The 115,343-nt window shown below is 39.0% G+C and carries 108 protein-coding genes and 1 riboswitch (1 of these 109 running past the window's edge); of the genes, 56 read left to right on the forward strand and 52 right to left on the reverse strand.

All coding sequences use genetic code 11. The features are described 5' to 3' along the window. Window positions 1-260 precede the first annotated feature (260 nt). Both elsL and RMB03_RS14235 read right to left on the reverse strand, forming a co-directional pair. On the reverse strand, window positions 261-764 hold the full coding sequence (gene elsL, locus RMB03_RS14230) for a cell wall-recycling L,D-carboxypeptidase ElsL (RefSeq protein ID WP_311076683.1): 504 nt from the start codon (window positions 762-764) through the stop codon (window positions 261-263). Between the two features lie 158 nt (window positions 765-922). After that, window positions 923-1,282, reverse strand: coding sequence for a YbaN family protein (locus tag RMB03_RS14235; RefSeq protein WP_004639014.1), 360 nt, complete (start codon window positions 1,280-1,282; stop codon window positions 923-925). A gap of 103 nt (window positions 1,283-1,385) precedes the next feature. Between RMB03_RS14235 and RMB03_RS14240 the strand changes: the two genes are divergently transcribed. The 3 genes from RMB03_RS14240 (at window position 1,386) to dapE (ending at window position 3,795) form a co-directional block, all read left to right on the forward strand. Then, window positions 1,386-2,267, forward strand: a complete 882-nt coding sequence (locus RMB03_RS14240; protein ID WP_311076684.1) for a DUF1853 family protein — start codon at window positions 1,386-1,388, stop codon at window positions 2,265-2,267. A 122-nt stretch (window positions 2,268-2,389) separates the two neighbouring features. After that, a complete protein-coding gene (locus RMB03_RS14245; protein ID WP_003655297.1) occupies window positions 2,390-2,533 on the forward strand; it encodes an entericidin A/B family lipoprotein in 144 nt (47 codons plus the stop codon). 125 nt (window positions 2,534-2,658) lie between these two features. Beyond that, window positions 2,659-3,795: a succinyl-diaminopimelate desuccinylase gene (gene dapE, locus RMB03_RS14250; RefSeq protein ID WP_056483376.1), complete on the forward strand. Its 1,137-nt coding sequence runs from the start codon at window positions 2,659-2,661 to the stop codon at window positions 3,793-3,795. 35 nt (window positions 3,796-3,830) lie between these two features. Here the strand turns inward: dapE and RMB03_RS14255 are convergent, their stop codons facing one another. The 6 genes from RMB03_RS14255 to pilG form a co-directional block, all read right to left on the reverse strand. Continuing rightward, the gene (locus tag RMB03_RS14255) at window positions 3,831-4,298 is read right to left on the reverse strand and encodes a hypothetical protein (RefSeq protein ID WP_004639007.1); all 468 of its coding nucleotides are present in this window, start codon (window positions 4,296-4,298) and stop codon (window positions 3,831-3,833) included. Then, window positions 4,298-8,803, reverse strand: coding sequence for an Hpt domain-containing protein (locus tag RMB03_RS14260; protein ID WP_311076685.1), 4,506 nt, complete (start codon window positions 8,801-8,803; stop codon window positions 4,298-4,300). The genes RMB03_RS14255 and RMB03_RS14260 overlap by 1 nt, the downstream gene beginning before the upstream one ends. A 148-nt stretch (window positions 8,804-8,951) precedes the next feature. Further along, window positions 8,952-11,033, reverse strand: coding sequence for a methyl-accepting chemotaxis protein (locus tag RMB03_RS14265; protein WP_017392491.1), 2,082 nt, complete (start codon window positions 11,031-11,033; stop codon window positions 8,952-8,954). Window positions 11,034-11,075: 42 nt separating this feature from the next. After that, window positions 11,076-11,612 (reverse strand): chemotaxis protein CheW, encoded by a 537-nt coding sequence (locus tag RMB03_RS14270; RefSeq protein ID WP_005309806.1) that lies wholly within the window; start codon window positions 11,610-11,612, stop codon window positions 11,076-11,078. Window positions 11,613-11,671: 59 nt separating this feature from the next. Next, a complete protein-coding gene (locus RMB03_RS14275) occupies window positions 11,672-12,034 on the reverse strand; it encodes a PleD family two-component system response regulator (protein WP_005036319.1) in 363 nt (120 codons plus the stop codon). A 23-nt stretch (window positions 12,035-12,057) separates the two neighbouring features. Beyond that, window positions 12,058-12,441, reverse strand: a complete 384-nt coding sequence (pilG, locus tag RMB03_RS14280; RefSeq protein WP_000389061.1) for a twitching motility response regulator PilG — start codon at window positions 12,439-12,441, stop codon at window positions 12,058-12,060. 285 nt (window positions 12,442-12,726) lie between these two features. Here pilG and RMB03_RS14285 point away from each other — a divergent pair, with 285 nt between their 5' ends. The 4 genes from RMB03_RS14285 to RMB03_RS14300 all read left to right on the forward strand — a co-directional run bounded on the left by RMB03_RS14285 (window position 12,727) and on the right by RMB03_RS14300 (window position 19,431). After that, window positions 12,727-13,365, forward strand: coding sequence for a hypothetical protein (locus RMB03_RS14285; protein WP_311076686.1), 639 nt, complete (start codon window positions 12,727-12,729; stop codon window positions 13,363-13,365). Between the two features lie 68 nt (window positions 13,366-13,433). Next, window positions 13,434-14,543 (forward strand): efflux RND transporter periplasmic adaptor subunit, encoded by a 1,110-nt coding sequence (locus RMB03_RS14290; RefSeq protein ID WP_311076753.1) that lies wholly within the window; start codon window positions 13,434-13,436, stop codon window positions 14,541-14,543. A gap of 15 nt (window positions 14,544-14,558) precedes the next feature. Beyond that, the gene (locus RMB03_RS14295) at window positions 14,559-17,657 is read left to right on the forward strand and encodes an efflux RND transporter permease subunit (RefSeq protein ID WP_311076687.1); all 3,099 of its coding nucleotides are present in this window, start codon (window positions 14,559-14,561) and stop codon (window positions 17,655-17,657) included. Window positions 17,658-17,715: 58 nt separating this feature from the next. Next, complete coding sequence (locus RMB03_RS14300) at window positions 17,716-19,431, forward strand: proline--tRNA ligase (RefSeq protein ID WP_311076688.1); 1,716 nt, start codon at window positions 17,716-17,718, stop codon at window positions 19,429-19,431. A gap of 55 nt (window positions 19,432-19,486) precedes the next feature. Here the strand turns inward: RMB03_RS14300 and RMB03_RS14305 are convergent, their stop codons facing one another. The 3 genes from RMB03_RS14305 to RMB03_RS14315 all read right to left on the reverse strand — a co-directional run bounded on the left by RMB03_RS14305 (window position 19,487) and on the right by RMB03_RS14315 (window position 20,832). Continuing rightward, a complete protein-coding gene (locus RMB03_RS14305; protein WP_080027723.1) occupies window positions 19,487-19,828 on the reverse strand; it encodes a YegP family protein in 342 nt (113 codons plus the stop codon). A gap of 211 nt (window positions 19,829-20,039) precedes the next feature. Next, entirely contained in the window at window positions 20,040-20,384 is a 345-nt protein-coding gene (locus RMB03_RS14310; protein ID WP_311076689.1) for a zinc ribbon domain-containing protein YjdM, read from the reverse strand. Between the two features lie 91 nt (window positions 20,385-20,475). After that, the gene (locus tag RMB03_RS14315) at window positions 20,476-20,832 is read right to left on the reverse strand and encodes a DUF488 family protein (RefSeq protein WP_311076690.1); all 357 of its coding nucleotides are present in this window, start codon (window positions 20,830-20,832) and stop codon (window positions 20,476-20,478) included. Between the two features lie 174 nt (window positions 20,833-21,006). Here RMB03_RS14315 and rutD point away from each other — a divergent pair, with 174 nt between their 5' ends. From rutD to RMB03_RS14355, 8 genes are all read left to right on the forward strand, one after another. Next, the gene (gene rutD / locus RMB03_RS14320) at window positions 21,007-21,813 is read left to right on the forward strand and encodes a pyrimidine utilization protein D (protein ID WP_311076691.1); all 807 of its coding nucleotides are present in this window, start codon (window positions 21,007-21,009) and stop codon (window positions 21,811-21,813) included. After that, window positions 21,810-22,397, forward strand: coding sequence for a malonic semialdehyde reductase (locus tag RMB03_RS14325; RefSeq protein WP_311076692.1), 588 nt, complete (start codon window positions 21,810-21,812; stop codon window positions 22,395-22,397). Before rutD ends, RMB03_RS14325 begins: the two co-directional genes overlap by 4 nt. 359 nt (window positions 22,398-22,756) lie before the next feature. Next, window positions 22,757-23,875, forward strand: coding sequence for a pyrimidine utilization protein A (gene rutA / locus RMB03_RS14330; protein WP_130173355.1), 1,119 nt, complete (start codon window positions 22,757-22,759; stop codon window positions 23,873-23,875). Beyond that, a complete protein-coding gene (gene rutB / locus RMB03_RS14335) occupies window positions 23,872-24,624 on the forward strand; it encodes a pyrimidine utilization protein B (RefSeq protein WP_311076693.1) in 753 nt (250 codons plus the stop codon). Before rutA ends, rutB begins: the two co-directional genes overlap by 4 nt. A gap of 46 nt (window positions 24,625-24,670) precedes the next feature. Then, window positions 24,671-25,054 carry a pyrimidine utilization protein C gene (rutC, locus tag RMB03_RS14340; RefSeq protein ID WP_002116077.1) on the forward strand — a complete coding sequence of 128 codons (384 nt, stop codon included), beginning with the start codon at window positions 24,671-24,673 and terminating at the stop codon, window positions 25,052-25,054. A gap of 66 nt (window positions 25,055-25,120) precedes the next feature. Next, on the forward strand, window positions 25,121-25,711 hold the full coding sequence (rutF, locus tag RMB03_RS14345; RefSeq protein ID WP_311076694.1) for an NADH-dependent FMN reductase RutF: 591 nt from the start codon (window positions 25,121-25,123) through the stop codon (window positions 25,709-25,711). 30 nt (window positions 25,712-25,741) lie between these two features. Further along, a complete protein-coding gene (gene rutG / locus RMB03_RS14350) occupies window positions 25,742-27,094 on the forward strand; it encodes a pyrimidine utilization transport protein G (RefSeq protein ID WP_311076695.1) in 1,353 nt (450 codons plus the stop codon). Window positions 27,095-27,109: 15 nt separating this feature from the next. Further along, window positions 27,110-27,982 (forward strand): NAD(P)-dependent oxidoreductase, encoded by an 873-nt coding sequence (locus RMB03_RS14355; RefSeq protein ID WP_311076696.1) that lies wholly within the window; start codon window positions 27,110-27,112, stop codon window positions 27,980-27,982. Window positions 27,983-28,027: 45 nt separating this feature from the next. Here RMB03_RS14355 and RMB03_RS14360 read toward each other — a convergent pair whose 3' ends face one another. Further along, complete coding sequence (locus RMB03_RS14360) at window positions 28,028-28,480, reverse strand: SRPBCC family protein (RefSeq protein WP_005050025.1); 453 nt, start codon at window positions 28,478-28,480, stop codon at window positions 28,028-28,030. Window positions 28,481-28,519: 39 nt separating this feature from the next. Between RMB03_RS14360 and RMB03_RS14365 the strand changes: the two genes are divergently transcribed. From RMB03_RS14365 to RMB03_RS14380, 4 genes are all read left to right on the forward strand, one after another. After that, window positions 28,520-28,636, forward strand: coding sequence for a hypothetical protein (locus tag RMB03_RS14365; protein WP_311076697.1), 117 nt, complete (start codon window positions 28,520-28,522; stop codon window positions 28,634-28,636). 59 nt (window positions 28,637-28,695) lie between these two features. After that, window positions 28,696-29,418 (forward strand): folate-binding Fe/S cluster repair protein, encoded by a 723-nt coding sequence (locus RMB03_RS14370; RefSeq protein WP_311076698.1) that lies wholly within the window; start codon window positions 28,696-28,698, stop codon window positions 29,416-29,418. 149 nt (window positions 29,419-29,567) lie between these two features. Further along, window positions 29,568-30,278, forward strand: a complete 711-nt coding sequence (locus RMB03_RS14375) for a DsbC family protein (protein ID WP_005036284.1) — start codon at window positions 29,568-29,570, stop codon at window positions 30,276-30,278. A gap of 184 nt (window positions 30,279-30,462) precedes the next feature. Continuing rightward, window positions 30,463-31,287, forward strand: a complete 825-nt coding sequence (locus RMB03_RS14380; protein ID WP_005036282.1) for a tetratricopeptide repeat protein — start codon at window positions 30,463-30,465, stop codon at window positions 31,285-31,287. Window positions 31,288-31,321: 34 nt separating this feature from the next. Here the strand turns inward: RMB03_RS14380 and RMB03_RS14385 are convergent, their stop codons facing one another. The 4 genes from RMB03_RS14385 to RMB03_RS14400 form a co-directional block, all read right to left on the reverse strand. Beyond that, complete coding sequence (locus tag RMB03_RS14385) at window positions 31,322-32,245, reverse strand: AEC family transporter (protein ID WP_311076699.1); 924 nt, start codon at window positions 32,243-32,245, stop codon at window positions 31,322-31,324. Window positions 32,246-32,301: 56 nt separating this feature from the next. Beyond that, the gene (locus tag RMB03_RS14390; RefSeq protein ID WP_311076700.1) at window positions 32,302-33,411 is read right to left on the reverse strand and encodes an NADH:flavin oxidoreductase/NADH oxidase; all 1,110 of its coding nucleotides are present in this window, start codon (window positions 33,409-33,411) and stop codon (window positions 32,302-32,304) included. Between the two features lie 9 nt (window positions 33,412-33,420). After that, window positions 33,421-35,550 carry a TonB-dependent receptor gene (locus RMB03_RS14395; protein ID WP_311076701.1) on the reverse strand — a complete coding sequence of 710 codons (2,130 nt, stop codon included), beginning with the start codon at window positions 35,548-35,550 and terminating at the stop codon, window positions 33,421-33,423. A 133-nt stretch (window positions 35,551-35,683) separates the two neighbouring features. Then, window positions 35,684-36,250 (reverse strand): DNA-3-methyladenine glycosylase, encoded by a 567-nt coding sequence (locus tag RMB03_RS14400; protein ID WP_311076702.1) that lies wholly within the window; start codon window positions 36,248-36,250, stop codon window positions 35,684-35,686. Window positions 36,251-36,326: 76 nt separating this feature from the next. Here RMB03_RS14400 and mutM point away from each other — a divergent pair, with 76 nt between their 5' ends. Together mutM and RMB03_RS14410 are read left to right on the forward strand one after the other, a co-directional pair. Then, entirely contained in the window at window positions 36,327-37,151 is an 825-nt protein-coding gene (gene mutM / locus RMB03_RS14405; protein ID WP_311076703.1) for a bifunctional DNA-formamidopyrimidine glycosylase/DNA-(apurinic or apyrimidinic site) lyase, read from the forward strand. 18 nt (window positions 37,152-37,169) lie between these two features. Continuing rightward, window positions 37,170-37,454 (forward strand): peptidylprolyl isomerase, encoded by a 285-nt coding sequence (locus tag RMB03_RS14410; RefSeq protein WP_311076704.1) that lies wholly within the window; start codon window positions 37,170-37,172, stop codon window positions 37,452-37,454. Window positions 37,455-37,470: 16 nt separating this feature from the next. Here RMB03_RS14410 and RMB03_RS14415 read toward each other — a convergent pair whose 3' ends face one another. From RMB03_RS14415 to typA, 3 genes are all read right to left on the reverse strand, one after another. Next, a complete protein-coding gene (locus RMB03_RS14415; RefSeq protein ID WP_311076705.1) occupies window positions 37,471-37,824 on the reverse strand; it encodes a gamma-glutamylcyclotransferase family protein in 354 nt (117 codons plus the stop codon). A 141-nt stretch (window positions 37,825-37,965) separates the two neighbouring features. Further along, entirely contained in the window at window positions 37,966-38,397 is a 432-nt protein-coding gene (gene mscL / locus RMB03_RS14420) for a large conductance mechanosensitive channel protein MscL (protein ID WP_005036267.1), read from the reverse strand. A 255-nt stretch (window positions 38,398-38,652) separates the two neighbouring features. Then, the gene (typA, locus tag RMB03_RS14425) at window positions 38,653-40,488 is read right to left on the reverse strand and encodes a translational GTPase TypA (RefSeq protein ID WP_005036264.1); all 1,836 of its coding nucleotides are present in this window, start codon (window positions 40,486-40,488) and stop codon (window positions 38,653-38,655) included. A gap of 177 nt (window positions 40,489-40,665) precedes the next feature. Between typA and RMB03_RS14430 the strand changes: the two genes are divergently transcribed. The 5 genes from RMB03_RS14430 (at window position 40,666) to RMB03_RS14450 (ending at window position 46,228) form a co-directional block, all read left to right on the forward strand. Beyond that, the gene (locus tag RMB03_RS14430; protein WP_209831976.1) at window positions 40,666-42,024 is read left to right on the forward strand and encodes a uracil-xanthine permease family protein; all 1,359 of its coding nucleotides are present in this window, start codon (window positions 40,666-40,668) and stop codon (window positions 42,022-42,024) included. 63 nt (window positions 42,025-42,087) lie between these two features. Then, a complete protein-coding gene (locus tag RMB03_RS14435) occupies window positions 42,088-43,101 on the forward strand; it encodes a class I SAM-dependent methyltransferase (RefSeq protein WP_311076706.1) in 1,014 nt (337 codons plus the stop codon). Window positions 43,102-43,122: 21 nt separating this feature from the next. Then, window positions 43,123-44,583 (forward strand): amino acid permease, encoded by a 1,461-nt coding sequence (locus tag RMB03_RS14440; RefSeq protein WP_209735060.1) that lies wholly within the window; start codon window positions 43,123-43,125, stop codon window positions 44,581-44,583. 277 nt (window positions 44,584-44,860) lie between these two features. Next, window positions 44,861-46,066, forward strand: a complete 1,206-nt coding sequence (locus RMB03_RS14445; RefSeq protein ID WP_311076707.1) for an RtcB family protein — start codon at window positions 44,861-44,863, stop codon at window positions 46,064-46,066. A gap of 3 nt (window positions 46,067-46,069) precedes the next feature. Further along, entirely contained in the window at window positions 46,070-46,228 is a 159-nt protein-coding gene (locus RMB03_RS14450; RefSeq protein ID WP_005036254.1) for a hypothetical protein, read from the forward strand. Window positions 46,229-46,352: 124 nt separating this feature from the next. Here the strand turns inward: RMB03_RS14450 and omp38 are convergent, their stop codons facing one another. Beyond that, on the reverse strand, window positions 46,353-47,396 hold the full coding sequence (gene omp38, locus RMB03_RS14455) for an outer membrane protein Omp38 (protein ID WP_205468557.1): 1,044 nt from the start codon (window positions 47,394-47,396) through the stop codon (window positions 46,353-46,355). Between the two features lie 379 nt (window positions 47,397-47,775). On the opposite strand from omp38, the gene RMB03_RS14460 reads away from it, so the two are divergent. The 3 genes from RMB03_RS14460 (at window position 47,776) to RMB03_RS14470 (ending at window position 50,149) form a co-directional block, all read left to right on the forward strand. After that, the gene (locus RMB03_RS14460; protein ID WP_281832804.1) at window positions 47,776-48,291 is read left to right on the forward strand and encodes a GspH/FimT family pseudopilin; all 516 of its coding nucleotides are present in this window, start codon (window positions 47,776-47,778) and stop codon (window positions 48,289-48,291) included. A 108-nt stretch (window positions 48,292-48,399) separates the two neighbouring features. Beyond that, on the forward strand, window positions 48,400-49,575 hold the full coding sequence (locus RMB03_RS14465) for an acetyl-CoA C-acyltransferase (protein WP_311076708.1): 1,176 nt from the start codon (window positions 48,400-48,402) through the stop codon (window positions 49,573-49,575). A gap of 130 nt (window positions 49,576-49,705) precedes the next feature. Further along, a complete protein-coding gene (locus RMB03_RS14470; RefSeq protein ID WP_017392465.1) occupies window positions 49,706-50,149 on the forward strand; it encodes a VOC family protein in 444 nt (147 codons plus the stop codon). Window positions 50,150-50,199: 50 nt separating this feature from the next. Here the strand turns inward: RMB03_RS14470 and RMB03_RS14475 are convergent, their stop codons facing one another. From RMB03_RS14475 to RMB03_RS14500, 6 genes are all read right to left on the reverse strand, one after another. Next, on the reverse strand, window positions 50,200-50,553 hold the full coding sequence (locus RMB03_RS14475; protein ID WP_132071591.1) for a multidrug efflux SMR transporter: 354 nt from the start codon (window positions 50,551-50,553) through the stop codon (window positions 50,200-50,202). Window positions 50,554-50,634: 81 nt separating this feature from the next. Next, window positions 50,635-51,120, reverse strand: a complete 486-nt coding sequence (locus RMB03_RS14480; protein WP_004638960.1) for a DUF934 domain-containing protein — start codon at window positions 51,118-51,120, stop codon at window positions 50,635-50,637. After that, window positions 51,113-52,756 (reverse strand): nitrite/sulfite reductase, encoded by a 1,644-nt coding sequence (locus RMB03_RS14485; RefSeq protein WP_003655249.1) that lies wholly within the window; start codon window positions 52,754-52,756, stop codon window positions 51,113-51,115. Before RMB03_RS14485 ends, RMB03_RS14480 begins: the two co-directional genes overlap by 8 nt. A gap of 166 nt (window positions 52,757-52,922) precedes the next feature. Next, on the reverse strand, window positions 52,923-55,328 hold the full coding sequence (locus RMB03_RS14490; protein ID WP_311076709.1) for a glucose/quinate/shikimate family membrane-bound PQQ-dependent dehydrogenase: 2,406 nt from the start codon (window positions 55,326-55,328) through the stop codon (window positions 52,923-52,925). Window positions 55,329-55,502: 174 nt separating this feature from the next. Beyond that, window positions 55,503-56,735, reverse strand: coding sequence for a carbohydrate porin (locus tag RMB03_RS14495; RefSeq protein ID WP_080593131.1), 1,233 nt, complete (start codon window positions 56,733-56,735; stop codon window positions 55,503-55,505). A 155-nt stretch (window positions 56,736-56,890) separates the two neighbouring features. After that, on the reverse strand, window positions 56,891-58,009 hold the full coding sequence (locus RMB03_RS14500; RefSeq protein ID WP_311076710.1) for a CaiB/BaiF CoA-transferase family protein: 1,119 nt from the start codon (window positions 58,007-58,009) through the stop codon (window positions 56,891-56,893). A gap of 209 nt (window positions 58,010-58,218) precedes the next feature. Here RMB03_RS14500 and RMB03_RS14505 point away from each other — a divergent pair, with 209 nt between their 5' ends. The 5 genes from RMB03_RS14505 to RMB03_RS14525 all read left to right on the forward strand — a co-directional run bounded on the left by RMB03_RS14505 (window position 58,219) and on the right by RMB03_RS14525 (window position 64,054). Further along, window positions 58,219-59,229, forward strand: coding sequence for an AraC family transcriptional regulator (locus tag RMB03_RS14505; protein WP_004638954.1), 1,011 nt, complete (start codon window positions 58,219-58,221; stop codon window positions 59,227-59,229). A gap of 171 nt (window positions 59,230-59,400) precedes the next feature. After that, the gene (locus RMB03_RS14510; RefSeq protein ID WP_205468554.1) at window positions 59,401-60,606 is read left to right on the forward strand and encodes an acetyl-CoA C-acetyltransferase; all 1,206 of its coding nucleotides are present in this window, start codon (window positions 59,401-59,403) and stop codon (window positions 60,604-60,606) included. An 18-nt stretch (window positions 60,607-60,624) separates the two neighbouring features. After that, a complete protein-coding gene (locus tag RMB03_RS14515) occupies window positions 60,625-62,760 on the forward strand; it encodes a 3-hydroxyacyl-CoA dehydrogenase NAD-binding domain-containing protein (RefSeq protein WP_311076711.1) in 2,136 nt (711 codons plus the stop codon). 164 nt (window positions 62,761-62,924) lie between these two features. Next, entirely contained in the window at window positions 62,925-63,182 is a 258-nt protein-coding gene (locus RMB03_RS14520) for a hypothetical protein (protein ID WP_004638947.1), read from the forward strand. 11 nt (window positions 63,183-63,193) lie between these two features. Next, a complete protein-coding gene (locus tag RMB03_RS14525) occupies window positions 63,194-64,054 on the forward strand; it encodes a patatin family protein (protein ID WP_133747741.1) in 861 nt (286 codons plus the stop codon). A gap of 29 nt (window positions 64,055-64,083) precedes the next feature. Here RMB03_RS14525 and RMB03_RS14530 read toward each other — a convergent pair whose 3' ends face one another. Both RMB03_RS14530 and RMB03_RS14535 read right to left on the reverse strand, forming a co-directional pair. Then, window positions 64,084-64,503: a GNAT family N-acetyltransferase gene (locus RMB03_RS14530; RefSeq protein WP_311076712.1), complete on the reverse strand. Its 420-nt coding sequence runs from the start codon at window positions 64,501-64,503 to the stop codon at window positions 64,084-64,086. A 14-nt stretch (window positions 64,504-64,517) separates the two neighbouring features. Then, the gene (locus tag RMB03_RS14535) at window positions 64,518-65,729 is read right to left on the reverse strand and encodes an SAM-dependent methyltransferase (RefSeq protein ID WP_311076713.1); all 1,212 of its coding nucleotides are present in this window, start codon (window positions 65,727-65,729) and stop codon (window positions 64,518-64,520) included. Between the two features lie 128 nt (window positions 65,730-65,857). Between RMB03_RS14535 and trhA the strand changes: the two genes are divergently transcribed. Next, window positions 65,858-66,499 carry a PAQR family membrane homeostasis protein TrhA gene (gene trhA, locus RMB03_RS14540; RefSeq protein WP_311076714.1) on the forward strand — a complete coding sequence of 214 codons (642 nt, stop codon included), beginning with the start codon at window positions 65,858-65,860 and terminating at the stop codon, window positions 66,497-66,499. A gap of 133 nt (window positions 66,500-66,632) precedes the next feature. Further along, complete coding sequence (locus RMB03_RS14545) at window positions 66,633-67,943, forward strand: MFS transporter (RefSeq protein ID WP_005036225.1); 1,311 nt, start codon at window positions 66,633-66,635, stop codon at window positions 67,941-67,943. A gap of 64 nt (window positions 67,944-68,007) precedes the next feature. Here RMB03_RS14545 and RMB03_RS14550 read toward each other — a convergent pair whose 3' ends face one another. Together RMB03_RS14550 and secA are read right to left on the reverse strand one after the other, a co-directional pair. Then, window positions 68,008-68,427, reverse strand: a complete 420-nt coding sequence (locus RMB03_RS14550) for a hypothetical protein (RefSeq protein WP_056483463.1) — start codon at window positions 68,425-68,427, stop codon at window positions 68,008-68,010. 130 nt (window positions 68,428-68,557) lie between these two features. Then, window positions 68,558-71,278, reverse strand: a complete 2,721-nt coding sequence (secA, locus tag RMB03_RS14555; protein WP_017392451.1) for a preprotein translocase subunit SecA — start codon at window positions 71,276-71,278, stop codon at window positions 68,558-68,560. A gap of 407 nt (window positions 71,279-71,685) precedes the next feature. On the opposite strand from secA, the gene RMB03_RS14560 reads away from it, so the two are divergent. The 3 genes from RMB03_RS14560 (at window position 71,686) to RMB03_RS14570 (ending at window position 74,000) form a co-directional block, all read left to right on the forward strand. Next, window positions 71,686-72,336, forward strand: coding sequence for a peroxiredoxin (locus RMB03_RS14560; protein WP_311076715.1), 651 nt, complete (start codon window positions 71,686-71,688; stop codon window positions 72,334-72,336). A 273-nt stretch (window positions 72,337-72,609) separates the two neighbouring features. Then, the gene (locus RMB03_RS14565; RefSeq protein ID WP_201774415.1) at window positions 72,610-73,422 is read left to right on the forward strand and encodes an MBL fold metallo-hydrolase; all 813 of its coding nucleotides are present in this window, start codon (window positions 72,610-72,612) and stop codon (window positions 73,420-73,422) included. Beyond that, the gene (locus tag RMB03_RS14570) at window positions 73,419-74,000 is read left to right on the forward strand and encodes a dual specificity protein phosphatase family protein (RefSeq protein ID WP_017392449.1); all 582 of its coding nucleotides are present in this window, start codon (window positions 73,419-73,421) and stop codon (window positions 73,998-74,000) included. The genes RMB03_RS14565 and RMB03_RS14570 overlap by 4 nt, the downstream gene beginning before the upstream one ends. 145 nt (window positions 74,001-74,145) lie before the next feature. Here the strand turns inward: RMB03_RS14570 and RMB03_RS14575 are convergent, their stop codons facing one another. The 6 genes from RMB03_RS14575 to RMB03_RS14600 all read right to left on the reverse strand — a co-directional run bounded on the left by RMB03_RS14575 (window position 74,146) and on the right by RMB03_RS14600 (window position 80,489). Beyond that, window positions 74,146-75,075, reverse strand: coding sequence for a DUF6929 family protein (locus RMB03_RS14575; protein ID WP_311076716.1), 930 nt, complete (start codon window positions 75,073-75,075; stop codon window positions 74,146-74,148). An 86-nt stretch (window positions 75,076-75,161) separates the two neighbouring features. Next, entirely contained in the window at window positions 75,162-76,223 is a 1,062-nt protein-coding gene (locus RMB03_RS14580) for an SPOR domain-containing protein (RefSeq protein ID WP_056483476.1), read from the reverse strand. After that, a complete protein-coding gene (gene folC, locus RMB03_RS14585; RefSeq protein ID WP_311076717.1) occupies window positions 76,214-77,500 on the reverse strand; it encodes a bifunctional tetrahydrofolate synthase/dihydrofolate synthase in 1,287 nt (428 codons plus the stop codon). Before folC ends, RMB03_RS14580 begins: the two co-directional genes overlap by 10 nt. Further along, window positions 77,497-78,393 (reverse strand): acetyl-CoA carboxylase, carboxyltransferase subunit beta, encoded by an 897-nt coding sequence (gene accD / locus RMB03_RS14590; protein ID WP_017392445.1) that lies wholly within the window; start codon window positions 78,391-78,393, stop codon window positions 77,497-77,499. The genes folC and accD overlap by 4 nt, the downstream gene beginning before the upstream one ends. Continuing rightward, entirely contained in the window at window positions 78,390-79,193 is an 804-nt protein-coding gene (gene trpA, locus RMB03_RS14595) for a tryptophan synthase subunit alpha (protein ID WP_005036203.1), read from the reverse strand. The genes accD and trpA overlap by 4 nt, the downstream gene beginning before the upstream one ends. Before the next feature lie 246 nt (window positions 79,194-79,439). Then, the gene (locus RMB03_RS14600; RefSeq protein ID WP_311076718.1) at window positions 79,440-80,489 is read right to left on the reverse strand and encodes an AraC family transcriptional regulator ligand-binding domain-containing protein; all 1,050 of its coding nucleotides are present in this window, start codon (window positions 80,487-80,489) and stop codon (window positions 79,440-79,442) included. Between the two features lie 121 nt (window positions 80,490-80,610). Between RMB03_RS14600 and RMB03_RS14605 the strand changes: the two genes are divergently transcribed. Beyond that, window positions 80,611-81,486: a metal-dependent hydrolase gene (locus tag RMB03_RS14605; protein WP_080027756.1), complete on the forward strand. Its 876-nt coding sequence runs from the start codon at window positions 80,611-80,613 to the stop codon at window positions 81,484-81,486. Between the two features lie 8 nt (window positions 81,487-81,494). Here RMB03_RS14605 and RMB03_RS14610 read toward each other — a convergent pair whose 3' ends face one another. The 4 genes from RMB03_RS14610 to RMB03_RS14625 are packed head-to-tail and all read right to left on the reverse strand — an operon-like array spanning window position 81,495 to window position 84,925. Continuing rightward, a complete protein-coding gene (locus tag RMB03_RS14610) occupies window positions 81,495-82,490 on the reverse strand; it encodes a DUF2804 domain-containing protein (protein WP_311076719.1) in 996 nt (331 codons plus the stop codon). 37 nt (window positions 82,491-82,527) lie between these two features. Further along, window positions 82,528-83,040 (reverse strand): DUF1543 domain-containing protein, encoded by a 513-nt coding sequence (locus RMB03_RS14615; RefSeq protein ID WP_017392442.1) that lies wholly within the window; start codon window positions 83,038-83,040, stop codon window positions 82,528-82,530. Between the two features lie 12 nt (window positions 83,041-83,052). Continuing rightward, entirely contained in the window at window positions 83,053-84,282 is a 1,230-nt protein-coding gene (gene trpB, locus RMB03_RS14620; protein WP_003655197.1) for a tryptophan synthase subunit beta, read from the reverse strand. Next, entirely contained in the window at window positions 84,257-84,925 is a 669-nt protein-coding gene (locus RMB03_RS14625) for a phosphoribosylanthranilate isomerase (RefSeq protein WP_205468545.1), read from the reverse strand. Before RMB03_RS14625 ends, trpB begins: the two co-directional genes overlap by 26 nt. Window positions 84,926-85,051: 126 nt before the next feature. Next, window positions 85,052-85,259, forward strand: a riboswitch (cobalamin riboswitch). A 23-nt stretch (window positions 85,260-85,282) separates the two neighbouring features. Between RMB03_RS14625 and RMB03_RS14630 the strand changes: the two genes are divergently transcribed. From RMB03_RS14630 to RMB03_RS14640, 3 genes are all read left to right on the forward strand, one after another. Further along, window positions 85,283-87,133, forward strand: coding sequence for a TonB-dependent receptor domain-containing protein (locus RMB03_RS14630; protein ID WP_311076720.1), 1,851 nt, complete (start codon window positions 85,283-85,285; stop codon window positions 87,131-87,133). Between the two features lie 94 nt (window positions 87,134-87,227). Further along, window positions 87,228-87,806, forward strand: a complete 579-nt coding sequence (locus tag RMB03_RS14635; protein ID WP_005036189.1) for a cob(I)yrinic acid a,c-diamide adenosyltransferase — start codon at window positions 87,228-87,230, stop codon at window positions 87,804-87,806. A 74-nt stretch (window positions 87,807-87,880) separates the two neighbouring features. Then, complete coding sequence (locus RMB03_RS14640; RefSeq protein ID WP_311076721.1) at window positions 87,881-88,594, forward strand: glycerophosphodiester phosphodiesterase; 714 nt, start codon at window positions 87,881-87,883, stop codon at window positions 88,592-88,594. A gap of 30 nt (window positions 88,595-88,624) precedes the next feature. On the opposite strand, the gene RMB03_RS14645 is transcribed toward RMB03_RS14640, so the two are convergent. After that, entirely contained in the window at window positions 88,625-89,164 is a 540-nt protein-coding gene (locus RMB03_RS14645) for an META domain-containing protein (protein ID WP_311076722.1), read from the reverse strand. A 208-nt stretch (window positions 89,165-89,372) separates the two neighbouring features. Here RMB03_RS14645 and RMB03_RS14650 point away from each other — a divergent pair, with 208 nt between their 5' ends. The 3 genes from RMB03_RS14650 to RMB03_RS14660 all read left to right on the forward strand — a co-directional run bounded on the left by RMB03_RS14650 (window position 89,373) and on the right by RMB03_RS14660 (window position 92,746). Continuing rightward, window positions 89,373-90,545, forward strand: a complete 1,173-nt coding sequence (locus RMB03_RS14650; RefSeq protein ID WP_017392438.1) for an acyl-CoA desaturase — start codon at window positions 89,373-89,375, stop codon at window positions 90,543-90,545. Between the two features lie 99 nt (window positions 90,546-90,644). Beyond that, entirely contained in the window at window positions 90,645-92,087 is a 1,443-nt protein-coding gene (locus RMB03_RS14655; RefSeq protein ID WP_311076723.1) for a protein adenylyltransferase SelO family protein, read from the forward strand. Between the two features lie 77 nt (window positions 92,088-92,164). Next, window positions 92,165-92,746 (forward strand): L,D-transpeptidase family protein, encoded by a 582-nt coding sequence (locus RMB03_RS14660; protein ID WP_311076724.1) that lies wholly within the window; start codon window positions 92,165-92,167, stop codon window positions 92,744-92,746. Window positions 92,747-92,817: 71 nt separating this feature from the next. Here the strand turns inward: RMB03_RS14660 and RMB03_RS14665 are convergent, their stop codons facing one another. Continuing rightward, complete coding sequence (locus RMB03_RS14665) at window positions 92,818-93,504, reverse strand: response regulator (protein WP_003655179.1); 687 nt, start codon at window positions 93,502-93,504, stop codon at window positions 92,818-92,820. A 21-nt stretch (window positions 93,505-93,525) separates the two neighbouring features. Beyond that, the gene (gene baeS, locus RMB03_RS14670; protein ID WP_198079406.1) at window positions 93,526-95,184 is read right to left on the reverse strand and encodes a sensor histidine kinase efflux regulator BaeS; all 1,659 of its coding nucleotides are present in this window, start codon (window positions 95,182-95,184) and stop codon (window positions 93,526-93,528) included. A 133-nt stretch (window positions 95,185-95,317) separates the two neighbouring features. On the opposite strand from baeS, the gene RMB03_RS14675 reads away from it, so the two are divergent. From RMB03_RS14675 to RMB03_RS14690, 4 genes are all read left to right on the forward strand, one after another. Continuing rightward, complete coding sequence (locus RMB03_RS14675; RefSeq protein WP_005309618.1) at window positions 95,318-95,695, forward strand: hypothetical protein; 378 nt, start codon at window positions 95,318-95,320, stop codon at window positions 95,693-95,695. A gap of 289 nt (window positions 95,696-95,984) precedes the next feature. Then, a complete protein-coding gene (locus tag RMB03_RS14680) occupies window positions 95,985-97,787 on the forward strand; it encodes an acyl-CoA dehydrogenase C-terminal domain-containing protein (protein ID WP_004638893.1) in 1,803 nt (600 codons plus the stop codon). A gap of 167 nt (window positions 97,788-97,954) precedes the next feature. Beyond that, entirely contained in the window at window positions 97,955-99,736 is a 1,782-nt protein-coding gene (locus tag RMB03_RS14685; protein WP_311076725.1) for an acyl-CoA dehydrogenase C-terminal domain-containing protein, read from the forward strand. Between the two features lie 119 nt (window positions 99,737-99,855). Then, the gene (locus tag RMB03_RS14690; protein ID WP_311076726.1) at window positions 99,856-100,338 is read left to right on the forward strand and encodes a phosphate-starvation-inducible PsiE family protein; all 483 of its coding nucleotides are present in this window, start codon (window positions 99,856-99,858) and stop codon (window positions 100,336-100,338) included. 48 nt (window positions 100,339-100,386) lie between these two features. Here RMB03_RS14690 and RMB03_RS14695 read toward each other — a convergent pair whose 3' ends face one another. Continuing rightward, window positions 100,387-100,776, reverse strand: a complete 390-nt coding sequence (locus RMB03_RS14695; protein WP_005036171.1) for an RcnB family protein — start codon at window positions 100,774-100,776, stop codon at window positions 100,387-100,389. Between the two features lie 165 nt (window positions 100,777-100,941). On the opposite strand from RMB03_RS14695, the gene RMB03_RS14700 reads away from it, so the two are divergent. After that, window positions 100,942-101,388: a hypothetical protein gene (locus RMB03_RS14700; protein ID WP_004638883.1), complete on the forward strand. Its 447-nt coding sequence runs from the start codon at window positions 100,942-100,944 to the stop codon at window positions 101,386-101,388. 195 nt (window positions 101,389-101,583) lie between these two features. On the opposite strand, the gene RMB03_RS14705 is transcribed toward RMB03_RS14700, so the two are convergent. Both RMB03_RS14705 and znuD read right to left on the reverse strand, forming a co-directional pair. Then, complete coding sequence (locus tag RMB03_RS14705; protein WP_311076727.1) at window positions 101,584-103,047, reverse strand: phospholipase D family protein; 1,464 nt, start codon at window positions 103,045-103,047, stop codon at window positions 101,584-101,586. Between the two features lie 75 nt (window positions 103,048-103,122). Continuing rightward, the gene (gene znuD, locus RMB03_RS14710) at window positions 103,123-105,198 is read right to left on the reverse strand and encodes a zinc piracy TonB-dependent receptor ZnuD (protein WP_311076728.1); all 2,076 of its coding nucleotides are present in this window, start codon (window positions 105,196-105,198) and stop codon (window positions 103,123-103,125) included. 136 nt (window positions 105,199-105,334) lie between these two features. Between znuD and RMB03_RS14715 the strand changes: the two genes are divergently transcribed. Then, the gene (locus RMB03_RS14715; protein ID WP_311076729.1) at window positions 105,335-106,099 is read left to right on the forward strand and encodes a DUF4184 family protein; all 765 of its coding nucleotides are present in this window, start codon (window positions 105,335-105,337) and stop codon (window positions 106,097-106,099) included. Between the two features lie 170 nt (window positions 106,100-106,269). Beyond that, window positions 106,270-108,054, forward strand: coding sequence for an aspartate--tRNA ligase (aspS, locus tag RMB03_RS14720; RefSeq protein ID WP_005036159.1), 1,785 nt, complete (start codon window positions 106,270-106,272; stop codon window positions 108,052-108,054). Between the two features lie 65 nt (window positions 108,055-108,119). On the opposite strand, the gene RMB03_RS14725 is transcribed toward aspS, so the two are convergent. Further along, window positions 108,120-109,148, reverse strand: a complete 1,029-nt coding sequence (locus tag RMB03_RS14725; protein WP_311076730.1) for a stealth conserved region 3 domain-containing protein — start codon at window positions 109,146-109,148, stop codon at window positions 108,120-108,122. A 204-nt stretch (window positions 109,149-109,352) separates the two neighbouring features. On the opposite strand from RMB03_RS14725, the gene RMB03_RS14730 reads away from it, so the two are divergent. Both RMB03_RS14730 and RMB03_RS14735 read left to right on the forward strand, forming a co-directional pair. Next, the gene (locus tag RMB03_RS14730) at window positions 109,353-109,568 is read left to right on the forward strand and encodes a hypothetical protein (RefSeq protein WP_005036150.1); all 216 of its coding nucleotides are present in this window, start codon (window positions 109,353-109,355) and stop codon (window positions 109,566-109,568) included. A 32-nt stretch (window positions 109,569-109,600) separates the two neighbouring features. Then, complete coding sequence (locus tag RMB03_RS14735; RefSeq protein ID WP_311076731.1) at window positions 109,601-110,524, forward strand: capsular polysaccharide synthesis protein; 924 nt, start codon at window positions 109,601-109,603, stop codon at window positions 110,522-110,524. Between the two features lie 6 nt (window positions 110,525-110,530). Here the strand turns inward: RMB03_RS14735 and RMB03_RS14740 are convergent, their stop codons facing one another. Next, on the reverse strand, window positions 110,531-111,475 hold the full coding sequence (locus tag RMB03_RS14740) for a glycosyltransferase family A protein (protein ID WP_311076732.1): 945 nt from the start codon (window positions 111,473-111,475) through the stop codon (window positions 110,531-110,533). A gap of 38 nt (window positions 111,476-111,513) precedes the next feature. Continuing rightward, window positions 111,514-112,272 carry a glycosyltransferase family 25 protein gene (locus RMB03_RS14745; RefSeq protein WP_045435562.1) on the reverse strand — a complete coding sequence of 253 codons (759 nt, stop codon included), beginning with the start codon at window positions 112,270-112,272 and terminating at the stop codon, window positions 111,514-111,516. Window positions 112,273-112,355: 83 nt separating this feature from the next. On the opposite strand from RMB03_RS14745, the gene ghy reads away from it, so the two are divergent. Next, a complete protein-coding gene (gene ghy / locus RMB03_RS14750) occupies window positions 112,356-113,243 on the forward strand; it encodes a glycosyl hydrolase Ghy (protein ID WP_311076733.1) in 888 nt (295 codons plus the stop codon). On the opposite strand, the gene RMB03_RS14755 is transcribed toward ghy, so the two are convergent. The 3 genes in view from RMB03_RS14755 to RMB03_RS14765 are tightly spaced (at most 7 nt apart) and all read right to left on the reverse strand, a layout consistent with a single transcriptional unit that may run on beyond the window. Next, window positions 113,240-114,274, reverse strand: coding sequence for a glycosyltransferase (locus RMB03_RS14755; protein ID WP_311076734.1), 1,035 nt, complete (start codon window positions 114,272-114,274; stop codon window positions 113,240-113,242). The two genes, ghy and RMB03_RS14755, sit on opposite strands and share 4 nt — an antisense overlap. A 7-nt stretch (window positions 114,275-114,281) precedes the next feature. Beyond that, window positions 114,282-115,049 (reverse strand): glycosyltransferase family 2 protein, encoded by a 768-nt coding sequence (locus tag RMB03_RS14760; protein ID WP_311076735.1) that lies wholly within the window; start codon window positions 115,047-115,049, stop codon window positions 114,282-114,284. After that, window positions 115,046-115,343, reverse strand: partial view of a polysaccharide deacetylase family protein gene (locus RMB03_RS14765; RefSeq protein WP_311076736.1) — the end only. 458 nt of this gene lie beyond the right edge of the window; 298 of the gene's 756 nt are visible here — the last part of the coding sequence; the start codon falls outside the window, past its right edge; it ends in the stop codon at window positions 115,046-115,048. Before RMB03_RS14765 ends, RMB03_RS14760 begins: the two co-directional genes overlap by 4 nt.

Below are 115,343 nucleotides of genomic sequence, written 5' to 3' on the forward strand. Positions count from 1 at the left end.
CCGCCGACATTCTGCTTGTAAGGCAGACGCTCTACCAACTGAGCTAAGCGCCCTTTAACGTCTTCATCGTTTGTGAGGTGCATTATAGAGAATCTTTAACAGGTGTCAAACGCTTTTCGACTTCTTTTTAAAAAAATGCGAATGAATGATTAAAAATAAGTCATTATTAAGTAAAAAACAATTTTTTGTATTTTATTTAAACACTTATTTCAATATTTTCTGCATTTACACCGCTAATCAAGAATAGATAAAACTCGTACTCAGGTTAAAGATTGTTCAGACAAATAAACTAATGCATCTTCGGCAACTAAATCAAATAGCTCAATGATTTCTTCATTACGCATTCGAACACACCCATGTGACATTGGCACCCCCATTGGTTGCGTGTCTGGAGTTCCATGAATGTAGATATAACGTTGCATAGTGTCGTGGCCTTCCCCTTTATTAAAACCTTCTTCTAACCCATCTAACCAGAGAATACGAGAAAGTATCCAGTCTCGCTCAGGATATTGGGCAGCTAACTCAGTGCTATAAACCTCCCCTGTTGGCTTACGCGCGATAAAAACTGCATTTTGGGGAGCCTCTGCACCAATTTTCTTCGCCACTCTATGCCATCCACGTGGTGTTCTACCCGTGTTTTCCTGCTCACCAATTCCATTCTTTCCTGTAGAAATGACATAAAACTTATTATGTTTAGGCAAAGTTAATGTTTGGTTTGCTAAATCGATGAGAACATCAGCATCTTCGAACTTAAATTGAGACATTGAACTTATTCTCTTATATCAACTCAAATATTTTGAGTTTAACTAAAAAATTATTGTAAGGGCTTCTCTTGCACTGAAAATAAAAGATTATCAATCTTCTTCTATCTACGCGCAGTTTTACTGCTTGTCTTACATCAAAATAAAAGATTATTAATCTTTTATTTTGGCTCAGGGCGTAGCCATAACCAAACTGCAACGATGAACATAGTAATATCAGTAAAAGCCTTGACCAAAAGTGGCGCTGAAGTAAATAGCATTATAATTCCGCTAATTGCCATCATTATGCTTGCAATCCACTTCGCTTTACGAGGTACTGTGCCATTGGCTCGCCAATCACGTAATGTTGGTCCATATTTAGGGTGGTTTAACAACCAATCATCCATTTGTGGCCAGCCTTTTGAAGCAGCCCAAGCAGCCAGAATCAAAAACACTGTTGTCGGCATACCTGGTAAAATTGCTCCAATAATGCCTAGCGTGATAAAAATCACGACTAAAGAGCGCCAGAACAATGTTCGCATATATAAACCTTAACCTGCTGTTGGCGTTAGTATAAAGTGTTTTTCTAATGTTTTTTGTTGATCCGTTATGAAATTAGGATGAATTACTTCGAGTATTAAATGTATGAATATTGCCTCAGTTAAAACGTCCTATTTCGAGCCATGGCTTCAATTTCAACATCCAATAGTCCGACAGCTGGCATTTTGTATTGCTAGTCCAAATTTACTTACCCAACTACCAAAAAGTCTATACATACAACATCATTTTAAGCTACATCCACCCGAAGTATGGGAAAGTCATTTTCAAAATTATTTGCCACGTTTAAAAGAGCTCGATCAGTCCCCAGAGCCTTTAATTCAGTTTTTATCTCAGCTTAAAAGTACACGTTTAGGTTTACGCTTTGAGCATCTACTCTGGTTTTGGTTACAAGAGGATCAGTACCATCCCTATCAATTATTGGGACATAGTATTCAAAAAATTGAGGGGGCAAAAACATTAGGCGAGCTGGATTTTTTAATTTTAAATAAAGACACTCAAAAAATTGAACATTGGGAGGTCGCCTTAAAATATTATCTCGGTGAGGCAGATTTACATTTAGAACAATGGATTGGCCTGAACCGTCAGGATACTTTAAGCAAAAAGCTTTACCACTTTACCAACAAACAATTTCAATTTCTTGAAGCATTAAACTTTGAAATTCATCAACGCTTTGCAGTTTTAAAGGGACAACTTTATCTACCTTTAGAGTTAAATTTACAGCAGCCTCTACCTGACTGGATCAATTTAAAGCGTCGTTTGGGCTATTGGGGCACCACAATTCCTCATTCTTCTTTTTATCGATTAGAAAGGCACGAATGGCTGTGTCCAAATAAACAGCCTAGTTCCGCCCCAGCACATTGGTGGACAGACGGCTTATATTGTAAAAATGGTCAGGAAGTTCTGTTTTATATGTTTAGACATTCTTCACACTTAAAATTGAAGTCCAACATGCAGAAATTTAGATAATTAACAATAAATTTAAGATTCTAGACACATTTTATAACGTTTTTACTATTAAACAGTCATGTTTCTTTTTCCGTTTGTTTTTTAATCTAAATTTACTTCATTATTAAATTTAAACGGAGAAAATGATGAAAAAAGTTTTAGCTGCTTCTGTAATGATTGCTGTTGTTTTAACAGGCTGTAATACGTTTAAGGGTTTTGGTAAAGATGTTTCTAAAGCAGGTGATGCTGTAACGAATACTGCTGAAAAAACACAAGATAAAATGTAAGTTAGAGTTATCACTAAAAAACCTTATCATTCCGATAAGGTTTTTTTATTTTTACGTACCCATCACGTAGAGATTCGCCTATTATATCGGACTATATTTCACCTGATCAGCACGCAATTTCCGGTATGAACCATTCAGATACTCTCTCGCTTAGCCTAGAACTTTTACAACAACCTTCTGTTACTCCAATTGATCATACTTGCCAGACCATCATGGCAGACCGTTTAAGCCAAGTTGGTTTTCATATTGAACCAATGCGTTTTGGTGAGGTAGATAATCTCTGGGCACGTCGTGGAACTGAAGAACCTGTATTTTGTTTTGCAGGTCATACTGACGTAGTCCCGACAGGTAAATTAGAAGCATGGAATTCAGACCCATTTGCACCTGAAATCCGCGATGGAAAATTATATGGTCGCGGTTCGGCAGATATGAAGACAGCTTTGGCTGCTATGGTTGTCGCATCTGAGCGTTTTGTAGCAAAACATCCAGACCATAAAGGCTCTATCGCATTTCTAATTACTTCTGATGAAGAAGGTCCTGCGGTTAACGGTACGGTTAAGGTTATTGAGACTCTTGAAGAACGTAATGAAAAAATTAAATGGTGTTTGGTCGGCGAACCCTCAAGTACTCATAAATTAGGTGATATTGTTAAAAATGGGCGTCGTGGTTCCCTCAATGCAGTATTAAAAGTCCAAGGTAAACAAGGCCATGTGGCTTATCCACATTTAGCACTAAACCCAATTCACGAAGCATCACCTGCTTTAACAGAACTATGCCAAAGCGTTTGGGATAATGGAAATGAATATTTCCCAGCAACATCATTTCAGATTTCAAATATTCATGCTGGAACTGGCGCAACCAACGTAATTCCAGGTACTTTAGAAGTTACTTTTAACTTCCGTTATTCAACAGAAGTGACTGCTGAACAGCTTAAACAACGTGTTCATGAAATTTTAGATAAACACGGTTTACAGTATGAAATCGTTTGGAATCTCTCTGGTTTACCTTTCCTGACGCCAGTTGGTGAACTCGTTAATGCAGCTCAAACTGCGATTTTAAATGTAACTGGCACTGAAACTGAGCTTTCAACAAGTGGTGGTACTTCTGACGGACGTTTTATTGCTCCAACAGGCGCACAAGTATTGGAGTTAGGGGTTCTTAACGCAACAATTCATCAAATTAATGAACATGTTGACGTACATGACCTCGATCCATTGACTGATATTTATGAGCAAATTTTAGAAAATTTATTAGCTAAATAAAAATTAAAAAGGAACTCAAATTGAGTTCCTTTTTTTTATAAATGAAGTGAATTTTGAATATATTGCAAATTAGGAACATGGTAGCGTTGATTCTCCATACGCACATATTTAAATACAGTTGGGTGCTGTAAAGAGTCCTGTATATCTTCGTTTTCATCTACGACTTCAGAAATACGCAGACGAACTGAAACTGGCATCGATTTACATATGAGTGCAAAACGTTGGCTGATATCTTCACTTTCAATAACTAATGCCACCGCTCGCGAATCAATTTCATTATGCACTGTATAGACTGGAAGTTTTACGTCATGCCATTCAATATGCTTGATACCATTTTTAACATCCATAGCTGATAACACTATGTTTTGTGGCAATAGCATCGGCACTTGCTGATCGCATTCAATAATATATGCATCAATAAAACCAGTTGAAACAGTAATTAAATGTTGAAGTTCTTGCTGATCCATTTCATTAATTAAAGATGTACTGATATGACTCTTCATTAGGCAAGTTCCTCTTCACGTGTCGTGAAAAAAGCATCAATATTGTGAAGTAAGTCTTCTTCTTGGAAAGGTTTACCCATGTATTGGTTAACCCCTAAAGTAAATGCTCGTTCACGGTGTTTTTCGCCAGTTCTGGATGTGATCATAATGACTGGCATATCTTGATGTAGATCATGATGTCGTACGAGGTTAAGTACCTCAAAGCCATCCATTCGCGGCATTTCGATATCAAGCAGCATCAGATCTGGTTTAATATTTTCCAACTGCTCAATTGCATCAATACCATCTTTAGCAGTGACTACGTCATAGCCCTGACGTTCGAGTAAACGAGTCGTTACCTTACGGACTGTGACAGAGTCATCTACAATCATAATGAGACGGCGTTCATCAGACTCACGTTGTCTATAGATAGCTTCATTAAGCTGCTTATGTCGGCGAGTAGACTGAATTTGGCGAGCAATATTTTGTCCATCTAAAATTAGACAAACTTGACCATCACCTAAAATAGTTGCGCCTGCAATCGCGCCAATACTAGAGAACTGCTGCCCGATTGGCTTGACCACAATCTGCGCACGTGAACCAATAAGCTGATCAACCAATAATGCAATTGTTTGTCCATTATTGGTCTTAATCATTAATACTGGTAGTGAATACATCATCCCGCTTAAACGTGGAATTGGTTGATTACCAACAAACTCAGATAAATAGCGTAATGGATAGCGTTTATTTTCAAATTCAAAGAATTCTTGTGCGCTTCCAAAATACTGTTCTAATGATGTTGGTGAAACTCGAACAATTCGATCAATTTGAGCCAATGGAATTGCAAATTGTTGATCAGCAACTTTAACCATTAAGGCATCACTAACAGCTACTGTGGTTGGAACACGTATGGTAAAGATTGTTCCTTGCCCATACACAGAGTCCACACTCACATGTCCGCCCAAAGCTTTAATATCACTTTGTACAACATCTAGTCCTACACCACGACCTGAAATCTGAGTGACTTGATCGGCCGTACTTAACCCTGGATGGAAAATCAACTGTAAAATATCTTGATGTTCTAATACTTGTTCAGGATTAATCAAACCAGACAATAGGGCCTTTTGACGGACCTTCTCGATATCAATACCTCGGCCATCATCCTTAAATGTAACAACAACATCCGTACCTTGACGATGAATATTCAGTTCAATACGTCCAGTTTCTGGTTTTCGCGCTTGTTCACGCTGCACACGATCTTCTAAACCATGGTCAATTGCATTTCGAAGCATGTGCTCAAGTGGCGTAACCAAACGCTCTAGCATTGTCCGGTCTAATTCACCTTCGGTATTATTAACAAAAAGCTCTGCTGGTCGATCCAATGCAGTAGAAGTCTGCCTCACAATTCTTTGTAAACGAGGTAGCAATCGAGAAAATGGTACTAATCGTGTTCGCATTAGGCCTTCTTGAATTTCGGCCTGAATACGTGACTGCTGTACCAGCAAACTTTCAGTGTCTCTGATTTTTTCAGATAATGTATTTTTAAAATCCACTAAATCCGATGCAGATTCGGCAAGTGATTTCGATAATTGATTCAATGAAGAATATTGGTCCATCTCCAGAGGATCAAATTCGGTATAACGAGAGTGCTCAATACCGTGTTTTGCAATAATCTGACTTTCTAATTCGCCTTCCATTCGACGTAACTGGTCTGCTAGTCGTTGAATGGCTAATTCCATTTCCACTAACGTATGACCAAATTGACTGAGATCCATTTCAATTCGTGAACGGTTAATCGAATTTTCACCAGACAAATCAATCATTTTCTCAATTAAATCTGCCGAAACCCGGATCATCTCATTATTTTGTTCAAGATGCCGCGTTTGTTCCCATGCCCCCATCATTGGCGGTGGTTCTGCCCCATCACCTTGCACAAAGCTCATTACAGGTTCAGTGCTAAATAGATCAGTTCTGGTCAACTTACTTGGAATTTGTATTGCAGTTTCAATAAACTGAATATTTTCTAAACTTTGTTGTAAACCATCGAAATGTTGATAATTTTGCTTGAAAATTGCCTCTTTTAACCAAACAATCGCACTCTCTAGCAAGTTGTCATAAATATTTGAGCTAAAATGATAAAGCGCAAATTTTTCAAAAGCATTTTCAAGTTGATAGGCAATCGCTTGTACGGTTTCAAGTCCCACCATACGGGAACCACCTTTCAAGCTGTGCACTGCCCTTTGTAGCTGAAGCAAGATACTACGATTGGTACGCTGCTCAAACCACTGCTTTAATAGGTGATCGGCCATCTCTAACAGCTCGGCCGCTTCCTCCATAAATGTCTGCTCGACAACAGAGTCAATATCCTGATCTTGGATACTGTCTGTATAGCCTTCTGCATCAAAAGCTTGTAATTCTGTGTGTTCAACAAGTCTATTATTAGACTCAACAATCTGCTCAAAATTAGAAGTTAACTCATCGAGATTTAACGCAGTATTGTGTATAGCTTCTTGTTGTAATACTTCAAAACTTAATTCTGGTACAACATCTGTTTCAGACTCTGCTTGCATCTCTTTAGCAGCAGACCCGAGGGAATTATATACCTTACCTGCATTCTTAAGTGCTTGAATAGTATGAGAAGCAGAATAATCTAGGTGCTGTTCACGTACTATTTGTAGGCGATCAGCTAAATCATCTTGAACCAAACGGATAAAATCAATGAGAGCAGATGAAGTAATTAACTGTCTTTGAATTAAGCGCTCATAAATACTTTCTAATTCATGTGCAATTAAACCAATATAATTTGCCTGAATCATATTTGCCCCACCTTTTAAGGTATGCAAATAGCGCATCAGATTATTAAGAGCAGCAAAGTTCTCTTGATCATTAACCCAAATATTAAGATCTGTATCCATTCCTTCAAGCAACTCATCGGCTTCTTCAAGAAAAATATCTAACAGTTCTGGATCAAAATAACGGTTTACATGCTCAGTAGACATGAACTGGCGATCTAAATGCACACTCTGACTCATCACTACATGATCAGTTAATACACTTTCGATAGATGCTGAAGATTCATTTGCTGTTTGTTCTACATCAGCACTAAATAGCAACTCAACAACTTCCTGATGACTTTCTAATGGTTCAGAATTAAGACTTGGAATATATTGGGTATATAGTTTTAGCTCTTCCAAAATATTTTGGTGTTGCTCAATAATACTAACTCTTTGACCCGCAGCTAATGCATCAAATAACTGAATTAATTGTTGATGTGCTTTCTGATAAATTTCAAAAACATAATCTGAGTGTAATAAATCAGGTCGATCAAGCAATACGTCATAGCTATCTTTCAGCTGGTTCGTATATTCATATAAACCAACCATGGCCTGCGACTGAGTATGTTGCAATAACAAATCAGCTTGTTCACTTAAACGTTCAAGATAATGAGGAAACTCAGAACGAATTCCCTTTTCAAAATCTAACTCTGCATCAAGTAATTCTGAAACATCTAGCTGTAAAAGCTGAGATACTAGACCATGCGGAGGCGTGAGCGGGCTCGCATGCTCCCCATGCTGCTCCATATAAGCATCCCAAACCTGATTGAACTGTTTCAGGTTAGAGTCTAATTGCTCATTAGAGCAATGCTCAGCCAATAGATCTAAACAATTTCGAATAAACTGATGGTAATCACGGAGTAGTAAAATTTCTTCTGAATGAGAAGATAGCTCTTCTTGTAATAGGATTTTAAATAAATGCTCAACCTTGGTACTGGCATCAAAAATTGCTTCTACCCGAGCCATTGCCGAGCTGCCGCGCAACGTATGTAATGCACGGATTAGCGCATTGTAACTCTCGTGCTGATGTATTTCTTGTTCTAAGAATTGATCGATGGTCGCTAAGTGTTCCTCCGCCTCTTCCATAAATAAAACTAAGGTTTCAGCAAGGTTATGTTCACTTTCTATGGCGGTTTCTAGAGTTAAATCATCTGATTCCTGTTCTAAATCATCCACCTCTAAACCAGTCTTAGTTTCCGCAGTGAGAGTATCCGATAATAATAAAAGTTCTTCTAAAGCAGGCTCTAGACTTTGCTGTTGTTGTAATTGTTGTCCCAATAAAATAAGAGGTCTAAAATCTACTGCATGTTCCTTTTTAGATTTAAAGTCATCTACTAATTTAAAGAAATAGAACTTAAATACCAACTGAACATATTGTTGGATGTTAGGAGTTAATGTGAGACTCTCATTGATTACACGATTAAGCGTATCTTCTACAGTCCAAGCAAGCTCAGCAGAGGATTTCGCTGCAATCATTCGCCCTGAACCTTTCAAGGTATGAAAATGGCGACGGATCTCAGTCAGCGTAGCAACATTTTTAGATTGCATCCATTCATGAATCAAAGATTGCAATTCAACAAAAATTTCTTCAATTTCTTCAACGAAGATATCAAGAAATTCAGCATCTTGTTGAGAATAGCTATCTTCCGGTAGCATCATTGCTTCAGTTAAAGTTTTTAATATTTCTTTCATAGCAAAGGCTTCTTTTGCTTGTCCCCTAAATGGAGAAAAACGACAGAGTCAACACCAGATAAATAGCTGTGTCCCCAATACTTATCTGGTGTTGTTAATACTTTTTAGAAGAATAGCTAGTATAGAAACAGCTATCCTCGTCCCCAATTTAATCAGGTAATTTAAAGTCCGTTACCGATTCACGTAATGACTCTGCCATATTTGCTAATTCAGAAACAGAACGCGCTGTATCGAATGTCGCAGTTGTCGTTTGCGAAGTAATTTCTTGTACGACGGTCATGGTTGTCGCAATGTGACTCGCAGATGCAGACTGAAGTTTTGCTGCATCAGAAATGTTGGCCATCAAGTTTGCCAAGTCACCAGATACTTTTTGAATCTCGTCCAAGGCAATACCTGCATCTTTTGCCAAGTTCGCTCCGCGCACAACCTCAGTGGTTGTTTGTTCCATTGAAATAACAGCTTCATTCGTATCGGTCTGAATTGTTTTAACCAGAGTTTCGATCTGTTTAGTTGCCGATGCAGAACGTTCTGCAAGACGCTGTACTTCGTCTGCAACCACGGCAAAACCACGCCCTGCTTCACCTGCCATAGATGCTTGAATTGCTGCATTTAATGCAAGAATGTTTGTTTGGTCTGCAATGTCATTAATTAACGATACGATGTTACCAATTTCTTGTGAAGACTCACCCAAACGTTTAATACGTTTAGAGGTTTCCTGAATCTGTTCACGAATCGTGTCCATACCTTCAATTGAACGGTTTACTACTTGTGCTCCATTAGAAGCAATTTGTACCGAACGTTCTGCTACTTCGGTAGATTCAGATGCATTTGAAGATACTTGGTCAATTGATTGCGCCATTTCATTCATTGCGGTTGATGCGCCGGCAATTTCTTGTGCCTGATGCTCTGATGCTTCTGCCAACTGGTTAGTAATATTTTGTGTATCCTGCGTATAGCGGGCAACTTCCTGAGAAGTTTCATGAATTCGGGATACAAGATCACGTAATTGGTCAATCGCAAAGTTAATCGAGTCGGCAATCGCTCCAGTAAAGTCCTCAGATACCGTTGCATATGAACGCAAGTCACCATCTGCCAAGTCGGCGATTTCATCTAGTAAACGTAAAATCGCGTTTTGGTTACGGTCATATTCTTCTTGCAAGGTAGCTACACGTTGTTTATCTGCTTTACTACGAAGTGATAAAAGCTTTAAGACCGAGCTAATTAAGCCAAGAAGTGACAATGTAAGAAGTGCAACTAAAGTAAAGGCTTTCCAACCATAGTGTGTTTGCTCAGAAAGATTACCCAATGCAGATAACATCTCATCAGATTCTGAGAAGATCTCACCTGATGACTGACGTACGTTTACAATCTGATCTGTATGTTTAAGAACTGATGCCGCTGCAGATTTTAAAACTTGATCATACTCAGATTTAATACCTTCCAAAGACTCACGCACTTCTGGGGACTCAACTCTAGCAACACCCAATTCAGCATTTCCATTTAGCTGTGCATTTAAATACACACCAAAGGTCTCAATATCCACACCAAAATCATGTGCTGAGGTCTGAGAGTTTTCTGTACCAACCAAAACGGAGTTAATAGAGCGTAAAATACGTTCTGCAATAAATACCTGGTTTTTAGCAATAATCACCTGATTGCTCGCTACTTTTTCGCGAACCATCTTATCGACCATCAAGTTATATTCAGCCTGAATCTCAGGAATAGAGTCACTAATCGAGATATTCATGTTGTATAACTGATTAATTACGTCCTGATGTGACGAGATCAAGTTAATGTCATAAGACAAAGCTTTCCACAGGACCGCAACCTTTTTGTATTCTTTTGAAGATGTACCATAAATATTTTCAACATCTTTCATATTTTCTGCAAAAAGTTTATTTGATTCAGCCAAGTCTTTCATGGCTTTAGGTGATCCAGAAGCCGTTGCTTCTGTAGCCTGTCTAGAAATAGTTTGTGACAATAAACGCAACTCACCCAAACTACGTGTTAATTGGTTATGTCGAGGTACGCTATAAAATAAATAAACGAGCGAAGTTAAAGCAAATACTAAACATAACAACGCTACATAAAGGATAGGCTTGGACTTTTTACTTTCCCCAAATAAACTGGCGTATTGATCAATTTCCGACTGGATTTTTGCAATAAAATTGAGACCCGATTTTTCGGACGCAACACGATTGCCGCCTTTCTTTTTAAGCTTAAAGCCCATAGCTTCTCCCCAGAAAATACTCTGTTTTTCACAGCGTAAAAATTAGTTTATAAATTTTGTCGATGCATTCATGTAATGTGGGTTTTGCAATAAACGACTAAATAAAAAGACATGCCAATGCTGGTTATGTTGGTGAAAATAACCTTGGCAATAATCTTTTAGATTTTCCTCTAAGTCTAAGCTTTGAGAAAAAAAACTTTTTTTATTAAAGTGCTGAATCCCCAAGACCTGATCCACAACCAACCCCACATACTGGTCGTGATGGCTAATACATAACACTTTTTGGGCAGACGAAAATGTACTTCGTTGCCCTGAAATAAAATGAGCCAAATCAGAAACCGAAAGCAACCGCCCCCGAATGTTCGCCAAACCCTTCACCCAACTTTGAGCATTTGGAACTGGCGTATATTTCGGTGGATAGATAACTTCTGACACTTCCCCAAGTGGTGCGACGAAGTATTGCCCTCTCATTTCAAAAGCAATCCCTGACCATCGCTGTGCTTCATTTTGAACTGAAGCGTAATTCTTATTACCCCGTTTAGACAAACGAAGTAACTCGATAAATCCATTCGCTGCCATACTCGATCCTATAAAACGGGCATATAACCCCGTTATTTATGTTTTTATGGATGGATGAGTTACTTTAGAAATTGTTTAATTACATCAATCAATTGCTTTTCTTCGATAGGTTTAATCAGATAGTCGATTGCACCTTGACGCTTGCCCCATACTCGGTCAGTTGCCTGATCTTTAGTACTCACGATTACCACAGGAATATGCTTAGTGTCTTCATCACGGGTAATCTGGCGTGTTGCCTGAAAACCATTTACACCTGGCATTACAACATCCATTAACACTAAGTCAGGCTGTTCTGCTTTTGCCAAAGTTACACCATCTGCACCATTAGATGCTTCAAGTACGTCATAACCATGCTTGGTTAGAATTTCTTTAAAACGAAAAGTTTCTGTTGGTGAATCATCAACAATGAGAATACGTGTCATTTCTTTGCCCTTAAATTACTTAATTATGAACTTACGTGATTACGAATCGCGTTTAACAATTCATCTTTGCTAAAAGGTTTCGTCAAGTATTCATCTGAACCTACCACACGCCCTTTTGCCTGATCAAATAAACCATCTTTACTAGAGAGCATGATAACGGGAATGTTCTGATAATTTTGAGAGTTTTTAATCAAAGCGCAAGTTTGATAACCATCTAAACGAGGCATCATGATATCGACAAAAACAATATCTGGATTTGCTTCTGCAATTTTGGACAAAGCTTCAAATCCATCCACCGCAGTAATCACTTCACAGCCTTCTCGCTGTAATAAAGTTTCGGCTGTACGGCGAATGGTTTTTGAGTCATCAATTACCATTACTTTCAGATTTTGGAATGCATCTTCCATTTAATCTTCCATCCCCAATAAATATAAAATATAAATGCAATTTAACTTAAATTTGTTTTTACGCATTTATAAGCATTTTTAACATATCTCACGGTCTATTTTCAATGAGGCATTTTTGTCTACTTTCTCATTTACAAACAATAACTTTTAACCTCATCACACTTTAATTGAAATTATCATTTTTTTTATAATGACTATATTTTTATTCAGCTAAATAATAACTAATATAATAAAGATTAATTATTTAAAAATAAGCGATTTAGCTTTCTTTTCTGGGGATTTTCAATGAATGATTGGATGAAATATGCCTTTTATAGGAACTGCTTGTCTGTATCTATAGGCATTATTTCCTTCGGTTCACTCTTTTTCTGGGCCTCTACCCTTGCTATAGCCGATACTTCTAAAGTGGTCTGGTATCGTTATTATGATCAACACGGTACGGCCAATATCAGTACATCAGTCACACCTGCTCATATTCGTTATGGTTATGAAGTTCTAGATCAAAATATGCAAGTGATTAAAAGAAACCATTCTTATAATGCGCAGGCTGATTTAAATCAATCAAGTCAACGGGCATTATCAGCACGGCATAGAGAACTAGATATCAAATTAAAAAAAGCCTATAGCAATAGTAAAACAGCCACGATTAAAAGAGATCAAGCATTACTTGCTATAAAGAAGCAAATTAACTATCAACAGGAACAACTCGACCAGTTACAACAAGACAAAATTTTATTTAAACGTCAAGAAATGGAATATTTCAGAAAGAGAGAAGTTATTCCTGAGCATCATAAGACGTTGATTGAAAACAATCTAAATAATATTTACAGGGTCAAACAAACACTTGAAACACTTTCCAAGACCTACAACCGTACCAATAGCGAGTATGAAAATATTATCGAACGTTTAAAAAAGCTTGAATAACTGTAAAGGTTTATCAAGAATAGGGGCAAAATAAAATTTGAATTATAGGATGATGCTGTATGCACAAAATGCATCTCACCCCTTCCACTATTTTTAAACTGAGTATTATTAGTTTATGTTTGATTTTAGCTGCATGTAATCAGCAAGAAACAACTAAAACAACGGCATCAGCTCCAGCAAAAATTGAACTCATTCCTCAAGACCTGATTGCAGTTAAAGAGGGAGCACTTGACTCTCAAACTGCTTTTACAGGAACGATTCGTGCGGTTCAGCAAAGTTCAATTCAGGCTCAAGTGAGCGCCACGGCGACCACTGTAACTACAAATGTTGGCCAACAGGTACAAAAAGGCCAAGTTTTAGTGAGATTGAATAATCAGGACAATGTTGCACGATTAGCACAAGCGCGCGCCAACCTTGCATCAGCTCAATCACAAGCTGAACTTGCACGCAATTTAATGAACCGAAAGCAAAGACTGTTTAATCAAGGGTTTATTGCTCGTGTTGAGTTTGAACAGAGTCAGGTTGACTACAAAGGCCAACTTGAAAGTGTAAAAGCTCAACAAGCGAATGTTGATATTGCTCGAAAGGCTGATCAAGACGGAATTATTACCAGTCCAATTTCAGGTGTGATTACTAAACGACAAGTAGAACCTGGTCAGACTGTATCAGTTGGTCAAACGCTATTTGAAATCGTAAATCCAGACCAACTTGAAATACAGGCCAAGTTACCAATTGAGCAACAGTCTGCTCTTAAAGTAGGTAACAGTATTCAATATCAGATTCAGGGAAATTCTAAACAATTAAACGCAACGCTTACTCGTATTTCACCTGTTGCAGATCAAGACAGCCGACAAATCGAATTTTTTGCAGTTCCTAAAGAAAAAATTGATTCGTTAAGCATAGGGGCTTTCATTAATGGAAATATTCTTCGTAGTGATACCAATCAAGGCCAAACGATTCCTTTAGACAGCATTCAAAATATGCAACATGATCCTTTTGTATGGGTGGTACGTAATCACACTATTCAAAAAGTTAAAATTCGAGTGATTGAACAACGCTATAACGACAATATTGCTTTGGTTGGTGGCTTGCAAAGCACAGATCTGGTGAGCCGTATTCAATTTGAAGATTCCGACATTAATAAAAAAGTGACGGTTACAAACGACAAAAATAAATAAGGTAGCAAATAGCGTATGTGGTTTACTCGAATCAGTGTGAAATACCCCGTTTTTACTATTATGATGATGATCAGCTTAATGGTACTCGGGTTAGCTTCTTGGAAACGGATGACCGTTGAAGAGTTTCCAAATATAGATTTCCCATTCGTAGTAGTCACTACAGAATATGCTGGTGCTTCGCCTGAAGCTGTCGAATCAGATATTACTAAAAAACTCGAAGATCAAATCAATACGATTTCAGGCATTAAGCAAATTACTTCACGTTCAAGTGAAGGTTTTTCAATGGTCGTTGCAGAGTTTAATCTTGATACATCTTCAGCCATTGCAGCACAAGATGTTCGAGACAAAATTGCTCCCGTCACAGCACAGTTCCGTGATGAAATTGATACACCAATTGTACAGCGCTACGACCCTTCCTCTAGCCCAATTATGTCAGTCGTATTTGAATCTACTAGCATGAATTTGGCTCAATTAAGTTCATATGTCGATAAACGGATCGTGCCTCAACTCAAAACCGTGTCTGGTGTCGGTAATGTGAATTTATTGGGGGATGCCAAACGACAAATACGAATAAAAATTCTTCCTGAGCAATTACAAAGTTACGGTATTGGCATCGATCAGGTCATTAATACGTTAAAAAATGAAAACATTGAAGTTCCTGCTGGAACCTTACAACAAAAGAACTCTGAACTGGTTGTACAGATTCAATCAAAGGTTATTCATCCCCTTGCATTTGGCGATTTGGTGATTGCCAATAAAAATGGTTCACCGATTTTTTTAAAGCAAGTCGCAACTGTTGAAGACACTCAAGCAGAACTACAATCAAGCGCTTTTTATAATGGTAAAACGGCTGTCTCTATTGATATTTTAAAAAGTTCCGATGCCAATGTAATTCAAGTCGTAGACAAAACTTATCAAACTTTAGAGAAGTTAAAAGCTCAGATGCCTGCGGGTTTAAATTATAAAGTCGTAGCTGATAGCTCTAAAGGCATTCGCGCTTCAATTAAAGACGTTGCCCGCACTATTATTGAAGGTGCCGCCTTAGCAGTTTTAATTGTTTTATTATTTTTAGGCTCTTTCCGCTCTACCGTCATTACAGGTTTAACCTTACCCATTACCCTTCTTGGAACCCTAACTTTTATCTGGGCTTTTGGGTTTAGCATTAACATGATGACGCTGTTAGCCCTATCACTCAGTATTGGTCTATTAATTGATGATGCGATTGTCGTTCGGGAAAATATTGTAAGACATACAGAACTTGGCAAAGATCATGTCACCGCTGCCCTTGAAGGGACAAAAGAAATTGGTTTGGCTGTACTCGCAACTACCCTTACTATTGTGGCCGTCTTTTTACCTGTTGCCTTTATGGGCGGACTGATTGGACGTTTCTTTTATCAGTTTGGTGTAACAGTGAGTACCGCTGTTCTAATTTCAATGTTTATTAGCTTTACACTCGATCCAATGCTTTCTGCTCACTGGAAAGATCCGGTCAAGAAAAAAGATAATTGGCTACAACGGTTTTTTGACCATATTTCTAATTTGCTAGATCGGCTTAGTCATGTATATGAAAAGCTATTAAAACTTGCTCTACGCTTCCGTTTCATCACGGTGATTATTGCAATCGCTTCATTATTTGCTGCATTAGGACTTTCTAAACTCATTGGAACTGAATTTGTACCTACCCCAGATAAAGGTGAAATTCGGATTCAGTTTGAAACTCCTGTAGACGCTTCTTTGGAATATACCCAAGCAAAACTCCATCAGGTTGACCAAATTATCAGGCAATTTCCAGATGTCGTTTCAACTTATGGTGTTGTCAATAGTGGGGTTGATTCTGGTAAAAACCGCGCCGGTTTGGGCGTTACCTTAAAGCCGAAACAACAGCGGAATAAGGATCTTAATACGCTCAATAATGAATTCCGTGATCGTTTGCAAACTGTAGCGGGCATTCGAGTTACGTCTGTTGCCGCAGCACAAGATTCTGTCTCGGGTGGGCAAAAGCCAATCATGATTTCTATTAAAGGGACAGACTTAAATGAACTACAAAAAATTTCAGATCGTTTTATCGCTGAAATGGAAAAAATTAAAGGTGTAGTTGATTTAGAAAGCTCTTTGAAAGAACCAAAACCAACTTTGGGTGTTCATATTAATCGTGTACTGGCAAGTGATTTAGGCCTATCTGTTTCACAAATTGCCAATGCGATTCGTCCATTAATTGCTGGTGATAATGTGACAACATGGGAAGATCGGGATGGTGAAAACTATGACGTTAATGTCCGTTTAAACGAAAATAAACGTATGCTGCCGCAAGATGTTCAGAACCTATATCTCAACTCAAATAAAACCAATGCCAATGGGCAAAACATTTTAGTTCCACTTAACGCAGTGGCAACGACTGAAGAGAAACTCGGTGCTTCACAAATTAATCGACGTGATCTTGAGCGTGAAGTGCTCATTGAGGCAAATACCTCGGGACGTCCTAGTGGCGATATTGGCCAAGACATCGATAAAATGCAAAAGGCGTTTAAGCTACCTGCGGGCTATACATTTGATACTCAAGGTGCCAATGCCGATATGGCAGAATCTGCCGGATATGCATTAACAGCAATTACCCTATCGATTGTATTTATCTATATTGTTTTAGGTTCTCAATTTAATAGCTTTATCCATCCTGCTGCGATTATGGCCTCTTTACCATTATCACTCATTGGCGTATTCCTTGCCCTCTTCTTGTTCCAAAGCACACTGAACCTGTTTTCGATTATTGGCATTATCATGCTTATGGGGCTTGTCACTAAAAACGCTATTTTGCTTATCGATTTTATTAAGAAAGCGATGGATCAGGGTGTCAGCCGTTATGATGCTATTTTACAAGCTGGCAAAACTCGTTTACGCCCAATTTTAATGACCACAAGCGCTATGGTGATGGGGATGGTTCCATTAGCTTTAGGTCTTGGCGAAGGCGGTGAGCAAAGTGCACCAATGGCTCACGCTGTGATTGGGGGAGTGATTACCTCTACCCTATTGACTCTTGTGGTTGTACCCGTCATTTTCACTTATCTAGATGACTTGAAAAACTTTATGCTGCGTCAAACTCGACGATTCATGTCATAATGCAGCGATTATCGTATAATCTGCGTTTTTATAACGCTTAACTTTTAGGACTTTTTCCATGCGCGCAAGCCGCTTTTTATTTGCAACGTTGAGAGAAACCCCAAATGATGCTGAAGTGATTTCACACCAGCTCATGTTACGTGCGGGGATGATTCGTAAATTGGCATCTGGTTTATATACATGGCTGCCGATGGGAACACGTGTGCTTAAAAAAGTAGATGCAATTGTTCGTGAAGAAATGAACCGTTCAGGTGCAATGGAAGTATTCATGCCCGTGACTCAACCTGCAAGTCTTTGGGAAGAATCAGGTCGCTACGAACAATACGGTCCTGAATTATTACGCTTTAAAGATCGCCATGCGAACCCATTTGTACTTGGACCAACGCATGAAGAAGTTATTACGGATATGGCGCGTAACGAACTCAAAAGTTATAAGCAGCTTCCTGTAAATTTCTATCAAATTCAAACCAAATTCCGTGATGAAATTCGTCCACGTTTTGGTGTAATGCGTTCACGTGAGTTCATCATGAAAGATGCTTATTCTTTCCATGCAACTCAAGAATCGTTACAAGAAACTTATGACGTGATGTACGACACATACAGCCGTATTTTCACTCGCTTAGGCTTAGACTTCCGCCCAGTACAAGCGGATACAGGTTCAATTGGTGGTTCAGCTTCACATGAGTTTCACGTTTTGGCTTCAAGTGGTGAAGATGACATCGCATTTTCAACTGAATCTGATTATGCAGCAAACGTTGAAATGGCTGAGGCTGTTTTAGTGGGTGAACGTGCAGCCCCTACTCAAGAACTAAAATTGGTTGAAACACCAGATCAGAAAACGATTGACGATGTCTGCCAATTCTTAAATGCTGATCCTAAGCAATCTGTTAAAGCATTATTGGTTCAAGGCGTGGCTGACGAAAAAAGTCAGGTTCCTGTCGTTGCTCTATTTGTACGTGGTGACCACGAACTTAATGAGATTAAAGCTGAGAAGCATCCTTTAGTGGCTGCCCCTCTTACTTTTGCAACTGAAGAACAACTTCAAGCATTTGGTTTAACTGCTGGCTTTACAGGTCCACAAGGTTTAGTCGAAAAAGGCTTAACTGTGATTGTTGACCGCGCTGCATCTGTTCTTTCAGACTTCGTTGCTGGTGCAAATGAAGCTGACAAACATGCTGTAGGTGTAAACTGGGAGCGTGATGCACAAATTACCGAAGTTTTCGATTTGCGTAATGTAGTTGAAGGCGATCCATCTCCAGATGGCAAAGGTACACTACAAATTAAACGTGGTATTGAAGTAGGCCATATTTTCCAGCTTGGTACTAAATACTCAGAAGCTTTAGGCTGTAAAGTTCTAGGTGAAGATGGCAAACCATTTACAGTAACCATGGGATGCTACGGTATTGGTGTAACACGTGTAGTTGCAGCTGCAATTGAACAAAATTACGATGACAAAGGCATTATCTGGCCACAAGCCATTGCACCTTTTGAAATTGCAATTGTTCCAATGAATGCGCACAAATCACCCCGTACTCTTGAAGCAGCAGAATCTCTTTATGCAGAGCTTCAGGCACAAGGTTTTGATGTATTACTTGATGATCGTAACGAACGTCCGGGCGTTAAATTCTCTGACCTTGAATTAATGGGTATTCCACACCGTATCGTGATTGGTGAAAAAGGTCTTGATGCAGGCACTTTTGAATATAAAGGCCGCCGAGATGCTGAAGCGAGCAATTTAACCAAAGAAGAACTTTTAGCTAAGTTAGCGCGTTAATAAATATATAAATAAAAAAGCAGCTTTTAGAAGCTGCTTTTTTTTAGCTTAGTTTTTATGCCTGAACTGTTAAGTCTTTGATGGTCGTTGATGAACCATTGGTTTTAACAGACTCAATTCCTTTATCTCGTGAAGCTTCGCTCGCATAGAATTGACTTGTGCCAATGATTTGATGATTTGCAGCTTTTAAATTGAAATAAGGTTTCCCATTCTTTGCAGTTAAACGCTCATATCGCGCGTCATCACCACTGTTTTTTTGAATTGATTCAATACCATTTGCAGCAGAGGCTTTTGCCTTATATAGCTCACTATTTAAAATAGGTTCACCATTTCCTGCCTTCAAGATAAAGCGGTATTGACCATCACTCGATTGTGAAATTTCGTACCATCCTGCCATAAAAACCTCATTTTTTTGTTGGTGTGGGTATCACTTTCGTTATTATTCTGGACGAAAGTTATTTGTTATTTATGACAATATAAATGGGCAATCACTCCTTGAACAGCCCATTTTTTATACTTTTTCGTAATAAAATTATAATGATGTTAGGAATTTAAAAAGCAGAGATATAGACGTATATCTCTGCCGAAATGTAATGAAAATTAACAATTTAAGCTTTTTTTACAAATTCAGATTTTAATTTCATCTGACCAATACCGTCGATTTTACAATCGATATTGTGACCGTCACTTGCATCTAGAACTAAGCGAATCGTTTTTACTTTCGTGCCTACTTTTACCACTGAAGATGAGCCTTTAATTTTTAAGTCTTTAACTACAGTCACGCTGTCGCCATCGGCTAAAATATTTCCATTAGCATCTTTAATAATTTCTTGCTCTTCAGTTGCTAAAGCATCTCCTTCTTTCCACTCATTTGAGCATTCAGGACAAATCAATAAGTCGCCATCTTGGTAAGTATATTCTGATTGGCATTTTGGGCAATTTGGCAAAGACATGAAAAAAATCTCAAAAAGTATATTATGCGAGATATGACTCATTTTTTAAAGTTTTAAATAAAAGACTTTTACCAAAAAAAAATTTATATATTCATTTTGAGTTTTTACTTAATAAATATTCTTTCAAAATAATTGCATGGTTATTTTCAACATCTTTTGCTGAATATAAAAGCGTAACTGTATGTTCTACTACAATGTGTTGTAGCTCTTCGACTGCGGAGTTGGTTTCAAGCTCTTTTAAATAACGCTGCTTAAATTCTTCCCAATGATCTGGCGTTGCCGCATGGAACCACTTGCGCAGTTCTGTTGAAGGTGCCACTTCTTTTAACCACAAATCTAAATGAGCATTTTCCTTACTAATCCCCCTACTCCATAGACGGTCAACCAAAATTCGCTTTCCATCACTAGGGTCAGCATTTTCATAAATTCTTTTAATGTGTATATCCATTTCTGACACCTACTCAGCTTAATCTAAATAGTATTGGCTTAATCATCACATTGATTTGCCTACCTGTACAATTTAAATCTTTTGCTCTAAATATTGTCTAAATTTGCCATTATTCATTAATTCAGGCATATAAATTGCTTTTGAATTTTTCATTATTTTATCAAATGGTAAAAAATGAAATATTATATTTATCCATGTTCATCTCAAAAAGACGCCCCTTATTTGATTTTGTCATCTGGGTTAGGTGGTCATGCTAGTTTTTGGAGTCCACAGCTTGAATCGTTGAGTACGCATTTCAACATCGTAACTTATGACCAAGAAGGCTGTCACCAAGACAGTGCTTTATTACCTGCACACTACCATATGTGTGACATGGCAAATCAAGTACTACACTTATTAGAACATCTTCAAATTCATGAATTCCATATGATCGGGCATGCTTTGGGTGGCATCATCGGAATGGAACTCGCAAAGCAACTACAATCCAGCTCAATTACCATGCTCAGCCTGACACTGATTAATGCGTGGGATGAGTTAGATGCCCATACGCAAAAATGTTTTGATGCCCGTATCGCATTGTTAGCATCAGCAGGCGCTGAAGCCTATGTGCGTGCACAGGCATTGTTTTTGTATCCTCCAGCATGGATTTCTCAGAATCATAGTCACATTAAAAATACCGAAGATATTCAACTCCAAAACTTTCCACCTAAGACAAATGTATTTGCCCGACTCAAAGCGTTGATGGATTTTCAATTACAAGCAGAACACGTACAGGCATTGCAAGACACCGCTATTCATATCGTTGCTAATCAAGATGATTTTTTAGTTCCAGTAAATAAATCACACGATCTGTTTACTCAACTTGATCATGCTCAAATCAATATTTTGCCTTCTGGTGCACATGCTTCCACAGTGACCGAATCTCAACGACTAAATCAAACGTTCATTCAATTTTTCCATAGCATTAAGGTTTTATCATGAATGCAAAAACATTAAATATTTTAGATCAACTCTTTTTAGAAGCCAGAACCCACAGCAAATGGTTAGACAAAGCCGTCAGCCCTGAGCAAATTCAACAAATTTATGATCTGGTCAAAATGGCACCGACTTCTGCCAATTGTAGTCCTGCTCGTTTTGTATTTTTAACCACACCGGAAGCTAAACAAAAACTCAAGCCAGCATTGTCGTCTGGCAATGTAGAAAAGACGATGACAGCTCCTGTCACTGTTTTGGTTGCAACCGATGCAAAATTTTATGACAAACTTCCAGAACTATTCCCATATGCCGATGCAAAATCATGGTTTACATCAACTGAAGCCGTAGCACATGAAACTGCCTTTCGTAATAGTTCATTGCAAGCTGCATATTTAATTATGGCATGTCGTAGTTTAGGTTTAGATACTGGACCAATGTCTGGTTTTGATGCGAAACAAGTTAATGAACTATTTTTCGCAGGGACAAATCATCATATTAATCTCATCATTAACATTGGCTATGGCGACCCTCAAAAAGTTTATACTCGCCTCCCCCGTTTAAATTTTGAAGAGGCTTGTCGGGTGGAATGAATAAAGTCCACAACACCATCTTCAACCTCAAAAGAGAAATACCTTAGTTCTACACGGCGACTTCAATGTCGCCTTTTTTATTCTGCTGCTTTATAACCCTTGAATGTAGTAAATACTCCTAAAGTGAAATTGATCAAATGATGCACAATGAAGCAAGTTAGTTTCTCCTTGGTGCATGATTGCATTATTTTTTATCATTTGATAAAAATTATACCAAACAATAAATATAAAATACTGATAAATATAAAAATATAAAAGTTGGCACACAGTATGCATTATTAAAAACACATATTAATTCTGAAAATTATATCTTTTATAGCTTTCAGTTCGACTTCCTAAACTCACGATGGGGAATCAAGATGAAGATCGGCGTTTTTTGTCCAATTGGAAATAATGGCTGGCTGCTTTCAGAAAATGCACCGCAATATAAACCTACCTTTGAATTAAACAAACAAATTGTACAGCGTGCTGAACACTACGGTTTTGACTTTGCCCTTTCCATGATTAAGTTGCGTGGTTTTGGCGGAAAAACTGAGTTTTGGGACTATAACCTTGAAACATTTACCCTCATGGCAGGTCTCGCTGCTGTCACCAGTAAAATCCAAATTTATGCAACCGCTGCAACATTAGTCATGCCTCCTGCAATTGTGGCACGTATGGCATCGACCATAGATTCGATTTCTAACGGTCGGTTTGGACTAAACGTCGTGACCGGATGGCAAATGCCTGAATATTCCCAAATGGGTATGTGGCCTGGCGATGAATATTTTGCTAAACGCTATGATTACTTATCTGAATATGTCGAAGTTTTACGTGAACTTTGGGCAACTGGGAAGTCAGACCTAAAAGGCGAGTTCTTCCAGATGAATGATTGTCAGGTCAAACCACAGCCTCAAGCTGATATGAAAATTATCTGTGCAGGACAGTCTGATGCTGGTTTAGCTTTTTCAGCAAAATATGCTGACTACAACTTTGTTTTCGGAAAAGGTTTAAACACACCGACAGCCTATGCCGAAATTAATGATCGCTTAAAAGTTCAAACCGACAAAACTGGACGCAATGTACAGACCTATGTGTTGTTTATGGTAATTGCTGCGGAAACAGATGAAGCCGCAATGCAGAAGTGGCAACACTATAACGATGGTGCAGACATGGAAGCTATTCGTTGGCTACAAGACCAAGGTGCAAAAGATAAAGTGTCTGGGACTGACACCAATATTCGCCACATGGCCTCTAGCGTTTCTCCCGTCAATATCAATATGGGCACCATTGTTGGCTCTTTTAAAAATGTCGCAAAAATGCTTGATCAAATTTCCGAGATTAAAGGGACAGAGGGAATTTTGTTGACCTTTGATGACTTTGTACAAGGCGTAGAAGATTTTGGTCAACGCATTCAACCGCTCATGAAATGTCGTGAAAGTGTCGTTACCGAACTGACAAAGCAAGCCGAACCAACTGTTTTGGAGAAAAGCGCATGAATGAAATGTCTAATATTGTATGTGCAGAATTCACGGCACAGATTGGTACAGGCAAAGTATTAAAAGCCGAACCTGAACATATTCAACTAGCAGCAGAACAAACTGCGCTTGTTGTCATTGATATGCAAAATGCTTACACCTCTTTAGGTGGGTATTTAGATTTAGCAGGTTTTGATGTCTCAAAGACTAAGCCTGTAGTCGAAAATATTAAAAAGGCGATCGATGCTGCACATAGTGCAGGGATTCAGGTCATCTATTTTCAAAATGGTTGGGATAAAAACTACGTCGAAGCTGGTGGTTTAGGTTCACCAAATTTTCATAAATCCAATGCTTTAAAAACCATGCGTAAACAGCCTGAGTTACAAGGCCAACTTTTATCTAAAGGTGGTTGGGACTTTGCTTTAATTGATGAGTTACAACCACTTCCACAAGACATCATTATTGAAAAGCCACGTTATAGCGGTTTCTTTAACACGGCGCTCGACAGCATTTTACGTGCTCGTGGCATTCGTAATTTAGTCTTCGTTGGTATTGCCACCAACGTCTGTGTCGAGTCGACCTTACGTGATGGTTTCTTTTTGGAATATTTCGGTGTTGCACTTAAAGATGCTTGCTATCAAGCCGGACCTCAAGAAGCTCACGACGCAGCGCTATATAACATTAAAACTTTTTTTGGCTGGGTATCTGACACCAATAGTTTCATTGAAACCTTTAGTTCGGTATCAACATTGCTACAGCAATCTGCCTAATTCATACATTTAATTTTATCTAAAATTTTTTGATTTGGAGCATTTTATGTCTAAACAAGTTGTTATCCCTGAAGGAACATCGGCACCACTTGCACCCTATGTTCCTGCAACCAAAGCGGACAATATTGTGTATGTCTCAGGCACATTGGCTTTTGATGAAAATAATAATGTGGTTTGTATTGGTGATGCTGCAGGACAGACTCGCCATATTTTAGAAACAATCAAAAAAGTGATTGAAACTGCGGGTGGCACCATGGATGACGTAACGTTCAATTCCATTTTCATTAAAGATTGGGCGGACTATACCGCAGTGAATACGGTATATGCCGAATACTTTCCGGGTGACAAACCTGCTCGCTTTTGTATCCAGTGCGGCTTGGTGAAACCCGATGCCTTAATTGAAATTGCATCGATTGCCCATGTGGGATAAACGATGTCACTGACAAAAACCTTCAGCATCATAACTGATGTGATGTTTTAGCCTCGATTCATTGTAATGATCATGCATTGGGGTTGGAGAGCAATCATGCAAAAAATAGAAGAGAAAAAGGTTTTAACACCATCTGTTGTTCAACAGACTCATCCATGTTCCACACACCTAGAAGTAGATCAGCACACTTTTAGACAAGGCATGGCAAATCTTGGAGCAGCAGTGAATGTCATCACGACGGATGGGTCTGCGGGACAAGCAGGTTTCACAGCATCCGCTGTATGCAGCGTAACCGATACACCACCGACACTATTGGTTTGTCTCAACCGCTCAGCATCAGTTTTTAATACTTTTAAACAAAATGAGGTTCTTTGCGTCAATACTTTAGCGGCCCATCAAAGTACGCTATCTACAATATTTGGCGGGAAAACGCCAATGCCAGAACGCTTTGCTCAGGGGGAATGGAGCAAGCTAATCACTGGTTCTCCGATTTTGAATGAGGCCTTGGTGTCATTTGATTGTGAAATTGTACAAAGCATGAGTATCGGTAGTCATGATGTCTTATTTTGTGCAGTCAAAGCAATGAAACATCAAAGTGGGTTTAATGCACTTATGTACTTCAACCGCAGTTATTGCGAATTACAAATAGCATGCTAATGCAGATAAAAATGAAAAAGAGGATCTGTTATGCGAACAAAAGAATCTTGGTTTCCTAAATTTAAACCGCACACAGGTAATTTAGAAACTCCCGTACAAATTGATGAATATCTCCCTCCCGGTAAAAGTATTGTTTTGGGGTTACAACATGCTTTTGCTATGTTCGGAGCGACTGTTTTAGCTCCGTTACTCATGGGCTTTGATCCAAACCTCACCATTTTTATTACTGGTATCGGCACCATCTTGTTCTTTTTAATTACAGGTGGGCGTATGCCGAGCTATCTTGGATCAAGCTTCGCTTTTATTGGCGCAGTTGCTGCAGCCACAGGCTATGCAGGCGTTGGATTAAATCCAAATTTAGCTGTGGCCCTTGGTGGCACAATCATTTGTGGTTTGATTTATGCATGCATCGGTTTAATTGTCATGAAAACTGGAACCGCATGGATTGAAAAACTCATGCCACCCGTGGTCACTGGTGCAATTGTCATGATTATTGGTTTAAACCTTGCACCTGTAACAATTAAAAGCGTTTCGACAAATAGCTTTGATACGTGGATGGCTGTAATTACCATTTTATGCATTAGTGCTGTTGCCGTTTTTACAAGAGGTATGATTCGCCGCCTTCTATTACTCATCGGGCTCATCAGTGCTTATTTTATTTATTTTCTACTCACCAATATCTTAGGGTTAGGCAAACCCATCGATTTTAATGCGATCAGTCAAGCTGCATGGTTTGGCCTACCAACTTTTCACTCACCTGTTTTTAATGCCAAAGCTATTTTATTGATTGCACCTGTTGCGCTTATTTTAGTCGCTGAAAACTTAGGACATTTTAAAGCAGTTTCTGCCATGACAGAACGTAATTTATCGCCATATATGGGTCGTGCTTTTTTTGCAGATGGTATCTGTACAAGTTTATCAGCTTCTGTTGGGGGTACAGGTATGACGACTTATGCTGAAAATATTGGAGTAATGGCTGTAACTAAAGTCTATTCAACGACTATTTTTGTGGTTGCGGGACTATTTGCAATTCTACTCGGTCTATCCCCTAAATTTGGAGCAATTATTAGCACCATCCCTGTTGCTCTATTAGGCGGTGCGTCCATTGTTGTCTTTGGCTTAATTACTGTAGCAGGAGCAAAAATTTGGATCGATAACAAAGTTGATTTCACCAAAAATAGTACTTTAATTATTGCAGCAGTCAGCCTGATTATGGGTGCTGGTAATTTAAGTCTACATATTGGGCCATTTGACCTAGGGGGTATTGGAACTGCGACACTTGCAGCAATAGTTCTTAACCTATTACTCAACAGAACAGAAAAATCCCAAAGTCAATCTATTGAAAAATCAGTAGAACCGCTTAATTCTGTCCCACATCTCTAATTTTGGAGAAACTCCTTGATTCAAAGTGTTTCATTTATCGGTTTAGGTGCAATGGGATGGCATATGGCTTCCCATTTAACCCAAGTATGTAGCCAAGTCTATGTTTGGAATCGTACTTTCACTAAAGCAAAGCAACATGAACAAACCTTTGATACGCAGGCTGTAGATCTAGCACAAGCTCTGCAAGCAGATATTATCTTTTCATGCCTACCGACTAGCCAAGATGTAGAAAATTTAATTGCGGATTCTCAACTAAAACAAGGCTGTATTTGGGTGGATTGCACTAGCGGTGTGCCAGAGACTGCAAGAAAACTCAGCCAACAGCTCAAATTAAGTGGAGTTGATTATTTAGATGCACCAGTTTCAGGACAAACAATTGGAGCTGAACGAGGAACACTTACGGTAATGGTTGGAGGCGATGAGTCTGCTTTTAAAAGAGCAAAACCCATCATTCAAGCATTTGCTAATTTAGTTGAATATGTCGGCGGAAGCGGTGCTGCCTTTGCAGTAAAAGCCATCAATAACACATTAATGGCAACACATCTTTGGGCGTTGGCAGAGGGATTAAGTATCCTTAAATCTCAAGGTGTAAATTTATACTCCGCAATGAACTGTATTAACCACTCTAGTGGCAAAAGTAACGTTTCAGAGCACATCATGATGCAACGTGTTTTAAACCGCAAATTTGAAAAAACTTTTGCATTAGATTTATTACAAAAGGATATTGGAATTGCACTAAATCTCGTTACTCAAAATAATTTGGAACTTCCAGCTTTTAGTCTTATTCAGCAACAGTTTAATCAGATTTCTAAAATCGATGCACAACAAGTCGATTTTTCAGCCATAGTTAAAATATTGGAACAAAAAAACCAACTAGAGCTATGTTAAGAGTAGGTCGCGTGACCTACTCTTTTATAAGAAAATAGAGTGACTTTATTGATCTGGGATTTCAGCTTCAACTAATAAGGTAAGTAAAGATAAGGATTCTTGCCATCCCAAATAGCACGCTTCTACAGGAATAACTTCAGGTATTCCTTCTTGCGTAATGTGTACTTCTGTACCTACCAATACCGTTTTTAATGTAATGGTGACCTGCATCGTACCGGGTAAATTTGGGTCATCAAATTGGTCGTTATAGCGAATTAATTCATTTGGAACTAATTCAACATAGGTTCCACCAAAAGCATGTGTTGAACCTGTCGAAAAATTGGTAAAACTCATTTTATATGAGCCACCCACACTTGAATCAAAACTATGAACCTTTGCGGTAAAACCATGAGGTGGTAACCACTTTACTAAAGCGTCTGGATCTAAAAATGCACGATAAACACGCTCGGCTGGTGCCTTAAACACTCGATGAAATTTCACTGTACCTGTTGCCATCATTATTCTCCTTATTTTAATTTCCTTTGAATTATCGAAATTATGGCTATTAGCTTAAACCTTAGGATTCATCCGAACGTATATTTTTGGTGTTTTTTTAAACAAAAAAGCTATCTTTTATGCAAAATCAAAATACAAAAACTATGGCTGATTTTTTAGTAAAAATGGAGCAAAATAGTCGGCAATCATAAAGAAACATATTGAATTTGAGATTAATCATGAGTCTGCTCGCTTTCTCCTCATATGCTTTAAACGGTGTAGATGCACAAAAGTTTTTACAAGGCCAAGTTACTGTAGATACTGAACGTTTAGCTGAAAATGAAACACGCTATACAGCCATCTGTGATCTTAAAGGTCGTATCCACTTTGGCTTGTGGTTAAAAAAGATTAATGCTGAAAGTTTTGAAATTGTAGTTGCTCAAGATCAAGCAGAAGAGTTTGCCAAACATATTAAAAAATTTGGTGCTTTTTCGAAAATGACTTTGAATGAACAAGGTCCTGCTTTTCCAAAAATCTCTGGTCATCAGACTGAGTTTTCTGCACTAGAAACTGATATTTCTGAATGGCAAAAACAAGCTATTCTTTCTGGCCAAGCTTGGATTACACAGGCAACAGAACACGAGTTTCAACCTCAAGAATTACGTTTGCACCAACGCGAAGGCGTTAATTACGATAAGGGCTGTTACCTAGGTCAGGAAATTGTGGCGCGCCTTTGGTTTAAAGCAAAACCAAAACACTGGTTACATCTAGTGCAAGGTACAGGTGAAGCACCTGCGGCGAAAGCTCAACTCCATAACGATATTGAAGTCGTCAATAGTGTTGCAAATGAGGAAGGTTATCTTGCTTTAGTTGTGGCTAAACCTGCTGCTCTAGAAGAGCTGGGCCTTCAAGTTCTTGATTTACCTGAAGCCTTAAGCGGTGATGTTGCCAGACCACAATAACTCATTATTTGTTTAAGCTGGAAAGCCCACCTATAAACTTGTGGGCTTTTTTATAGATACAAAATACTAATGAATTCATTAAATTAGAACGTCAATTTTTTAAGTTTTATATGCCATCATTAACCCTGTTGAAATTAAAGAGAAAAAAGATGAAGACTAAACTTGCTACACTCATGTTGAGTTTGGCTATTTTCGGTTCTGCTCATGCTGATGTTAAAACACTTGAACAAAATCTTAAGACAAATTATCCCGATTTGCCTGTAAAGGGTGTTTATCAATCTCCTGTACAAGGCATTTATGAAGTGTATACAAGTGGTCGTATTGTCTATACCAATCAAGAAGCCAAGTATTTTTTTGTAGGTAATTTAGTCGACATTAAACAACAAAAAAATATGACTGATGAGCGAATTGCTGAATTGGGTAAGATTGATGTTAAAAGCTTACCGCTCAATCAAGCGATTAAATATGTAAAAGGAAAAGGCGAACGCACGATCTATATCTTTAGCGATCCTGACTGCCCATATTGCCAACACTTAGAACAAAATATGGTTGGGGTTGATAACGTAACGGTATATGTCTTCCTTTACCCTCTTACCAGTCTGCATCCGAACGCCGAAAAAGTTTCAAATCAAATCTGGTGTTCAAAGAATCCGGCAGAGGCATGGACCAACTATATGCTTAACCGCAAGCTACCTACGACCAGCAAAAACTGTTCGACACCAATCCAGAAAAACATAGCTTTAGGTAATAAATTAAATATTGATGGAACGCCTACCCTATTCTTGCAAGATGGTCAAAGAATCTCGGGTGTACCGAGTGATGCTAAACAAATTGAAGCATTACTCAAGTCAGCAAAATAAGAATCTTACCCACTATGGTTTATTGACATGAGTGGGTATTTTTTCTCCACAATTTGCCCAAAGTGCAGTGCTTCATATACAAATCGGCTGTTTACTTTCAGCGTTCAAGATTTATGATGAGAACTTGAAACTATTTAATGCATCAATGGAATGATGTAGCTACGAAGTAAAAGGTTAAAAAGAAATGAAGAAATTACTAATCGCAAGCCTAATCACCCTTTCAAGTGCATCAATTTTTGCGGCAGATAACACTACGACTGCTGCTAAAACAGATGCTTTTAAACAAGCTGAACAACTGTATGCAGCAAAAAATTACCCAGCCGCATTTCAGGAAATGCAACGCCTAGCTCAAACAGGTAATGCTCAAGCCATCTATAACTTAGGCTATATGACCCAAACTGGGCAAGGAACAGCAAAAGATTCTTCTAAAGCCCTTAAGTATTATGAAGATGCCTCAAATAAAGGTTATGCCCAAGCGAGTTATACACTCGCTCAAATCTATGAGACAGGTGAACTAGGCGTTGCCAAAGATAGCAACAAATTCAGTCAATATATTCAAAAAGCATCGGCTCAAGGTTCTGATGATGCGACTGTAAAAATTGCTACGATTTTATTTGCTCAGAAAAAACCGCAATCACATCAAATCGCTCTGCAAAAGTTAGCGCCTTTAATTAGAAAGGGCAACTACCCAGCGATTCAGGTCAAAGCGCTTTATGATATTAGCCAAGGTGTGGAAAATAAAAACCCACTCATGAAACGTCAAGGCATTGAGTCCTTACAATCAATTGCACAAAAAGGTTATGCACCAGCTTCTATGGCTTTAGCGACCATGATGGCCAATGGCAATATCATTCCGCAAAATTTGCCACAGGCTAAAAAGATTTTTACTGAGTTAGCTAACCAAAATGTTCCGAATGCTAGAGAATCTTTAGCTTCGGTTGATAAAATTATTGCAGAAAAAAGTAAACAACCAGCCACTGCTCCAGCACAACCAGCCCCGAAAAAATAGTGAATGACTTAAGCCCCGGAAGGGGCTTTTTAATTTACCACCACAAAGCAATAAGTCCGCTCACCCCAATAAAACCAACAACTGTACTAATCATTAAAGGTGTTAAGGCCTTTTCATTTAAACCATATGCTTGTCCAAAAATTCCAAAAGCAATTGGCATCGGTAAAGCAGCAATTAATGTTCCAGCGTAAAGCATTTCACGGCTTACATCTGGAGTGATTAAAAAGAGTGCAAAAATAACAGATGGCATCAGGATAACTTTAAATGTCGCCAATAAAACACTTTGCATGTTTACTGTTGTAATTCCAATTCCAACTAAGCTTCCCCCAATTGCAAACAAAGCCAAAGGTGATGCCGTGCGCCCAAGTAACTCTAAAGACTGATCAAGAGTCGTAGGAAGGTTAACATCTAAAAGAATACATCCCATCCCAACCAAAATAGCGATAATCACTGGATTCTTGAGTAAATTCAAAAAGGTTTGTTTTAAAAGCGGTAAAAGATTCTGTTGTTGATGTAAGCCAGCTTCGGCCAAAATCAGCATGAGTGCCACAATCAATAAATTTTCAATGATTAACGTTAAAGAAATATAAATCGCAGCGTGATTGCCAATCAACATAGTCAAAATAGCAGTTCCCATGAACCCAGTATTGGACATCGAAGCGCCCATCGCAATTACGGCGCTATGGGTTAAACTATTTTTAAAATATTTTCGATAAAGAATAAAAGCTAAGAAAAATAAAATTAAAGAGCCACCGCCATAAGCAACAAAATAAGCAGGATGCCAAATGTCTTGTAAGTTTTTATTTGCTAAAGAATGAATTAAAAAAGCTGGCAAAGAAATTTTAATCACAAATGCGCTAAGTGCCCGGATCTGTTCAGGCGTTACCAATTTGATGAGAACACAAACATAGCCTATCAATAGCAATATCAAGATAGGCAAAATAACCTGAAAAACCACCGAACGACCTCACTCATCTAAAGAAAAACGGGCAAAGATGACTTTGCCCGATACAGTTAAAAAGAATTAAAAAGCTGTTTTACCCCGTGAGGTTGGCAACGTAAATATTGAGGTGCTATTTTAACTTCCGCGCCTAAAGCCGCTGCTGCATGCCAAGGCCATCTTGGGTCATATAACATGGCACGAGCAAGACCAATTGCATCGGCCTGATGCGAAGTAAGGATACTTTCTGCTTGTTCAGGTTCGGTAATCAGCCCTACAGCAATGACTGGAATAGACACATGCTTTTTGACTTGTTCAGCAAAAGGAACTTGGTAGCCAGCTCCAATCTGAATAGATTGGTGCTCGTGCAAACCACCACTAGACACATGCACATAGGCTGCGCCCAACTGCTCTAAAGCTTTTGATAAACCAACGGTAGATTCAACATCCCAGTGTTCTACACCGTCCAACCAGTCGGTCGCAGACAATCTAACTCCCACTGGATAACCAGGAGGAACAGCAAGTTTAATCGCCTGAAGAACCTCAAGTGTCATGCGCATACGGTTTTCTAAAGAACCACCATATTCATCAGTTCGCTGATTCGCAATTGGCGATAAGAATTGATGTAATAAGTAACCATGCGCAGCGTGAACTTCGATTAACTCAAAGCCAGCTTCTACGGCACGTTTTGCTGCTGCTGCAAAGTCTTGTTGAACTTGTTTAATTTCATCAATGGTTAAAGCATGCGGTGCAGCATCATGAACGGAAAAGGTACTTTCACTTGGGGCAACAGTTTGCCAACCATGTGGCTGATCTTTTGCAATTTGCCCTTTCCCTAACCATGGTTTTTCAGTAGAAGCCTTACGACCTGCATGCGCTAACTGAATTCCAAATGGCATGGGTGAAAGTGTTCTAACTTTCCCCAATAACGTTTTGATTTGGTCACGTTGCTGATCATTCCAAAGTCCAAGGTCCGCATAACTAATACGTCCCTCAGCTTGTACCGCAGTCGCCTCTACAATACAAAGCCCTGCACCAGATAATGCATAATTTGCCCATTGCTGTTCATGCCAATAGGTCACTTCACCGTCATCTGTTGCCGAATATTGGCACATTGGGGCAATTACAATTCTATTGACCAGTTGTAGTGAACTAAAGTTAACCGTTTCAAATAATTTTGCCATTTTTAATTCCTAGAATTGCTTAATTACACGTAAACCTGCACTCCAGTTACGTCCATCCGCTGGCTCAAAGTAGCGTCCATTACCGTCATTTACGATCACTGAACCTGCATAGTTTTTATCAAATAGGTTATCAACACGGGCAAAGCTATTCACTTTCCAGTCGCCCATTACCCATGCATAACCAACATTAGCTGAGGTTACACTGTAGCTTGGCGCTGCGTCACTGTTGGTATCATTCACGTATACTTTATCCATATACTGTACATCTACACCACCATATAGACCGTGCGATGGTTGCCAAGCCAAAGATGCATAAGCCTGATTTTTAGCAATACCTGGGATGGCATTCCCTGATGGAATTTGAGCAACACTTCCTGAGGCTGGAATATCCGCATCAAAAGTTGCATCCAAATATGTATAGCTCGCAGTCGCTGTTAAATCTCGCCACAACTTTTTATTCCAAGCAAACTCAACACCTTCACGTAAGGTTTTATCTGCATTACGGAACGTTGAACGGCCGTTAGAATTCCCTGCTGAAACAATGTCATCTTTAGTTTTAGTTTGGAAAACTGCCAAAGTAAAATCACCCAAATGATTTTGTGACTTTAAACCTGTTTCATAGGTATCACTTGTTGATGCTGTTAAACCAAAATTAAAACCACTCAAACCATCTGGACGATATGCCATTTCAGTAAATGTCGGTGTTTCAAAACCTTTCGCATAACTCACATACGCCATAAGTTCAGGTAAAATTTGCCAACTTAAAGCAGCTGACGGTAATACTTTATCGTAATCAGTTTTATCGCTATCGTCGCCATTACTTAAATAGCGATCTTCCGACTTATAATGGACATTGCTATAGCGTACACCCGTATCTAAACGCCATGTTGGTAAGAACTGCCAAGATGCTTGTAAGTATGGGTCGATATTCCACAAAGTATTATCTTCATCACGGCGTAAATTACCTTTGACACCATAAGAAGGTTGACCGTTTACTAAGTTAAAGTTTTCAAAACCTTTGCGGTCTTCATCCATTGTATCAAGTGCAACACCGACACTTACAGTCGTATTGGGAAGTAACTCTTTACCCGTCCAACGGAAATCAGCACCATAATAATTACGCTCAAAATCAATCACGCCACCTGCATGATTGATGCTGGCATCTTGTGTTGATTTAGGAATAGATTGATATTGAGTAACTTGGCGATTACCTAAATATGCCATGGCATAGAGTTCATTTTTATCATTAATCGGCTTAGACCACGTCACGCCAGTTTGAGTTTGTTCAATATCTTTACGGACATTAAATTGCTTTAAAAATGGAACTTGTTGCTTTGGGTTCGCATTCCACTGGTCATGAGTTAGACCCTGTGGATCATCCGCATGGATTTTGACATAGTTGGTCACCCAGTTAATTTTGCTGCCATCATCAAGATTCCAACTGAGCTTTGCATTATTTAGTACTTTTTCTGCACCGCTATGTTCTCGGTAACCATCAGTATCGAAGTATGATGAACTAATAACATAACTTGGTTCATTCGCACCCTTTCCCCCACCTTGTAGCACGAGTCCTGCTCGGCTTTTATCGTGACTGCCTCCCGAATAGCTCAACTCAATTGAATCTTTGCCTTGCCCCTCTTTAGTAGAAGTTAAAATCGTCCCACCCGATGAGTTTCCATAAAGTGAAGAAAAAGGTCCTGTTAGAACTTCAACATGGTCCAGACTACTTAAATCGATATTAGACGTTTGGCCTTGTCCATCCGGCATTGTTGCAGGAATACCATCCACATACAGGCGAATACCTCGAACACCAAAAGTTGAACGTGCACCAAAACCACGCATGGAGAGCTGTAAATCTTGTGCATAATTTTCACGATTACGAATCTGTAAACTCGGTATGCCTTTTACAACTTCAGTTAAATTTACTTGTGAGGAAGTATCCGCTTGAGGCGCATCAACTCTAAAAACTGAAGCTGGTGTTTGCAAATAGGTTGTATCGGTACGCGTTGCTTCAACATGTAAAGTTGGCAATACCGTAATGTCTTGAGCTAAGTCATCTGCCCAAACAAGTGGGCTAGAAATACAACCCATACTCATCAAAATACAGTAATGAAGTCGGTCTAAGCGTAATAAGGACATGCTTATTTCCTTTATTTATATTGTAGTTATGATAACAAAAAGCAGTGTCTTGTCTGGATATTGAATTCGCTCTGCATTGTTTTAAATCTGGAACACACTTAATCACTATCTAAGAACTTACTACCTAGTTTAATTAACGACTTAAAGACAGATGATCTTTCCAGCAATATCGCTCAAGCCACTCTTTTGCTTCTTCGGCATAATCAATTCCGATACGCGGTGTCATCACCACTTCAGGCTGAGTGGATGCTGCTTCAATCCATAGCCCAGATTCTTCACCTAAAGTTTGGCCTTTTAAACTACGGTCAATGCCTAAATATCCTGTGAGTTTTCCAGGTCCAGCTAAAAGCTTATATTCTTTTTTGGTTGAAGCACCATTCAAAAATGCAGAACGAATCATTACCCCTTCAGGGATACCTTCTGTCTGAGTAATGAGGTTGAGCATTTCATACATGCCATAAATTAAATAGACATAAATCGTGCCACCTAAACCATACATCACGTCTGTTCGAGCTGTACGTTTATCATTGTAGCTATGGCAAGCTTTGTCTCGAATTCCTAAATAAGCTTCGGTTTCGGTAATCGTACATCGAATGACGTGTCCATCAGCTTGTCGCTTACATAACACGCATCCGATTAAATCATGAGCAACCTGTGAAGTTTCACGTTGAAACCAGCTTAATGGTAAAATATCTGACATAGTAATCTCTGAAATATTACATACCACACGATATACTTGATTATTCCAGTATATCTGTTAATTCTGCGAGTTGGCGATGCCTGAGTTACCCGAAGTCGAAACAACTAAAACCAGTTTATTTCCCTTATTGAATCAAAAAGTTCAAAGTGTAGAAGTACGTAACCCGAGCTTACGCTGGGCAATACCAGATGATGTTCAAAAACTTGTTGGGCAACGTCTTATTGGATTAAATCGACGCTCAAAATATATCTTGGCAAACTTTGAACAAGATCAAATGCTTTGGCATTTAGGAATGTCAGGCAGCTTCCGCTTGTGTCAGCCAAATGATGAGCTGAGAAAACATGATCACTTCATCATTCGCTTTGAGGAACATGAGTTACGTTATCATGACCCGCGTCGCTTTGGCTGCATTCTCTGGCTAAACTCTGAAACACAAGGGAAGTTAATTGATACTTTAGGGCCCGAGCCTTTAAGTACTGACTTTAATGCAGAATATTTAGCTTCAAAACTTAAAAATAAATCTGTCGGCACAAAAATTGCACTTATGGATAATCATGTTGTGGTTGGTGTTGGCAATATTTATGCAACTGAAAGTTTATTTAATGTCGGAGTTCACCCTGCTCAGCCAGCTGGCGACTTAAGTTTTCAGCAGATTGAAAAGCTAGTTATCGAGATTAAACGGATTTTAAAATCTGCTATTGATTTGGGTGGTTCGACCTTACGTGATTACAGCAATGCCATGGGTGAAAATGGTTATTTCCAACAGACCCTTTTGGCGTATGGACGTGCCGGACAGATGTGTGTTAACTGTGAAACCACATTAGAAAACTTGAAACTTGGACAACGTGCAAGTGTATTTTGCCCAGAGTGCCAACCCCTCAAAAAGCCCAATAAGCTCTAATTTTCAGAGGAAGTCATAATGCAAACAGCAATCGTCCGACATATTCTGGTCAAAGATAAAGACTTAGCTGAACAGTTAAAAAAGAAGCTACAAAGTGGTGCTGACTTTGCCAAACTTGCCAAGCAATATTCAACTTGTAATTCAGCAAAACGCGGTGGTGAATTAGGCGAAGTCAAAAAAGGACAGCTGGTACCAGTGATTGATAAAGTGGTATTTACAGCCGCTGAGCGTGTACTACAAGGACCAATAAAAAGCCAATTTGGTTATCATCTTTTAGAAGTTAAATTCAGAATGAGTAGCTAACGTTGATTCCATTATTTTAATTGTAGTTTTTGGAAGCTTGAGCCTGTGCATTCAGTTGATATGTCCAAGCTTTGATCTGTTCACCCGACTCAAGCTTCACATCTGCTATGACACGTTGATATTGAAAACCTTCAAAATCATCAAGCATCTGCCAGTTTTCTGCCAGTTTTTCTGTGCTAAACAGATAACCCTCTACCCAATCGGCTTTTGCGTCTAAAACAATTGCTTTTAAGCCTTTGTCGGGTCCCCAATCTAAAATATGAATCACACCACGCACACTGGCTTTTATCCAGTTACCGCCAATCTGCTCTAAAATATGAGCATTTGCTTTATTTGGGCATAAGGTTCCATACACAAAAAGCTGATTCATTTATTTATACCCCTTTTACAATATGTGTAATTGAACTTATCGATAGCCTTTCAATTTTATCAATATCTTTACTCCAACATAAAATACTTAGTAATAAAAAACGGCACCTTAAGTACCGTTTTTTATTAATTCAAAATATTGTTAAGCTTGCTTTTTCAACTCATCACGAATTTCACGCAATAATTGAATATCTTCAGGAGTTGCAGCTGGAGCTTCTGGCTCGTTCTTATCACGGCGAAGTCTGTTTAATAATTTCACCATTAAGAACACAACCCAAGCCAAAATAATAAAGTTGATTAAAATGGTGAGGAAATTACCATAGGTTAAAACATTGATACCTGCTTTTTGCAAAGCATCTAAAGATTGCAGATTGGCAGGGTTTGCTCCTAGAACAATGAATTTCTGCGAAAAATCAACACCACCACCCGTAATTACAGTGATAAGCGGCATGATAATATCTTTTACTAAAGAGTCTACGATTTTGCCAAAAGCACCACCAATAATCACACCAATGGCTAAATCCATCATATTGCCTTTCACGGCAAATTCTTTAAATTCTTGAATAATACTCATCTAAACATCTCCAGATGTCGGGGGTTAAAACACGTTATATTTTTCTTTTTCATTGGCATCTTATCCATTTAGATAGTACTCGCCATGATATTGATAATTTAATATTTTTATCAAAAAAAGAAAGTTATTTCACACTTTAACAACATATTAACTGAGAAGAAAAATATGATTTTAAGCTTAGTTTAATTGCAAATATAACGATTAAAAAAACCGCTAAATTAATTTAGCGGTTTTTTCTTTTTCACTTAAGAAAAATTATTTATCACGGTTACGTTTACGTTCGTTTTCAGTCAAGTAACGCTTACGGATACGAATTGATTTTGGAGTAACTTCAACTAATTCATCATCTTCAATGAATTCAAGCGCTTGTTCAAGCGTGTATTCCATTGCAGGTGTTAAAGTTAATGCTTCATCAGTACCAGATGCACGAACGTTAGTTAACTGTTTCGCTTTAGTTGGGTTAACAACCATGTCATCTGAACGAGAGTTAATACCGATGATCATGCCTTCATATACTTCTAACTGTGGTTTCGCGAATAAACGACCACGGTCTTGAAGTGTAAATAATGCATAGCCCAAGCAAGTACCTTGAACCATTGAAATCAATACACCATTTTGACGTTTCGCAACAGTACCTGCTTTTGCTGGACCATAATGCGAGAAACTTGATGTCATGATCCCTGTACCAGAAGTCATGGTCAAGAATTCAGAACGGAAACCGATCAAACCACGTGAAGGAACAGTTGCTTCAATACGGATACGGCCTTTACCGTCAACTTCCATATTGGTCATTTCGCCTTTACGGAAGCCCATTTGTTCCATAACAGAACCTTGGTGCTGTTCTTCAACGTCAAAAGTTACGTTTTCGTAAGGCTCTTGTTTTTCACCGTCGATTTCTTTCATGATTACTTGTGGACGTGACACGCCCATTTCGAAACCTTCACGACGCATGTTTTCAATTAGAACTGAAAGATGAAGTTCACCACGACCAGATACTTTGAAACGGTCTGGACTGTCAGTATCTTCAACACGTAAAGCTACGTTATGGATTAATTCGCGATCTAGACGTTCACGGATATTACGTGAAGTTACGAACTTACCTTCTTTACCAGCAAACGGAGAATTGTTTACTTGGAATGTCATAGATACTGTAGGTTCATCTACAGATAAAGCTGGTAATGCTTCAACATTTTTCGGATCACAAATCGTGTCAGAAATGTTAAGCGCATCGATACCAGTAATACATACGATATCACCAGCAGATGCTGAATCAACATCAATACGCTCTAAACCATGGTAACCCATGATTTTTAAGATACGGCCGTTACGTGTATTGCCTTCTTTGTCAATTACAGTAACAGGAGTATTTAATTTTACTGAACCACGTTGAATACGACCAACACCGATAACACCTACGAAGCTGTTATAGTCAAGTGAAGAAATCTGCATTTGGAATGGACCGTCAGCATCAACTGCTGGTGGTTCAACGATGTCTACAATCGTTTCAAACAACGGCGTCATGTCTTCCGCAAGTTCTTCAGGTGCAGGACCTGCAACACCACGTAAACCTGATGCATAAACGATTGGGAAATCCAATTGTTCATCAGTTGCACCAAGGTTATCAAATAAATCAAATACTTGATCAATAACCCAGTCTGGACGCGCACTTGGCTTGTCAACTTTGTTAATAATAACGATTGGTTTTAAACCACGAGCAAACGCTTTTTGAGTTACAAAGCGAGTTTGTGGCATTGGACCTTCTTGAGCATCAACGAGCAGTAATACGCAGTCAACCATCGACAATACACGTTCTACTTCACCACCGAAGTCGGCATGTCCCGGGGTGTCAACGATGTTGATACGGTAAGTTGTATCAGTACGCTTATCTAACCAAGTAATAGAAGTGTTCTTTGCAAGAATGGTAATACCACGTTCACTTTCAAGCGCGTTCGAGTCCATGACACGCTCAATCTCGCCTGCTCGGTCACCGAGAGCACCTGATTGCTGAAGAAGTTTATCGACAAGTGTGGTTTTCCCGTGGTCGACGTGCGCAATAATTGCGATATTACGGAGATTTTTGATATCTGACATGAAAATTCGAAACGCCTGAAATTTGAGGGCAAATTATACAGAAAAACACTACTCTTGAGTAGTGACAGTTTATTGACATTGACAAAAAAATTTCTAATAGCCTGTATTTCGTTTTGTAAAGATAGTTATCTCGATTAGAATAGCGCCAATTTGCGAAATTGCGGCGTACCTACACCCATGTCCAGTCAACATTCCCAAGACCATTTAGACCTTGTTTATGGCTTAAATGATCGGCCAAAACCGTTGATAGCTTTTTTAGCAGCTTTTCAACATTTGCTTGCGATTATTGTACCAATTGTTACGCCTGGCCTTTTAATTTGTTTAGCTTTAGGTGTTTCACGCACTGAAACTAACATGATTTTATCGATGTCTTTGGTGATTTCGGGCATTGCTACATTTTTACAATGTAAAAAAGTTGGTCCATTTGGTGCCGGTCTTCTTATTGTTCAAGGCACAAGCTTTAACTTTATTGGTCCTATTATTGGGATTGGTAGTGCAATGGTTGCCGCAGGAACACCTGTAAACCAAGTCATGGCTGCAATATTTGGTGTGGTCATTGCAGGTTCCTTCATTGAAATGGGTGTTTCGCAAATTCTTCCATGGGTAAAAAGACTAATTACTCCTTTGGTGACCGGTATTGTTGTTCTATTAATTGGCTTAACACTTATTAAAGAAGGCTTGATTAGTATGGGTGGTGGCTACCAAGCCATGCAAGATCATACTTTTGCAAGTGCAGACAACCTTATTATGTCATGTACCGTACTTGCCATTATTGTTGTTCTAAATCGTATTCGAGTGGTTTGGATTAAAAGCTCAGCTATTTTAATCGCTTTAGTAAGTGGTTACATTCTTGCTGGATTTATGGGACATCTAGATTTCTCTGGTATTAAAGATACGCCACTCGTACAAATTCCGACACCAATGCACTTTGGTTTGAGCTTCTCTTGGGGATTGTTCATTCCAATGGCATTCATTTATTTGGTGACCTCTTTAGAAGCAATTGGTGATGTGACAGCAACTAGTAAACTTTCCAACCAACCTGTTAATGGTCCAGTATGGATGCAGCGTATTAAAGGTGGCGTGTTAGTTAATGGTGCAAACTCTTTATTGGCAGGATTATTTAACACGTTCCCTAGTTCTGTTTTCGCTCAAAATAATGGTGTAATTCAATTAACTGGGGTTGCTAGCCGCTATGTAGGTATCTGGATTGCCATTTTACTGATTTTATTAGGTCTATTTCCTGCGGTAGCTGGTGTGATACAAGCAGTTCCTCAAGCGGTGTTAGGTGGCGCTGTTATGGTAATGTTCGGTGCAGTGGCTGCATCAGGTATTAATATACTGTCTTCAGTTCATCTTGATCGCCGAGCATTATTAATTATTGCCATCTCACTTGCATTAGGTTTAGGTGTTGCTCAAGTTCCTCAAATTTTAGAGCACCTTCCAGAATTATTTAAAAATATTTTTAGCTCTGGCGTGGCAACAGGTGGTATAGCAGCATTGATTTTAAATGTCGTGCTTCCTGAAACTCATAAATAACTAACTTTTAATTTTGATTACTGCCCAGCTCCCACTGGGCATTCTTCTTCATGAGAGATGTACATGGATCCTAGAAGTGAAGTGGTATTAAGACAGCAAGACTATTTAAAAGGTAGAATCTTGTTAATTAATGCACCGAATGATGCCTTAGTCAGTCAATTACCCACTGGGACTGATGCGTCAGTCTGGACATGGAACCATGCCGACTATCAGGGATTTATTAATAGTGGAACAGAAGCACACTTCTCAGTTGAGTTTCCATCACAAGAATTCGACCAAGCAATCATTTTTGTTCCAAAATCTAAAGAGCTCTTGAATTACATATTGCATGGAGTGATGAGTCATCTTAAAACCGATCAAGCTGTTTTTTTAGTCGGTGAAAAAAAGGGTGGCGTAGAAAGAGCCGCCAAACAATTACAAAACTTCGGCAAAGTACTAAAACTTGATAGTGCCCGCCACTGTCAGCTGTGGCATTTAAAGATTGAGAAAACTGAAAAGATCAAACCTCTGGAAAGCTGGCTTAAAACTTATACTGTTCAAGTGAATGAACAAGAGCTTACGATTTGCGCCCTACCCGGTGTCTTTAGCCAAAATCATCTAGATGTCGGAACTGCTGTTTTACTCCCTTATCTTAATCAGGTGAAATCAGGTAGAATTGCCGACTTCGGGTGTGGTGCTGGAATTATCAGTTGCTATTTGGCAAAAATAAATTCAAGTAATATTATTCACGCCCTAGATATTGATGCTTTCGCTTTACGGTCAACGGAAATGACTTTTAGTCGAAATGGAATAGGTTCAGACCAGTTGAGATTGCAGCCCGTTATAGGTATTGCAGACGCTCCAACAGAACTCGATGCCATTGTCAGTAATCCTCCTTTTCATCAAGGTATTCATACCAACTATGATGCAAGTGAAGGACTCTGCCAGAACGCTAAAAAACATTTAAAGGCATCAGGTGAGCTATGGATTGTAGCAAACCGTTTTTTAAACTATCCGATCTTAATTGAGAAGCACTTTGGTCAGTGCCAGATTAAAACTGATCTTCAAGGCTTTAAGGTGTTATATGCCTGTGCATAACAAACTATGTAAGGAATCTCCATGAGCGAAACACATGCTCCTGAAAAACTCCAGCGTAAGCTTGGGGCTCGTCATCTGAATATGATCGCCATTGGTGGTTCCATTGGTACAGGCCTCTTCCTTGCTTCTGGATCAACCATTGCAAATGCTGGTCCGGGTGGAGCGCTACTCGCCTACTCTCTCATTGGTATTATGATTTACTTCTTAATGACCAGCTTAGGTGAGCTTGCAACCCACACCCCAACTTCTGGTGCTTTTTTTACATACGGCAGTCGCTATGTCGAAGAGGGCTTTGGTTTCGCTCTAGGCTGGAACTACTGGTACAACTGGGCAATTACGGTTGCATTCGAACTTGTTGCAGTTCAGTTTATTATGAAATTCTGGTTCCCTGATATACCAGGATTCTATTGGAGTGCCCTGTTCCTTATCGTTATCTTTATGATTAATGCCATGACAGTAAAGGGATTCGGCGAAAGCGAATTCTGGTTCTCTATGGTAAAAGTGATCGCCATCGTTGCCTTTATTATCATTGGTTTAGCCATGATCATTAAGATTATGCTAACTCCAGGTGTCGCAGCTTTTGGAAACTGGACCTATAAAGAAGCACCTTTTGTAGGTGGTTTACAGGCAATGATCGGTGTTGCAATGATTGCCGGATTCTCTTTCCAAGGAACTGAGATGGTTGGCGTTGCTGCTGGTGAATCAAAAGATCCAAAGAAAACGATTCCACTTGCAATCAAACAGATTTTCTGGCGAATCTTACTGTTTTATATCTTATGTATTTTCATTATCGGCACTCTCATTGCCTATGATGACCCAAATTTGTTGCAAGCTGCTACCACTGAAAATATTGCGCTTTCTCCATTTACCTTACTCTATGAAAGAGTTGGCTTTGCCTTTGCTGCTGGTTTAATGAATGCTGTCATTCTTACCGCTATTTTATCTGCAGGTAACTCGGGCATGTATTCTTCAACCCGTATGTTATTTAAAATGGCTCAAGAAGGCCGTGCTCCAAGGTGGTTTGCAAAACTTGATGGTCGTGGCGTTCCGATGAATGCACTATATGCCACAACATTTATTGCTGCATTTTGTTTTTTAACAACCTTTATTGGTGAAAAGCAAGTATTTAACTGGCTACTCAATATGTCAGGTATGTGCGGTTTTATTGTTTGGCTAGGAATTGCTATTTCGCACTATCGTTTCCGCAAAGGTTATATTGCTCAAGGCTATAAATTAGAAGATTTAGCATACCGTGCCAAATTTTTCCCATTTGCACCTTGGTTTGCATTTATCCTATGTTCAATCATTATTTTGGGACAAAACTATCAAGCCATTTTAGGTGGAAAAATTGACTGGTTAGGCCTACTTTCAACCTATATTAGCTTGCCATTGTTCTTAATTATCTGGTTAGGCTATAAGTGGAAAAATAAAACCAAACTCATCCCTTATGATCAGATGAACGTCAAACCTGAACAAGATTAAAAGTCAGTTCCAATAGGTAATTTAAAGTTAATCAAAGATCAAAAACTTGATCTTTGATTAAAAAAGCGTAAAATTCCGTTCAGATTTTCAACGGCACTTTTAAATAAGGAGGACATCATGCCAACACTACAAGGTAAAACAGACTAAATAATTTGGCACGATGTCAGCTCACGGACAAGTGTACAAATTCACTTCACTTGTCCGAATGCTCAAATTTAAGACCTAGCATTCGCTAGGTTTTTTTATGCCTGCTCGGACAAAAATAAGAGAAAAAATTATGGGCATACAAAAAATATTAAACGAGGAGGCACTGTATGGTGTTCCCGTTAAAATTTTCACTCAAGATATAGATAGTGAAAGTATTGAACAACTCAAGAAAATGGCTCAGTTGCAATTTATCTATTCTCATATTGCAGTTATGCCAGATGTTCATGTCGGGAAAGGCGCTACAGTAGGAAGTGTTATTCCGACTAAACATGCCATTATTCCTGCTGCTGTAGGCGTAGATATTGGCTGTGGGATGAATGCAATTCGTTTAAGTCTAAAGGCTTCTCAATTGCCAGATAGTTTAAGTCGTTTACGCGATGCTATTGAGCGCAAAGTCCCCGTTGGATTTGCCTTACATAAACAGGTCAAGGCAAAAGCTTCAAGCATTACTCCACTTGAGAAAAGCTTAGAGCCGATTATCAAAAAGCATCCTGGTCTTGTCCGGATGCTCCGACAATTTGATGCGACATGGCAAAAACAATTGGGCACTTTAGGTGGCGGCAACCACTTTATCGAGCTCTGTATTGATGAAAATCAAGACGTATGGATTATGCTGCATTCGGGTAGCAGAGGACTTGGTAACGTTATTGGCACTTATTTTATTGAGTTAGCCAAGAAAGAAGCTCAGCATCGTTTTGGTCATGTACCTGATAAAGATTTGAGTTATTTTGCCGAAGGCTCAAAAAGCTTCGATGATTATGTGGAAGCGGTAGAATGGGCTCAAGAATATGCTTTTGAAAATCGCAAAGAAATGATGCGATTAATATTAGAGGCAATTCGCCCTTTTCTACCTTCTTTTCAAATGACAAAAGAGGCTATTAATTGTCATCATAATTATGTAAGCCGTGAAACACATTTTGGTGAAAATTTATTGATTACCCGAAAAGGCGCAATTCGTGCGGGTTTAGATGAATTAGGCATTATCCCAGGTTCAATGGGAGCAAGATCTTATATCGTTAGAGGTAAAGCAAATGCTGAGTCATTTTGTTCTTGTTCTCATGGCGCAGGTCGTAAGATGAGTCGAAGCAGGGCAAAAAATCTTTTTAACCAGCAAGATCTTATTGAACAAACCCAAGGTATTGAATGCCGTAAAGACAGTGGGGTTGTCGATGAAATCCCAAGTGCTTATAAAGATATTGATAAAGTCATGGCAAATCAGGCTGACCTCATTGAAGTTGTCCACACACTTAAACAAGTTTTATGTATTAAGGGTTAAAATATGAAAATTAAAGAAATGTCAAAGATCAAAGTCCGTAATCAAGTAGCTCTTTCTCCTTTACTTCACAAAGGCGGGATGCATGAAACGGAAAAGCCGCGTGCCCAACATCGTAGAGATAGACAAGATACTAAACAGCAATTGAGAAAGGGTGATTGGTAAATATTTTAGACAGTAAACAAAAGAAATTATTATGAAGGAGACATAGAAATGATTAAATATTTTAAAAATCGCAATAAAAAAAGCGACTCTAACGAGTCGCTTTTTTACTGTTCAAGAACTCAAATTATTGAGCTGCTGCAGGAGCTGCCGCTTCTTGACCAGGTTGAACAACTACAGTACGGCTACCAGTGATTGTCGCGAATACACGACGGTTCATAGCACGGCCTTCTTTAGTTTTGTTGTCAGCAATCGGTTGATCCCAAGCGAAACCTTGAGTAGACAAACGAGATGCATCAACGTTGTATTCGTTTACAAGAGCTGATTTAACAGAATTAGCACGAGCTAAAGATAAACGTTCGTTTAACTTACGTGGACCAGTGTTATCTGTGTGACCTTCGATACGTGCAGTAGCGTTAGGGTATTCAGTTAACTTCTCAGCAACTTTAGCGATTTCTGGCTTGTATTGGTCTTTGATATTTGATTTGTTAGTATCAAAGAACACACGAAGTTCCATGTTAAGGTCTTCAGTTAGCTCTTGTGGTTGTGGAGCAACTGGAGTTGGTTCAACTGGAGCAACTTCTACTACAGGAGCAGCAGGCTTCAAGTGACCACCAAGAACTACGTTTAAACCAGCAAGAGCTGTATAACGCCAGTATTTCTCATCAAAATCATAAGTACCACGAGCTTCAGTACGAAGTGATAATGCATCATTCAAACGATAGAAAGCACCTACACCAGCATTACCGATTGTATCTTTCTTGTCTTCATAGATACCATCAAACTCAGTTTTAGTTTGACCTGCACCTAATAATACGTACGGCTTGAATTTGCTGTCGTAGTTCTTAGTAATCAAATCTGAAGTAGCGTAGAAGTTACCAGCAATAGTTTTTTGTTTATATTCAGCACCAGCTACGCCAGTACCATCAAGATCACCTTTAACTTGGTTATATTCAGCTTCGAAACCTAACCAAGGAGTTAATTCAACACCTAGTGCAGCACCAACGAATAAATCATCTTGTAATTCAGCATGATCTGTTAATTTATCGTTGTTGTGGTCACTATCCTGCCAAGTATAACCTACCAATAAAGGGGTAACAGTTACGCCAGCATTAGCAGCAGCTAAAGGTGCAGCGACAAGCATAGCAAGTGCAATACGACTCAATTTCATGGATATCCTCCAGAGATAACAATTGTTGTTCAAGCTCAGCCTAAATTTATTGGCCCCTGAGATATTTTTACCCCAGTATTATTTTTAAGCTATTCACATTTGAATCATACAAACACTTGATAGACTTTCCAAGTGCTTGATAATTTTAATCAAGTAAATTATTGACAAAATTACTTACAATTTCCGTTGTAATTCGGTAATTTTTTACTCAACTAGCAAATATGAACAACTTCTTTCTTTCGCTTAGGGTGATTTTACCAGTATTCTAGCGTCCTGATAACCTTTATTTAATTTTGTGTTTCCTCATTATAAAAAGCCATATAAATCATTGATAGAACGCATAAAATCAAAATATTTCTTTATATATTAAGGAATTTTAATGTTTAAATCTCCTGGTTTCACACTAATGGAACTCATCATAACGCTCGCAATTCTTATGATTATGTTCACTATAGCTCTTCCTTTATACCATCAATTTATGGCTTCGGTAGAATTAAAAAACACTTCTCGACTACTGACAATTCATATACAAAAAGCCAAATACGACGCAATTCTACGACATAAGAGTGTAGTACTTTGCCCAAGTGTTGATTTAACGCTATGTAATAGTAATTGGGATACAAGCCTTATAAGCTTTGTAGACATAAATCATAATCTACAGAGAGAAAGCGACGAAGAGATATTGACCAATGTTGAACTTAATCATCGTTATGGTTCTTTAAAATTTCAAAAATTTGGAAAAAAATTAAATAGTATTGTATTTCAGGGAGACACTGGATTGCCACGTGAGTCTAATGGCAGTTTTACTTATTGTTCTTATGATCAGCTTAAAAACTTTAAATTGGTTCTCAGCAAAATGGGACATATTCGTTTAGAAGATTTAAAAAATTGTTAGAACTCTACAGTCTAATGCAGAAGATATTTCTCTCTGATTTTTGCAATATACTGCCTAGGTTTTAAACATTTCTTATTTTGAGATTAAGAACAACTGGAGATTAGAACAATGACTGACATCGTAATTGTTAATGGTGCTCGTACTGCCATGGGTGGTTTTCAAGGATCGTTATCGGGACTTACTGCGCCTGAACTAGGTGCTGTAACCATTAAAGAAGCAATCGCAAGAGCAGGTTTACAACCTACTGATGTCGAAGAAGTCATTATGGGTTGTGTTCTTCCTGCTGGTTTAAAACAAGGCCCTGCTCGTCAAGCAATGCGCAAAGCTGGCTTGCCGGATTCCACAGGTGCAGTAACGATTAATAAGCTTTGTGGCTCTGGCATGAAAGCAGTAATGCAAGCAACCGATATGATTAAAGCAGGCAGTGCTGAAATTGTTGTTGCGGGCGGTATGGAGTCCATGACAAATGCGCCTTATGTTTTACCAAAAGCACGCGCTGGCTATCGTATGGGTCACGGCGAAATTAATGATCATATGTTTCTTGATGGACTTGAGGATGCTGAAACTGGTCGTTTAATGGGTTCTTTTGCTCAAGATATGGCAAACACACGTGGCTATACACGCGAGCAAATGGATGACTTTGCAATTCGTTCTTTGAAACGTGCTCAAACAGCGATTACTGAAGGCTATTTCAAAGATGAAATTGTTTCGGTTACCGTACCTAGTCGCAAAGGCGATGTTGTTGTTGATCAAGATGAACAACCTCTAAATGCAAAGATCGACAAAATTCCTTCACTTAAACCAGCTTTTGCAAAAGACGGAACAATCACCGCAGCAAACGCGAGTTCTATTTCGGATGGTGCATCTGCATTAGTACTGACATCAAGTGACGTTGCTGCTCAACGCGGTTTACAGCCACTTGCTAAAATTATCGCAACAGCATCAAACTCTCAGCACCCTTCTGAATTTACAATCGCTCCTGTTGGTGCCATTGAGAAAGTTCTGAAAAAAGCTGGCTGGAATGCTCAAGATGTCGACCTATGGGAAATTAACGAAGCTTTTGCCATGGTCACCATGTGCCCAATTGATGATTTCAAACTTGATGCTGAAAAAGTAAATATCAATGGTGGTGCTTGCGCATTAGGTCATCCTGTTGGTTCTACAGGTTCTCGTATTATTCTTACATTGATCCATGCTCTTAAACGCACTGGCGGTAAAAAAGGTATTGCTGCTCTTTGTATTGGTGGTGGTGAGGCTACAGCCGTTGCAATTGAACTCATTTAATTAAAAAACAATATTTCAAAATCTCGCTTCGGCGGGATTTTTTTATGAAAAAACTACAAAAAATGACCCACAAAATCACTTTTACGTTTTAACTTATTCTTCTAAATGAAAACAACAATGGACTATAACAATGCAACTCAATCACTATCTCAACTTTCAAGGTCAGGCAGAGCAAGCGTTTAATTTCTATAAGTCAGTTTTTGGCGGTGAGTTTGGCATGTTGAGCCGCTATGGCGATATGCCACCTACTGAAGGCGTGACTTTATCGGAAGCTGATAAGAATCTAGTTCTTCATGTTTCACTGCCAATTAATGAATATACGGTACTTATGGCATCAGATACAAATGATCAATTCTGTGCCCCTAACAGCGTTTTTACCCAAGGTAATAATCACTACATTTCGATTAATCTTGAAAAAGATGAGCAAGAAAAAGCAAAACAACTTTTTGATGCTTTATCTGTAAATGGTCAAATCGAAATGCCTCTAGAAAAAACGTTCTGGGGCGCATTGTACGGCGCTTTTACCGATCAATTTGGCATAAAATGGATGATCAACTGCCAGCTTGATACTTAATATTTTCAACACTTAACCTCATAGAAGTACTCTGATATTTCTATGAGGTTCTAAATATCGATATTGGAATATTGAGCAATAATCATCAGCCCCACCGTAATGAAACCAATTCCAACCCACCCTGCCACATCAATATTTTGCCCAAGAAAAATCTTTGCCAGAAAAGCTGTCGCTAATACGCCAATTCCAGACCAAAGTACATACAAAATTCCAGCCTGCATATATTTCAAAGCAATGGCAGCACAAGCGAAAGAGATCATATATAGAATCAGAGCAATACCTTGAGCTGTCTTATTAACTAAGCCATTACCTTTTGCAGAATAGAATGTGGAGAGTACATCCGTCGCGATGGCAAATAATAGCCACCAAGCACCGGGATTTATTTTTGAAATTAAGCCTAGCATTCTTGTTCTTCAGTTAAGTCATTTAAAAATTATTTATAAAAAAAGCTGAACCTAAGTTCAGCTTTCGTATTTGAAATCTATTTAAGCGCCAGTTTGATAACTTGCTTGCGGTACAGCGGTTGAAGCTTGATATGGGTTGGTAAAGTCTTGTAAACCTGCCGCCGCTTCTTGCACGTCTTTGCCTTCTTTTACGACAAAACTATCAAAACCAGAACGTTTTAAGTAGTTTAAGACATCCTTAAATACATCACCCGTTGCCCGCAATTCACCTTGGAAACCTTGGCGACGTAATAGTGCAGCAAATGAGTACCCACGACCATCACCAAAACCTGCAAACTCAATGAAAATTGCATTAAGCTCGTTTAATGGGAATGTATGATCTTCAGGTGAATCATTCACAGTCACATACAAAGCTTTTTTACCTTGAATGTTTGCTAATTGGTCTAGTTGAGCTGTTGTTACAACAACATCACCTTGAGGAATAACACCATCTTCAGCAATGATTTGATAAGTATTGTCAGCGATCGTGCCATCTTTATAAAGCACTGGTAGAGCTGTATTAAGCATATGCACGCTCCTTAAATGGTTGAATTCCTACACGGCGATATGTGTCAACAAAACGCTCACCTTCAGTACGTAAATCAAGATAAGTGTTTAATATTTCTTCAATTACGTCTGGAACAGCATCTGCTGCAAATGATGGTCCTAAGATGTCACCGATTGATGCATCATGGTCCGAATTACCACCTAATGTAATTTGGTAGAATTCAGCACCTTTTTTATCTACACCTAAAATACCGATGTTACCTACGTGGTGGTGACCACAGGCATTCATACAACCAGAAATATTTAAGTCTAAATGACCAAGGTCATACACCTTATCCAAGTCATCGAAACGACGTGTAATTGCTTCAGCAATTGGAATTGATTTCGCATTTGCCAGTGAACAGAAATCACCGCCCGGGCAACTAATAATATCGGTAATAAAACCAATATGTGCACGTGCCATATTTTGTTGTTCAAGCGCTTGCCATACATCGAACAAATCTTTTTGAGGCACATCTGCCAAAGCAATGTTTTGTTCGTGAGTTGTGCGAAGTTCACCGAAAGTATATTTATCAGCAAGATCTGCAATAAAGTTCATTTCTTCGGTGGTCATATCGCCCGGTGCGATACCTGCACGTTTCAAAGAAATCGTAACAATACGATAGCCTTTCACTTTATGTGCATGTGTGTTGATATTGAACCATTGCTTGAATTTTGGATGCTCAGCAAATAAGGCCGTGAAGTCTTCATCTGCCAAATCTTGATAGTCAAATGGGATGAACTCTTCATCCAGTTTTTTCAAGATTTCTGGCTGAATTTTTAATGATTCACGTGTATGTTCAAATTCAGCTTCAACTTTCTGAGCAAAAACTTCAGGAGTTAATGCTTTCACTAGAATTTTGATACGTGCTTTATATTTGTTATCACGACGGCCATGCAAGTTATAAACACGCAGAACGGCTTCTAAGTAAGAAATTAAATCTTCACGTGGTAAAAACTCGCGAATGACGCTACCAATGATTGGGGTACGGCCTAAACCGCCACCAGCCATAATTTTGTAGCCGATTTCACCCGCTTCATTACGCACGATATATACACCAATATCGTGGAATGCTGTTGCAGCACGGTCTTTTTCTTCAAGTGCAGAAACGGCAATTTTGAACTTACGTGGCAAGAATGCAAATTCAGGGTGGAACGTACTCCACTGACGAATCAATTCACATGTTGGACGTGGGTCTGCAATTTCGCCTGCAACCACACCTGCATATTGGTCAGTCGTTGTATTACGAATACAGTTACCACTGGTTTGAATGGCATGCATTTGTACCGTTGCAAGTTCAGCTAAAATTTCTGGTACATCTTCAAGAGCTGGCCAGTTTAACTGAATGTTCTGACGTGTAGATACGTGTGCATAGCCACGATCATATTCAGTTGAAACTTCAGCAATTTTACGTAATTGTTTTGAACTCATTAAGCCATACGGCACAGCAATACGCAGCATAGGCGCATAGCGTTGCACATATAAACCATTTTGCAAACGTAATGGACGGTATTCATCTTCAGAAAGTTTGCCCGCTAAATAGCGCTCTGTCTGATCGCGGAACTGAGCAACTCGTTGATTAATCAGCTGCTGATCGAAATCGGTATATAAATACATGGCGTATGGCTAGTAGATTCATTATTAAGGCAGATAGCATAGCGAGCTTTTATTCATCAATAAAATGCTTTTTTTGCATATTTAATAACGGTTTTATTGATAAGCTTTAATATAAATCGATATAAAAAAAGCCTGGATAAATCCAGGCCCTTTTTATAGAAGCATTTTATTTGTTATCTGGTAAGGCATAAGCCACTAAATAGTCGCCCATTTTCGTACCAAATGAACCATGACCACCGGCCATAATTACAACATATTGCTTACCATTGATTTCATAAGTCATTGGTGTTGCTTGTCCACCCGCTGGTAAACGCGCTTCCCAAAGTTTCTTACCGTTAGTGACATTAAATGCACGTAAGTAGTTATCTTGAGTTGCACCAACAAACATGACATTACCGGCAGTAGAGATTGAACCACCTAAACCAGGAACACCAATTTTTACAGCTGGTAATTGGAACAAGTTCGGTAAGCTGTCACGAATTGTACCAATACGTTTTTTCCATACCACTTCATGGGTTTTCAAATCTACGCCTGCAACATATCCCCAAGCTGGTTGTTTACAAGGTAAACCAAGTGGAGATAAGAATGCGCTGATTTCTACGCCATAAGGTACGCCGTACATTGGTTGTACGCCCTGCTCAGTTCCCGCACCTTTTGCAGTTTGCGCACGGTTTGGATCAGCAGGAATCAAACGGCTTACAAATGGCAATCCGATTGGGTTCATTACAGCAACTTGACGGTCAGGGTTAACCGACATACCGCCCCACTCAAACACACCTAAGTTACCAGGGAAAACTAAAGTACCGTTTTCAGATGGTGGAGTATAAATACCATCGTAATTTAGACGTTTGAAAGATACACGACACATGAGCTGATCAAGCATTGTGGCACCCCACATGTCTTTATCTGTCAATTTGTCTTGTGGTGCCAAGTTCAAGTCAGAGAATGGCTGAGTTTTTGAATAATGCTCGCCTTTCGTTTGTGGTCCACGTTTAACTGTTTGTGGAACTGGTTTCTCAGTTACAGGAACAATTGGTTGACCGTTACGGCGATCAAGAACAAAGGCATTACCTGTTTTCGTCAATACATAGATTGCAGGAACAGTTTGGCCAGCTTTATTTTTAATATCAGCTAAAGATGGCTGAGATGGTACATCCATATCCCATAAATCGTGATGGGTTGTCTGGAAGTTCCATACTAATTTACCAGTAGAGGCATTAATCGCTAACATTGAGTTCGCATAGCGCTCTTTAAGTTCAGTACGGTCACCACCCCAAATGTCTGGAGTACCTACACCTGTTGGCACATAAACGATATCAAGTTTTGAGTCGTATGCTAAAGGTGCCCACGCATTTGGTGAGTTATGAACGAAATTGGTACCTTCACCCGGCATTGCATTTGGATCTGCTGCGCCAGTATCAAATACCCAAAGAAGTTTACCAGTGTTAACGTCGTAACCACGAATTACACCTGATGGCTCTTTGTTTGAGTAGTTATCTGTTACCGAACCAGCAATAACAACTGTTGAACCAGTCACGACACCAGGAGAGGTTGGGTTGTAACCACCTGGGTAAGCGTATGGCATAAACTCTTGCAAGTTCACTTCACCATTTTTACCAAAGTCAGTACATGCTTTACCAGTGTCAGCATTCACTGCCACTAAACGGCCATCATTCACTGGAACAAAGACCTTACGCGGACATTGTGTAGAGTTAGATTTCTTGCCTTGAAGACTCGTTGCAAACTCAGTTGTGTTGTTTGCATCGTAATACATCACACCACGACAAGTTAAATGCTGGAACGATTTATCCGTTTTAAGTTTCGGGTCAAAACGCCATTTTTCTTTACCTGTAGCGGGATCAATCGAGATTAATTGCTGATGAGCTGTACAGATAAACATGTTATTACCGATTTTAATCGGAGTAACCTGATTGGTTGTTTCGCCAGAGTCATTACCCGTTTTAAGATCGCCAGTACGTAAAGTCCAAGCAACTTTCAAATCTTTTACGTTTTGGTCATTGATCTGTTTTAACGGAGAATAACGTACACCTGCCTGAGTACGACCATAAGCAGGCCAATCACTCTCGGCAACACCAGGTACTGCTTGAGCAGTTTCTGGTTGAGGTGTTTTGATTTCACCATTAATTTCTTGCGGATCATTGAAAACAGAGTAAACCATTAACAAGATTGCAATTGCTAAAGTTGAAGATAAGGCAACTTTACTTGATCCAAGGTTGTTGATTCCACGAGTCACGGCTGGAACCAATAACCATAAACCAAGAATGCCTAAAATATCTAAACGCGGTGCAAGCGCCCAAAAGTCGGTTCCAACTTCCCAGATACCCCAAATAATGGTACCTAGCATTAAAGCGGCATATACCCACAATGCTGTGGAAGCGCGCTTATAAAGTTGCCATGCAACAATCAGGAGTAATACACCAGCAATAATATAGTAAATTGAACCGCCTAATGTAGCGAGCCAAATACCTCCAATTAACAGGAATAACGCTAATAACCCAATAATAATTACGGTAAAAGTCGTTAATCCTGATCTTGAAGTAGGTTGATTCATAAATCACCTCTTATCAATCATCATTTTTATCGGAAAGATACGCCGAGCTTTTGTTCAAAAACTGGCCTATCAATACATCTAAAATAAAACTCAGGCACAAAGAAAAAAACGGAAGGTCAAGTTATGTCAATCAATGATTTAACCCTCGACAATCCGTTTTCGGAGTAATTACGCTTAGAATGCAGTTGAGAATTTAATACCGCCTACCCAAGTATTATCACCATTTTTTAATGCCCCAACATGACGAACATATTGCACATTTGGACGGATAGTCAGCCAATTCGTCGCATGAATACCGTAGTAAAGCTCGGTATTGTATTCAGTGTCGTATTCTTTATTTTGGACATCGTTCCAATCATCGTTGATATGGATACGTGCAACACCTAATGCCAACTCATCTTGAGGACGTTGATTCAGCAAACCTTTATAGACTAAGCCTACATTTTGCATGTTATCAATTTTGTTGGTGTCGGAATCGTGGAAAGTCAGGTTTACAAAACCAGTCAAACCGCGGTCTGTTTGATCAGCAGGCTGAAATAATTTTTGTTTTGCAGTTACCCAAACACCTTGCTTATGAGAATTTTTTGTTTCATCTGCAATTTCTTTGGCATCAGCAGTACTGTAGTAATAACCTAAACGGTATTCACCAGCCATGCTTTGAACACCTAATTTAGGTGACCAAACCACTTCGGCAGGAATAATCGCACCGTGAGAACCATCCGTACTCAGGTTAAAACCTTTGCCTCGGTCCAGATTTTCTGGGTTATATTCATATACACCAACTTGCGTATATAAGTCAGGTTGCAAGTTATATTTAACACGCATTGCCCATTGGCTCACTGGCCAGTTATACCACTGATCGCCGACCCAGTTCCCTACTTGAGAACCGCAAAGCGCCAAGTTCTGGAAATCACAGTCAAAACTATTAAAGTCTTCACCTTCACCAAAACGGCCGACTTTAACGTCTAACTTTTGATCCATGAATTTTTTCTTAATCCACAAATCTGTTAAACGCCAAGTTTGCTCACGCCCCCACACTTCCTGTACAGAACTCAAATGCCCAGCTAAAGCTGGTGAATGTTCAGAAAGTGATTGACCATCACGATAAGTTAACGTGATTTGAGCTTCTGTATCTTGCCAACCTAAAATTTTATTTAGGTCAAAATGAGTTCCTAAAGCAAGTTGCCCCGTATAAGCACTACCATGGGTAGATGTCTGCTTTGAGTCTAAAATACCGGCATATTCACCGGTATATCCAAACGAAAAATCATAACCTTGTGCTTGTAACGCTGTGCGTTGACCGTTCCAATCACCCAACATCCACGGACTATTTGGGTCAAATGCAGCCGCAGCTTGTGCGTGCTGTATAAAAAGAGTAATTGATAAAACGGATAAACAGGAAGCCATCAAGGATTTATGTGTTTTCATGTTTACATACCTTTTATGTCTTTGTTTATAAAGGGTACGCTAATTTTATGTAAAGAAATTATTCAAAATGTTAATCAATTGATTAATCTAATAATAATCTTAATACACATTGTATAAGAAATGGCCTCTACTCTTTACCACTGCCCTTCACCAAGTTTTTGACCTATAAAGGAATATCTCATTTTCGATCTTGAAAACTTAATTGGACAAGCCAATTGTGGTTCTGTATCTGCTGTATTATTTTGCAAAGGTACATCCACAATCCATCCACGTTGTTGTGCTAAGGGCGAGTTTAAGGACTCAGTTAGGCTTAAAACAGGTTCTACACACACATCAAGATTTGCGAATATTTCATGCCATTCTTTAAATGTTCTAGTCTTTATTTTTCCTTGAATAGCTTGTTTAACCTCTTGTCGGTCATCGGCATCTAATGAAGCACCTTTTTGTAATAGTAGTGGCAAATCAAGCGCTATTGATAACCCTGACATAAATTGTGGTTCAAGACTACCAATTGATAGATAGCGCCCATCTTGTGTCATATAATAATCATAGAAAATGCCACCATTAAGCATGCCATGCTCTGGAGCCTGTTCGACCTGTGCAGCAAGTGTGGCTGATGCAGCCATACTATTTAAGCTTGCCACGCAATCTGTCATAGAAATATCAATGTATTGCCCCATGCCGCTACGCCCGCGCTCAACCACTGCGGCTAAAATAGCAATGACCGCATGAAGTGAACCACCTGCAATATCTGCAACTTGAATACCAAGCGGTGGCGGGCCACTGTCTTGTCGGCCGCTATACCCAGCAATACCAGCTAAAGCTAAATAGTTAATGTCATGTCCAGCTCTGTCTTTATAGCTTCCTGTCTGTCCATATCCGGTAATTGAACAATAAATTAAACGTGGATTAATTTCTGCAAGCGTTGAATAGTCTAATCCTAGACGTTGCATCACCTCAGGTCGAAACTGCTCGATGACAATATCAAATTCGGAAATCTTAGCTTTAATCAGCTCAATACTCGCTGGATCTTTTAAATCAAGAACAATCGACTGTTTATTTCGATTTAAATAACTATGTGCCGTTGCTTGTCCATTTGCATAAGGCGGCATGATGCGAATTAAATCTGGACGTGATGGAGATTCAATATGGATGACTTCTGCGCCCATATCGGCTAAATACATTGTGGCAAAAGGTCCAGGTAAGAGTGTCGAGAAATCGAGAACTTTAAGTCCATTTAATGCTGTCGTCATCGTTTTTTAACCACTATTATTCATATTTTCTTTTATATTAGTTAAGCAAATATTCTAAAACAATGTCATGTTCAGCCATTTACCTTGATCATTTCGGCAATTTAACATGTAAAAAGTGCTTTTACTCTGTTGTAAATCGCCAATTTATTTTTTTAGACGGTCATTTAGGTCAATTTAAAGTGAACATCAAAGAGACTGAAGGATTCAATATGAGTCGCGATACGATTAGCATCCACTTCGTGAATGCGGCTTTGACAGGCGTAAAACGCCTTGGCATGGATGTCGAGACGTTACTTTCACATGTGGGTATCGAAGCGGAACTATTACGTCAACCTAAAGCTCGAATCTCGCCAGAACAATACACTCGTTTTATAAAAATGTTGTGGATGGTCACACAAGATGAACACGTTGGTTTTGATGTACAGCCACGTCGTTTGGGCACTTTTGCCATTATGTGTCAGTTGATTATTCATGCAAAAACCTTGGGCCAAGCCCTTGAACTCTCATCTCAATTTTACAAATTATTCGGTGATGAATGGTCTGTAAGCCTAGAGCGTGACAAACATGAAGCACGTTTAGTTCCACTCATTCCAAAAACATTAGATCCAGACCATTTCATTACTGAAAGTATGTTAATGATTTGGCATGGTTTGGCATCTTGGCTGATTGAACGTCGCTTACCTTTAGAACGTGTTCATTTTAGCTATCCACGTCCTGCTCATGCAGATGAATATGATGCATTATTTTTTGCGCCGGTCATGCAGTTTGATGCACCGCGTACTGAAATTACCTTTGCAGCCGATTATCTTGACTTACCAATCCGCCAAGATGAAAAAACGCTAGAAGAGTTCTTAAAAGCAGCTCCTGCTCAGCTTTTAGTAAAATTCAAAAACACCAACTCGCTGACTTCTCGTATTCGTGACGTGCTTAAAAGCCAGATTGGTGAAGAAATGCCAACGCTTAATGACGTTGCATCAATGCTGTACTTATCTCCTCAAACCTTACGCCGCCGCTTGGCTGCTGAAGGTAAAAGTTACCAAGGCGTGAAAGATGCCCTGCGCCGAGATGCTGCTATTCATTTGTTACTCAACCCAGAATTAACACTTGAAGATGTTGCACAACAAGTTGGCTTTAGTGAAACCAGTACTTTCCACCGCGCATTTAAAAAATGGACAGGTGTGACCCCTGGTTTATATCGCCAGCTACACGGCTACCACTAATTCTTTAATCTATTTAAGTTTCACATTTAGCCCAAGTTCAACTTGGGCTTTTTTGTATCTCTATTGGCAAAAATCATCACCTGACTGGTGCGCTTATCGTCATTGCACTCGCTATTAAAACCAGTACACTCAAAACACAAATAAATTTTAAGCAATAAAAAAGGAACTGTTATGAGCGAGGCTTATATTATTGATGCCATTCGCACACCACGCGGAAAAGGAAAAAAAGACGGCTCTCTTTACGAAGTAAAACCAATTACCTTACTCACCACTTTATTAAACGAATTACAGCAACGCCATCAGCTTGATACGTCTAAAGTCGACGATATTGTTCTAGGTTGCGTAACGCCAATTGGTGATCAAGGTGGTGATATTGCTAAAACAGCAGCGATTGCAGCGGGTTGGAATGATGATGTTGCTGGGGTGCAAATCAATCGTTTTTGTGCTTCAGGTTTAGAAGCAGTCAACATGGCAGCAATGAAAGTTCGCTCAGGCTGGGAAGATTTAGTGGTTGCTGGTGGCGTCGAGTCAATGTCACGCATTCCAATGGGCTCCGATGGCGGGCCGTGGGCGTTAGACCCTGAAACCAATCTAAAATCATCATTTGTTCCACAAGGTGTAGGGGCTGACCTCATTGCAACCTTAGATGGTTATAGCCGTGAAGATGTAGATACATTTGCAGTAAACTCTCAGCAAAAAGCTGCAGCAGCTCAGGCAAATGGCTATTTCGATCAATCAGTGGTTCCAGTAAAAGATCATTCTGGTGTGGTTATTTTAGAAAAAGATGAATTTATTAAAGGAAATACGACAGTTGAAGGACTGACTAAACTCAACCCAAGTTTTGAAATGATGGGACAAATGGGTTTTGATGCCATCGCCTTACAAAAATATCCTGAAGCACAAAAAATCAATCATGTTCATCATGCAGGTAACTCATCTGGCATTGTCGATGGAGCTGCTGTTGTTTTATTGGCCTCAGAAAAAGCCGTGAAAGAACAAAACTTAAAACCGCGCGCTAAAGTTTTGGCGACTGCACTGGTCGGGACAGACCCAACGATCATGCTGACTGGCCCTGCTCCTGCGGCACGTAAAGCCTTAGAAAAAGCTGGTCTTACCATTGATGATATTGACCTGTTTGAAGTCAATGAAGCCTTTGCAGCAGTTGTAATGCGTTTTATCAATGAACTCAATGTTCCACCAGAAAAAGTCAATGTAAATGGCGGTGCGATTGCTTTAGGCCATCCATTGGGTGCAACGGGTGCCATGATTTTAGGCACGCTACTTGATGAGCTTGAACGTCAAAATAAAAAGCGCGGTTTAGCTACGCTCTGTGTCGGTGGTGGTATGGGTATTGCCACCATTATTGAACGCGTATAAAGATTAGGGATATAAAAGATGAGTGCAATCCAATACGAAAAAAATGCCGATAACATTGTCATTTTAACGCTTGATTCAACAGGTCAATCTGCAAACACCATGAATGCCGAGTTTCGAGACTCGCTTGATGAGGCAACCCAAAAACTAAAAGCAGAAACAGCACTTGCGGGCGTTATTTTCCGCTCAGCCAAAAAAACTTTCTTTGCTGGGGGCGATCTAGATGAGCTTATTCAGGTTCAGCCTGAACATGCCACTGATTTTTTCAACATGGTTGAAAAGTTAAAAGGTCATTTACGTACCATTGAAACTCTAGGTATTCCTGTAGTTGCAGCCTTAAATGGCACAGCCCTTGGTGGCGGTTGGGAAATTGCATTAAGTTGCCATCACCGCATTGCTATTAATGACCCAAAAAGCAAATTCGGCCTACCAGAAGTCACTTTAGGCCTGTTACCAGGTGGCGGTGGTATTGTCCGCATGGTACGCCTACTTGGCTTACAAAATGCATTCCCATTTTTAATGGAAGGTAAGCAGTTTGGTGTCGATAAGGCAAAATCTTTAGGTCTGATACATGACACTGCCGAAAACGAACAAGAGCTTTTAGATAAAGCAATCGCATGGGTAAAAGCCAATCCAAAGTCTCAACAACCTTTTGATGTGAAGGGTTATAAAATTCCAGGTGGCGATCCAAAGACTCCAGCTGTTGCTCAAGTTCTTGCTATTGCCCCAGCCATGTTAAGAGACAAAACCAAAGGTTGTTACCCTGCTCCTGAAGCAATTATGGCGGCAGCAGTCGAAGGCGCTCAGGTCGATGTCGATACAGCGTTACGCATCGAATCTCGTTACTTCACCGAACTCACCACGGGTCAGATCTCTAAAAACATGATCGGTACTTTCTGGCACGGTCTAAATGCAATTAAGTCTGGTGCTAGCCGCCCTGCCGATGTTGCAAAATGGCAAGCCACCAAAGTTGGTGTGTTAGGCGCGGGCATGATGGGTGCTGGTATTGCATATTCAACCGCAATTAAAGGCATTCCTGTGGTACTGAAAGATGTGTCTGTTGAAAATGCTGAAAAAGGCAAAGCCTATTCACAGAAACTCCTTGATAAACGCGTTTCTCAAGGCCGTATGACCGCAGAAAAACGTGACCAAGTATTATCCCTCATTACAGCAACTGCCTCAGCACAAGACTTACAAGGCTGTGATCTCATTATTGAAGCGGTATTTGAAAACCAAGAGCTCAAAGCCAAAGTTACTCAAGAAGCTGAACAATATTTAGCTGAAAGTGGAATCTTTGCATCGAATACTTCCACCCTACCAATCACAGGTTTGGCGACAGCGAGTAAAGATGACCAGAAGTTTATTGGACTACATTTCTTTAGCCCAGTCGACAAAATGCAGTTGGTTGAAATTATTAAAGGTAAAAACACTTCAAGCGACACACTTGCCAAAGCCTACGACTTTGTACAACAAATTGGAAAAACACCGATTGTTGTCAATGATAGTCGTGGCTTCTTTACCAGTCGTGTGTTTGGTACTTTTATTCAAGAAGGTATGCGCTTACTTGCCGAAGGCGTTCATCCAGCCCGCATTGAAATGGCAGCACTTAAAGCAGGCATGCCTGTAGGTCCCCTCGCTATTCAAGATGAAGTATCTTTAACTTTAACCGAACATGTTGCCAGTGAAGCACGTAAAGCTTTGCAAGCTGAAGGAAAAGATTTGCCTAAGACCTCTGTCGATGAGGTCGTTCATACCATGATTCATGAGTTAAACCGTAAAGGTAAAGCAGCCGGTGCAGGTTTCTATGAATATCCTGAAAGTGGTAAAAAGCACCTGTGGGAAGGTTTAAACCGCTGGCAAAAAGATCACGACATTTCTGAACAAGATATGATCGATCGCATTCTGTTTGTACAGGCTTTAGATACCCTACGTTGTTATGATGAAGGTGTTTTGGAGTCGGTTATTGATGCCAATGTCGGTTCAATCTTTGGTATTGGTTATGCTCCTTGGACCGGAGGTGCGATCCAGTTTCTGAATCAATACGGTACTGATAAAGCACAAAAACGAGCTGAAGAATTAGCTGCCAAATATGGTGAACGTTTTACACCTCCAACTTTGCTAAAAACCAAAGCTGAGCAGAAACAAAATATTCAATAACCTAGACTTATTGGATATTTAAAAACTGCATAAACCTTACCCATATAAATATATTTTATTTATATGGGTTTTTCTTTATGACCTTTAAGATTTCAGCCTCCTGCCTAAATATGCTATAAATAGACTTCATTTTTGTGCTTCTAAAGCACATTCGAGAAATCCTTATGTCCGATAAAAATTCTTCCGAGTCAGCAATTTTAGGTTGGAAATTTGTTCTGATCGTTGGTGTTTTGAGTGCAATTTTCCTTGGCTTTTTCTATTTAGCGATGAGTAATGAACCTGACTATATGCCAGGGGCTCAACGCAAAGCACAACAAGAGCAAATGCAGCAAAAAGCTGAAAATTCCACAGAGCAACACGCTCAACATAGTGACAACATGTCTGAAATGGATATGAAAGAACATCAGAACTCAACTCAGTAATTAGATATCAAATGACAGATTTTTCCCGTAATGCACTTGTTGTAGAGGGTGGAGGCATGCGTGGTGCCTTTACCAGTGGCGTACTTGATGCTTTTTTACAGCAGCAGTTCAACCCTTTCGATTTATATGTTGGCGTATCATCTGGTTCAACCAACGTTGCAAATTACTTAGCAGGCCAACAAGGCCGCACGTTAACGTTTTATATTGATCACTCACTCCGTCCTGAATTTATCGATTACAAACGCTTTTTTAAAGGCGGTGATTTACTTGATTTAAAATGGATGTGGGAGATTGGCGAGCAAGAGCATCCGCTTGATCAGCAAAGTCTGTTTGCAAAAAATCCTGATTTTTATATGGTGTTGACGCATGCCAAAACAGGTCATGCAGAATATCTTCGTGCTGGTAAAGATAATTTGCTAAATGCACTTCGTGCTTCTAGCTCAATTCCAGTTTTAACGCGTCATCCCGTCGACATTATGGGTGAACCCTATTTTGATGGCGGTGTTGCAGATGCTTTACCTGTACGCTGGACGGCTCAGCAAAGTGATGTCAAAAAACTGTTAGTTTTACGCACTCGCCCAAAAAATTATTTTAAAGCCAGTAGTAGAGGGGATCAATTCCTCGCGAAATATGCTTTTAAACATCATTATGGTTTTGCAAACAGCTTACGTAGCCGTTGTGCCAGATATAATGCTTCAGTAGATTTTGTCCGCGGTTCTAACCCAGACCAGCAAATTTTAGAAGTTTGCCCGCCGCCGCTTAAAAACATGGCAGGTCGTTTAAGTACTAATCCGAAAAAGCTTCGCTATAGCTATGAAGTCGGCTTAGAAACAGGTTTACAAGCCATTGAAAGCTGGAATGCAATGAAATAATGCCAAATTGAGATTTCTAAAAAGAAGTCTCAATTTAACTCTAAAGTCATATCAATATGTGGGATACCACAATCTAGATATTCCTCGCCTTGAACCACAAAGCCCAATGCTTCGTAAAAAGCGGTCACATAAGTTTGAGCTGAAAGCTTTAGATAAGGTAAGTTCTGCTGGTGCGCATAATCAATAATGTGCTGCATTAAAATTTTGCCGATCCCTCGCTTGCGATAAGGTACTAAAACAGCTACCCGCCCTACACTATGCTGTGGCAACAATCGCGCTGTAGCAATTGGTTGCTCACGGTCATACACAATAAAGTGTAAAACCATGGCATCCAAATCATCCCATTCATCTTCAGGGGCAATTCCCTGCTCTTGAATAAAAACTTGCTCACGAATGAGCTTGGCATCTTTCTCAAGCTGCTCCCACCCACCCGCTATAATTTTATACATGGGTTATAACCTACTTAACACTTACAACCAATATTCTCGATAGGCAACTGGTCTTGTAATAACAATTCTAGAGTTTGTTTTTTAATACCATACATTTCTTTCAAGGCTTGAATTTGAGCCATGATCTTGGCATCAGGCTGAGTAACATCCTTACGCTTTGTTGCCAAAATCATTTTGTTTTTACTGGTATGTTCAAGCGATACAAACTCAAAAACTTTGGTTTCATAGCCATAAGCTTTTAAAAGTAATGCACGTAATGTATCAGTCAACATTTCAGCTTGCTGACCAGCATGAATACCAAACTGTAGCATGGGTTGTAACACTTCTGGGCTATGTAATTGTGGGCGCAACTCTTTGTGGCAACATGGGGCACACATAATCATTGATGCATTTAAACGAATGCCGGTATGAATCGCAAAATCGGTAGCAATGTCACAAGCATGTAAGGCAATCATGACATCTAACTTTTCCGGTTGATAACTACGTACATCACCTTCAAAAAAGTCTAAATGATTGAAATCAACTTTATCTGCAACTTTTTGGCAAAATCCAACTAGATTTGGGCGTAATTCAACGCCGGTAATGAGAGGTGTTTTTTGTTGTTCTTGCAAATAATCATATAAAGCAAAAGTTAAATAGCCTTTACCTGAACCGAAATCGACAATCCGTAACTCTTGCTGAGATGCGTCAATCTGTTCATAGGCACTCGCAAAAATTTCAATAAATTTATTTATCTGTTTCCATTTACGCGCCATGCTTGGAATGATTTGGCCTTTTTCATCGGTAATACCAAGCTCTTTTAGAAATGCATTGCCCTGCTGTACATAGCGTTGCTTTTCACGATCATGAGTCTGAATTGTCTGTACAGAATTTACGGCCTGCTTTTTACCTATATTTAATAGGGCTTTTTTCTTATTTTTTTTAAGTTGGATTTCTTGAGTAGTTGAAAATAAGTTCGCTTGCTTACACTGCACTAAAAGCGCTGCAATCTGTTCTAAGCCTTCTTCAAATGAAGAATTTTTGGTCACATCTTGGGTCGTATAGTGATATAAAGCCGAAAGCTGTTTTTGCCCATGTAACTCTACAACACGGAAAGTGATTTTTTCCAGTTGTTCCAACTCTCCTTTATATTGGCTCAAAATCAAACGCTCAAAAGTCTGCTCATCAAGCATTTGTTTGATTTCATAAAAGAATTGCTGTTCTTGCTCAAAGGAGAAAACCGACACGGATATACCTAAAAAATGAAGACTCATATAAAATAGAAGTTTAAAGGGTCTAGGATTAAAAATAAAATAACTTTACGACTGTTTTGTATTTCTATACATTTGTATTTTTAATCAAAAAAATTAAACTCATGAGTAAATCTGTGCTGGAAACTTACGATCCTAAAGAAGAACTACTTAACGCCTACAGCCATGGAGCTGGTGTCGTTATGGCAGTTATTGCTTCTATCTTTTTAATTATGAAGGGATCTTATCTTCCAACTGCGCAGTGGATTGGTTTATGGGTATACTCATTTAGTCTAATTCTAGTTTTCACCAGTTCAACACTCTATCATTTTGCTCAAACACAAAATCTACGTTATTGGTATAAGAAACTAGACCACACTGCTATTTATTATTTAATTGCGGGGACATATACCCCTTTCTTAATCATCGCGATTCCTACACAAAAAGCCCATATTCTGCTTATTGCTCTCTGGAGCATTGCTGCAATTGGTACACTTTTCAAGTTAGTTTTTATCCATCGTTTTCAAAAAATTTCTTTGCTGGCCTATATTGTAATGGGATGGCTTGCCGTTTTTGTAATGGATGATATGCGTACTTATTTGAGTAAAGACGCATTGATTTTCTTGATTATTGGCGGTTTAGCTTATACGGTTGGAGCATTGTTTTACGCGTTAAAAAAGGTAAGATATACCCATGCGATCTGGCACATTTTTGTGCTTTTAGGTGCAGGAGCACACTTTCTTGCGATCTATTGGTACATTGTTTAGTTCATTTTTCACTCTTATTCAGTGATCCTGAAAGAGTCATGGATGATGTTCTTTCACGCTATTCTTTGAGAAAAATATGTCTTTAAAAAGAATAGTAAATTAAAAATAAATTTTAACTGATATAAGGTCTTATATGGAGTCAACTTCTGCGACTGCTGCTCCAGCGGTAGCCACTAATTCAAAAGCGCGGGTTTTGTTTGCAAGCTTAGTCGGTACAACCATTGAGTTCTTCGACTTTTATATCTATGCAACAGCTGCCGTTATTATTTTTCCTCACCTGTTTTTCCCTGCTAGTAGTGGCAGTGCCGCAGTCTTACAATCTTTAGCAACCTTCGCCATTGCCTTTATTGCTCGCCCTATCGGTGCAGCGTTATTCGGTCATTTAGGAGACCGTATCGGTCGTAAAGCCACTCTAGTTGCAGCTTTGCTCACCATGGGTATTTCAACAGTCTGTATTGGTTTACTTCCAACATATGCACAGATTGGAATTGTCGCTCCATTACTATTAGCTGTATGCCGTCTAGGACAAGGCTTAGGTTTAGGTGGTGAATGGAGTGGTGCTGTATTACTTGCAACAGAGAATGCACCTGAAGGTAAGCGCGCATGGTATGGCATGTTCCCACAGCTTGGGGCTCCAATTGGCTTTATTTTAGCAACAGGTTCATTTTTATTATTGGGTGCAGCCATTCCTGAGCAGGCATTCATGCAATGGGGCTGGCGTATTCCCTTTATTGCAAGTGCTGTATTAGTGATTGTTGGCTTATATATCCGTTTAAAACTCCATGAGACTCCAGCATTTCAAAAGGTCTTGGATAAGCAAAAAGAAGTAAATATTCCATTTAAAGAAGTCTTAACTAAACATACAGGCAAACTTGTACTTGGTACGATTGCAGCAATCTGTACTTTTGTGGTGTTCTATCTTACGACGGTATTTGCCTTAAACTGGGCAACCACTAAATTAGGCTATGCACGCGGTGAGTTCTTGGAACTTCAACTCTTTGCCACACTGTGCTTTGCTGCGTTTATTCCATTATCGGCTATTTTTGCAGAAAAATTTGGACGTAAAGCCACTTCGATTGGTGTTTGTATTGCTGCTGCGATTTTCGGTTTGTTCTTCTCTAGCATGTTAGAGTCTGGAAATACGTTAATCGTCTTTCTCTTCTTATGTACAGGCTTGTCGATTATGGGCTTGACCTATGGTCCGATTGGTACCGTTCTTTCTGAACTTTTCCCAACTTCTGTTCGTTATACAGGTTCAGCGTTAACGTTTAACTTGGCAGGTATTTTTGGTGCATCTTTTGCTCCACTCATTGCCACTAAACTTGCTGAAACTTATGGTTTATATGCAGTTGGCTATTATCTTACTGCAGCATCACTTCTATCACTCATCGCTTTCTTATTCATTCGTGAAACAAAAAATGATGATGTGAATAATCAGATCTAAAAACTAGAAATTCTTATATAAAAAAAGCCGGCTCATCATTGACCGGCTTTTTTATAGATACAGCTTAATTTATTGTTGTCGGATTTGCAGGAGCACTCATATTACTTGCTGCAACTGCCGCTGGGCCTGCTACCGCCGCCTCTCCAATTAAAGCCACTTTTGCTTTTTCTTGGCTCTTCGTAGATAAAGCCGGGTTAGTCGCCACAATACGATTAATATTTGCTGAGTTTGCCGGAGCAATCGCAGTGGTTTGTAAAATAATTGGGCGATTAGCTGTGTTACCCAACGTATAGCGAATACCTGTGCGAGGGCTAATCACTGTTGTATTTTCTTGCTTCACTACAGCTTGAGCCGAAGTTGGGCCTTTTGCTGCAAGTACTTTGTCAACCGTTGTCGTTTGAGGGGCTGAAGCTGCTTCTGCTGCGAAAACAAAACTAGGCACAGCAAGAACAGTTAAAAATAAAGGTTGTAATACTTTTTTCATTGTCTTTCCAACATACACTCTGGATGAGAAGTAAATAGCATTTAATGCTTAAAACTGCAAACATTATTCACAGGCTTACTACAAACGTAAAAAAAGCAGAACAATTGTTCTGCTTTTTTGTGAAGGCAGATTAGATCTTACCGTGACACTGCTTATATTTTAATCCAGAGCCACATGGGCATGGCGCATTGCGGCTTTCTGGAACAGGGAAAGTTTGCTGATCGGCAGACTCGTTCATGGTTTCTTGAGAAAGTGTAACTTCACCCGTTAAACCATCTACATCATCATGTTCAAAAGAAAGCTTCATTGATTCAGCTTGCTGCTGCTGTTGAGCTTCCATTTCTGCAAGTTCTTCTGGTGTTGGGATATGTACACGAGACAAATCAGTCACAACATCAGTTTTAATAATACCGAGCATATTTACAAACAGGTTGAAAGCTTCTTTCTTGTATTCCTGTTCAGGATTTTTTTGCGCATAGCCACGTAAGTGAATACCTTGACGCAAGTAATCCATTGCAGCTAAGTGATCTTTCCAATGACGATCAAGAGAGTTTAAAACGAAGTGACGTTCAAGCATTGCTGCTGATTCATCACCCATTTGAGCACGACGTTGGCGATAACGTTCAATCACTTCATCACTGATTCGCTCAACTAAACCTTCTTCATCTAGACGACGATCTTGATCTAACCATTCCTGAATTGGTAGCTCAATGCCCAAATCAATACGTAAAGCATTTTCTAAACCTTCAACATCCCACTGGTCATGAATTGACTCAGGTGGAATAAAGTTAGCAATCACGCCTTTCATCACTTCATGATGCATTTCTTCGACGTATTCTTTTAAGGTATTTTCAGCTAACACTTCATCACGTTGTGAATAAATGATCTTACGTTGTTCATTATTCACATCATCGTATTTCAATAAGTTTTTACGAATATCAAAGTTACGAGCTTCAACTTTACGCTGAGCGTTCTCAATTGAACGACTCACCATTTTGTGTTCAATCGCTTCATTTTCTTGTAGACCCATCGCACGCATCATTCCGACTACGCGGTCACCTGCGAAAATACGCATAAGGTCATCTTCAAGAGACAAATAGAAACGAGAAACACCAGGGTCACCCTGACGGCCTGCACGACCACGTAACTGGTTATCAATACGACGTGATTCATGGCGTTCAGAACCAATGATATGCAAACCACCTGATTGCAATACATCTTCGTGGTCTTGTTCCCATTGTGCTTTCAGACGTGCTTCATCTTCAGCAGTAGGGTTTTCAAGTTTGGCAAGTTTCGCTTTCCAGTTACCACCCAAGATAATGTCAGTACCACGACCCGCCATGTTCGTTGCAATCGTTACTGCATTCGGGCTACCCGCTTGAGCAATAATGTCAGCTTCACGCTCATGTTGTTTTGCATTCAACACTTCGTGATGAATACCAGCTTGCATTAACTTAGAAGATAAAATTTCACTAGCTTCAATGGTCGCTGTACCAATAAGAATCGGTGCCACACCTTGCTCACGAATATTCGTAATTTCCTGAATAATCGCGTCGTATTTACCGTTACGGTTTAAATAAATTAAATCGTTTTGGTCATTACGTACCATTGGGCGGTGAGTTGGAATAATCACAACATCGAGGCCATAAATTTCTTTCATTTCCGCAGCTTCAGTATCAGCAGTACCTGTCATACCTGAAAGCTTTTTATATAAACGGAAATAGTTCTGGAATGTTGTGGTCGCTAAAGTCTGGTTTTCAGGCTGAATTTCCAAACCTTCTTTTGCTTCAACTGCTTGATGCAAACCTTCTGACCAACGACGACCTGGCATTGTACGGCCAGTATGCTCATCAACAATCACGACTTCGCCGTCGTGAATAATATAGTGAACATCGCGTTGGAATAAGAAATGTGCACGAATAGCGGCAGACACATGGTGAACAAGGCTTAAATTTGTTGCTGAATATAAGCTTTCACCTTCAGCCAACAAGCCCATCTGAATAAGTTCTTGCTCAACAGTTTCATAACCAATTTCGGTCATTTCAACTGAACGCTGCTTTTCATCAATCCAGAAATGTCCACCATCTGCAACTTTTTCTTCTTTTTGTGGACGTAATCTAGGGGGAATCGTATTGATTGCAGCATAAAGATGTGAAGAGTCTTCACTTTGACCAGAAATAATTAATGGTGTACGTGCTTCATCAATCAAGATTGAGTCAACTTCATCGATAATGGCATAGTGCAAGCCACGTTGTTTCTTTTCTGCTAAAGAAAACACCATGTTGTCACGTAAGTAGTCAAAACCGAATTCGTTATTGGTACCATAAGTAATATCAGCAAGATAAGCTTCCGCTTTTTCAGAAGGACCTTGCATTGAATAGATCGTACCAATAGATAAACCCAAAAATTCAAATAATGGGCGGTTCAACTCAGCATCACGCTGTGCCAAATAATCGTTCACAGTAATGACATGAACGCCTTCGCCACTTAATGCGTTTAAATAACACGCCAAAGTACCCATAAGGGTTTTACCTTCACCGGTACGCATTTCGGCAATCTTACCTTCATGTAAGGTAATACCACCAATAAGCTGAACGTCATAGTGACGCATGCCCATTACACGTTTGGCAGCTTCACGACACACTGCAAACGCTTCTGGAAGTAATTTATCTAAACTTTCGCCATTATTATAACGTTGTTTGAATTCTGGAGTTTTTGCAGATAAGTCTGCATCGCTTAAAGCTGATATCGTCGGCTCGAGCGCATTGATTTGCTCAACAATTTTGCGCATGCGTTTGAGTTCGCGCTCATTTTTTGTACCGAAGATACCTCCGATCAGACTTGCCAACATGGATAAACTCTCTAAATCTTGCTTGGTCAAATGAATAAACTTTTTCTCAGTCGTTTATTATGGTGCCAGAAATTTGAAGTACAAGGGTTTTGCACAAAACCCCTAAAAAAAATCTGATAGTTAGACGAATGGTTTTATCATTCGCCTAGTCCCCCGTAATGTGCCTTGCACCTAAAAACGTAACATTAACGCTCATCTATTAAGCATAACTTCCGAGAAATCTAATTTAGCAAATTTACCTTAAAGTTACATTGATTAAGCACATAAAATAGTGAGTTTTAGTCATATATATTTACACTTATATAAAAAACTCATAATAAAATACAAAAACAATAATTTTAATCATAAAGATAATGCTGCATATTCATTGGATCGAATAACAAATTATGAGCAATTGAGGAACGATCATGACACTACGATTAGGAGATACAGCCCCCGATTTTCAACAAGAATCGAGTGAAAGCACAATTAATTTTTATGATTTTTTAGGGGATAGTTGGGGAATTTTATTTTCACATCCAGCCGACTATACGCCCGTATGTACAACAGAGTTAGGTTATACAGCAAAATTAAAAGATGAATTTACGAAGCGTAATGTTAAAGCGATTGCTTTGTCAGTAGATGATGTAGAGTCTCATAAGGGGTGGATCAACGATATTAATGAAACACAAAACACGACTGTAAATTTTCCAATCATTGCAGATAAAGATCGTAAAGTCTCTGAGCTATATGGTTTCATTCATCCAAATGCCAGTGAAACACTAACAGTACGTTCATTAGTGATTATTGATCCAAATAAAAAAGTTCGCTTAATCATTACCTACCCTGCTTCAACAGGCAGAAATTTTAATGAAGTCTTACGTGTTGTTGACTCATTACAATTAACTGACAAGCATAAAGTAGCGACACCAGCGAACTGGCAACAAGGCGAAGATGTCGTTATTGTGCCATCACTTAAAGATGAAGAAGAAATTAAACAGCGCTTCCCTAAAGGCTATACAGCGGTTAAACCTTATTTACGCTTAACACCACAGCCTGAAAGTAATAAAACCGACTAAAGGCTTTAATCGAAGTGCAAGACAAACGAAGTGCGTAGGCAAACATTCGAAACTTTTCGAATAAAAACAGACAGCGGCACGTACGCAACCAGTTAAAAAGTTCATAACAGAGCATCGGAAATAAGTACCAAATTTTTAGAAAGTCTTAAGTAAATATCACACCCTAAAAAGTCATCCAACGTGATGGCTTTTTATTTATGTATTGAATACACATGGTTTTTACTGCCCAGATCAGTTATAACTCGAAGCGATTCGGTATAAAAAATAAAAATCATGATCTATAAAATTCATCATTTAAAGTGCGGCAGCATGTGCCCAGTTTGTGCCCCACTCTTTGGACAAAAAGGCTTCCGGGCTGAAGTTGTCTGCCATTGCCTATTGGTTGAAACCGATCGAGGTCTAGTGCTTATTGATACAGGCTTCGGGCTGCAAGATTATCTACATATGAAGCAGCGACTAGGTTCATTAGTCCAACGTTTAGGCAAAATTGAGACTAACCTTGAGTTTAGTGCCATCCAGCAAATCCAAAAACTCGGGTTTAATCCTAAGGATATTCAGCATATCTTTGTCACTCATCTTGATTTTGATCATGCAGGTGGAATTTCAGATTTTCCCCATGCCACAGTTCATGTTTTAGCGGCAGAATATAACGCGGCCCAACTTCCAAATTTTAAGGGCAAACTTCGCTATAGAACCAATCAATATAAAGACCATCGTTACTGGAACTTTGTTGAATATCAGCAAGGTGAAGCATGGTTTAACCTAGAGAAAGTAAAAGGCTTTCCTCTTTTTCAAGATGAAATTTTAATGGTGCCTTTATTGGGTCACTCAGCTGGTCATTGTGGCATTGCCATAAAGCAACAAAATCAATGGTTATTATTTTGTGGAGATGCGTACTACTCACACCTAGAGTTAAACCCTAAAAATAAATTAAGATCACTTAGTTTGCTGGAAAAAACATTTGCAGAAGATAATGAGCAACGTCTTGTTAATCTCAAACGCTTGCAGCATTTAGCTCAACATGAGCCAACGATTGAAATAATTTGTGCTCATGATCCTTATGAGCTTAACCGGTATCAAACATGAAAAAATTATCACTCATCACACTTGCCATCTGTATAAATTTACAGGGATGTATGCAGCATGAAAGTATTGCCCATGAGCATCGACCCCAAGACTGGGGGACCTTAGTCTCTGAGGCCCATAACTTTTATCAGATTAGTGATACTGTTTTTCGCAGTGAACAACCCGATGCAACGATGGTTCCCGAGCTAAAACGTCATCAAATAAGTACCATTATTAATTTAAGAGCTAGAGCTTCAGATGATCTAATCTTTAAAAATGAAGACTTCTCTCTCGTACATATACCCATTAATACTTGGGCAATTGACCGACAAGATCTATTAGAAGTCATGCAGCAAATTAAAATTGCCAAGCAGAACAATCAACGTGTCTTATTACACTGCTACCATGGTTCAGACCGCACAGGCACCAGCGTTGCAATGTATCGTATTATTTTTGAGAATTGGGCAATTGATGATGCGGTCAAAGAAATGAAACAAGGTGGTTATGGCTACCATATTATCTGGAAGAATATTGACCGCCTATTTACAACTGAAAATGTAAAATGGATTCAACAGCAACTGGCGAATTCCAGCAGCTAAAGACTGGATTGCTTTTGTATGCAAACGCGATTATTAGGCAAATAAGTTGGCTCAATCACCAACTTATTTATTGTTTTCATTACTATCAATTACATCGAAAAACATACATTTAAAGATAGATGACCATCAAAAATATGATTTAATTTTATGATTTTCCCAAAGCGGCGTTGCTAAGTAATACCTTCAAAATTTCAGAATCACCACCATCACTGTCTGTCACTAATAAAAAGACTTCGCCATCGGATCTCGACTCAAACCAAGTAATCCCTTCAACCTTGATTGGCAGCGTCTGTCCTTTCGCATCTTGAATCAAATGAGCCGCTAAAGCATTACCATCAGGCGAAAACACCAAGATAAAACTTCCCAAGACAGCACCGTCATCATAGGTATTGAGTGTTTGTTCGACCGTAGCTGTAGCAACAATCAAATTTTTATCCGCTAAAAGACAAGCATCTGAAATGCCACTTGCTGAACCATCAAGCTCAGCTAAGCTCAGTTTGAGCGAATGTATAAGTGCATTTTCTAAGGATTTTCCTGCTTGAATTTTGATTAAATCAAAGACTAAAACCCCATGATGGAGATTTATGTTACCACGTTGAAAGATATAGAGATAACGATGGTCTGAACATATGGCTTCTATATTGAGATCAGCCCCGCCTGTTAATTCAACCAGATGCTGCAAAAAATCATAATCAACCGCATCCAAGAAAGTTCTGACCTGATCATTGGCAGGGTTATAGAGTAATGCTCGTTTTCGATTTTCTGTAGAACCCGAGCCCATCACCAAAAGCTGTGATTGTCCGTTCCAACTTATGGAGGTTAAAGCTTCAAAATCAGGCTTCTGTTCTTTGCTTAATGCACTTAGCGGTATTTGCTCTGAAGGATCAAATAACGGAATTTTTTCAAAGACCGTTGCATCAGCCATGTTCTGGGCTCGATTGATTCTTAATAAATAAGGGAGATTATCACCAACAAAATAAACATCATCTCCCACACAAACAACTCCAGACAGTGCGCTAACCACTGAATCTTGTGCAAAAACAAATCGTTCTAATATTTTGATCGTTGTATTCATCTTCAAGTCCCCTATTGAATGGAACACTCCTCACAAGAATAAAGCTTTTGAAGTGTTCCTGATTTGATTTAGGGGATGATCAGCCGTTATCGCTGATCAAGCGGTACCCAGTCAATTACCCAAGCCGATTTCATATTTAAACTTGAATCAGAAGTAATTTTCTTACGGGCTGCATCTGCTGTATCACGGTCTTTCGCTGGTCCAACCATAATACGGATTCCCTTGCTGGTTTGGCTCGTAGTTACCTTGTAGCCTTTAGCTCGTAATTTAGAAACAACTGCATCTGCATTTGCTTGGTTAGCAGCCAATGCAACTTGCACCATCCACTTTTTATCACCATTTTCCAGCAGTTCACGCGCTTTTTCAGCATCAGCTTTTTTATCAGCTTCTGCTTTGCGTTTAGCATCTGATGCTTTCTTATCAGCTTCTGCCTGACGTTTTGCTTCAGCTGCTTTCTTATCTGCTTCTGCTTGACGTTTTGCTTCAGTTGCTTTCTTATCAGCCTCTGCCTGACGTTTTGCTTCAGCTGCTTTCTTATCTGCTTCTGCTTGGCGTTTTGCTTCAGTTGCTTTTTTATCTGCTTCTGCTTGACGTTTTGCTTCAGCTACTTTCTTGTCAGCTTCTGCTTGGCGCTTGGCATCAGCCGCTTTTTTATCTGCTTCTGCTTTTGCACTATCTACAGATTTTTTCTTCACATCAGTTTGTGGACTTTTTACTTTACCATCGCTGCCGACAACTTCCGGCGGAATATTGTCTGAACTTTCTTGAGCAGCTGTACGACGTGCATTAATCGCAGCATATTCGGCAGCCGCTTTACGAGCAGCATCGGCTTCAGCTTGCTGTTGCATGGCTAAAAACTCAGCTGCGCGTGCTTCCTGTTCTGCAACAGCCTTTTCACGCGAACGGCGTTGTTCTTCTAGCAACCGCTTCTCTGTTGCAACATCAACCGCTAGAGGTTGGAGTTGTACCATTTGTCCTTCAGTTGCTTGTTTTGGCTTAGTTTGAGTTTTTGGCGCTGTGGATGCGTCTGGCTGAACTTCAACCTGCTTTATTTCTTCATTTCCTTTTAGAAGTAATGCTGCCAATAAAACACCACCACCCAGTAAAACAACACCACCCATCCAGCGTTGTTTGTTATTCATTGACATTCTTCCAAATACTCCCAAATCGCTTCTAAAGTATGAAACGAACCACAGGCCAAAATCAGCTGATTGTTATTTGTTTGCTCAAGCGCTGATTTAAATGCCTCTTTGATATTGCCATATTGTTGTACTGTCTGACCTTGCAAGGCATCATTGAGTTGCTGAATCGATGCAGCACGCGGCACATTCAACTCAGCAATTTTCCAATGTAAAACAGTAGGTTTCAATAATTCGACTACTGATTTTATATCTTTATCTGCCAGCATTGAAAATACTGCGACAACTTCTGTGTACTGTTTATTGTATTCTAAGAAATTTCGCAATTGCTTTAACAAAAATTCAACACCATGTGGATTGTGTCCGGCATCAAAAATTACCGTTTTCCCTTCCACTTGACGCTGTTCAAAACGCCCGGCTAGGCGTGCAGCTTGAATACCTTTTTCTAAAGCAGATTGAGAAATTTCAAGTCCGCTATTTAAAATGGCTGCAACCGCCCCCGCAATATTTTCGATGGCTAAACCACCTAAAGGAAGCTTTAAAGTGGTTCCTTCTGAAGCAAAGTACCAGTTTTGCCCATCATCGGCGAGTTTATAAAAATAATCACGCTTAACGGTATATAAAATTGCTTGTGTGCTTTCTACTTTATCTTGAATTGCTTGAGGTAGAAGTTGTTCGCCAGCAAAGACAACCGGAATGTGTGGACGAATAATGCCTGCTTTTTCAAAAGCAATTTTTTCAATGGTATCGCCTAACCAATCGGTATGATCTAGGCCAATATTAGTAATAATCGCAACATTGGGATCAATTACATTAACAACATCTAAGCGCCCGCCCAAACCGACTTCGAGCACCCATACATCACATTGTTGTTGTTTAAAAATGACAAAAGCAGCCAAAGTGGTTGCTTCAAAAAAAGATAAGCTTAAATCACAATCGCGACGAGCCTGATCGACTTGAACAAAAGCATCAATCAGACTTTGATCATCGACTTCGACTCCACCTAATTTGACTCGTTCATTAAAGCGATAGATATGGGGTGACTGATATAACCCAACTTTATAACCCTGCTCATTTAATATAGCAGCTAATGTAGTTGTAGTTGAGCCTTTACCATTCGTTCCGGCTACTGTAAAAACTTTAGCAGCAGGCTGAGTTACGCCCAGCTTTTCTGCCACAGGAATTACACGTTCCAGACCAAGATCTATCCCTGTAACGTGAACATGGCTCCAATAATTGAGCCATGTATCTAAAGAGTCTATTGAAAGTGGAGCTTGTTGATTCAAGGTAAGTTCATCAATTTCGATACAAGTCGAGATACAGTATCACGTAAAGCATGACGATGAACAATCTGATCGATTACGCCATGATCAAGCAAATATTCAGCACGTTGGAATGGCTCTTCCAATGTTTCACGTACCGTTTGTTCAATTACACGTTTACCTGCAAAGCCGATCATCGCTTTCGGTTCAGCAATATGAATATCACCTAACATTGCTAAAGAAGCTGTTACACCGCCATATACCGGATGTGTTAACACCACGATATAAGGTAAACCTGCATCTTTTAATTTTTGGATCGCCGCTGAAGTACGTGCCATTTGCATAAGTGACAACATGCCTTCTTGCATACGTGCGCCACCAGAAGCTGCGAAACAGATTAATGGTTGACGTTTTGCAATAGCAAGTTCAGCAGCTTGAACAAAACGGTCACCCACTACAGTACCCATAGAGCCGCCCATAAAGTCGAACTCAAAAGCACATGCAATCATATCCACGCCATTTAAATTGCCTTGCATTGCAATTAAAGCTTCTGTTTCACCAGTTTTGCTTTGCGCTTCACGCATACGGTCTGGATATGGTTTAGTGTCGACAAACTTTAATGGATCTTTCGCGCTAAACTCTTGACCCAATTCAGTCACTACATTATCGAAGAACCAATTCAAACGATCACGAGCTTTCATTCGTAAGTGTTCATCACACTGCGGACAAACATACGCATTGAAAGAGATTGCTGTACGTGTCACTAGAGCATGACATTCAGGGCATTCAATCGTTGGCTCAGTAAATGTTGCTTTGAGAATTTGTTGCTCATTTGCGACTTCAATACCTGGAACCGGACGTTTTGTCCATGGTGTCGAAGGGCTAAGAACTTTCCCTGATTTCACTTCTTGATTCATACTAACTCATCGAGCGCTGCTCGAAGCTCCTTGACTTTATTCACCGTCTGTTCAACAGCGTCATCCGCTGCCAACGTTGCAAAATTTTTAACGAAAGCACTACCTACAATCACAGCATCAGCAACGCTACCCATTGCTTTTGCTGAAGCGGCATCACTAATACCAAAACCAACACCAACTGGAATATCAGTGGCATTTTTGATTTTCTGAATACGTGCAGCAGCTTCTGCCGTATCTAGTGTTGCTGCTCCTGTTACACCCTTGAGTGAAACATAGTAGATAAATCCACTTGCCTGATTTGCCACATGTTGAATGCGTTGGTCTGTAGATGTTGGCGCGAGCAAGAAGATTTGATCCATGTCATGTTGCTTCAACAAAGCACCAAACTCTTTTGACTCTTCTGGTGGTAAATCCACCAGCAATAAGCCATCTACACCACACTGTTTCGCATGAGAAATAAACTTCTCGTAACCAATCACTTCAACCGGATTCAAATAACCCATTAAAACAACAGGTGTATCCTGATCCTGTTCACGGAACTCCTTTACCATATTAAGAGCATCTAATGTGTTAGTCCCTGCTGCAAGCGCACGTTCAGCTGCAAGCGCAATTACCGGACCATCAGCCATTGGATCTGAAAATGGTAAACCAAGCTCAATGACATCTACTCCTGCAGCAACCATTTTATGCAGTAACGGAACTGTTACTTGCGGTTGTGGATCACCCGCCATAACATAAGATACAAGCGCTTTACGTTGTTGGGACTTAAGCTTTTCAAAACGGGTGGCAAGACGTGACATAGGGTTGTGCTTTCCTTGAATTATTTAAAATTGAGGAGTTGTTTGTAGAAATACAAGAACATCGCATTTTAACGCTATTTTTTGTCCATTGAACAGGTCTAACGTTATGGCGATATTCGATTGTATGATTCATACAACCCATGGCGTACATTTATCAATATTTTGAAACTTTTCTCAATGATCAAAGCTTCCTATTTTCGAGCCATTATTAGATCGTCATCTGAATAGAAAACCATCCAAAAATGCCTATTTCACTGCATTTTTATTGGTTAGCTGTAATTGTCTTTTTCTTGTCAGCAAGGTTTGTCCTGTCAAATTTTTATGGGCCCGTGCAAGTGCTGACTGGTCCGAATATCCCAACTGTTCAGCAATTAAAGTGAGGCTTGCATTTTGGTTGAGTAATATCTCACAACGTCTCATGCGCTCTGCATCTAAAATTAATTTAAATGAAGTGTTTAATGACTGTAGCTGGCGCTGTAAGCTTCGTACTGAAATATTCAACTCGATGGCAATATCTTCTATTTTAGGCGCTTGCTGTCTTTGCTTAAAATATTCATGCACAATCCAATGTATTTGCTGAGCTAAATCTGTTTGTATTTTACGCTGAGCTAACGCCTCTTCTGCCTGTTTCACCAAAAGTTGCATTAAGGTCGGGTCTGCATGTTGAGGGCGAATACTTAGTCCCTCACTTGCAAAAGTTAATGCATAGTAAGGTTTTCCAAATGATAATTTGCATTGAAAGAAACGCTGATAGTGCACTAATGGACCACGTGCGCTGTGCACAAACTCAACTAGTTGCAAGAGAAAATCATGCAGTGGGGCTATTTGTTTAGCAAGTTGTACCATAGCTGCCAAGGTCAATTCACAAAGTATGATATTACTGTCATCAACCAACGGCCAATACAAACGAATTTTAGAAGCATCTTGCTCGATTTGCATAGGCACGACTTGCTCACCGTCGATCACCAGACGGTGAAACTTCATGATATATTCAAGAACCTCTGCAAAGCTACCACTTCGGGATGCCATATATCCCAATACACCAAAATTGGCAGGTGTAATACAAGTTGCCATTTCCAAAGCTAAATTGGAAACTTGTAGTCGAGATTCGGTCAGCTCTAAAAGCTCAAGAAAAAAAGTTAAAGGTGATTGAGCATCGATAGATGCAGATAAAATGTTTTGAACTTGGCGAACTTGAACATCTGTTAGATTTAATGCCTGCCAGTCCATCCCCTTTTCTTTTAAGTAAGTATTCCAAAGGTAAAAATAACCATTTGAAATCGTAAATTCCTGCATGGCGCATCCTTTTTTTACTGCCACCTTGTCGTAAACTGTATAAAAATTGGCAATAACTGTCAAAACAAAGCCGACCAGTCGCGACATACTAGTGAACAAGTTAGATGCGAGAAATAAAAATATGAACGCACATGTTTCTTATCAGGTCGATCCAGTGGTTCGTAAAGATCTAGATTTTCATTTAAACGAAGCACCTCGCTTTTGGTTTAATAATGATCCTTTTTTGACTCGTATGTTCGATGCACTCAGCTTAACCTTTCCAGATGGAGAGCGTTATTTTATTGAATGTGTTCGTATGTTCCGTGACAAAATTGATGATCCAGAACTACAAAGACGAGTTGTGGACTTTATTAAACAAGAAGCTCAACATGGTATTGCTCATGACAAAATGAATCAGATCATGAAAGAGCAAGGCATGCCCGTTGACCAGTTCACAACCACCCTCAAAAGGATTTTCCGTTTTGAACTGACAAAACGCTCACCTCAATACAACATTGCCATGACTGCTGCTGCCGAACATTTAACAGCTTTAATGGCAGAGACGTTTTATAGCAACAAAAAAACATTGGAAAATGCACATCCGTATGTTCGAGCACTGTTTGCATGGCATGCCATTGAAGAGATGGAGCATCGGGATGTTGCTTTTGACGTAATGAAACAAGTCGGTGAAGTACCAGAGTCAACTCGTCGCTTTGTATTAGTTGCTACAACAGTATTAATGTTTGGTTTTACACTTTATCGTACCAATGTCATGTTGAAATGTGATGGTTTTAGTTCTAGAGAAAGACTCTCGATGAGCCTTAAGGGTCTACCTTGGTTCTTTGGCAAAAATGGCACATTAACAGCCATGAAAAGCCAATATCTGGACTGGTTTAAAAAAGACTTCCACCCAAGTCAGCATCCCGTAATTCGTCAATATCCTGTTTGGATTGAAACACTCGAAAAGACAAATGACCCTATTGCAGCTGGTGAGGCATTCTGGCAAGCAGGTTTATAACCTGCTTGTTACCATTTTGCGTAATGTTGTTCTAGTAAACCGTATTGCTCATTGCAAGTGATGACATCATTCGTCTCATGCTCAATCGTGCCACTAATTTTAGCTTGCCACTGATTGAACTGGCTTCCAATCATTCTTAAATTAATATTTTCGTATCTACACCAACCAATATGGATTTGTAGATTAAGCTTTTGATCTAGAGAACTAATTTGCCAAAGTTCATCATTTACTTTTTCAAATAAAACATCAGTTAATGGAAATAAAACCCCATTAATCCATAAACAGTTTTCATTACCAAAACTTTCATTAACGCCAGAAGCTAAATTTAGACCAATACGTCTGCCTTGTTCATCCCAGAAATTACATGAAAGCCAAAACCAAGCTGTTTCAGGTCGCAAAAAACCACAAGTATCATCTAAAGATGCAAAAGTCTTTTCATCAAATTGTACAACTTGATTTTGTTTATTAATAAACATCCCCTCTACACCCAGCGTGGTCTGCTTTTGAGTATAGGTCCAACCATTAATTCCTGTCGGTGTACATAAACTTAATATATCGGTGCCAGCACAAAAAATCCGAGCACTGAGTTGAATCTCACCATATTTAGTGACTCGAATGTACCGCACACCATTCGCATGCTGAATATCAAATTGATAAGGCGATTTAGAAAAATAGCTTTGATTAAACAACGGCTGTTCATCAAGATAGGTTTTATGCCCTAAAGGCTGAATCGCATTCCATTCAATTACTTGCTGGGTTTCATGATCATAAATATAGAAAAAACCGTGACCGACCCAGCCAATATCTGCAATTGCTAGACCAATACTATAGTGCTTATGTTGAATGCAACAGAATTTAAATTTCTTGTATTTTAATTGCTTACGCCAGCCTTTTAAGACCTTACCATAAGGGGTTTTATAAATATAATGTTGTACATGAATGGTTGACGGTACAGATTCAAAACGCCCATAGCGAGGCTGTCCATTTTCTTGAATTAAATCCATTTACCCACTTCCATATGAATATTAGATTTCAAATGACCTATACCACGGTCAAATACGTATTTTCCCAAACTGTTGCAGCAAAATCGCCTTTTATTAAATGAATATAGCGCCCTGCTACACAATCTATCGCTAAGCAGTCATCAATATCAATGACTCGATCTGTATGCGCTTTTTGCCACTGTTGATCTATAAATTGTTTACCCAATTGTTTTGCAATAACAGCATTGGGCGCAACAACAAACTCATACCGATGGAGCTCACCGAACTCATGAGCATTATATCCACCCAGATTAATTAAATATAACTTTAAGTCATCTGGTTTTGGTGCTGCGTCAGTAAAATGAATTTGATAATTTTGCTCTTGAGATTTTAGTCCCGAAAGCTTAGCCCAAGCATCAATATGTAATCCTTGAGCCTCACCAAACCAAGCCTGTTTAAGTTGAGGATAAACTTCTTCCAAAGTATCTCCTACAGCCATGACAACATCATGAACTTCTGTATTTGCGCGTGCATGACGCCCACCCAACATTACCATAAACAGACTTGGCATTTTTATTCCCGCTTACATCTCAACCATTTCTACGCCATCAATGCGTGCAACAGTCATTAAATCTTTATCACCACGACCTGAAACGGTCGCAATAATAATCTGATCTTTAGACATAGTTGGTGCAAGCTTAGAGACATACGCCATGGCATGTGAGCTTTCAAGAGCAGGAATAATCCCTTCAATTTTGGTTAAATCACGGAAGCCTTGTAGAGCCTCTGTATCATTAATCGGCACATACTCAACGCGCTTCATATCTTTCAAGAAGCTATGTTCAGGACCAACACCCGGATAATCCAACCCAGCAGAGATACTATGTGTTTCGATAATCTGGCCTTGCTCATCACTCATCAAGTAAGTACGGTTACCATGTAACACACCAACGTGACCCGCATTTAACGGCGCAGAGTGTTTACCAGTTTCAATACCAAAACCAGCAGCTTCAACACCATACATTTTTACATTGGCATCATTTAAGAACGGATAGAACAAGCCCATTGCATTTGAACCGCCACCGACACAAGCAACCAATGCATCTGGTAAGCGACCCGCTTGTTCCAAAATCTGTTTACGCGCTTCACGCCCAATAATTGACTGGAAATCACGTACAAGTTGTGGGTATGGGTGAGGACCTGCCACCGTACCAATCACATAGTAAGTACTATCAACATTGGTCACCCAGTCACGCATCGCTTCGTTCATGGCATCTTTAAGTGTTTTAGAGCCACTCTGTACAGGCACAACAGTTGCACCCAACAAACGCATACGATAAACGTTCATCGCTTGACGCTTAACGTCTTCAGCACCCATATAAACAACACATTCAAGACCCAAACGCGCTGCAATTGTTGCAGTTGCCACACCATGTTGCCCAGCACCAGTTTCAGCAATAATACGTTTTTTACCAGAAAGCTTTGCCAATAACGCCTGACCAATCGTGTTGTTTACCTTATGTGAGCCTGTATGGTTCAAGTCTTCACGTTTCAGGTAAATTTGCGCACCACCTAACTCTTTTGACCATCGCTCAGCATAATAAAGTGGACTAGGACGACCTACATAGTAGGCGAGATCGCGGTCGAATTCTGCCAGAAACTGTTCATCATTTTTCATGCGGGAATATAGATTTTCTAAATCTTCTAATGCCGCCATTAGAGTTTCTGACACAAAACGTCCGCCATGGATACCGAAATGCCCTGCAGCATCTGGGTACTGTGTATAGTCAATCACATTGTTTTGCTGATCCACGTTGGACTCCTTGCATAAATCGTTCAATGAGTTGTTGGTCTTTTATACCTTTTGCGGACTCTACGCCTCCGCTCACATCTACTGCAAAAGCACCGGTAGTATGAATAGCGTCAATGACATTGTCAGGGGTTAAACCACCTGCCAAGATTAATGGAATATCAAGTTTTGGGAATTTAGACCAGTCAAACTGATGTCCTGTGCCCCCTTTAAGCTCAGGATGCCACGCATCGAGCAAGACGGCACTGGCTCCAGCCGCCTGATATTTTTGAATTTCAGCAATAACATCAAGATCAGGCTTAACCTGAATCGCTTTATACCAGCGACGCTTACAATGGCGAGCTATCTCCTGACATTGTTCTGGAGTTTCGTCGCCATGTAGTTGTAATACATCTAGGGGAACACAATCAAGTACTGACTGAATCTCAGTAGCACTTGCATTCACAAACAAACCAACAAGTTGTACATAAGGAGGAATAAGTTTAACTAGTTCTTGTGCCTGCTCGAGTGTGACATGTCTTGGACTTGGCGGAAAAAATACAAAACCAATTGCGTCTGCTCCAGCCGTAACTACTGACTGAACATCTTGAGGGCGAGTAATTCCACAGATTTTCGCTCGTGTACGTTTTTGGTTTGAAGGGCTCATGATCTGCCTAAACTACAACCATTTCTTAAAATAAGCGCCATTGTAATGCAATTTTTGTCCCTTGCGTAAAAGTTCTCTGGGAATTGGTCCAAATGACATTGTATGAAATAAATCGCCACTTTATACTGCGTAAAATTGGAAGCAAGTGTAAGCAATTAATGCTTTAGGGAAGCTGGTGAAAGTCCGGCACTGCCCCCGCAACGGTAACAATGTAAAGCATATTTTTTAAGTCGTTCTCGACTTACACCACTGCAATGATGTGGGAAGGTGAATATGTCCATAACTTAAATATGGCGTTGAAGTCCGGAGACCTACTTGTTTCATCTATCTACCCGATCATTCACGTGGGGTGAATGTATGGAGCATGTTATGTCTAAGTCTTTTCAACCTACTCGTCTGGTAGGGGCTATCGCTATTGCGATGGGGTTTTCACCTGTTATTTTTGCTGAAGATACAACCAACGCAACTCAGCTTGATCCAATTGTAGTGACTGCTTCAAAAAGTGCTGAAAAAGCCAGTGAAGTTCCGGCGCGTATTTCAGTGATTGATGAAAAAACAATTGAGCAGAATCCAATTGCAGATTTGCCGTCTTTATTAAGAAAAGAAGCTGGGTTAACTATTCATCAAACAGGTGGTTATGGCCAAACAGCTTCTGTATTTATCCGAGGAGCTAGTGCTGGACACACTCTATTTTTACAAGACGGTATGCGTTCAAATACTGCAACTGTAGCTGGTCAAAATATTCACTTATTTGATACAACCGATATTAAACAAATTGAAATATTACGAGGCCCTGCATCAGTTCAATATGGTACTGATGCGATTGGTGGGGTAATTCAATTAATTTCAAAAACTCCTACACAAAATAAAATCTTTACGACTATAGAAGCTGGCGAGAAAAATACTTATAAATCTATTCTAGGTATAGATTTAGCCCAAGATGGTTATTATGCTCAAATTCGTGGTCAACGTTTTGAAACAGATGGTGATCAAATCATTAGCAATGACAATCGTAAAGCTGGTTTTGATCAAAAAGGGTATTCAGCTAAAGTTGGTGTTGATAAAGAGCAATATGCTTTATCAGCTGAAATTAAAGAAAATAAAGGTACTGGTGACTTTTTTTCTTATGGCGCAGCACAAGCCTATGATTTTACTAACCGATTATATAATATTAACGCCCGCCTTAATTTAACTAACAATATTATTTGGAATACACGTCTTTCTCAATTTGAAGACCAATATAATTTAATAAAAGCAGCGTATCCATCAATTGTAAATACAAAGCAACAAGAGGTAGATTCAAATATTAAATGGCAATTTACACCAAGCCAAAATATTTTATTTGGTGTAGAACATAATAAAACAACTGCAGAGAAAGTAGTTGCTTATAGTGGCGATACAGGATTCGATAATTCTAATAAGACGACTGGCTATTATTTACAACATCAATATCAACATGATGGCATTAATACCCAAGCAGGTATTCGTGTAGAAGATAATTACCAATTTGGTACACATACAGTTGGACAACTTGCTGGGCGCCTCCTTGTAACACCAACCACTAGTGTATATGCAAATATTGGTACAGCTTTCCGTGCACCAGTTGTAGGACAAATTATTACAGAACCAGCTTGGTGGGGAGGAAATCCAGATTTAAAACCTGAAGAAAGTGTGTCATATGAACTTGGATTTGATCAAAAACTAAACCACGGCTTCAATGTATATGGTTCGGTTTATCAAACTAAAGTTGATAACTTAATGGTATCTTCTGCCGCAACAAATTTCGTATTTTATAATATTGATAAAGCAACCTTAACTGGTGCTGAGTTAGGTTTAAAGTGGTCACTAGATAATTGGTTTATCAATGCTGAATATGCTTATATTCAACCTAAAAATGATGAAACTGATCAAGATGCGCCAAATCGTCCACGTCAAAACTTCAACATGAATATTGGCTGGGATAATGGTGTATACGGCTTCAATACTGCTTTCGTTGCAAAAGGCAAAGCAAAAGATATACAAGATGTTCCAGGCTATACTACTCTTGATTTTAACGCTTATTGGCAAATGAACCCAAATGTCAAAATCTTTACTAATATTCAAAACTTATATGATACAGACTATAAGACAGCATGGAATAATGAGGTTAGCTCATACTATATTGCCAGCGGCCGCCTTGCATCAGCTGGTGTGACCTTAAGCTACTAAGCAAAACTTTATTATAAAAATATTTTCTTAACTCCAGTTTCGGGGTAATGTTCTGACCGACATTATCCCCTTTTTTATGTTCAGGATATCCATCATGGGACACCGTTTAAGCAAAATCTATACACGCACAGGCGACTCAGGTACAACAGGTTTAGGCGATGGCTCTCGTGTTGCCAAAGATGATTTAAGGGTTGCAGCACTTGGTGATGTCGATGAACTAAATGCCATTATTGGCGTTCTTCGAGCTCAAATCACAGCCAGTCAAGTGACCGACAAAGCAAATTGGGATAAGAGTTTGAGCTTAGTTCAACACTGGCTTTTTGACTTAGGTGGCGAGGTTTGTATTCCAAACTACAATTTACTTCAGCCTGTTTGCATTGAATTTCTTGAAAAAGAAATTGACCGTATGAATGAAGACTTACCGATGCTGAAAGAGTTTATTCTACCATCAGGCTCTTTAACTTGCAGTTATGCCCATCAGGCACGTGCTGTTTGCCGTCGTGCAGAAAGATCGCTAATGTCAGTACAAACACGCGACCAAAATATTCAAACCACAGCGCTCCAGCTTTTAAACCGTCTGTCTGACTGGTTGTTTGTTGCATCCCGCGCTTTACAACGTGCTGAAGGTGGACAAGAAGTGCTTTGGCAAAAAAATATTAATGAGATTATTTAAAAATAGATTAGATTAAGAATGGTCTCTGCTCTTTTGAAGAGACCATCATTAAAAATAGTTGATAGAAGAAAATTATGCGCATTATTGGTCATCGTGGTGCACGCAAAGAAGCTCCTGAAAACACGCTAGGTGGTTTTCAGCACATAAAAAATCTAGGTATTCGTGGTGTCGAATTTGATATTCGTCAGCTTCAAGATCAAGAATTAGTTGTAATCCATGATGACAACTTTTTACGTACCGCAGGAATAGATCAAATTGTTGAGCAATCTAATTTGTCTCAAGCATTATCATTTGATCATCGTCAAAACTGGCCCAATTGGCCAAACTCTGAACCAACACCTACACTTACAGGCGTTTTAAACTTACTTGATAACTTCGATCATATTGAAGTTGAAGTGAAAGCTGTAAGGGATATGGCTTTAGCAGAAAGACTCGTTCAGAAACTTGAGTCCGAATTGCAAGGTTATGAGAAAGTCGTAACAATCACAAGTTTTGACCTTCAAATTCTAACCGCCTTACGCGACATCAATTCTCAATTTAAACGTGGGTTGTTAGTTGAACTTCCAGTGGGTGCAATCGCAATTGAAATCGCTCATCAATATGGTTGTTGTCATATTGGCTGGCATGATCAACTCGCAACAGATGAAATGATTCAGCTTTCACAACAAGCAAACCTAAATATTAGTGTTTGGACAGTGAATGATGTAGAAAGAGCAAAAAAGCTACGGGATTTAGATATACAGGGGCTAATTACAGATATTCCAACTGCGATGTTACAAGATCTGTAAATATAAAAAAGGTGGTAAAACCACCTTTTATTATTTCTTTTGCGCCTGAATCAATCGCTGACCGCTTTGATCAAGCAAATAGAGTGTATTCCCTACCAACTGAAATTTTTGAATACGCTGTAAAGAATCAATCAACTCTGCCTCTTGAGCCAATGCACCATCACAACTTGAATGTCCTGCATTAACTTGCATATCAAGTTTCTGTTGACTGAAATCAAAAGTATATTGACCAAAAACGCCATTACAGCCTGTATGACCTGAGACTGTTTTGACAGCAGAATTTAAAGAAAGAATTGGCCATTGGTTAAAAAACTTGGCTTTATGACCATTAATCTGGGTAATTTGCCAATCAATATCTTGAATTCCATCAGGACTTACTCTCTTTTTTACTACAGGAGGTTGTACGCGATGGACTGGTTTTACTTGAGCTTTCTGGCCTTTCTGAATATTTTGTTGTGGGGTACTTTGACATGCAGCTAATACAAGACTGATCGTGACCAAGACACACTTCAATGATAATTTTCTTGCAATATCAATGTTGTTCTTTTTTTTCAATCGTTGTACGTTCATTAAACAACTTCTCCTACTTGAAAAACTCTGTGACATAGTTTAAATCTGTTACCGTTCTTTCAATACATCTGTACAATAATGTTAGTGATTCTCACTAAGCACGTGCTAATATGAAGGATAGAATAGCAATATATCTTGATGATTGGTTTTGCTATGTCGTTTTGTCTTTGTACCTTGTCTGACAAGGTTTCTAGGAGCGCTGCCGGATATGACTTCCGCCCCACTCAAAGCCCCAATTAACTGGACCGCTAGCATTACCTTAATTGGTTTACCAATTCTTGCTGCAATCATAATCCCGATTTATGCGTATTATTATGATTTTAGTGTAAGTGCATGGGTAAGCTTATTTTTTCTTTTAGCTCTAAGTAGTATGGGGATTACTGCTGGTTATCACCGCCTGTGGGCTCACCGAGCTTATGAAGCGTCGTTACCACTTAAAATTCTTTTAATGATTGGTGGTACATTTGCCGTGCAAAATAGTATTTTGTTCTGGGCATCTGGTCACCGTACACACCATCGACACGTTGATCATGTTGATGAAGATCCATATTCAATTAATCGTGGTTTTTGGTATGCCCATATGGGTTGGATGATCCGCGATCATTCACCATCTGAGCCAGATTTTAAAAATGCACCAGACTTATTGAACGATAAACTGGTCATGTTCCAACATAAATACTATGGTTTACTCGTGGTTGCAGTTCATGTTGGAATTTTAGGCTTAATTGGTTGGGCAACTGGCGATTTGTGGGGTGTAGTCCTCATTGGTGGTCTATTGCGTTTAATCATTAGCCATCAAGTGACTTTCTTTATTAACTCGCTTTGCCACATGTGGGGTAAACGTCCTTATACAGACGAAAACACTGCACGTGATAATTTCTGGTTAGCCATTGCTACCTGGGGCGAGGGTTACCATAACTACCATCACATCTTCCAATACGATTATCGTAATGGTGTGAAATGGTGGCAATATGATCCAACCAAATGGTTGATCTGGTCATGTTCTAAACTTGGTTTAGCTAAAAATTTACGTCGTATTCCAAGCTTTAATATTAAAAAAGCAGAATTAGCGATGAAATTTAAATACGCTGAACAAGACCTTGCTATTTATGGTCACAATGTAAATGCTGATATGACTCAGATGAAACAACGTATTGCTCAGGAATACGAAGCTTTTACTCATACATTAAATGACTGGGCAAAGCTAAAAGAGCAAGAACTACAAGCGAAAAAAGCAGCAATGGCTGAAAAGATTCATAGAATGGATCACAAGCTTAAAGTTGATTTTCAATTGCTTGAACATCGTTTAAGTCATCATCGTGAGTGTTTAGAAACTTTAATGCGTAACATTAAAAAGAACACTAATGTAGTATCAGACTAAAATAAATTCTGCTCTAAAATAGCTCTTTCGGGAGCTATTTTTATGCCCGCTTTTTAACTATGGTATAGTGAAATCTGCTTTCTCTATTTTGCCAAGCCCATGCAATTTAATCCGCTTTACCCTTCACTTCCGTCTAAATTATTCCATGTTCAGCAACCATCACCTTTACGTGGTGCAAAAGCAGGTCATTTCAATACTGCTTTGGCAGATGAGCTGCAATGGTTAGAAGACGAAAAGAATGCATGGGTTGAAATCTGTAGCGGACAGCGTACTTTCTCTGAATTTCCTTCTCTTGCTATGGTCTATGCTGGTCACCAATTCGGACAATGGGCGGGACAACTCGGTGATGGTCGTGGCTTATTGATTGCGCAAATACTTAATACAAAGGGTCAAACCATAGATCTACATTTAAAAGGTGCAGGCCCGACACCCTACTCAAGAATGGGAGACGGACGCGCAGTGTTGCGTTCTGTGGTTCGTGAATATTTAGCTGGGCATGCTTTAAATGCTTTAGGAGTCGCTTCTAGTCACGCGGTAGGTTTTACAACCTCCACTCAAGGGGTACAGCGCGAAAAACTAGAGTTGGGGGCAATGTTACTAAGAACATCTGAATGTCATATCCGTTTAGGGCATTTTGAATGGATTAATCAATACGCTCCAGAGTTGCTGCCAGAATTCACTCAAAAATGTATTGAGTGGCATTATCCGGAGTGTCTAGAAACCGAAAACCCTATTTTATCTTTTGCCAAAAAGGTCGTTGAGCGTACTGCAATCATGATTGCTAAATGGCAGTTGGTTGGATTTGCTCATGGTGTGATGAATACAGACAATCTTAACATTACTGGTTCTACACTTGATTTTGGTCCATATGGCTTCATGGAGCGCTTCCGTCCGAACTGGATCAATAACCACTCGGATTATCAAGGCCGTTATACTTACCAAAATCAACCAAGTATAGGTCATTGGAATTTATGGACGTGGTTAAACAACTTAATCTCTCTCGCTGAGCCTGAACAAAAAGATCAATTCAAAGAAGAGTTAGCGCGTTGCTTAGAACAATTTGAACCAACCTTCATGGAACATTACACAACTGGTTTATGTCAAAAAATGGGACTTCCTCATTTTCATAAAGACAGCCTTGATTGTAGTTTTACTTTTTTAAAAATCTTACAGACTGAACAACTCGACTACACTCAGAGCTTTATCCGACTTCAAAATAAAGAATATAAAACTCTACGAGATGATTGCCTTGATATTCGACAGTTTGATGAGTTTCTTAGCCAATATCAAAGTATTCGTGAACATCAAGATACAGATGAGTTTGATGCGAATATGCAAAAAGCTAATCCAGTTTATATCTTACGTAATCACATGGCTCAACGTGCTATTGAAGCAGCTGAACGAGATGATTTTAGCGAAGTAGACCGTTTGTTTAAGCTGCTTGATCAGCCATATACAAGACAACCAGAACTTGAACAGCCACAAGATTTAGGTCCTTTACCAAGTGACGTACCAGATGTAGCGGTAAGCTGTTCTTCTTAATATTTTAAAAGACTAAAACTCTCTTAAGCCGCTTTAGTGGTAGCTTAGAGAGTTTCTTAAACATTAAAGAATAATATATGAAAATTAGACCTATCATTATTTGTACACTTCTCATGATTCCATTAGGAATCGCTTTTTATAATTATGAAAAATATTTACCGACTTTTACCTCATCCCATAAAGCTCTTTCAACCGAAGAGATCTTAGAACTAATCAAGACCAAGCCCATCACCTCAATTGAAGTATTTAAAAATCAACGCGTACTTCTACTCAAAAATAATGAGGAAGTAATCCGTCGTTATCCTATTCGTCTAGGCTTTAATCCTAAAGGACATAAACACTTTGAAAATGACGGTAAAACACCTGAAGGGGTTTATTCTATAGATTGGCGAAACTCACAAAGTGCGTACTATAAATCTTTGCATATCTCCTATCCCGATGCGAAAGATATTGCTTATGCCAAGCAACATAATCAACCAACCGGTGGAGATATCATGATTCATGGATCTGTTCCAAAGTCCTTTTTATCTATACCTTTTAGCTCGACTTATATGCCACATAAGGATTGGACTTTAGGATGTATCGCCGTTAGAAATGTAGATATAGACGAGATTTGGCAATTCGTGCCGAATCATACAAAGATTATAATTTATCCATAAAATCTTTAAAATTATCCACATTTTCTGTGGATAACATTGTGGTTATCCACAGAATAACTTTCGCTAGTGTTTTACTCTTCAGGATATTCGAAGCGGTAACCTACACCGTAAACTGCTTGAATCCACTCATGGCGGTTACCAGTTTCAGCCGCTTCACTAATTTTTCGGCGCAAGTTTTTGATATGACTGTCAATCACACGATCGGCAACGTCAAAACTATCTGGATTAATATGATCCAATAATTGTGCTCGTGAATAAACTTGTCCAACATGCTCTAAAAATAGCTCAAGTAAACGAAATTCGGTTGGCGTTAAGCTCAACGATTTTTGTTGATACCAAATTCTTTGCTGTGCTTTATCAATTCGGAAAGAATCATTCTGTTCGGGCTCTGCCTTACGTTCTAAACGACGTAAAACGGCCTGTACGCGAGCAACCAACTCTTTTGGGCTAAACGGTTTACATACATAATCATCAGCGCCCATATTCAGACCCAAGACGCGGTCGATTTCTTCGGTACGAGCAGTCACCATAATAATCGGTAAATCTGACTGTTCACGAACCTTACGGCAAATGGTCAAACCATCCATTCGTGGAACCATTAAGTCCAGAACCATTAAATTAGGTTTACGTTGCTGGAAACTCGCATAAGCATCTTGACCATCATGAAACATACTTACTTCAAAACCGGCAGCTTCAAGATAATCACGCACCAAATGCGCCAATTCGACTTCATCTTCAACCAACATCACATGTTTCATGAGATATTTTTCCTTTTATATTTAACTCTGCTTTTTAAAAGTGAGTACACAACGTAAACCACCTAAGGGTGAATGTTCAAAACTAAGTGTACCACCGAGCGCCTGCGCAATTTTACAAGACAAAGCCAAGCCTAGCCCTGTTCCACCTGTACTACGCGTACGCGAATCATCTACGCGATAGAAACGTTCACCTAAACGAGATAACTGCTCATCGTTTAAACCAAATGGGCTGTCATCAACATACAAAGTCCACTCCTGCGGAGTTTGAGCTGTATGAATATGAATTTTGCCACCTGTTTCTGTGTAACGAATACTATTACTAATTAAATTAACAATAATCTGTTTAAACCGATCACGATCTAATAATAGCGGAGAACTTGTTCCTTCAACTTGAATTTCGAGACCAGCTTGCTCAAGTTTCGGTTTAAAGTTCTCAACCTCTTGTAATACAACTTCCCACGGATTGACAGAACTCAAATAACACTTGAGTTGTTGTGCATCTGCCTGCGCCAAGTCTGCAAGGTCTTGTGTTAATTTTTTCAGGCTTGAAACCTGACGCATCATCGCATCAAGATGTTCAGGGGTTGCCTTTCGAATACCGTCTTGCATTGCTTCAATTTGTGCTTGCAATACAGCCAATGGCGTTTTTAATTCATGGGAAGTATCCGCTACCCATTGACGACGTGATTCTTCATGCCGATGTAAAATCTCTGCCAAATGGTTTAATTGGGTGGATAAATCACCTAATTCATCATTTCGCTTAATAACAACTTGATGCTGATAATTTCCTTTCGTTAATTCATTTGTCGCATTTAATAAACGCTGAATCGGTTTCTTAAAATAAGTCGCCATCAATAGCGCGGCAACTAAACTTGAGAGCAAGGTTAAAGCATAAATTAAGAGTAAATAACGCTTTTGATTACTAAAGAAATTAATACTTAAAGCATCTTCTTTATCTAAAACGGGTTTTAAGCCTAAATATCCCACGACTTGATTATTTAAGATAATCGGGCGAAATGACATCTGATCTGAAGAAGGTGGTTCACCAACGACAAACTGGTGATTTGCATCATATAAAGACAAACGAGAACTTAAACCCAAACGGTCAGGTAAAGCAATAAAACGCTTCTTACCATTTTGAGTTTCAATATCTTTTAAGCTCCCCTTCTTTGACTTATTTTTATCATCACTTGGGCGAAACTGGTTTGCACTTAAAGGGAAACGTAGCCCTTCAAACGGTTGATATTGAGAAGGTAAATTTTGCTCAAGCGTTTTTAACTCTTCATCGCTAAAAATAGTATTTTTATTTGTCGGCGCAATTTGAGGTGAAATATTAATAAGGGCATGTTCATCGAAAGAGTGCTGTTGTATGGCAATATCATATTGGCGACGGAGCCACCACTGCGAGAGGCGATCATAATCATCGGGAGCCGCAGTCCCTTCAATTTGTAAAATTTGTGCCTGAATCGCATTTCCCCAATCATGGTACACCGTATAGACATTGCCAAGATTGGTAATAAGGCGGTCGAGCTTTTGCATTTCAACGTCGGCCACATATTTGGCAAAGTTCTTTTGCATTGTCCAGTGCAAAACACTCAAGCTTGCAGTCGCAATAAGCAATGTGGTGAGCAAGACTGTCAAAAATAACCGTAATGCAATGGGAACACGTAGAACGTTCAAAAGCACTCTCTCATTTTTACGCTATATTTGGCATTGTAACCAACAACGAAAAGAAAAACTCTCCATTGTTTCTACATCTTTATTATCTAATCTTTAAGCCATCAGTAAACACAACATTAAAAGGCTTTTAAACATGAAAATGACGGCAAAAATTGCATTATTCAGTGCGGCAATTGTAACAATGGGAAGTTTAGCGGCTTGTCAATCGACGACTCAACCACCTAAGCCAGAACGTGGCATGATGCAAGATGGCCCACGTGAAGGCCACCACCGTATGAAACATCGTGAGTTCACACCAGAACAAAAAGCAGCATGGGAACAGCATCGTGCAGAACGTCAAGCGCGCTTTGAACAAATCCAAAAAGCATGTGATGGTAAGGCCAACGGACAAGCAGTAAATGTTCAAGTTGGAGATAAGACACTTGAAGGTACTTGTAACCTTCGTTTTGAACCCAAACGCCCTCAACCTCCTGTTAATGCCCCTGCTCCTGCATCAGCTCAAGCAAAATAATTCTAAAAATCATGAAACAAAAGGCGCCTATAGGCGTCTTTTGTTTATACATAACTATTTACGATTTTGACTATTTGTATCATATAAACATAACCAAAAGTATTTACACTCAAAGCACTTAGCTAGTTTAAGCATTTTTTTCTTGACTTTGCAGTCACAAAGTAAAGGTCCTGAGGTGCTTGTGCAGTTATGCAAGTTGTTGCACGATGTAATAGTCCAAGGTGCCTCATGGCACATTCTCATAGATTAAGATTATAACTCTGGTTTCACCAGTATTGAGGAACCCGATATGCCACAATACAAAGCGCCCTTACGTGATATGCAATTCGTTTTGCATGAATTATTAAATGCTGAAGAACACTATGCAAAATTACCTGATTTCCAAGGTAACGTAAGCCGTGAATTGGTTGATCAATATTTAGAAGCTGCGGCAGACTTTTGTGAAAATGAACTTTCTCCTTTAAACCAAGTTGGCGACCGCGAAGGTTGTACTTGGAATGATGGCGTAGTTACCACTCCAACAGGCTTTAAAGAAGCTTATCAAAAATATATTGAACTTGGCTTCCCGTCTTTATCAGCAGAAGAACAATACGGTGGTCAGGCTTTACCTAACTCTCTAGGTATTGCAATTTCTGAAATGGTTGGTACAGCAAACTGGTCTTGGGGTATGTACCCTGGCTTGTCTCACGGAGCTGTACGTACATTAGAACATCATGGTTCTGATGAACAGAAAGATACTTATTTACCAAACCTTGTTTCAGGTGTTTGGACAGGTACGATGTGCTTAACTGAATCTCATGCAGGTTCGGACTTAGGTATTATCCGCTCTAAAGCAGAACCAAATGCTGATGGTAGCTATGCAATCTCTGGCGAGAAAATCTTTATCTCTGCTGGTGAACACGACATGGCTGAAAACATCATCCATATCGTTCTTGCACGTTTACCAGGTGCACCGAAAGGTACTAAAGGTATCTCATTATTCATCGTTCCTAAATTCCATGTAAATGCAGATGGAACTATTGGCGAGCGTAATGCGGTACGTTGTGGTTCTATCGAACACAAAATGGGTATTCATGGTAACGCGACTTGTGTCATCAACTTTGACCAAGCTAAAGGTTACTTGATTGGACCTGAAAACCGTGGTTTGAACTGTATGTTCACCTTCATGAACACAGCACGTATTGGTACTGCTGTTCAAGGTTTAGCAGCATCTGAATCATCTTTCCAAGGTGCGTTAACTTACGCGAAAGAACGTTTAGCAATGCGTTCACTTTCTGGTCCGAAAGCTCCAGAAAAAGATGCAGATCCGATTATCGTTCACCCTGCTGTACGTAATATGCTTTTAACTCAAAAAGCGTTTGCTGAAGGCGGTCGTGCACTTGTTTACTTACTTGCTCAATACGCTGACATCGTTGAAAAAGGCGAAACAGAAGAAGAGCGTAAGTTTGCTGACAACATCTTGTCTTTATTGACTCCAATTGCAAAAGCATTCTTAACTGAAACTGGTTCTGAGTCTGCTAAGCACGGTGTTCAAGTCTTCGGTGGTCATGGTTTCATTTCTGAGCATGGCATGGAACAAATCGTACGTGATACACGTATTTCTTGCTTGTATGAAGGTACAACTGAAATTCAGGCACTTGATTTGTTAGGTCGTAAAGTATTGCAAACTCAAGGTGCAATGCTGAAAGACTTTACCAAAATGGTTCACAAATTTGTTGAAGCAAACAAAGACAACGCTGCCATGAAAGAATTTGTTGAGCCGCTTGCAGCGCTTAACAAAGAATGGGGCGATCTCACCATGCAAATCGGTATGCGCGCAATGCAAAACCCAGATGAAGTAGGTGCTGCTGCTGTAGACTACCTCTACTTCTCAGGTTATATCACTTTAGCGTACCTATGGGCTCGTATGGCACTTGTTGCACAAGAGAAATTAGCAGAAGGTACTAGCGAAGTTGACTTCTACAATGCAAAAGTAACAACTGCTCGATTCTACTTCAAAAAAATCTTGCCACGTGTTCGCTCACATGTAGATGTTATTGCTGGTGGCTTAGATCCATTAATGTCATTAGATGCTGAACATTTCGCTTTCTAACCATAGTTAGTTGCGATATGCAATGTTAAAAAACAAAAAAGGACTGCTCAGTTTTGACGGTCCTTTTTTTATAAAATCAATGATAAATTTACACTTTAAATTCCATATCCATTTCGTTTAACAGGATATCTAGCACAGGCCAATGTGCACAAAAAAGGTGAACGATTATGCCAATTTACAATGCTCCTTTAGCTGATATGAAATTCATCTTAAATGATGTATTCAAAGCAGAACAATTTTGGCAGTCTAATGAGAAACTCGCTCATGTAGATGCTGCAACTGCTGAAGCAATTTTAGAAGAAATGGCTAAATTTGCTCAGAACGTGACTCATCCATTAAACCGTACTGGTGATGAAGAAGGCGCTCGCTATGAAAACGGCGAGGTGTTCACACCAGCAGGTTTTAAAGATGCATTCCGTCAATATGCAGAAGGCGGTTGGATTGGCTTAGGGGCCGACGAAGAATGGGGCGGTCAAGGCATGCCAAAAATGCTCACCGTTCTTTCTGATGAAATGTTATTTGCAACTAACCCATCATTTATGCTCTACCCGCTTCTTTCTGTGGGTGCAGGCATGGCTTTAAGCAGCTATGCATCTCAAGAACAAAAAGAAACTTACTTACCTAAGATTTATTCAGGCGAATGGTCAGGCACTATGTGTTTGACAGAACCACATGCAGGTACTGACTTAGGTATTATCAAAACTAAAGCTGAACCTAATGAAGATGGTACTTATAACATTACAGGTACTAAAATCTTCATCACTGGTGGTGACAACGACTTAGCAGAAAACATCATCCACTTGGTACTTGCTAAAACTCCAGATGCACCTGCTGGTTCACGTGGTATTTCTTTGTTCATCGTACCTAAGTACTTTGTGAATGAAGATGGTTCATTAGGTGAACGCAATCTAGTTGGTCCAGGTTCTATCGAACATAAAATGGGGATTAAAGCATCTGCCACTTGTGTGATGAACTTTGATGGAGCAAAAGGTTACCTCGTTGGTAAAGAAAACGAAGGTCTTGCTGCCATGTTCGTTATGATGAACTACGAACGTTTATCTATGGGTATTCAAGGTTTAGGTGCATCTGAGTTTGCATATCAAAATGCAGCACAATATGCGACTGACCGCTTACAAGGCCGTAGTGCATTAGGTGTTCAATCACCAAACAAACCAGCTGATAGCATTTTGGTACATGGTGACGTGCGTCGTATGTTGTTAAACGTACGTGCAAACAATGAAGCATCACGTGCATTTGCGGTCTATGTAGGTCAACAGCTCGATATCACTAAATTCTCAACTGATGCAGAAGCAGTGAAAAAAGCCAATAATCGCGTTGCGCTTTTAACGCCGATTGCTAAAGCTTACCTTACAGATACAGCATTCCAAGCAACTTTAGATGCTCAAATGGTGTTCGGTGGCCACGGTTATATTCGTGAATGGGGTATGGAACAATGCATTCGTGACCTTCGTATTGCTCAAATTTACGAAGGAACAAACGGCGTTCAATCTCAAGATTTAATTGGTCGTAAAACCATTAAATGTGGCGGTGCGTTCATTGCTGAATACATTACTGAAATCCGTGACTTTGCAAATGACTTAGACACAGACTTGAACTTTATTAAAGATGCAACTTTAGATGCTGCAACTGAAATTGAAGCAATCACTCAGTTTATTATCGAACAAGCTGCTGAAAATGTAGACTTCCCGAACTCAGCTGCGGTTGATTATTTACATGCAGTTGGTTTACTCAGCTTCGCTTATATGTTTGCGAAAATTGCTACTGCTGCCAAAGATAAATCTGGTGATTTCTATCAAAACAAACTTGCTTTAGCTCAATACTTTGTTGAACGTATCTTGCCAGATATTGATGCGCGTATTGCTAAAATCAAAGCAGGTTCTGACTTAATTATGGGCTTTAGTGAAGATTACTTTACGAACCAAGCTTAATTAAGTTCTTTATAAAAAACGCCTGAAAAATCAGGCGTTTTTATTTTGTATCTACTATTTCAATTGGCATGAAATTTGTTTAATTTCTAAACATTACGAAACAAACAAAAGATTTTACTATGCTTGATCCCAAAAAGTATGAGCGTATTCTGGACCGATTTGGTCATTATGCCGTTGAAGCTTTTCATTATTTAGCCCTGTTTATTATTGGCTGTATGGTGGCGTGGTCCGCAGCCAATACTGTTTTTGAAATTTTGACAGTCAAAAAGTATGCTTCAATTGATGATATTTTATTATTATTTATATACTTAGAGCTTGGAGCAATGGTTGGGATTTACTTTAAGACCAATCATATGCCTGTACGCTTTCTTATTTATGTTGCGATTACGGCATTAACCCGTCTACTCATTTCAGATATCCAACATGACCATAAAGCGGATATGGACCAAGTCATTATTACAGGCTCAATTCTTATTTTAGCCCTTTCTATCTTAGTTGTTCGTTTTGCATCTTGGAATTATCCTTCAGTGATGAAAGAAAAGCATGCAAAAACACCCACAACCTTAAAGCCCCCTCAACCTCAAGATGATGAATTAGCATAAAAAAATGGCCTCAAGATTGAGGCCATTTATATATTCTATATTTCAAAATTAACGAACACGATAAATTTGATGTTTCGAGTCTACGAGTAAATATTGGTTAGGCGTTTTAACCCAACGGTATCCACGTGGCGGCTCATACAAACGATGCGATCTCCAGTCCGAAACATAATAGCGACTATTGCGGTATTCTGCTGGAATACGATCACCGCGTTTAAATGCTACATATCGACCATAGTGCTTACCACGATCGGCATTTGACCAACTTGGAGCCCGATGATCATTACGATAATCGTGGCGACGGTCATCACGATCACGATGTTCATATCGGTCATGGTCTCTACCATGGTTATTATCCCAACGATGATTTGTATCGGCCATCGCGGTAGCAGATATACCTAACATTAACGTCGAAAGTACAAGAACGATTGGCTTTTTCATGCCCTATTTCCTTTTAATCTTGATATGAAGCTAGATTAGAAGACAGCCAAGGAGAAACCATGAATAAAACAGATAACATTGCTAAGGTTTGTAATGACTATAAAGAAAATATGAAGAATCTGTATCTATGCTAACATTAGCTTTTTTCTAGCTAGGTCAATTGCTGTGTCTGAAATCAGTTTTGAACGTCTTCATCAGTTTTTCTGCAAAGTTCCAAGTGTGCAAGAAGCACGTATCATGGCGAATGGAGCAGATGGCGAACACGCTTGGTGGTTTAAGTTCAGTATTGATGTAGAACACCCACTTGCATGGCAAACAGTCCAAGAGTTAGGGCATGTTTTAAACTACCTATCAACAAATGAACGCCTACCGACCTTATTCTTTCCTGTTTCTCCACCTCCGTATATGAATGGTGAAGCAAAAGATTTTTTATCGTGGATTATTCAATGTAATCATCCGGAGTTTTCTCCAGATGTGGTCTGTGATTGGCTTGAAGCACGTTTACCAAATCCTGTTGATGATGAGTCACAATGGAAAATTAAGACTGATTTGAGTGAATTAGAAAAGTTAGATGATAAGACTTTGGATCAGTTGATTCCTCCAGCACCTTAAATCGGACTTATGGCACAGCCTTTACTTACAGTGATGTTCTAATTTTTTTTGTATAGGCTAATGCCTCACTTTTGAAAGGTCAAAAGTGACAAAAACCTTTGTTTCACTGATGTGGCTTCCCTGCTACACAGTGAAACGGCGACATCCATGTCGCCAATCACCTTGCCATTTTCTGGAAAATCCCAAGGGTGGTCATTAGAAAGTCGACAATCCTGACCATTCCATAAAACGATAAATCCAATACTTCACTTTAGACTCATCTGCATACTTCGCATAGTCCACGCTCATCTGTCTACCTTGCATGTTTGACCACGAGGTATTGAAGTAATCTTGCGCATCTTTAAAGACTTGATCTTGAACTTTACCAATCACCAGCATGTCAGTTTCAAGGTTATAATTTTTTAAATTACGGGCTGTAAAATTAGCCGATCCTACAATCAACTCAGCTTGATGAGCGTTATATTTTAATATCATTTTGCTATGGTTCTGCTCGCCATGCGTATCACACCAACGAATTGGAATGCCCGTAGCATGTAGCTCTGAAGCAACTTGTCGGTTTGGAATACCGTTCTTTTGTCTGCCAAAAGCATCTTTATTTGGATCAAGCAAAACTCGGACAATAACACCTCTTTCTTTAGCACTTTTTAGAGCCTGAATAATCTTACGTTCAGATAAATAGAACATACTTAAATCAAGGTGCTCTTTAGGCTTAGCTGAGTTAATCAATTTTAATACAGATTGATAAATCGCCCCTTCAGTTAAGACTTGGACTTGAGGTTTAGTTACGTCTTTTTCAAAATCACCTAAAATGAGTGAGGGTGCACTACTTCCCGACATTCGTGCAACCGCTGCTTCAGTTTGTAGAACATCAGCTGCTGTGGCTCCCGTTACAACCAAAGCAACATTTGAGTGTCTAGAACTACCATCATGTGGGTTTGCAGAAGTTACGAGTGATTTCCAGCCCGCATCGGTATCGACGACCACGGTTTTACGGTGATTTGCCTTAAAGTTAAATAAGTTTAAATAGCTACGCAGTGTAATTTTTTCATCACCGAACGGATTTGGTAACCAGCCTTTTTCAGGATTATTTCCAACATTCTGGCAGCAGATGTACCATAAGCCGGACCAGAATGGGTTAGACGCACGTAATGGGCCTAAATTGGTTTCAATCACATCAACACCTGCTTGACGTAACTGACGGTAATTTTCAGGTTTTAAGCCCCCATAGACCGAGTTAATCGGGTCAGTAATCATTACAATCTGAATTTGGCGATTTTGTCTTTTTTTACTTACCAATGCATCAGTTAACTCTTGCATGAGTGGTCTTTGCTTTATTTTTGAATCGCCAACTTCTGAATTAAACAAGAACATATCCACCACAATCGTGGCTTTGGCCTCATCAATCATTTTCAAGATTTCATCAAAGATGTGCTGATCAACCTGTTGTTGCCCTTTTGCATCAAGGTAGGTTTTATCTGCTAAAAATTTGACATCGGCATGTCTAAGCTTGCCACTAAAGTTAATCCCTTGTGGCAATGGTTTTACTGTGTGGTAAATTGCCGATGCAAGATATGCAATAGCAACAACGCAAAGTAATATCGCCATATAACGACGCCCTGACCAATTTATTTTTTGATGAATTCGTTGAAAAATACGCATAAAAAAGACCTAACTTGATAGTTTCAAGTTAGGTCTTTTGGTTTGATTTTTCAAGTTTAGTTTCGTGTTAAACCCTTAAAATTTAAAATCAACACCTACTGTAAAATTGCGTCCAACTTGTGGAATATTTGATAAGAATGATGCATGTTGATAAACGGTGTCATCTAACAAATTGTTAGCTTTTAAGTACACACGATAATCCGTTTTTGCAGCATATTGCCCTGAATATGCCACACCAAGATTGAGCATATTATAGCCTTCAGTTTCGGTCTCGTATGCCGCGATTTTGTCTTGGTTAAAGACATGATAATACTCGGCAGAACCGCTAAAACCATCACCAAAGTCTGCGTCGACTTTAGTACCTAAACGTCCTGCTGGAATACGTGGAGCATTACCTTCTGCATCAATTTTGCCGCGCACATAGTCACCAAAAGCACTGATCTTGTACATTGGGGTAATTTGATAACCAATTTCACCCTCTGCACCATAGAAACGTGCTTTATCTTGAGTGTATTTAACTAAACGGAAGTCTTTATAGCGGTCAAGGGTTTGCGCATAGATGTAGTCATCAAACCAGTTATGGTAAACATGAAGATGATAGTCGAGTTTGTCCTTATCAAAATGCAAACCTAACTCAACATTATTCGATTTTTCCTTACTGAGTTGATCATTTCCTAGCTCATAAGTATTTGTCGCAAAGTGCCCACCATTTGCATATAACTCTTGAGCTAAAGGCAGACGTTCTTGATGTGAAGCTACAAAAGAGAGTTTGTAGTTTGGCGCAAACTCCCAGTTCGCAGCACCTGCGTAAGAAAATGCCGAACCATCAAAATCTTGTTTTGAGTTGTCGTCTACATCAATTTCTTGCTGATCTGCACGTGCAGAAAGCTCAAAATGTACGTCTTTCCATTGTTTATGTTCTAAGGCAAATACACTCCACTTTTTGGTAGTGGTCGGAGCCATAAAAGCTTCTTCGCCAGTCAAATCTAATTTTTGCTGGCCTAACTGCGCGCCAATGACCCCTTCCCAATCAGCAATAGGGTTATGTACTAACTCAATACGGCCGTCATAGCCTTTGTTTTGGAATCGGGTAGCAATCGCGCCTTCTTCAATTTCATCATGCTGATAATCGGTATAGCTCGCCTGAGCACGTAACTTTTGAAAGCCTGCAAATGGATCATTTAACTCAGTTTTAAAGTCATAACGCTCAGATTTTAAATCAATCCATGGACCACCATGTTCGTGCTCGTGTTCTTCATTTCCATGATCATGAGCTTCTTCACCATCTTCATGCTCATGATCGCCACAATGTAAATGCGGTATTCCCGTTAGATGAGCACTACAACTTTCGTATTCATGGCTATGCCCAGGCAAACCATATTGGTCTCGACGGTTGCTATAAGAAATGCCGGTATAACCGCGGTCATAAATCCAAGACAACCCAACGTTAACTGAATCACCCTGAGCAAAAGTATTATCTACACGACGCTCTTTTTCACCCTCATGAATATAATTTGGCGCAATGTAGTTATTCGCATCACGTGTTAACCCTTCAACACGTAAAGCAACTTGGCTACCCAAGCCAACAGTTACACCAGCACTCGCCAGTTTTTCATCACTTCCAGTGTTGTAACGTAAGCCAACTTGTCCTTCATAACCGTTTTCAGGCATTTGCGTAGGGATCTTGTTATCAATGACGTTGACTAAACCACCGACGGTCCCCGCACCAAACAGTAAAGTTGAAGGGCCGCGAATTACTTCGACTTGTTTCGCCAGCACAGGATCTACAGTGACAGCGTGGTCAGGAGACAACGTCGAGACATCAATATTTTCTGATGAATTTTGAAGTACTTTAACGCGTGGCCCATCTTGTCCACGGATGACTGGGCGACTCGAACCAGCCCCAAACTGATTAGCGTAAATTCCCACTTCGCTACTGAGTGCATCCCCAATGGTCGCAGCACCTTGCGATAAATGCTTTTGGTCAACGACAGTATCTGCAACAGCAAAATCTTGTGAGGTTTGCTCAAGTGGATGAGCCTTAATTCGAATGGTTTCTAACTTTTCAACATTTTCATTTTCTGCTGCAAACGAAGGAACGGATATGACAGCTAAAATGGATAAGGTCAAAATATTTTTATAGAACAACATGAGGTGATTCTCTAATCGCTATGCCTTTTGTTTTGTTATATTATAACATTTCAGTTGTTTTGCAATAAAAAACATTTATTAACCGATGATTCGCTAGACTGTTCGTTTGAATGATGTGAGTAATTTTTGATTTCTAATGCCTTTTACAATCTCTCATGCCGTTATAGCTCCTCCTCTATCCAAGCTTAGCCAAAACACTTTACCGATTGCTGCTTTAGCAATTGGGAGTATGACACCCGATCTTTACCGCTTATTTACAGTTCATTCCAGCATGCTGACTCACCAATGGAAAGGTCTGATTTATCCCAATCTTGCGTTAGGCTTGGTCTTTTGTGCCGTTTGGTATTTTCTTTACCGCCCAGTGATTTACCGTTTTTTTGGTATTCAACATGATCTTGCGCTCAATTCTTTAAAACGTATTTCTATATTTTTTATTGGAATCATATTTGCACTCATCATCGGCATAGCGACTCATCTGATTTGGGATGGTTTAACGCATGCAGACTTTCGGACCTTTGTATTTAAAGATGTATTAGCGACAACAGTTCATCTTTTTGGACGTCCATATCCATTACATCGTCTTTTACAACTTGGCTCATCTGCTCTTGCTTTGCCTTTTCTCGCTTGGATGTGTATTCACTATTACCAGCGCTATAAACAACATTGGAAAGTAAGTAGAAAAATTAAAATTTTTGCATGGTCTTTATTTATTCTATCTACGCTCTTGGGTTTATTTTCTTTTTGGGATTATGCTCGCTACATTCCTCATGAGGTTTGGCACGCCGACACCTATTATTTTACAGGCCGTTCGATTAATGAGTTTATGCAGGGCTGGTTAAGCACCTTTAGCTTAGGATGCTTATTATTCTTGTTTTTAGATCGGCAACAAAGAATGGGATGAATCAGGAAACTTGCTGCCAAATTGCTCATTTTCAGGTTAATTTCTGCGGTTTTTTGATCTACTTCTTGTGACAAACCATGCAACAAGGCATAATCGAAAACTTATTTTTTTGACGGTGCGCGGTTTACGCATCCGTCTTTTCAGCCAATATAGTTTGGATAATCTTCATTATGATGCGAACTCATTACTGTGGCTCTTTAACTGAAGCCCAAATCGACCAAACCGTTACACTATGCGGTTGGGTACATCGTCGCCGTGACCATGGCGGTGTTATTTTCCTTGATATGCGTGACCGTGATGGTCTCGTTCAAGTAGTTATTGACCCAGATACTCCAGAAGCATTTGCAACTGCAGATAAAGCACGTTCTGAATATGTATTAAAAATTACAGGTCGTGTTCGTCGCCGTTATGAAGGTACTGAAAATGCCAATATGGTGAGTGGTCAAATTGAAGTTTTAGGTAAAGACATCGAAGTTCTTGCCGCTTCAGAAACACCTCCATTCCCTTTAAATGATGAAAATACCAATATTTCTGAAGAAATTCGTTTGAAATATCGTTTCTTAGATATTCGTCGTCCTGAAATGTTGGATCGTTTACGCTTCCGTTCTAAATTGACCAATCTTATTCGTAATTATTTCGAAGACAATGGTTTCTTAGACGTTGAAACACCTATTTTGACACGTGCAACACCTGAAGGTGCGCGTGACTACTTAGTACCAAGTCGTGTACAAAATGGCAGTTTCTATGCACTTCCACAATCACCACAATTATTCAAACAATTGTTGATGGTGGGTGGTATTGATCGTTACTACCAAATCGCAAAATGTTTCCGTGACGAAGACTTACGTGCTGATCGTCAACCAGAATTTACTCAAATCGACGTTGAAACATCGTTCATGAGTGACGATGACATTATGGACTTAATGGAAGTCCTTACTGTAAAGATGTTCGATGAACTTCTTGGCGTTAAATTCGATAAATTCCAACGTATGACTTACGCAGATGCAATGCGTGACTATGCATCAGACAAACCTGATATGCGTATTCCGTTGAAACTCGTCGATGTTGCAGACTTAATGCAAGAAGTAGAGTTCAAAGTATTTGCGGGTCCTGCAAAAGATCCTAAAGGTCGTATTGTTGCTTTACGTGTTCCAGGTGCAGCGTCATTGCCACGTAGTGCAATCGATGAATACACCAAATTCGTTGGCATCTATGGTGCAAAAGGTTTGGCTTACATCAAAGTTAATGAACTCGCTAAAGGAATTGAAGGTCTTCAATCTCCAATCGTGAAATTCATTGAACCGATCGTACTTGAATTGTTGGCACGTGTTGGTGCGCAAGATGGCGATATCGTATTCTTCGGTGCAGATAAAGCTAAAGTTGTAAATGATGCAATGGGTGCTCTTCGTGTGAAGATTGGCCATGATTTGAATCTTTCAACTTGTGAGTGGGCTCCACTTTGGGTTGTTGACTTCCCAATGTTTGAAGAAACTGACGATGGCAAATGGACTTCTGTTCATCATCCATTCACGCTACCAAAATCAAGCGTAGAAGAAGTGAAGAGCAATCCAGGTGAAGCACTTTCTGTTGCTTACGACATGGTATTGAACGGTACTGAAGTTGGTGGTGGTTCACTTCGTATTTATACATTAGAAATGCAAAAAGCGATTTTTGAAGCGCTTGGTATTTCTGATGAAGAAGCAGAAGAGAAATTCAGCTTCTTACTAAATGCGCTTCGTTACGGTGCTCCTCCTCACGGTGGTTTGGCATTTGGTCTTGACCGTTTAGTGATGTTAATGACTGGCGCGACTTCTATTCGTGACGTTATTGCATTCCCTAAAACTAAGACTGCTGAATGTCCACTTACTCAAGCACCTGCTCCTGTTGAAGCAAATCAGCTTCGTGACTTGGGCATCCGCTTACGTGAAAAGCCAAAAGCTGAAGAAACTAAATAATTTTTAGATTTTCAAATTAAAAAACCCTGCTTATGCAGGGTTTTTTATTCATTAATTTTCAAATTTTAATGAGATATTTCTTTTTCAAAACTTGAGAGCTTTTTAAATTTTTGATCAAAAATTTGAATAATTTCTGTTTTAAGCTTTTCAAAATCGACCACATGTTCATCGTCATTTAGGCAAATCTGTGGAAGCCTTTCATTCTTAATCACTTGATTAATTTCAGGAAGATTTTGTAGCCTTAAGTTAAAGTTTTGACCACGTTCAAATATATTGACAGGATAAAAGCGACCTGAGCACAACTGCCACAACCGAAAAAGATACTGATTAACATCTAAAGGCTGTCTAAACCGATGACTTGATACTTCTTTTAAGTAAGCCTCTTCAGTTTTCCACACTTCCTCAAAGACTGACTTCAAAAATGGTTGAGGCAAATGAGTACTATAAAAGCTTGAGAATTTTCGATTATATAAACTTAAAAAATTCCCCAAATTACTGCTCATAGAATAGCGATAATTAAAAAGAGCATAAGGATTTTTATGAAATAATTTTCGCTTATCAAAATGTTTATTAATAATTGCAACATCAGTCAAAGCAACTGCGCCTAAAAAGTTCTCTTCACCTACCACCATGAGTGGCTGTAAACGCACACCATCACAAGGTAAACCATTTTTAAAAAAGAACTCTGGCCCTAAAGGTCTATTGATAAAGGTATCATCATTAAAATAGACAAAATGTTCTGCCAACCCCTCAATTTTATGAATATTGATTTCAATGGCATGTGAGTTAAATGTCGGTAAGCAGTTGGGTTCTATAATTTGATCGTGTGTGACCAAATTTAATTTCGGATGATTTTTGACTAAAAATTCAGGGAAATGCCCACAAGTCACCAGATGGATCGTTCTGACCCACGGACAAAATTTCTCAACAGATCTAAACCAGTAATGAAGATTATTCCAGTCGCGATAGCGACATTGATCAACGAGTTCAACTACCTTTGTTTTAGTTTCTTTGGATTTATAATATATGTATTGTTGCTGCCAGTTCGTATCGGTTGAATCCACCCAAATCATTACAAAATCAACAGGCTGCATTAAACATATATCCAAATAAGTACAGAAATTTACTAAAAAATTTCAGATAAAAAATGGACCTCAAAGTTTATTAATGTTAATAAAAATTCACAATCTATTCATAATTTTAGTTTTTCTACACAATTTTACTCAATTAAGGCTCTATTGAGATGAGAGTGGGCAAATGGCATAATACCTCCACTTTTTCTCCCTTGGTGATTCATTATGGCAATGCGCCCTGATGTACGTCGACATGCTTTAATCGTAATTGTATTCTCTCTTGCGCAATGGTTTTTCATGCGCTATATCCTTGCAAATGAATTATTTAACATCAATACAAATCAACGTATTCTTTATTTCTGCGTAAGTAGCTTAGCAGGTGCATTGCTTATTTTTGTTGCGCTGATTTATATGGTTTTAAAAGGAAATACGGATAAATAAAAAATTCTTTTTATTTATCATTTGAGGTTGTTATGGGTTTACGCAAATCTACAAGAAAAATTTTTTTCCTTTTAAGGTTCCATCTTAAATTCTATATAGATAAGCGTATCAAAAATCTTGAACCTAACAACCTAGCAAATCTAATTACCCTTCATCCTCAATCTGAAGGTAAAATTAATATTCCCAAAATCATATGGATATACTGGGACTCTAAAAAACCAGAACTTGTAGAACGTTGTTTAGAACGTATTAAAAGTTTGAATCATGAATATACTGTTCACATTTTAGATAATAACAATATAAATGATTTTTGTGAAATTGACTTTTCTCAATTTGAAGGTCTCACTCCTCAATTAAAATCTGATCTACTACGCTTATATTTATTATATAAACATGGTGGTATATGGGTTGATGCAAGTGTAATTCTATATAGTAATTTAGACTGGATTATTGATCTATGTAATATCAATAAAACCAAAGCGTTTGGATATTATAGAAATGCCAATACAACTGTAAAACAGTACCCAGTCATTGAAAGTTGGCTTTTAGCCTCAGAGAGAAATAATATTTTCTTTAAAGAGTGGTTAGATGAGCTCATTTATGCAGTTAAGTTAGGAATTAAAAACTACATTCATGAGATAAAAAAATCATGTCCAAACTATGATGAATATTTTCAAAACATTGGCCGACTTGAATATCTAGTTATTTATGTAGCTTGTCAAAAAGTTCTTAGAAGAGCAGAGATGAGCATCACATTAATTAACTGTGATGAGAACGCTTTTATTTACCATAGTTTCAACGATAAATCTAATATCCACTTTATTGAGTCATTAGTATTAAACTATAAGCCATTAAATATGCCATACCTTATAAAGCTAATTGGCTCAGATAGAAATTTATTAGAGCCATATATTAAATCAAATAAAGTTAAGAAAAATTCACTTCTTGATTTTTAAAACCCATTAATATCTATATTTAGTTACTTCTTTTTTAAATTTATTATTAAAAAAAAGAAATAGGGCAAAAATAAATATATTAAAAATTAGAGTTATTTGAATATATCGAGTGGAACCATTCCAGAATGTAATAAAGAAACTTATTAATGATACAATGAAAATGAGACTAATACCTCTACTATACCGTTTAGAAATTTTTATGATTTCATTATTCTTCTCAACCATGTTCCAGATTGATCCAAGATGATCACTGTATAAATCTTTATGGTTATCAAATATTCTATTCAAAGCAATTTCTTTTGAAATTTTTTGACAATCGATTTGATCAGTTAAACTAGACTGATCTGATCTTTTTCTATAAAAATATAAATATTCTGGAATAACAAAATAGTTTTTATTATTCTTTAATAAAGAGATATATAAGTTCCAATCTTCACAAACTTTAAGTTTTTCATCATAGCCTCCTACTCTTTTAAAGTCAGTAGTCCGCATTAGAGCAATACATGGAAAAATAGCATTATGAAAAATGAACTCTTTTAAACTTACTATTTTATGGCTAATCTTATTATTTGAGCGTTCAAACTCTTGAACATTTGTACACACTAATACTAAATCAGGACGTGTTTTCAATATATTTAAGCATTTTTCAATATAGCTAGATGCAATTTTGTCATCAGAGTCAACAAACATCAAATAATCACCAGAAGCATTATTTGCTCCCCAGTTTCTAGCACTCGACACTCCCCCATTTGCTTTTTTAAAATATTTATATCTATCTTTACTTAGATAATCCGATATATTTTCACACAACTCAGCACTATCATTTGACCCATCATCTACAATTATGCACTCAAAATTTGTATAAGTTTGTTCGTCTATTGATCTAATAGTATCAAGAATAGTATGTGAGGCATTATAAGCTGGCACAATAATACTAACTAAAGCTGTCATATAAAATATCTCTAAACTTAAAAATATAATTAAAAAATTTAAAAGTATCGCTTATATGATAATTTCGCCAAATTTTTTCTTAAACCATGACCATATTTACTTTTTTCTAAATCTTCAGATTTTGCTCTTTCACTTTCTAACCGACTTAATATTGGATCTTTTTCTCCAATTTCAATTACTGGATGATCGACAATAAATGACATTAAGATATGAACAGTTGAATCAAAATCAAATAAATAACTCCAATCATCTGCTTTTCTTATTTTATGATGATATTTAAGTAATGTTTCAGCCATTTTTCTATCAACAACGTATGCAAAAGCATAGCAAGCACGATGGAAAAAATCTGGAACCACTTCTAATACTTTTTTATTTAAAAAATTATAGTCTTTAAATTCACCTCTTGTTTTTAGGCACTCCTTCATTTGAATGCCGCCTAAACTAAATAGTAAATTCGATGGTAAAGCTACTTTTTCTAATTCTTCTTTTAACTTATCAATCGTTAAATCATCAGGCAATATTGCATCATCTTCAAAAATCAATGCATATTCATCTTCCGACTCAAGAAAAAGCTCTAAAGCTTTTAAATGAGATAAGGTACAGCCTAGCTCACTCGGTGTTAAAGGTTGGGAACGACCTTTTACAGCCATTTCAAAATATTGTTTTACGGATAAATCCACCCCTTTAACGCCTACTTTTGTGTAGTCAACCTTACTCGTCTTGAAAAAATTTTGGCCGAGGAACTTACTTAAACGAGGTGATTTTTCATCTTCGATAGTTACAACATAAATCTTCATTAAGCTATTCCCCTTTTAAACAGCGCGTATCATATCTAATGTAAAATAGAGTTAATATATCTTTTTTATTTTCTTGTATTGTCATGATTCGTTCAATTCAAAAAAAATGGTACAAATACCAACAAGCAAAAAAAGCAAAATCTTTTGACTCTCATTGGTATATGCGTTTCGGCTGGTTAGAACAACCTTTTACAACACTTGAGCAATTAGATTCACTCTTTGAGATACACTCACCTAAAAAGTTTACATTTGCAGATAGCTTTTATGCTTATGAAAATGGCCGTCATTTTATTTTTTTTGAAGAAGTTGATGACGAACATCCAGTAGGCTTTCTTTCTGTCTTGGAAGTCTTTAAGGATGGCACCTACACACCGCCTGAGACAATCTTAAAACTCGACTATCACCTTTCTTATCCTTGTGTATTTAAAGTAGAAGACACTTGGTACATGATTCCTGAGACTTCGGCTAATAAAACCATTGAGCTTTGGAAATGCGCTGAATTTCCACTGAAATGGGAAAAGCATTCTAATCTGATCGAGAATATCGAAGCAGTCGACAGCACACCTTTTTATCATGAAGGCTTATGGTATCTTTTTACTTCAACGCGTCGTGATTGTAAGAAGTTTGGTGACCGTTTAGATCTATTCTTTACCGAAGATATTTTGAATCCTGAATGGCAAGAGCACCCAATGAATCCAGTGTGCCGAGGCAGTCAGCAATTCCGTATGGCAGGCAAACCTTTTATTTATAAAGGACAACTGGTTCGACCAAGCCAAGATTCTTTAAAACGTTATGGCGGCAATATCGAATTAAAAGCGATTACTCAGCTTAGCCCAACAGCCTATGAAGAAAAATTACTCGAAGTGGTTTTACCAGACTGGAATCAGGCAGATGACGGTTGCCATACCATTAATGTCGAAGATAACTTCGTGGTACTTGATGCCATCCGCCTTACGCCAAAAAATAATTAAGTTTTTAGCAGGCCTTTATAAATATTAAGCGTCTGCTCAGCCATGGCTGGCACAGTCAGTTCAGCCTTGGCTTTCGCATATAAAGGGCCAAAATCATTTTGAACCTCAGGTTGAAGCGCATATTGAATCGCTTTTGCTAAACCTTGTGCATCTCCAATTTCTGCTAGATATTGTTCTGGCAGCCACTCGATCACACCATTCACTTTAGTTGAAGCCATAGCTTTATCGGCCTGTAAAGCTTCTACCATTACGAGCGGAAAACCTTCACGGTCAGAAGATAAAACTACAACATCTGCCAACTGGACCAGATCACGCGCATCAGTTCTAAACCCAAGAAAAGCGACCCGATTTTGCATGTTTAATTCACTGACTTGTTTCTCTAAACTTGCTCTAAGTGAACCATCACCTACAATCCATAAATTGGTATCAATCTGTTGCAGCGATTCAATCAATAAACTGATATTTTTTACTGGTTCTAGACGTCCAATACACATGACAACTTTTTTGCTAGGGTCTAGCTCAGCAAAATCTTTTTGAATCGATTGAAGTAATTTTTCTTTATTTTCAGCTGTAAGAGCAGGTTGAGGATAAACCCCATTGTAAACCACGTGTGCTTTCGTCTCGGGAATCCCTTGTGTGAGTGCTTGGCTCACAGCAATAACCGCATCGCCGGCTAAATAGGCAGATTTATTCTTTTTAGTACCGTGTACCGTCGTTACAAATTTAGGGCCAGCTAAAAAAGGCTTAATACGGGCAATCAGCTCAGCCGCCTTTCCTGCTTGTGCATGAACAATAGCAGGTTGAATTTTTTGGATCAGATTTTTAAGTTGCCAAAGTAAAAAAATATTCCAACGGCTACGTGCAAAATCAACCGCATGAAAATGTACTTGTTGGCTAAACTTATCTACATAGCAAGGATGTGCAATCACGTGCACTTCATGGTTCAAAGCAAGCTCATTAACAAGGTTAAAAGTGTGCTGCTCTAAGCCACCGATTCCGCCACTCGTTGCCAATACCTGAACAATTTTCATAGCTTGCCTACTTATTTTTATCTTTATTCAGAGTCTGTTCAAAAAGTTTGGCTTCTTTTAGAAATGCATAAAATGCGTTAATCATACTATTTACGAAACCACGCCAACCATTTAAGCAACTACGGCGAATGAAATAAGACTTCATAAAAGTCACTGGCATCACCAAAACCAATTTTGCAACGCTTGGAGACTTTCCTTTTTGGAATTTCTCTAATGCTTTTAAATTGGAATATTGGTTATTTTTTTCGACTTTAACGAAAATGCTCGACTCGCCATAATGATAAATATCATGTTGAGCGCGCTGAGATTCACCATCCACAATCACATTTTCATGGACTTTATTGGCAAGGTCGTAATGCCCTTTAGACTTGCGAAAGAAACGCACTTTTGCATGCTTTTTAGTATGTTTACTGTTGGGAACACCTAAAAAAACATCATTAATCGGTGTGATTAATGCATCAAGCTTGTTCTGTTGAATGGTCTCAACAATCTCTTGTTTTAACTCGTTAGATAAGACTTCATCACCATCTAGATTGAGTACCCAATCATTTCGACATTTTGCTAAAGCCAAACTTTTTTGCCCAGCATAACCTTGCCAATCTTGATGAGAAATATGCGTATTTTCAAAGCGCTGTGCAATTTCATAAGTATTGTCAGTACTGCCAGAGTCTAAAATAATGACTTCATCAAAATCACTGACACTTTGCAAAGTTCCCTCTAACCAAGCGCCACAATTTAAAGTGACAATATAGACACTACATGGAATTTTATTCATAACTTATAACGTCCTTTAGCAAGGGCGATACGCATCTGTAAAGCATTCATGGCACCATGCGTGCTGACACGTGGAATATTAAATTGATTAATTGCTTCGTACGCTTCGATTTTTTTACGAGTTGATACGGCGTTTTTAAAGCCAATCTCTTGCGCCATTTTCTGGTGCTTTTCGTTAAATCGACCAAATGGATAGGCAAAACTAGGACATTTTCCAACCAAAGCTTCAACATCTTTTTTAGATTGAAGCATTTCATCGTAAGCGGTTTGATCGTCAAGCTTAAGTAAATTCACA

Source organism: Acinetobacter sp. V91_7, assembly GCF_031799075.1.
Taxonomy (GTDB): domain Bacteria; phylum Pseudomonadota; class Gammaproteobacteria; order Pseudomonadales; family Moraxellaceae; genus Acinetobacter; species Acinetobacter calcoaceticus.

Excerpts from the sequence above, each read along its gene's own strand:
- RMB03_RS14610 (WP_311076719.1), bottom strand. The coding sequence starts at position 82,490 with ATGGATTTAATTCAAGAAAATGGACAGCCTCGCTATGGGCGTTTTGAA.
- RMB03_RS14325 (WP_311076692.1), top strand. The coding sequence starts at position 21,810 with ATGAATGCAAAAACATTAAATATTTTAGATCAACTCTTTTTAGAAGCC.
- trhA (WP_311076714.1), top strand. The coding sequence starts at position 65,858 with ATGAGTAAATCTGTGCTGGAAACTTACGATCCTAAAGAAGAACTACTT.
- RMB03_RS14380 (WP_005036282.1), top strand. The coding sequence starts at position 30,463 with ATGAAGAAATTACTAATCGCAAGCCTAATCACCCTTTCAAGTGCATCA.
- RMB03_RS14640 (WP_311076721.1), top strand. The coding sequence starts at position 87,881 with ATGCGCATTATTGGTCATCGTGGTGCACGCAAAGAAGCTCCTGAAAAC.
- RMB03_RS14725 (WP_311076730.1), bottom strand. The coding sequence starts at position 109,148 with ATGCAGCCTGTTGATTTTGTAATGATTTGGGTGGATTCAACCGATACG.
- RMB03_RS14570 (WP_017392449.1), top strand. The coding sequence starts at position 73,419 with ATGAAAAAATTATCACTCATCACACTTGCCATCTGTATAAATTTACAG.
- RMB03_RS14680 (WP_004638893.1), top strand. The coding sequence starts at position 95,985 with ATGCCACAATACAAAGCGCCCTTACGTGATATGCAATTCGTTTTGCAT.
- RMB03_RS14745 (WP_045435562.1), bottom strand. The coding sequence starts at position 112,272 with ATGAAGATTTATGTTGTAACTATCGAAGATGAAAAATCACCTCGTTTA.
- RMB03_RS14705 (WP_311076727.1), bottom strand. The coding sequence starts at position 103,047 with ATGCGTATTTTTCAACGAATTCATCAAAAAATAAATTGGTCAGGGCGT.
- RMB03_RS14390 (WP_311076700.1), bottom strand. The coding sequence starts at position 33,411 with ATGGCAAAATTATTTGAAACGGTTAACTTTAGTTCACTACAACTGGTC.
- dapE (WP_056483376.1), top strand. The coding sequence starts at position 2,659 with ATGAACCATTCAGATACTCTCTCGCTTAGCCTAGAACTTTTACAACAA.
- rutA (WP_130173355.1), top strand. The coding sequence starts at position 22,757 with ATGAAGATCGGCGTTTTTTGTCCAATTGGAAATAATGGCTGGCTGCTT.
- RMB03_RS14305 (WP_080027723.1), bottom strand. The coding sequence starts at position 19,828 with ATGGCAGGATGGTACGAAATTTCACAATCGAGTGATGGTCAATACCGC.
- RMB03_RS14715 (WP_311076729.1), top strand. The coding sequence starts at position 105,335 with ATGCCTTTTACAATCTCTCATGCCGTTATAGCTCCTCCTCTATCCAAG.
- elsL (WP_311076683.1), bottom strand. The coding sequence starts at position 764 with ATGTCTCAATTTAAGTTCGAAGATGCTGATGTTCTCATCGATTTAGCA.
- RMB03_RS14695 (WP_005036171.1), bottom strand. The coding sequence starts at position 100,776 with ATGAAAAAGCCAATCGTTCTTGTACTTTCGACGTTAATGTTAGGTATA.
- RMB03_RS14625 (WP_205468545.1), bottom strand. The coding sequence starts at position 84,925 with ATGAGCCCTTCAAACCAAAAACGTACACGAGCGAAAATCTGTGGAATT.
- RMB03_RS14575 (WP_311076716.1), bottom strand. The coding sequence starts at position 75,075 with ATGAATACAACGATCAAAATATTAGAACGATTTGTTTTTGCACAAGAT.
- RMB03_RS14375 (WP_005036284.1), top strand. The coding sequence starts at position 29,568 with ATGAAGACTAAACTTGCTACACTCATGTTGAGTTTGGCTATTTTCGGT.
- RMB03_RS14370 (WP_311076698.1), top strand. The coding sequence starts at position 28,696 with ATGAGTCTGCTCGCTTTCTCCTCATATGCTTTAAACGGTGTAGATGCA.
- RMB03_RS14480 (WP_004638960.1), bottom strand. The coding sequence starts at position 51,120 with ATGCTTAATACAGCTCTACCAGTGCTTTATAAAGATGGCACGATCGCT.
- RMB03_RS14410 (WP_311076704.1), top strand. The coding sequence starts at position 37,170 with ATGCAAACAGCAATCGTCCGACATATTCTGGTCAAAGATAAAGACTTA.
- RMB03_RS14690 (WP_311076726.1), top strand. The coding sequence starts at position 99,856 with ATGCTTGATCCCAAAAAGTATGAGCGTATTCTGGACCGATTTGGTCAT.
- RMB03_RS14490 (WP_311076709.1), bottom strand. The coding sequence starts at position 55,328 with ATGAATCAACCTACTTCAAGATCAGGATTAACGACTTTTACCGTAATT.
- RMB03_RS14660 (WP_311076724.1), top strand. The coding sequence starts at position 92,165 with ATGAAAATTAGACCTATCATTATTTGTACACTTCTCATGATTCCATTA.
- RMB03_RS14735 (WP_311076731.1), top strand. The coding sequence starts at position 109,601 with ATGGGTTTACGCAAATCTACAAGAAAAATTTTTTTCCTTTTAAGGTTC.
- RMB03_RS14630 (WP_311076720.1), top strand. The coding sequence starts at position 85,283 with ATGGAGCATGTTATGTCTAAGTCTTTTCAACCTACTCGTCTGGTAGGG.
- RMB03_RS14270 (WP_005309806.1), bottom strand. The coding sequence starts at position 11,612 with ATGGCAGCGAATGGATTTATCGAGTTACTTCGTTTGTCTAAACGGGGT.
- RMB03_RS14530 (WP_311076712.1), bottom strand. The coding sequence starts at position 64,503 with ATGTATAAAATTATAGCGGGTGGGTGGGAGCAGCTTGAGAAAGATGCC.
- RMB03_RS14485 (WP_003655249.1), bottom strand. The coding sequence starts at position 52,756 with ATGTATTTATATACCGATTTCGATCAGCAGCTGATTAATCAACGAGTT.
- accD (WP_017392445.1), bottom strand. The coding sequence starts at position 78,393 with ATGAATCAAGAAGTGAAATCAGGGAAAGTTCTTAGCCCTTCGACACCA.
- RMB03_RS14525 (WP_133747741.1), top strand. The coding sequence starts at position 63,194 with ATGACAGATTTTTCCCGTAATGCACTTGTTGTAGAGGGTGGAGGCATG.
- RMB03_RS14510 (WP_205468554.1), top strand. The coding sequence starts at position 59,401 with ATGAGCGAGGCTTATATTATTGATGCCATTCGCACACCACGCGGAAAA.
- RMB03_RS14435 (WP_311076706.1), top strand. The coding sequence starts at position 42,088 with ATGGATCCTAGAAGTGAAGTGGTATTAAGACAGCAAGACTATTTAAAA.
- RMB03_RS14665 (WP_003655179.1), bottom strand. The coding sequence starts at position 93,504 with ATGAAACATGTGATGTTGGTTGAAGATGAAGTCGAATTGGCGCATTTG.
- trpA (WP_005036203.1), bottom strand. The coding sequence starts at position 79,193 with ATGTCACGTCTTGCCACCCGTTTTGAAAAGCTTAAGTCCCAACAACGT.
- rutB (WP_311076693.1), top strand. The coding sequence starts at position 23,872 with ATGAATGAAATGTCTAATATTGTATGTGCAGAATTCACGGCACAGATT.
- RMB03_RS14290 (WP_311076753.1), top strand. The coding sequence starts at position 13,434 with ATGCATCTCACCCCTTCCACTATTTTTAAACTGAGTATTATTAGTTTA.
- RMB03_RS14565 (WP_201774415.1), top strand. The coding sequence starts at position 72,610 with ATGATCTATAAAATTCATCATTTAAAGTGCGGCAGCATGTGCCCAGTT.
- RMB03_RS14450 (WP_005036254.1), top strand. The coding sequence starts at position 46,070 with ATGAAAATTAAAGAAATGTCAAAGATCAAAGTCCGTAATCAAGTAGCT.
- RMB03_RS14365 (WP_311076697.1), top strand. The coding sequence starts at position 28,520 with ATGGCTATTAGCTTAAACCTTAGGATTCATCCGAACGTATATTTTTGG.
- RMB03_RS14285 (WP_311076686.1), top strand. The coding sequence starts at position 12,727 with ATGAATGATTGGATGAAATATGCCTTTTATAGGAACTGCTTGTCTGTA.
- RMB03_RS14440 (WP_209735060.1), top strand. The coding sequence starts at position 43,123 with ATGAGCGAAACACATGCTCCTGAAAAACTCCAGCGTAAGCTTGGGGCT.
- RMB03_RS14475 (WP_132071591.1), bottom strand. The coding sequence starts at position 50,553 with ATGCTAGGCTTAATTTCAAAAATAAATCCCGGTGCTTGGTGGCTATTA.
- ghy (WP_311076733.1), top strand. The coding sequence starts at position 112,356 with ATGATTCGTTCAATTCAAAAAAAATGGTACAAATACCAACAAGCAAAA.
- RMB03_RS14265 (WP_017392491.1), bottom strand. The coding sequence starts at position 11,033 with ATGGGCTTTAAGCTTAAAAAGAAAGGCGGCAATCGTGTTGCGTCCGAA.
- RMB03_RS14395 (WP_311076701.1), bottom strand. The coding sequence starts at position 35,550 with ATGTCCTTATTACGCTTAGACCGACTTCATTACTGTATTTTGATGAGT.
- rutF (WP_311076694.1), top strand. The coding sequence starts at position 25,121 with ATGATCATGCATTGGGGTTGGAGAGCAATCATGCAAAAAATAGAAGAG.
- rutC (WP_002116077.1), top strand. The coding sequence starts at position 24,671 with ATGTCTAAACAAGTTGTTATCCCTGAAGGAACATCGGCACCACTTGCA.
- RMB03_RS14360 (WP_005050025.1), bottom strand. The coding sequence starts at position 28,480 with ATGATGGCAACAGGTACAGTGAAATTTCATCGAGTGTTTAAGGCACCA.
- RMB03_RS14635 (WP_005036189.1), top strand. The coding sequence starts at position 87,228 with ATGGGACACCGTTTAAGCAAAATCTATACACGCACAGGCGACTCAGGT.
- typA (WP_005036264.1), bottom strand. The coding sequence starts at position 40,488 with ATGTCAGATATCAAAAATCTCCGTAATATCGCAATTATTGCGCACGTC.
- RMB03_RS14445 (WP_311076707.1), top strand. The coding sequence starts at position 44,861 with ATGGGCATACAAAAAATATTAAACGAGGAGGCACTGTATGGTGTTCCC.
- RMB03_RS14310 (WP_311076689.1), bottom strand. The coding sequence starts at position 20,384 with ATGTCTTTGCCAAATTGCCCAAAATGCCAATCAGAATATACTTACCAA.
- RMB03_RS14760 (WP_311076735.1), bottom strand. The coding sequence starts at position 115,049 with ATGAATAAAATTCCATGTAGTGTCTATATTGTCACTTTAAATTGTGGC.
- RMB03_RS14430 (WP_209831976.1), top strand. The coding sequence starts at position 40,666 with ATGTCCAGTCAACATTCCCAAGACCATTTAGACCTTGTTTATGGCTTA.
- RMB03_RS14415 (WP_311076705.1), bottom strand. The coding sequence starts at position 37,824 with ATGAATCAGCTTTTTGTGTATGGAACCTTATGCCCAAATAAAGCAAAT.
- RMB03_RS14645 (WP_311076722.1), bottom strand. The coding sequence starts at position 89,164 with ATGAACGTACAACGATTGAAAAAAAAGAACAACATTGATATTGCAAGA.
- rutD (WP_311076691.1), top strand. The coding sequence starts at position 21,007 with ATGAAATATTATATTTATCCATGTTCATCTCAAAAAGACGCCCCTTAT.
- RMB03_RS14505 (WP_004638954.1), top strand. The coding sequence starts at position 58,219 with ATGAGTCGCGATACGATTAGCATCCACTTCGTGAATGCGGCTTTGACA.
- mutM (WP_311076703.1), top strand. The coding sequence starts at position 36,327 with ATGCCTGAGTTACCCGAAGTCGAAACAACTAAAACCAGTTTATTTCCC.
- RMB03_RS14465 (WP_311076708.1), top strand. The coding sequence starts at position 48,400 with ATGACTGACATCGTAATTGTTAATGGTGCTCGTACTGCCATGGGTGGT.
- RMB03_RS14300 (WP_311076688.1), top strand. The coding sequence starts at position 17,716 with ATGCGCGCAAGCCGCTTTTTATTTGCAACGTTGAGAGAAACCCCAAAT.
- rutG (WP_311076695.1), top strand. The coding sequence starts at position 25,742 with ATGCGAACAAAAGAATCTTGGTTTCCTAAATTTAAACCGCACACAGGT.
- RMB03_RS14550 (WP_056483463.1), bottom strand. The coding sequence starts at position 68,427 with ATGAAAAAAGTATTACAACCTTTATTTTTAACTGTTCTTGCTGTGCCT.
- pilG (WP_000389061.1), bottom strand. The coding sequence starts at position 12,441 with ATGGAAGATGCATTCCAAAATCTGAAAGTAATGGTAATTGATGACTCA.
- RMB03_RS14740 (WP_311076732.1), bottom strand. The coding sequence starts at position 111,475 with ATGACAGCTTTAGTTAGTATTATTGTGCCAGCTTATAATGCCTCACAT.
- RMB03_RS14560 (WP_311076715.1), top strand. The coding sequence starts at position 71,686 with ATGACACTACGATTAGGAGATACAGCCCCCGATTTTCAACAAGAATCG.
- RMB03_RS14235 (WP_004639014.1), bottom strand. The coding sequence starts at position 1,282 with ATGCGAACATTGTTCTGGCGCTCTTTAGTCGTGATTTTTATCACGCTA.
- RMB03_RS14580 (WP_056483476.1), bottom strand. The coding sequence starts at position 76,223 with ATGTCAATGAATAACAAACAACGCTGGATGGGTGGTGTTGTTTTACTG.
- RMB03_RS14255 (WP_004639007.1), bottom strand. The coding sequence starts at position 4,298 with ATGAAGAGTCATATCAGTACATCTTTAATTAATGAAATGGATCAGCAA.
- RMB03_RS14600 (WP_311076718.1), bottom strand. The coding sequence starts at position 80,489 with ATGCAGGAATTTACGATTTCAAATGGTTATTTTTACCTTTGGAATACT.
- RMB03_RS14495 (WP_080593131.1), bottom strand. The coding sequence starts at position 56,735 with ATGGCTTCCTGTTTATCCGTTTTATCAATTACTCTTTTTATACAGCAC.
- RMB03_RS14315 (WP_311076690.1), bottom strand. The coding sequence starts at position 20,832 with ATGGATATACACATTAAAAGAATTTATGAAAATGCTGACCCTAGTGAT.
- RMB03_RS14295 (WP_311076687.1), top strand. The coding sequence starts at position 14,559 with ATGTGGTTTACTCGAATCAGTGTGAAATACCCCGTTTTTACTATTATG.
- RMB03_RS14520 (WP_004638947.1), top strand. The coding sequence starts at position 62,925 with ATGTCCGATAAAAATTCTTCCGAGTCAGCAATTTTAGGTTGGAAATTT.
- aspS (WP_005036159.1), top strand. The coding sequence starts at position 106,270 with ATGATGCGAACTCATTACTGTGGCTCTTTAACTGAAGCCCAAATCGAC.
- RMB03_RS14460 (WP_281832804.1), top strand. The coding sequence starts at position 47,776 with ATGTTTAAATCTCCTGGTTTCACACTAATGGAACTCATCATAACGCTC.
- secA (WP_017392451.1), bottom strand. The coding sequence starts at position 71,278 with ATGTTGGCAAGTCTGATCGGAGGTATCTTCGGTACAAAAAATGAGCGC.
- RMB03_RS14545 (WP_005036225.1), top strand. The coding sequence starts at position 66,633 with ATGGAGTCAACTTCTGCGACTGCTGCTCCAGCGGTAGCCACTAATTCA.
- RMB03_RS14675 (WP_005309618.1), top strand. The coding sequence starts at position 95,318 with ATGAAAATGACGGCAAAAATTGCATTATTCAGTGCGGCAATTGTAACA.
- omp38 (WP_205468557.1), bottom strand. The coding sequence starts at position 47,396 with ATGAAATTGAGTCGTATTGCACTTGCTATGCTTGTCGCTGCACCTTTA.
- RMB03_RS14615 (WP_017392442.1), bottom strand. The coding sequence starts at position 83,040 with ATGCCAAGTCTGTTTATGGTAATGTTGGGTGGGCGTCATGCACGCGCA.
- RMB03_RS14260 (WP_311076685.1), bottom strand. The coding sequence starts at position 8,803 with ATGAAAGAAATATTAAAAACTTTAACTGAAGCAATGATGCTACCGGAA.
- RMB03_RS14245 (WP_003655297.1), top strand. The coding sequence starts at position 2,390 with ATGATGAAAAAAGTTTTAGCTGCTTCTGTAATGATTGCTGTTGTTTTA.
- RMB03_RS14755 (WP_311076734.1), bottom strand. The coding sequence starts at position 114,274 with ATGAAAATTGTTCAGGTATTGGCAACGAGTGGCGGAATCGGTGGCTTA.
- RMB03_RS14275 (WP_005036319.1), bottom strand. The coding sequence starts at position 12,034 with ATGACACGTATTCTCATTGTTGATGATTCACCAACAGAAACTTTTCGT.
- RMB03_RS14730 (WP_005036150.1), top strand. The coding sequence starts at position 109,353 with ATGGCAATGCGCCCTGATGTACGTCGACATGCTTTAATCGTAATTGTA.
- RMB03_RS14240 (WP_311076684.1), top strand. The coding sequence starts at position 1,386 with ATGAATATTGCCTCAGTTAAAACGTCCTATTTCGAGCCATGGCTTCAA.
- RMB03_RS14470 (WP_017392465.1), top strand. The coding sequence starts at position 49,706 with ATGCAACTCAATCACTATCTCAACTTTCAAGGTCAGGCAGAGCAAGCG.
- RMB03_RS14685 (WP_311076725.1), top strand. The coding sequence starts at position 97,955 with ATGCCAATTTACAATGCTCCTTTAGCTGATATGAAATTCATCTTAAAT.
- RMB03_RS14655 (WP_311076723.1), top strand. The coding sequence starts at position 90,645 with ATGCAATTTAATCCGCTTTACCCTTCACTTCCGTCTAAATTATTCCAT.
- RMB03_RS14515 (WP_311076711.1), top strand. The coding sequence starts at position 60,625 with ATGAGTGCAATCCAATACGAAAAAAATGCCGATAACATTGTCATTTTA.
- RMB03_RS14605 (WP_080027756.1), top strand. The coding sequence starts at position 80,611 with ATGAACGCACATGTTTCTTATCAGGTCGATCCAGTGGTTCGTAAAGAT.
- znuD (WP_311076728.1), bottom strand. The coding sequence starts at position 105,198 with ATGTTGTTCTATAAAAATATTTTGACCTTATCCATTTTAGCTGTCATA.
- RMB03_RS14500 (WP_311076710.1), bottom strand. The coding sequence starts at position 58,009 with ATGACGACAGCATTAAATGGACTTAAAGTTCTCGATTTCTCGACACTC.
- RMB03_RS14650 (WP_017392438.1), top strand. The coding sequence starts at position 89,373 with ATGACTTCCGCCCCACTCAAAGCCCCAATTAACTGGACCGCTAGCATT.
- RMB03_RS14400 (WP_311076702.1), bottom strand. The coding sequence starts at position 36,250 with ATGTCAGATATTTTACCATTAAGCTGGTTTCAACGTGAAACTTCACAG.
- mscL (WP_005036267.1), bottom strand. The coding sequence starts at position 38,397 with ATGAGTATTATTCAAGAATTTAAAGAATTTGCCGTGAAAGGCAATATG.